The sequence below is a fragment of the Geomonas sp. Red276 genome, assembly GCF_054784495.1.
Genome location: NZ_BLXW01000004.1, coordinates 1 through 115,343 on the forward strand (window position 1 = coordinate 1; position 115,343 = coordinate 115,343).

Here is a 115,343-nt window from a genome sequence, read left to right on the forward strand (position 1 = left end):
GCTGGCGTCTGAAGGCTTGCAGCTGGCGTCTGAAGGCTTGCAGCTGGCGTCTGAAGGCTTGCAGCTGGCGTCTGAAGGCTTGCAGCTGGCGTCTGAAGGCTTGCAGCTGGCGTCTGAAGGCTTGCAGCTGGCGTCTGAAGGCTTGCAGCTGACGTCTGAAGGCTTGCAGCTGGCGTCTGAAGGCTTGCAGCTGACGTCTGAAGGCTTGCAGCTGACGTCTGAAGGCTTGCAGCTGGCGTCTGAAGGCTTGCAGCTGGCGTCTGAAGGTGTGCAGACTCATCAGTAATCATTGGTGTTTTCGTCGACAGGTCGCATGCACTCTCTTCACGCGCCAGCTGACAGCTGACAGACGTCAGTTACACGGTTTCAAACGACAGGGGAGCCGAAGCATTTTCGAAGGTGAGCGGTGCATCCAAAGGGTGGCCGAATCCTCTTCGGGAAGGGAGGGAGATAGGCAAAAGAGGCTGTCGGAGCTGCCACTGTATCTAGTCAACTCCTCCGGAATATGGTATTGCATCTGTCTGGCGCCGCAACGCCGGCGCAAAAGGAGATTGCATGGTCGATGAACGACGTCTGGTGACGACCTTCCTGGAGCTCTGCTCGGTCGATTCCGAGCCTTGCCGGGAGCGGCTGATGGCCGATCACCTGATCGCTCAGTTGGAGAAGCTCGGTTTCGAGGTGTCCGAGGACGATGCGGGTGGAAAGATCGGCGGCAACGCAGGTAACGTGACCGCCCGCCTGACGGGAAGGGGGGAGCTGCCTCCGGTCCTGTTCTGCTGCCACATGGATCGCGTGGTACCCGGCATGGGGGTAAAACCTCGGCGTGAGGGAGACCTCCTGGTCGGCGACGGTACCACCGTGCTCGGTGCCGACGACGCCTCGGGGATAGCCGCCATCCTCGAAGCCGTGGCGGTGGTGACGGCGCGCGGCGCTGACCATCCCCCCATCGAACTGGTCTTCACCGTCGCGGAAGAACTCTCCCTTCTTGGCTCCGGAGCCTACGACCTAAGCCGCCTCTCCGCTCCCTACTGCTTCGTCCTCGATGCCTCCGGTGCGGTCGGGGAGATCGTTGTCCGGGCTCCCGAGCACGTCAAATTCCGCGCGGTCTTCCACGGCTGCAAGGCCCATGCAGGCTTCGCCCCCGAACAGGGAATTTCCGCCATCCAGATGGCCGCTGCCGCCATCAACCGGATGGAGCTTTTGCGGGTCGATCCCGATACCACCGCCAACATCGGGAGCATCTCCGCCAGCGGCCCGACCAACATCGTCCCTGACCGGTGCGAGCTTCTGGGCGAGGCGAGATCGATCGACCGTGGAAAACTCGAACATCATCTGAAAGGATTGGTCGGCGCCATGGAGCAAGCCGCCGCCGAGTTCGGGGGAAAGGTCGAGGTCACCCTCACCACCTGTTACAAGACCTACACGCATTCCGAAGAGGCCCCCGTAGTCCAAAGGGCCGCCCGGGCGGCGGCCGCCATAGGTGTACCGGTTGTTTTCAAGGCGACCGGAGGGGGCTCCGACGCCAATATCTTCAACGACCGCGGCCTTCCGACCGTTGTCTTGAGTTGTGGTTATCGGAAAGCCCACACCACCGAAGAGTCGCTCCCCGTCGACCAACTTGTCCGGCTCGCGCAGTGGACGCTGGCCATCATCGAGGACCGCTGATTCCAACGGCCTTCGTGGCGGTCTCCTTACACCGGCCCCAATGAGCTGAACACCCCTTGCGTTCACTCCTTCCTCAGCGCTGAGGAAGGAAACCCGCAGGTCTCGTCTCTCCCGCCTCTTGACATGTGAGGAGATGGACGGGCCATGGATTTGGAGGCACCGAAATGCTTCTCTGGAAAATCTTCGTACTCTACACCCGTGTCGCACTGTTCTCCTGGGGGGGCGGCCCCGCTTCGCTGGCGCTGATGCAGCGGGAGACCACCTCGGCCCTCTGGACCCCGCCCGGGAGCCCCCATCCGGTTCCCTGGTGCACGCCGCTGGAGTTCTCCGACGCCGTCGCGGTAGGAAACGCGCTCCCTGGCCCCATCGCGCCCCAGGTCTCCGCCTACATCGGCTACAAGCTTGCCGGCCTTCCCGGCGCCGTTGCCGCCGCCCTCGGTACCGTCCTCCCGACCACCTTGCTCATGCTGGTCATGGTCATCTACTTCTTCAAGATCAAGGACAGCACCGTCGTGAGGGCCATGCTGAAGGCGGTCCGTCCCGTGGTCGTCGGGCTCTTGCTCTGGACCGCCTACGACATGGCCTATAGCGTGTTCGGCACCAAGAGCTGCGGCTGGGGGAGTGCGATACCCCAAGGGTGGGACAAACTCGCCTTCGTACTGGTCAGCTTCGCCGTCCTGACCTTCACCAACATCAATCCCGCCTTTGTCATCTTCGGTGCCGCCTGCGTCGGCGGCATCGTGTACCGGGGCTAAGCAGGAGCCAAGCGATGAGCACGAGCAGCACCTTCGATTTCGATACCGTCATTGACCGGAGCAACACCGGCAGCGAAAAGTGGGACAAGTACCTCGGCCGTGACATTATCCCCCTCTGGGTCGCCGACATGGACTTCCGCTCCCCTCCAGCCGTCATCGATGCCTTGCACAAACGCGTGGAGCACGGCATTTTCGGCTACACCTATCCCGAAGCATCGCTGGTGGGGGCCGTGCGGGGAGCCCTGAAAAGGGACTACGACTGGGAGATCGAAGAGGAGTGGATCGTCTGGCTTCCCGGCCTGGTCTGCGGGCTGAACGTACTGTGCCGGGCGGTAGGGGAGCCGGGGGACGAGGTAGTGACCCTGATCCCGGTCTATCCCCCCTTCATGTCGGCGCCGGTTTTGACCGAGCGTGGCGTGATCAAGGTGCCGCTTGTCCTGGAAGAGGGGAGGTGGGTAACCGATTTCGAGGCGCTGGAGCAGGCCATCACCCCGGCCACCAAGCTCCTTCTCCTTTGCAACCCGCATAACCCGGTCGGCCGGGCCTGGAGCCGCGAGGAACTCCTCCGTTTCGCCGCGGTAGCCGAGCGTCATGGGCTGGTGATCGGCAGTGACGACATCCACTCCGAGCTGATCCTCGATGACGTCCGCCACCTGCCGATCGCCTCGCTATCGCCGGAGATCAGTGACCGGACCATCACCCTGCTCGCACCGAGCAAGACCTACAATGTCCCGGGGCTCGGCTGCTCCTTCGCCGTGATATCCAACCCGCAGCTTCGCCGTCAATTCCGCCAGGCGATGGGGCGCCTGGTGCCGCACGTGAATACCTTGGGGTACACCGCCGCCGAGGCCGCCTATCGGGATGGGGCGGAGTGGCGGGCGGCGTTGCTCGACTACCTGCGGGGAAATCGTGACCTGGTCGAGGCCGAGGTGGCGGCGATGCCTGGTCTCAAGATCACCCATGTGGAGGCCACCTATCTGGCCTGGATCGACGCGAGGGATTTGGGCGTGGAGAACCCGGGGCGGTTCTTCGAAGAAGCCGGTGTCGGCCTTTCCGACGGCGCCGATTTCGGCGCCCCCGGTTTTGTCAGGCTCAACTTCGGCTGTTCGAGGAAGCTCTTGACCGATGCCCTCACCAGGATGAGGAAGGCCCTGGTAAGGTGACAGTTGACCACTCAGGCCCCGGATGGTAAAACTTTCCCTTGAGCATCTAGCTGCCTTGGAGGCCCCCCCTTGACACGAGACTTGATTGAAGACTGGAAAAACCTGCAAACCGCCGTCGAGGTGCACGATCGTGCACCCCTGGTTGGCTCCCTTGTCGTAAAAATCCTGGTAGCAGCCGGATACTCCAACAGCGAGATCCGCCTGGCCGCTTCCACCATCGCCACCTACGTCGAGTAGCCGGCGCCTCGTTGCCTCGTGCCGTGACCACTGCCGTCACGGCAATTCCCTTAAAAGCCTCCTGATTTTGCTTGCCTGACAGGGCTTTTGCCACAGCTCCCTGATCCCCACCTCCGTCGCTTTCACCAGCAGATCCGGCGACACGTCACCTGTCAGCATCACCACGTTTAGATCCGGTACCAGGTCCTTCGCCTGCACGGAGAGGGCCAGCCCGTCCATGCCCGGCATGCAGAGATCGGTTATCATCAGCCGGTAACGGCTCGCCGCCAGAAGTCTCAGGGCGTCGTCCGCGGTGGACGCGGTGTCCGCAATGAAATTCATATGCTCGATGATCGACTTCATGAGGTTGAGGTAGAGCGGATCATCGTCCACAAGGAGGACGTTTCTCCTATCCATTGATGCCTCCCCTTACTGCGGCGGTTCCCCGGCCGTGTCCATTTCTTTCGCGGGAGGTTCGCCCGGGGGAGTACCGGCACCGTCCTGCGGCGGCCGGTCCGGAACCAGCGCCAGCGTCGTCCCGCCCCCGAACGATTTGCACGTTCCGGTAATGGCCTCCCCGTTGGGACCTTTCAGCTCGGCGCTTGCCCCTTCCGTCAATCCGGCACAGGCTTCGAAGGCCTCCTTCGGCGGCTGCCGGTCCCCCTCCCGGGACGCCGGGCCCACGGAACCCCAACTGCTGGTCGCCACCAACGCGAGCAGGATCGCCCACGCCGATATCACCGCCTCTCTCTTTCCCCAATGCGTCGGTACTTTCATCCCTTCACCTCCATACGTTATTAGCCGACAATCTTCCGCCTATCCTCATCGGCAACTTTCACCGTGGAGGAGAGGGGGACGTTGGCGTGATCATAGATACTTCTCCGGTTAAGTTGGATGAAGAGATGTAGGGATAGGTTAAGCGAGCGCATTACGCCGCCTTACTCTTCTTTACAAAACTTGACTCCCTTCTCGAACGTTCATTCCCTATACTTCCCTCAACGAAGCGTGGAGGAGTTTGAAACCTATGTTATCCAGGAACGTAATGATCGGAGCGGTGGTCCTTCTTGCCCTCACCGGGGCGGGGGCCGCCGCGGCCAAGGCCTGGTTCGCCAAGCCGAAAACCACCTATGTCACCGCGGAGGCCATCAAGATGGACCTCGAGGAAAGTGTACTCGCCACCGGCACCTTGAAGGCCTTCAAGACGGTGGCGGTCGGCGCCCAGGTCTCCGGGCAGTTGAAGACCCTCCACGTAGCGTTGGGGGACCACGTGAAGGAGGGGGAGCTCCTCGCGGAGATCGACCCGGTGCTGCAGGAGAACACCCTGAAAGATGCCGAGGCGCAGGTGGAGAACCTCAGGGCCCAGAAGCGTTCGAAGGAGGCGATGCTGAGGCAGTACCGTCTTTCCTTCCAGCGTCAAAGCGAAATGGCCTCCAAGGACGCCGCCTCCCGCGCGGACCTGGAAGGCGCCCAGGCCCAGTTGGAGAGCACCCGCTACGACATCGCCTCCCTCGATGCCCAGATCAAGAAAGCGGTCATCGCGGTGGACACGGCGCGCGCCAATCTCGGCTACACCCGCATTACCGCACCGATGGACGGGGTGGTGATCTCCATCGACACCGAGCAGGGACAGACCGTGGTCTCCACCCAGTCCGCCACCACCATCCTGACCCTCGCCGATCTCGATACCATGACGGTGAAGGCCAAGGTCTCCGAGGCCGACGTCACCCGCATCCGCCCCGGGCTCTCCACCTACTTCACCCTGCTGGGAGACAGCGACCATCGCTACTACGGGACCCTGCGGGCCATCGAGCCGGGCCCGGCCTCGACAAGCTCCGCCACCTCCTCATCCACCAGCTCCTCCACCTCCGGAAGCGGTTCGGCCATCTATTACTACGCCCTTTTCGAGGTCCCCAACCGGGACCACCGTTTGCGGGTCTCCATGACGGCGCAGGTGGCGGTGGTCCTGGACCAGGCCCGCCAGGCGCTCTGCATCCCCGTCTCCGCCCTCGGTGAGAAGAAGAACGGCCGCTGTACCGTGAGAGTCCTGAAAGGGGAGGGGGTCGAGAGGCGCACGGTCCGCACCGGGATCACCGATAACGTCCAGGTGCAGGTGCTGGAGGGGATCGCTCCCGGCGAGAAGGTGGTGATCGGCGACAGCAGCATGGTTCCCGCGGCCTCCTCCTCCCAGGCGATGGGTCCGCCTCCGGGGAGGCACTGATGGCAGCGGACGTGTTACTTGAGTTGAAAGGGGTGGGGCGGCGTTTCGTGACCGGCGGTCAGGAGATCAGCGTTCTCAAGGGGATAGACCTCACCCTGCGTGCCGGAGAGATGGTGGCCATCGTCGGGGCGTCCGGTTCGGGAAAGTCGACCCTGATGAACATCCTTGGTTGCCTGGATCGCCCCAGCGAAGGGAGCTACCGGATTGCCGGCCGGGAGACCTCCGACCTGTCCGGTGAGGAACTCGCCAGGTTAAGGCGCGAATATTTCGGTTTCATCTTCCAGCGCTACCACCTGATGCCGCACCTGAACGCGTTGCAAAACGCAGAGATTCCCGCCGTCTACTCCGGGGTCTCCAAGGAGAAGCGGCGCGCCCGTGCCCGGGAGATCCTGGAGCGGCTGGGGCTCGGGGACCGTTGCCATCATCGCCCAAACCAGCTTTCCGGCGGGCAGCAGCAGCGGGTCAGCATCGCCCGTGCCCTGATGAACGGCGGAGACGTCATCCTGGCCGACGAGCCGACCGGGGCCCTCGACAGCAAGAGCGGCAAGGAGATGATGGCCGTCCTTCACGAGCTGCACCGAGACGGACACACCATCATCCTGGTCACCCACGATCCGCAGGTGGCCCGCCACGCCGAGCGGATCGTGGAGATCAAGGACGGCGAGATCGTCCGTGACGAGCCGAACCCCGACCTGGTTCCGGCCACGTCCTCCCTTGCGCAACCAGAAGGTCCCGCCGCCCCATCCCCACCCCCGTTCACCAATGCAACTCCCCCTTCGGCAGGAGAGAATGCCCCATTCCCTGATCATTCCAGCGGGGAGAATGCCCGAAGGGCGAATTCAATATCCCCTCTCCTTCCGGGAGAGGGTGCCCGAAGGGCGGGTGAGGGAGGTTTTCTTACCGCCGCCTGGAGCCGTTTTGCCGAAGCCTTCAAGATGGCCCTGATCGCCATGGCTTCCCACCGGATGCGCACCCTGCTCACCATGCTCGGCATCGTGATCGGCATCACCTCCGTCGTCTCCGTAGTTGCCCTGGGGCAGGGGGCCAGGCAGAAGGTCATCAACGACATCTCCGCCATGGGGACCAACGTGATCGACATCAACCCCGGCAAGGACTGGGGCGACGAAGATGCCTCCTCCATCGAGACGCTCATCCCCGCCGACCTGGAAGTCCTCAAGGCGCAGGTCTACGTCGACAGCGTCACCCCCTCGGTCAGCGGCTCCCAGCTCCTTCGATACGGCAACGTCACCGCCAACGCCTCCGTGAACGGGGTAGGGGAGCAGTACTTCCGCGTGCGCGGCTACGAGATCGCCCAGGGGACACCGTTCGACGCCGCCGACGAGGGGCGGCTTGCCCAGGTGGCGGTGATCGACAAGAACACCGCCGCCAAGTTCTTCAGGTACGAGGACCCGATCGGCAAGGTCATCCTGGTGGGGACGCTCCCCTGCCGGGTGATCGGGGTGACCAAGGAGAAGGAGGGCCCCTTCGGCAGCAACCAGAACCTGGAGGTCTGGATCCCGTACAGCGCGGCCATGAGCCGGCTATTGGGGCAGCAGTACCTCAACTCCATCACCGTCCGGGTGCGCGACGGCGTCTCCAACCAGATCGCCGAGCAGAGCATCATCAAGCTCCTCAAGCAGCGCCACGGCCGGAAGGACTTCTACACCAACTCGAGCGACAGCATCATGAAGACGGTCAACAAGACGACCCGGACGCTGGCCATGATGATTTCCGCCATCGCGGTCATCTCGCTGGTGGTGGGGGGAATCGGGGTAATGAACATCATGCTCGTGTCGGTGACCGAAAGGACCCACGAGATAGGGATTCGCATGGCGGTGGGAGCCCGCCAGGAGGACATCATGCAGCAGTTTTTGATCGAGTCGGTGCTGGTCTGCCTGATCGGCGGAATGATCGGCATCGCGCTTTCCTGGGGAGTGGGAGGGGTCTTCTCGATGGTCGTTTCGAGCTTCTCGATGAAGTTTTCCCTGACCTCCGTCGTCTCCGCCTTCCTCTGCTCGACCCTGATCGGCGTCCTGTTCGGCTTTCTCCCCGCGAGAAACGCGGCGCGGCTCGACCCGATCGAAGCGCTGGCGAGGGAGTAATCATGAGAGCAAAAAAGACCATGACCGCAGGGCTCCGCGTCATCCTGGTGGCGGCGCTCTCCCTTACCTTCACCGGCTGCGCCGGCCTTTTGCCGCGGGGGGCGTATTCGACTCCCCGGGTCGATCTCCCGGAAAAATGGGAGCAGGGCACCCCGGTCACCAGCGGAACCGCGGTGGCCGGGGGGGAGAAGTGGTGGAAAAGCTTCAACGATCCCGCCTTGAGCGGCCTCATCGAACGTGCCCTTGCCACCAATAACGACCTGGCCGCCGCCGCCATCAAGGTGCGCCGGGCCCAGCTCAACGCGGCCTTAACCGATACCAACGCGACCCCTTCGGTTGCCGTTTCCGCCTCAGGCACGGTGCAGCAGGATCTCACCCGCGGCACCACGACCAAAGGCTCGGCACTGACGGGGACCGTGAGCTACGAGCTCGACCTCTGGGGGAAACTCTCCTCCGCCCGCGACGCCAGCCGTTTCGAGGCGCAGGCCACCGAAGCCGACCGCAAAAGTTCCGCCCTCGCCCTGATCGGAACGGTGGCGGGCGACTACTGGCAGATCGCCTACCTGAACGAGAGGATCTCGAGCGCCCGCGAGAGCATCGCCTATGCCGAAAAGGTTCGGGAGCTTGTAGAGGTGAAATACGGGGCTGGGGCGGTGACGGCCCAAGATCTTTACCAGGCCAAGCAGACCGTGGCGAGCCAGAAGGCGGACCTGGCCGATCTCCAGCGGCAGCGGACCGAGGCGCGCAACGCCTTGGCCATCCTCTTCGACCAGGCTCCCGAACACGCGGTGGCCGAAAGGGACCGCCTCTCCGACGGCCCGCTTCCCGCCGTGCAGGCGGGGCTTCCCGCGAGCCTCCTGGCGCGTCGCCCGGACCTCCAGGCCGCCGAGCAGCGCCTGAGAAAGTACCTGGCCGCGGTCGATAACACCCGGGCAAGCTACTATCCCTCGTTCTCCCTGACCGGGACCCTGGGGACCAGCTCGACGACCCTGCTCGATGTCCTCCGCAACCCCGTCGCCACGCTGGGGGCCGGTCTTACCCTCCCGTTCATCCAGCAAAATACCATGAAGCTCAACGTCGAGATCTCCCGCACCGATTACCAGGAGGCGGTGGTCAACTTCCGCCAGACCTTGTACAGCGCACTTGCGGACGTGGAGAACGCCCTGGCCGGGCGGGACCGTTACGCCGAGGAGGCGGCACAGCTGGAAGAGTCGCTGCTTCTGGCGAGAAAGGCGGAAAGCCTCGCCGAGATCCGCTACCGGTCGGGTGCCACCCCGCTGCAGTCCTGGCTCGACACCCAGGAGAGCCGCCGAAGTGCCGAGAAGTCCCTGGCCCTGAACCGTCTCAACCGCCTGAGGAACCTGATGACCCTCTCCCAGGCCACCGGCGGAGGAGTTTAGTGCCACCTTGTTCACCCTGGTCCACCTTGTCCACACGGTCCACAAAGTCCACAAAGAAGCCTCCCCCCGCTACTGCGGGAGGAGGCCCGTGATACTAGAACAGTTTCAGCACCGCCTGGGCGGACTGCGAGGACATCGAGAGCGAGGTGGTCCCCAGCGACTGCCGGGTCTGCAGCATGAGGAGGTTGGCACCTTCCTCGTTGGTGTCGGCCAGGGTGAGGTTGTCGGCCCCGGTCTGCAGGGTGTTCACCATGCTGTCGGTGAACGTCTGGCGGGTGGTCACGATGTTGAGGTTGGCGGCCAGGGTCTGGGTGCTGGTCCTCAGCGAGGTGAGGGCGGAATCCATCTTGGCGGTGTCGGTGGTGATGTCGGAGTTGGACTGCCAGTTCCCGCTGGCGGCACTCAGGCTGAGACCCGAGGCGTTGCCGACGAACCCGACGATGTCCAGCGTGGAGGTTCCTTTTTCGTTGAAGACGACGGTCAGGGTGTTGGTGGAGCTGAGCAGGTTGAGCCCCTGGTACCCGGAGTCGGACGACATCTGGTCGATCTGGGAGCGTATCGAGTCGTACTGGGCAGCCAGCTTGGACTGGACGGTGGTGTCGCTGGTCGAGAGGGCCGACTGGGCGATACCCTTGGCAGCCTGGATCAGGCTGGTTATGGCGGAGATGCCGTTGTTGGCGGCGTTCACGGTCTGTACGGCCTCGGACATGCCGTCCTTTCTGTCCGTGAGGTCGCTGGCACGCTGGTTGGCGTTTTGCGCCGCGAAGTAGTTGGTCGGGTTGTCCAGCGCGCTGTTCACCTTCTTGCCCGAGGAGAGCCGTTCTTGGGTCCTGTTCAAGAGCGTGGTGGTGTTCTGCAGGTTCAACAGGTTGGTCCTCATTCCCGAGGTGAGAGAGATGTCGCTGATAGTCATGGTGCTTCCTCCTTTTCTGTGGTTGTTCCCGGCTTTCTTGCCGGGAGGTGGCGGTCGTTTTCCGGTCAATCCGGCCTCCTTTCGTTAAGTGCGTGTCTGTACTAGTGATCGGGACCATCCCGTCGGCAATGCAGTAAGTAATTGTTTGATAAGGTAAAAATCTGTGGCGGGAGTGTTGTGTTTTGTTGTTGTCTGTGTAGTTTTGTGAGGCGGGACGGTAAAGTGCAGAGGTTGGTAAGATTCGGTGAAGGGGTTTTACCTTCTTTTACAATTCTTAACGGTAACGGCGGTGGAGTTCCCTTATACTGCCGGACGAATAATCGCGGGATATACTGACCATGCAAAAGAAATTGCTGCTCATAGATGACGATGCCGGACTGTGCGAGCTTCTCGCGAGCTACCTGCTTCCCGAAGACATGGAGGTGGAGGCGGTCCACGACGGCGCCGAGGGGGCCGCAGTCGCCCTGGCGGGGAGCTTCGACATCGTGGTGCTCGATGTCATGCTCCCGACCATGAGCGGGTTCGAGGTGCTGCGCCGGATCCGGCAGAGCTCGCGGGTCCCGGTGCTCATGCTGACCGCCTGCGGTGACGAGGTCGACCGCATCGTGGGGCTGGAGATGGGGGCCGACGACTACCTTGCCAAGCCGTTCAACCCGCGCGAGTTGCTCGCCCGGCTGCGGGCCATCCAGCGCCGTTCCGTGGACCTGCCAAACGTCCCCGATCCGAAACCATCCTTCCTGGAGGTCGACGACGTGGCGATGAACCTGGGGACCAGGACGGTGATGCGGGGTGGGGTTCCCCTGGAGGTCACCTCGCTGGAGTTTTCCGTCCTCGAGGTGCTGTTGCGGTTGGCTGGTACGGTGGTGACCCGGGAGGAGTTGACCCGGCAGGCCTTGGGGCGGGACTTCAGGAGTTACGATCGCAGCATCGACGTTCACATCAGCAGCCTGCGCCGCAAGATGGGGCCGGCTGCCAACGGGGGCGAACGGATCAAGTCGGTACGGGGCGTGGGATACCTGTACAGCCACTCCGCCCCCCGAGTATAGCCGCTGACGGAGGTATCCGGTGCGAACTCTGTTCGTAAAACTGTTTCTTTGGTTCCTGCTGGCCATCATCGTTTCCGGTGTGGTCTTTTTCTTCTTCGCCTTCAACCTCAGGATGGCCCCGATGCGCGAGGAGCACATGCGCCACATCCACGAGGAGCGAACCCGAACGGTGACCCAGGCGCTGCTTTTGGCCGGACGGGCGGCCGCCGCCCTCCAGGAGAAGGGGGGAAGAGCCGCCCTGGCCGGCCTGCAGCCGCAAGGTGAAGGCGGCCTGAAGCTGTATCTCTTTACCGACCAGGCCGTGCCGATATCGGATGGCGTTCCCACCCAGGTATGGGATGGCGTTCGCCTTTTCTCCGAAACCGGCCATACCGCTCCCGGCGCTCCCGGAGGGCGGGACATCGTCGTTGTCAGGGTCGCCGCTCCCTCGGGGACCCGGTACCTGGCCGCCACCCGTGCCATCCCCCTGCCGGGTCCTCCCGATGGGCTCCGCTTTCCGTTTCCGCCCGATTTCTGGCTGCAGATGGCGATCACCCTGGTGGTCAGTGCCCTGGTCTGCTTCGGGCTCTCCTGGCACATCACCGCGCCGGTCAGAAGACTCAGGCTCGCCGTGCAGGGATTCGCCCTCGGAGATCTTGCTACCAGGGTGGCCGTCACCGGTGCCAAGAGTGGCGACGAGCTGACCGATCTCGGCCGCGATTTCAACCTGATGGCGATCCGGATCGAGAAGCTCGTCAACGCCCATAAACAGCTGGTGAGGGACGTCTCGCACGAACTCCGTTCGCCGTTGGCGCGTCTCAACGTCGCCCTGGGGATCGCCCGCAATCAGAGCTGCCCCGGCCAGGAGGCCGCGCTCGACCGTATCGAGCAGGAGAGCGAGCGGCTCAACGTCCTGGTAGGCGAACTGCTGACCCTGAGCCAACTGGACGGCGGTGTCACCGGGGAGAAAACCCGCTTCGACCTCACCCTTTTGGCCGAAGAGGTCGCCAGTGACGCGCATTTCGAGGCTTCCGGCTGCCATCGCCGGGTTGAGATCGTCTCCGCGTCCCCCTCCTTGCCGGTGGAAGGGAACCGGGAACTGTTGCGCAGAGCCCTGGAAAACGTATTCCGCAACGCCGTGCGCTATACCCCCGAGGGGAGCTCGGTTCAACTGAGGCTCGCGGTAAGCGATGGATGGGCGGTGGTGACCGTACGCGATTTCGGTCCCGGAGTTCCCGATGACCAGCTCTCAGACATCTTCCGGCCTTTTCACCGCGTTGCCGACGCGCGCGACCGCAAGAGCGGCGGCACCGGCATCGGGCTCGCCATCTCCGAAAGAGCCGTCACCCTCCATGGCGGCACCATCGTCGCCACCAACGCCCCCGGCGGCGGCCTCCAGGTAGAGATCAAACTCCCCCTCACCGAGAAACGTTAAACGACCCGTATCTTTCCAATAGAAACGAAGGGGGCTGGCCGTCGGAAAGCCAGTCCCCCTCGCATTTTCAACCCTACGCTTCGGTCGCTCCACGCAGGCGGGCTTCCTCCATGAGGGCTAGCCCGGGCCTCTGTCTGCCATCGGTTCCCTTACAGATACGCCGTCGACGAAATCAGCGTATTGTCGCTGCTGCTAAACGAATACCCCGACTGCTGATAGCTCGACAGCGCCGAGAGCATGGTATAGCCGGCGCTGGTACTGCTGGAGGAGCTCGTGCTGTCCGAGGCACTGGTTGCACTGTCCGTGCTGCCGGTAGAAGACGTCGATGATGCCATCATCTCCGGCGGCGGACCGTGATGGTGATGATGGTGTTCCACCTGTCCGCTACCGGTGGAGTCCGAGGACTGCTGCGAGCCGAGATCCGACTCGAGGGTGGAGAAGGCCTTCTGGGCATCCTCGAGCGAACCGGACGAGAGTTCCGACGCGAGAGCCTGGAAGTCCTGGCCGATGGTATCGGTTGCCGAGGCGGAGGTCGTGCTGTCCGAGGCCGACGAGCCGGAGTTTGACGATGCCGACTCCGGCGGTGGCCCCGGAGGCATCCCTTGCGGGCCGTTGGCCATCTTCTCCTGCATCTGGGAGAACATCTTCTGCGCATCGGAGAGATTCCCGGATTTCAGGGCCGAGCCTAGCGACTGGAGGTCCTTGCTGAAGGGATCGTTATGCTGAATGCCATCCTGTGTTCCGCTGTCCTCCTGGATCTGGGCGAACGCCTTCTGGGCGTCTTCCAGGTTGCCGGATTTAAGCGCTGAGGCGAGGGCCTGGAAGTCTGTCTGCATGGTGCCGGTCGTCGTGGTATCGGTGGAGCTTGCACCGTCGGCACTGCTCGAACTTGCCTGATTGCTTGCATCCCGATCCTGCATCAAACTCTGCATCTCGATCTGTTGTCTGACGAACTCCCCGTGCCCCTTGAGATGCTTCTCGATCTCGGCGAGGGTGGATTGTGCGGAAGTGAGATCGCCCGAGGAGATCGCATCTCCCAGGCTCTGAATGTCGCGGTTCATCGGGTTGTTGGAGTCGGACGACTGCGAGGAGGTATCCGATTTGAGGGTGGCACAGGCAGTCTGCGCATCGGTCACGCTGCCGGATTGCAGGGCGCTGCTGAGGGAACTGAAGTCGTCCTTGAGCTGGTAATAAGGGTTGTACCCCGTTTGTGAGACAGACGATATCGACATGATGATCTCCTTTTTCCTCCCTTAGTTTTGCTTAGTGCCTCTCTTCCTGGTGAATTACGGGCTTATCCGTCCTTCGCTGACATTTCCCCACCCCCTTTGCCTTTGGCGACAGCCGGGCCCTGATTTGCCGTCTCTGTGGGTAAGAGCAATTTGCATGCTGCCGACTGCGCCGAGTGAGTAAAGTCGTGTAAGGAAATGTAAAAGATAGATGGCGGGAAGTTTTCTGTAAAAACCGATGGTTATGGAGATGGGGCGAGCAGGGAGGGGGGCGGTCGAGGCGTGAGCTCCGCTAGCGGGCGCAAAAAACGCCAATATTTTGAAGTCAGGGACTGTCTGAGAAAGGTGAAATTGACGCGGTTGAGAGAAGAGTGGCGGCCGGAGAGAGATCTAGGAATTCAGGGGAAAGCAGGTCTCCCCCCTTTGAAAGGTTCTTCGAAGAATCCCGGGGGAAGACGATAGGCGCAAGGTCTCCCCCTTGATAAAGGGGGGACCGGGGGGATTTGCTTTGGCCGGACTGAAGGCCAATCCCCCTAAATCCCCCTTTATCAAGGGGGCCTTTTACCCCGCCCCCCGGCATTATTTTACCTGGCGGCCGACGCCAGCGCGTAGATGTACCCTACGCCGCGCACCGCCTTGATCCTTTCGCTTCCGTCGGCGAAGGGGCCGAGCTTTCTCCTGATGTTGCTGATATGGACGTCGATGGTCCTGTCCTGGTAGTTGAGGGTGCGGCCGAGCGCCTGGAGAGAGAGGTCGTCGCGGCTGATGACCTTTCCCGCCTGGCGGAGAAGGGTTTCCAGCACGCCGAACTCCACGGAGGTGAGCTCCACGACATGTTCCCCGCAGCGGGTGGTGCGGGCTCCCATGTCGAGGGTGAGGTCGCCGACGGCCAGCGTCTCGGAGTTGGGAGCGCCGCTTTGGGGGGGGGAGGGGACCCGCCGCTGGATGGCGCGCAGGCGGGCGATCAGTTCGCGGGGGTTGAAAGGCTTGGGGAGGTAATCGTCGGCGCCAAGTTCCAAACCGACGATACGGTCGACGTCGTCGCCGCGGGCGGTCAGCATGATGACCGGGACCGAGGAACCGCTGCGGATCGAGCGGAGGACCTCCAGCCCGTTCATGCCGGGAAGCATCACGTCGAGGATGACCATGTCGTACCGCTGGGAAAGGGCCTGCTGGACACCTTCGCGTCCGTCATGGACCGACTCGACCATCAGCCCTTCGGCGCCCAGGTATTCCTCCAGCAGGGCGCAGAGCTCAACATCGTCGTCGATTATCAGTATGGTACTGGAGTTCACCGCCTCTCCTTTCGCCCGCCACTATACCTCAAAGTACCCACCCTCTGGGTAAAGATTTGTAAATATAGCTCCCAACCCCGGTTTTCTCTACCATGCCCCGGCACCAAATTTCCTGACCCAGCCCATTCATCCCTGATGCTGTCTATGGGGTGATTCAATCGCTTCTTCCCCTGGTTCTACTGGCAAAAATCTTCCTTTTGAGGTAACAAAGGGGAGACAATAGCCGCCGCATCGAGCATACTGACGCGGCTTGGCTAAATGGTAAGGAGCAGCAATGCCGGAAATGTTCAACGTGCTTCCCCCCGCGGATGCCCTTAAGGTCCTTCTGGACCGTCTCGCCATCTCTATCAGATCCGAGGATGTCCCCACTGCCGATGCGCTCGGCCGCGTCCTGGCCGGGGAGCTGACCGCGCCGCACTCGCTTCCCGCCTTCCCCCGGAGCACCATGGACGGCTATGCCGTCCTGGCCGAATCCACCTACGGCGCCACCGAAACGCTTCCCGCCTGCCTCGCCATCACCGGGGAGGCCCCCATGGGGCGGCCATGCACGCTTTCGCTCTCGGTCGCCGAGGCGGTGCTCGTCCACACCGGCGGGATGATCCCGCAGGGGGCCGATGCCGTCGTCATGGTGGAGAGGACCCAGAAGGTGGACGCCACCACCCTCGAGGTCCTCCGTCCGGTTGCCCCGGGCGAGAATGTCGTGGGGGTGGGGGAGGACGTCATGGAGGGGTGCCCGCTCTTCCCGGCGGGGCATCTCCTCAGGCCGCAGGACATCGGCGGGCTGATGGCGTTGGGATTGACCACGGTGAAGGTGGCCGCCAGGCCGCGGGTGGCCATCGTCTCGACCGGTGACGAGGTCGTCCATCCGGATACCGCCCCCGGCCCCGGCCAGATTCGCGACATCAACAGTTACACGGTCGCGTCCCTGGTGACCCGTGCGGGCGGTATCCCCATCCTGTGCGGGATCGTCGGGGATGATTACGATAAGCTTCTCGAGGCCCTGGCCGCCGCCCTCGATCAAGCCGACATGGTGGTGGTTTCCGCCGGGTCCTCGGTTTCTGCCCGGGACCTCACCGCCAAGGTGGTCGGCCGGCTCGGTGACCCCGGCGTCGTGGTGCATGGCGTCGCGGTCAAGCCCGGGAAGCCGACCATACTCGCCGCCTGTGGCGGGAAACCGGTGGTGGGGCTTCCCGGCAACCCGGTGAGTGCCATGGTGGTGGCGAGCCTGTTTGTCACGCCGGTAGTGGAGCGTTTGCAGGGAATGGGGCAATCCGTCCGCCGGACGGTGATCGCGAAGCTTACCCGAAACGTCCCGTCGGCGCCCGGCCGCGAGGACTATGTGCAGGCGAGGCTGGTGGAGCGGGACGGCGAGCGGTGGGCGGAGCCGGTCTTCGGGAAGTCGAACCTGATCTATACCCTGGTCCGCGCAGACGGAACCGTGAAGGTGCCGCTCAACGCGAGCGGGCTTTACCAGGGGGACCAGGTCGAGGTGGAATTATACTGACGGCACTGATGCCGGTTGGAGCATGCGATGAGCAAGAGGAAAAATTTCTACCTGGAGAACATACCGCTCGATGAGGCGTGGGCACGCTTCATCGGCGCCATGGAAGCGGCCGGTTGCTGGAGCGCACTCGATGGTGAGGAGGTACCGATCGATCAGGCTCTCGGCCGGGTGACGGCGAAGCCGGTCTGGGCCGCTCTTTCCTCTCCCGGGTACCATGCGAGCGCCATGGACGGGTACGCGGTCAGATCGTCCGATACCATCGGCGCCACCGAGACGGCGCCGCTGCGGCTTACGGTCGGCGAGGAGGCCCAGTACGTGGATACCGGGGATCCCATCCCCGCCTGGGCCGACGCCGTCATCATGATAGAGAACGTCCAGCTCATGGAGGACGCGGGCGGCGCCTCCATAGAGATCCGGGCCGGCGTCGCCCCCTGGACCGCCGTCCGGCCCATGGGTGAGGACATGGTGGCGACCGAGCTGGTGCTTCCCGCCAACCACCTCTTGAAGCCGGTCGATCTCGGCGCGCTGGCCGGATGCGGGCACCCGACGGTGAGCGTCCGCAGACGTCCCCGGGTGGCGGTGATCCCGACCGGGACCGAGCTGGTGACGGTCGAGCAGGCGGCCCGGGCCGGCATCGAGCCCGGCGACATCATCGAGTACAATTCGCTCGTGCTTTCCGCCAAGGTCCGCGAGTGGGGAGGGGAGGCCACCCGCTGTCCCTTCACCGTCGACGATTTCGACCTCATCAAGGAAAGGGTGGCCGAGGCGGCGGCGGGGCACGACCTCGTGGTGATCAACGCCGGCTCGTCGGCGGGGAGCGAGGACTTCACCTCGAGCGTCGTGGAAAAACTGGGGACCCTGCTGGTGCACGGCGTCGCCGTCCGTCCCGGCCATCCGGTCATCCTCGGGATGCTCGAAGGGGGGACCCCGGTGGTCGGAACCCCCGGCTACCCGGTTTCCTGCGCGCTTACCGCGGACACCTTCGTCGAACCGGTCATCGCCCGCCTGCTCGGGCGCACCCCGGCCCGCAAGCCGAAGGTGGAGGCGGTCATCACCCGGAAGCTCCTCTCTCCCATCGGCGAGGACGAGGCGGTCCGCGTGACGGTCGGGCGGGTCGGTGAGCGGATGGTCGCCGCCCCCCTTTCCCGCGGCGCGGCCGTCATCACCTCGCTCGTCCGTGCCGACGGCATCGTCCGCATTCCCCGCTTTTCCGAAGGGGTCGATGCCGGCGATACGGTCGAAGTCGAATTGAGCCGCGATCCCTCCGACCTGGAACGAACCCTCGTCCATATCGGAAGCCACGACCTCTGCCTCGATCTCTTGGCCCAGTTCCTGGCCGAGCGGGGACGCCGCTTCACCAGCGCCAACGCCGGGAGCCTCGGGGGACTACTGGCCCTTCGCCGCGGCGACGCCCACCTGGCCGGCTCCCATCTGCTCGATCCTGCCACCGGAGAGTACAACGTCGCCTACGTGAAGCAGCACCTGGGAGCCCTCCCGGTGGTGCTGGTGACCTTCATGCACCGCGAACAGGGACTCATGGTGGCCCCCGGCAACCCCAAGGGGATCTCCTGTCTATCCGATCTCACCCGTGACGATATCCGCATGGTCAACAGGCAGCGGGGGGCGGGGACCCGCGTCCTCCTCGACTACCGCCTGGAGAAGCTCGGCATCGGGGCCGACCGCATCAAGGGCTACCGGCGGGAGGAATTCACCCACATGGCGGTGGCCGTTGCCGTCCAGTCCGGCATCGCCGACTGCGGATTGGGGATCGCGGCGGCCGCGCGCGCCTTGGGGCTCGATTTCGTCCCCCTGGAGAAGGAGCGCTACGACCTGGTCATCCCGCTCAAATACTACGAGAGCGATCTCCTCCGGCCCCTGCTTGACCTCCTGCACGATCAGAGCTTGCGGGAGGCCATCGACGCCCTCGATGGTTACGACACCACTCACATGGGAGAGATCGTGGCGGAACTGTAGAAAGCTCCCCTGCGTCTTGTCTCCCCCGCGCATCGGTGCTACTATTCCCCCTTCCCCGGAGGGAGGGGGGAAAGCCCCCCATCCTCTCCCTGTCCATCTCCTTGAAGGAGAGGGGACCTGATATCCTTGCCGAAGGAAAGGGAACTACGATCCTTGCCTAAGGAAAGGGGACCTGATCCCCGCCGTTGTGAATTTGATTGAACAGCGAGAGCTCGTGATGACCAACGAATTGAAGACTCTGTTTCCCACCCTTGAAGAGATCCCTACCCCGTACCGTCTTGAAGCTCCCCTTCGCCAGGATTACTTCCTGATCGACGGCGAGCTTCGCCATTGGCCGGGCCCCATGCAGCCGATCAACTCCCCCGTGCAGGTGCGGGAAGGGGAGGGAGATGCGAAGCCGCTGCTGGCGGGGGAGGCACCCTTGCTCGACCAGACTGCCGCCCTCGAAGCGCTCTCCGCCGCCGTCGGCGCCTACCACAACGGGCGCGGCAAGTGGCCGACCATGACGGTGGGCGAGCGTATTCATGCCGTGCAATGTTTTTACGGCGAGGTGGCCAAGGCCAAGGACGAGGTGGTCAGGCTCTTGATGTGGGAGATCGGCAAGTCGGTGAAGGAGGCCTGCGCCGAGTTCGACCGCGCGCTCGCCTACGTGCGCGATACGCTGGAGGCCTTGAAGGAGCTCGACCGCCAGTCATCCCGGTTCGTCATCCAGCAGGGGATCATCGGCCAGATCCGGCGTGCACCCCTCGGTGTGGTCCTCTGCATGGGGCCCTACAACTTCCCCCTCTACGAGACCTTCACCACCATGATCCCGGCGCTGGTGATGGGGAACACCATCCTGCTCAAACCGCCCCGCTTCGGGATCCTGGTATTCCAGCCGCTGCTGAAGGCCTTTCGCGACTGCTTCCCCCCGGGGGTGGTCAACACCGTCTACGGGGACGGGGACACCGTGGTGCCGCCGCTGATGGCATCGGGGAAGGTGGACGTGCTCGGCTTTATCGGCACCCACAAGGTGGCCGATGCCCTGCGGGCCATCCATCCGCGCCCCCACAGGCTCCGCTGCGTGCTGGGGCTAGACGCGAAGAATCCCGCCATCATCCTGCCCGATGCCGATTTGGAGCTGACGGTGAATGAATGCGTGAGAGGAAGCCTGACCTTCAACGGGCAGCGGTGCACCGCGCTCAAGATGATCTTTGCGCCGCGCTCGCTGGCGGACAAGCTGGTGGCCGGCATGTCCGAGGCAATCTCCGAACTCGCCTGCGGGATGCCGTGGGAGGAGGGGGTTACGGTGACCCCGTTGCCGGAGCCGGAAAAGCCCGCCTATCTCAAGGGGCTGATCGATGATGCCCAGGCCAAGGGGGCGCGGGTCGCCAACCCGGGAGGAGGAGCCGCCGCCGGGTCGCTCGTCTACCCCGCGCTCCTTTTCCCGGTGACCTCTTCGATGAGGGTGTACCACGAGGAGCAGTTCGGACCGATGGTGCCGGTGGTGCCGTACGACGACCTCTCGGAGGTGATCGACTACGTCGTATCATCGCCCTACGGTCAGCAGGCCAGCATCTTCGGCAAGGACCGCAACCTCATAGCACGGCTGGTGGACGCCCTGGTGAACCAGGTCTGCCGCATCAACATCAACAGCCAGTGTCAGCGCAGTCCCGACAGTTTCCCCTTCAACGGACGGAAGAACTCCGCCGAGGGGACCCAGTCCGTCGCCGATGCCCTGCGGGTCTTCTCCATCCGCATCGTGGTGGCCGCCCGCGAAACCGAGCTCAACCGCGACATCATCAACGACATCGTCCGCGAACGGAAATCGCACTTCCTGACGACTGACTTCATCCTTTAAAGGCATTGGAACACGGATGACACGGATTTAACCGATAAAGGCGGATAATTCAAGATCAGGACAAGATCACGAATTAAAAGGTTCAGGGGTAACCCTAAAAGATTTATCCGAGTGAATCCGCTCAATCCGCGTCATCCGCGTACTATTGGATTTAGATTCACTTCTGTTTCCTCTCCTTCTCGGGGCCGAAGTCATCCCCCTCGGCGGGCCCCCTAAACGGAGTCCCCTGTTCCCACCGCTCATGAGTAGGTGTCGCTATATCCATGTCGGGCCCCTCGGCGGGCGCCCGTCCCGGTGTCATATCGGTTCCCGTCATCTTGCCAAAACCTTCCCACTCTTTTTCAATTCCCTTTCTCATATCCAAACCCCTTGTCTGTCTCAGAGGCGTGTGTCTCTTGAGTGGATTACCCGGCAGGTCTACTACCGGTCTCCCTCTATTTTACTCCCATTCCCCCAACCAGTGCGGTTGTCATCAGGTAGCCGACCGCGAGAAGCCCCTTGACCTTCGGGATTCAGTAAGTCACGTGGCGGCGCCTGGACTTTGCCTTTCATGTGCGTTGACAAGCGCCACCTGATACCGTCCGAGTCAGCTCCGTGCAGGTCGAATTAGGCAGTGCCATTCCATTAACTCAAATCCAGCAGGCGTACGAAGGGGCGCCGCAATACGGAGGGGATGCCCGGTTCAGCTTTTAAATGGGGAATTTTGCCGGTCGTGCGGGACCGCGGGAGGCCGGAGGGCGTGGATTCGATTACTCCACGACTTCCCCTGAGGCGGCGATGGGGGGCGGGGGGATGGTGCGGGGGCTCAGCGGCGGCCGGGATGCCGGTGTTGCACGGCTCCCATGCGGCGAAGCAGCGGGGCCATGCTGAGCCCCTGGACGAATACCGAAAAGGCTACCACCGCGAAGGCGACGGTGACGATCTGGGTCCGTTGCGGCACGGTGGCCGGAAGTCCCAACGCCAGGGCGAGCCCCAGTGCTCCCCTGAACCCTCCCCAGAAAAGGACGTGCTGGTGGCCCATCCGCACGGGCGGAAAGTATCTCCCCATCACGGCACAGCAGGGGTAGATGGCGGCTGCCCGGCCGATGGTGACCAGTACGATGGCGGCGGCGATGGGGACGACGGCTCCCAGGAAGTTCTGGTTGGCCAACTGCATCCCGATCAGGACGAAGACCAGCGAGTTGACGAGAAAAGCCACCGCCTCCCAGAACGACTCGACCGCCTCCCTCCCTTTCTCCAAGACGGGCCTCAGGGGGGCGGCATTGCCGATGACGATCCCCGCGGTCATGGTGGCCAGGACGCCGGATAGGTGGAAGTGTTCGGCCAAAAGGAAGGATCCGTAGGCCGCGGTGACGGTCAGGGCGATCTCCACCAGGTGATCGCCCGAGCGCCCCGCCATCAGCATGAGCCCGCCTGCGACCAGGGCCCCGCAGAAAAGTCCGCCCACCACCATGGTCATGAAAACCCAGACCACGTCGGGGCCGTGCCATTCCCCGCCGGTGGCGACGGCGAGCGCTACGCTGAAGGCAACGGCAGCGGTGGCATCGTTGAAGATGCTCTCCGCCTCGACGAGCAGCCGCAGCCGCCCGTGAAACCCGCTCTCCTTGAAGATCGCTATCACGGAGACCGGATCGGTGGCCGCGATGAGGGTGCCGAAGAGGATGGCGCCGGCCCATTCCCAGCCGGCCACGAAGTGCATGCCGGCTGCGGTCACCGCCGCTGAAAAGGCCAGCCCGATGGTCACCAGCACGAGGAGGAGGGGGAGGTCGGGACGGAGTTCCTTCCACCTGATGTACAGCGATGCCTCGAAGATCAGCGGAGGGAGGATGGCGGAATAGAGAAATTCCTTGGTGAGCGGCACTTCGAGGGTGAAGGGGAGAAAGGCGGTGACGATGCCTGCCACCACCAGTCCCTCGACGTAAGGGAGGCGCAGCCTGCGGGCGGCGATGGCGACGATGGCGGCCACCATCAGCAAGTATTCGATCTGCTCAAGGGTCATTGTGGGATGCATGGTGACCAGAGGTATATCACAATGGATGAACAGTTACCAAGGGTTTACAGAACATCGACGACGAGGCGCTTTCCCAAGGCGGCAAGCGCAGTCTCGATCTGTTCGATCCTGCTCTTGTGGTGGAGAGAAAGTAACCGGTCGACGAGCGTGGGAGCGATGTTCAGCATCCGTGCCAGGTCGGCCTTTTTCTTGCCGCTCTCTATGAGAGTGTTGTGCAGGATTATCTTTCCGGCCTCGACAACCGGCAGTACGATGACAGGTCGTCCCTCCGGACGCGAAGGGTAGGGGACTGGGATTCGCTTATCGACGTACACCTCCAGGGCGGCTCCCAGCGCTTCCTGGCCCCATGCCAGGGCATCATCCCGGTCTTCCCCCTGAGTAATAGCTTCGGGGATATCGGGGAAGGTGACCACGAATCCTCCTTCTTCGGCAGGTTCAAGTTCAACGGGGTAGGCAAGCATAAGTCTCAATCTCCTATTTCAGGCCTAACTGTTTCTTGATGGCTTCGACCAGTCCTTTCTTCAGGTCGGCGTTGTGCATCGGAAGGATCGAGAAGCGGTCGCCCAGGTAGACCTTCAAATGGCTTCCTTTGGCCGCCCCAAAGCTGCAACCTTGCTTCTCTAACCAACGTTTGAACTCTTTACTGTTCATGAGGAGTATATACAGATATGTTTATTCGGTCAACGGCTTGATAAACATATCTGTTTATATGTTGAGGGCTAAGGAGTGTTGACATAAGGGGGAGGTGGGCGAGTCCTTCCCTATCGCAGAGGAGGACTCATCTTTCGGCGGCTAGGCGTTCTTGGGAAGGCCGCTAAGGACGCGCTGGCAGGAGCCGACGCAGTTGCGGCATACCGAGGCGCAGATACGGCAGTGCTGGTGCATCTCGCCATGCGGCTCGCATTGGTCCGCGCAGATCCCCGCCGCCAGCACCGTGGTCTGCAACTGGGCCCTCAAAAGCTGCACGTTCATATCCCGGTGCCTCGCCAAAAGCTTCGCGGTGGCCTGGCAGATGTCGGCGCAATCGAGGTTGCTGCGGATACACTTGGTAAGGGCGGGGAGATTCTTCTCGGAAAGGCAGGCGTCCGCGCAGAGCGTGCAGGCGTCAGCGCACGCGAGGCAGGCCTCGATGCAGGCGATCAATTCCCTCTGTTCCATTTTCGGTTTGACCGGATGGGTGGTTAGCATCTCCTGAGTTTTCATGAATTCTCCTTTATGTGGTTGGGATACCACAAACCTTAGCAACCGTTTCGTCGATGTCCACCGGGAAAACGGTGCTGTGCCCCACGCTCATACCTTCCCTGCTGTGGAAGAAGGCGGAGTGGGGAAGAGCGTGCCGTCAGCGCCGAATTGCCGTTGACGGCACTTATTAAAAGATGGTAGAGATTCCGGTCATGAAACGATTCGGGACCCACTTCATCGTCGACGGCTGGCTGGCCCCTGCGGATCTCCTCAACGACGCGGAGGCCATCCGCTCCGCCCTTTTGGAGGCGGTCGACGCGGCCGGGGCGACCCTGATCGAGCTCTGCGTTCACCGCTTCAGCCCGATCGGCGTTACCGCCACCGCCACCCTCGCCGAGTCCCACATAGCACTCCACACCTGGCCCGAGGAGGGGTACTTCGCCGCCGACTTCTTTTTCTGCGGAAGCGGCAACCCGAAGCAGGCCCTTCTTCGCCTGACCTCGGCTCTCGGAGCGGAAAAGTTCGCCATCCGGGAAGTGGAGCGGGGGAGGGGGCTCCTTCCCCCCGATCAAGGACCCGATCATGGACAGTAACCAACTCGAACAACTGGCGGTGGGAGACAGCTTCATCCTCTCCGGCGTGCAATGGGCGGTCCGGGAGTTGAACCTGTTCCAGGACCCCTCGGGCTACCGGACCGTGGAGTGGCGGGTCCAGTCTTCCCGCAAGGGCGAGTACTACCTGATGGTCGAACACGACCCCGCGCACCCGGCCGGCCCGATCTGGTATCTCAGCGAGAGGCTCCCTTCCCCCAAACTGATCCGTCCCGACACCGGGGGAAACGTCTTCGGCAAGCTCCAGGAAACGTTCTCCTCTCACGCGACTCCCTATCCCGCCCTGACCGTCAACGGCACGACCTTCCTCTTCGAAAGCAGCTCAAGCGGGACCTTCACCTCGGAAGGGGAGACCCGGCACCGATCCACCTGGGAGTACTGGGACAAGACCCACTCCCGGAACCTCGCCCTCGAGTTTTGGGACGACGGCAATCTGCTGGTGTATCAGGCCCGCACCATCCGGCCGGAGTCGGTGATCACCCTCAAAAGGGGCGGGGCGAAGGATGTACCCGACCGCTTCTTCGGACAGAGCAAACCGAGCGCCGCCGAGTGGATCTGCGCGCTTGCCTTGACCATTTTCGGGTTGATGATGTTCTTTGCGGGGATCTCCAGGCCATGAGAAAGCCATCCCTCTTTGTGGAGCAGAATAACGATCGCATCGCCTTCTATCTCGACGGCGACCTCCAGTTCGACAGCTCCGACGAAGCCGTCTACCACGAATACCTCGTCATCCCCGCCGCCGATCTTGCGCGCCGCCGTCACGCACCCGAGCGCCTGCGTGTGCTCATCTGCGGGGGAGGGGACGGCCTGGCGGCCCGCGACGTGCTCCGCTTCCCCGAGGTGGCGCGCATCGACCTGGTCGATTACAACCCGGAGGTGGTCAACCTCGGCCGCACCATTTTCGCCCCTTTCAACAAAGACTCCTTTTCGTCGCCTCTGCTCTCCGTCCACCAGGAGGACGCGCTCTCTTTCGTGGAGCGGGTCGCCGACGGCTTCTACCACCTGGTAATATGCGACTTCACCCATCCCCGCTGCGAGGAAGACGCCGCGGTCTACAGCGTGGAATGGTTCGAGGCGCTTAGGCGGATCCTGGTGCCGGGAGGGATCGTGGCCACCAACGCGACCTCCCCTGAAAACTCGCCCGAGGCCTTCTGGTGCATCCACCAATCGATCCTGGCGGCGGGGCTCGGGTCGTTTCCCCTGCACCGGGACATCCCCTCCTTCAGCCTGGCGGGATACGGACGGTGGGGCTTCTTCCTCGCCTCTGCCGAACCGCTTACCGCGCTGGAGGCGAGACGCATCGATCCCGCCGTTCCCACCGTCAGCTTCCGTACCCACGACTTCCTCGCCGCCTGCTGTTTTCCCCGCAGCCATGCCGAGGTGCGCGAGAGTGTGACCTGTCATACCCGGAGCATCCCGAGCCTTTGTCACTATCTCTGGAACTCGGAACGCGACGAGGCCTTGCGCGGCTGTTTCTCGGGGCCTCCGCGCGACACGGTCGAGTTCTACACCGACCCCGACCGCTGGAATTCCCTTCGTCCCGAGCTTTCCCTGGGGTCGCTGCCGCACCTCGCCCGGACCTGGCTGGAGCTCTCCAAAGGGGAGGGAGGGGGCGCAGGTGGCCAGAACCTCTTCCCGGTTCGCCACCCCTACCACACTACCGAGATGACCAACTCCTGGGGGGCATCCCTCCCCGACGCCGTCCGGGGGATCGATCTTGCCGAGCTCGTGCGCCAGATGCTGAAGAGGGCCAAGTCGCTCCCCGCCGGCATCGTGGACGACCTGCGCAAACTGGCCGCCGCCCTGCAGTGCGGGACCCTCCCCAGGGAGCTTCCGCCCCGGCTGCAGAACATCCTTTGGCTGGTCGTCGCCACCCTTCTCACCATGAACCTTTCCCATCCCGACGCCGTCTTTGCCAAGGGGGGAAGCGGGGGGGGCTCATCGGACTCCGACGACCTGACCTTCTGGGGGACGGTGGCTTCCGGAGGCGGGATCGCGTGGCTGATCAACCTTTACAACAGGTCCAAATGATGGAAGGGGCGAAGGCTTCCGCACATCCGTTGGTCGAGGGGGGCTACTCCGTTTCCCTCCTTTCCCCCGAAGAGATCGAAGGGTGGGATCACCTTGCCGAGGCGATACCCGACTCCTGCTTCATGCAGTCCGCCTCCTGGGGACGCTTCAAGGAGCGGGAAGGGTACCGCGTCTTCTTTGCCGGGGTGCGAAAGGACGGCGAGCTGATCGGCGGCTTGGTTTTGTACTGCTATCCCGACAGCCGCGGGCCTTCGCTCTTGGCCGCTCCGGGCGGCCCTTTGCTTCCCCCCGGGCAGTATGCCGCGGGCTTGCGGCTTTTGACCCGTTTCTGCGGGGATCTTGCCGGGCAACTCGGGGTGGCATCGCTGCGGATCGAACCGGCGGTTCCGGTCACCGGCCGGCACCGGATGCCGCTCCCCCGGCTGTTGGACGAGCTGGGCTTTGTCCGGTCACCGGCCGACATCCTCCCCTGCGAGAGCTGGGTGGTCGATCTGGAGCAAGAGGAGGCGGCACTATCGGCCGGGATGAAACCCAAGGGGCGCTACAACGTGCGGGTGGCTGGGCGCCACGGCGTGCAGGTCCGCTTCTCTGCCGAGGACCGGGACATCCCGCTCTTTTACCGGATTTTCGAGGAGACCGCGCGCCGCAAGCGGTTCTTCGGCGAGCCCTACGCCCACTTCATCAACCTCTGCCAGACCCTCTTTGCCGCCGGGCGGGCCGAGCTCGGCTTCGCCACGCTCGAAGGAGAGACGCTGGCCGCCATCCTGGTGGTCTACTGGGCGGGGAGGGCGACCTACCTGTACGGGGGACGCTCGTTCGAGCAGCGCCAGGCGATGGCTCCCTATCTGCTCCATTGGGAGGCGATGCTCAACGCCAAGGCGCGCGGGTGCCGGCTCTACGACTTCTACGGCTATTCCGACGACCCGCGTCACTCGTACTTTCCCTTCTCCCGCTTCAAGAGGCAGTTCGGCGGCCGGCCGGTGGCCTATCACGGCGCCCACGACCACTACTATTACGGCATCCTCGCCGACACCATGGTGAATCTCCTTCGCGACCTTTCAGGAGAACTGGCATGACTGAATTTTTCGGCACCCCCATCGGCAGGTACGCGCTCGTCCTGGTCCAGGTGGTATCGGGGCTCCTTTTCTTCTGGCTCGCCCAGCGACTCTATCAGCTCCTGTTCCGCCGCATCCCTTTGAACGAGGAGCTCTTCGTCCGTGACAACGTGGCCGCCGCCGTGGCCTTGTCCGGCTTTTTTCTCGGCGTGCTGCTGGCCCTCTCCGGCGCCGCCACGGCAAGCACCCTGACCGGATTGGACGCCCTGCGGGATTTCTTCTCTCACGCCGTCGCCGTCATCGTCTTCATGCTGCTGGGAGCCTTGGTCGGCGACCGGCTGATCCTCAAGCGGTGCGACTGTTTCCGGGAGATCTGCGATCACCGCAACCTCGGGGCGGGCTTCGTCGAAGGGGGAACCCACGTCGCCAACGGCCTCCTGTTGAGCTCGGCTTTGGCGGGCGATACCGGTAGCTGGGAGGCGGGGGTGGTCTGCTGGATGGCGGGGATGGTGGTGCTTTGGGGGGCGGCGCTGGTCTACCCGGTGGTGGCCCGTTTCGACGTCAACGGGGAGATCCGGAACCGGAACAACACCGCGGCCGGGATCGCCCTGGCGGGATTCCTGGTCGGGATCGGGAACATCCTGCGCATCTCGTTTCAGGGGGAGTTCTCGAGGTGGCAGGATATGCTGCCGGAGTACGCCGTGACGCTGCTGTTCTCCCTGCTGCTGATGGCGCTCGTGAGGTGGCTTGCCGACCTGATCCTGGTCCCGGGGGTGACCCTTTCGGGAGAGATCGCCGAGCAGGCGGTACCCAACGCCGGGGCCGGCCTCATCGAGGCCTTCTGCTACATTGCCGCTTCCTTTCTCATCGGGCTGGCCTTCGCTGGCTGATTTCCGCGCCGGGGCCCTTCACCTGGCGGCCCCTCCGGGGGCGTGAACAGCTCGGGGGGAATCTTCTTGTTTACCGCGATGTCGTCCAGGCTGATCCCGGCCAGGCGGAGACCACCGGCGGAGGTGGTCAGCTTGTAGGGGAACTGTACTCCGGCGGCCGGGCGATAGTCGGCGTATTCGGTGGAGAGCTTGCCGGTTCCTCCCATGCCTACCTGGAAAATCGCGTCGATGCGGACGATGAGGCTGGTTTTCGCGTCCACGAGGACCCCCATGGTGGGGGCGTCTTTCGGCTCGACCAGCAGGAGCTGGGTTTCCTTTCCCTGGTAAAGCTGTTTGCCGCCGTACTTGGCGTGGTAGCTTCCGTTGACGAGCGCCATGGGGAGATTTAGATAGCTGTACTGGTACAGCATGGACTGGAGCTCGAGGTCGGACACCGGAACGAATCCCTTCGCGGTGGCTTGCCAGCCATGCCCCTTGTTGAGGATCCGGACCTCTCCCCCCTGCTCGGGCATGACCTCGATCCGCAGCTTCCCGGGGCGCTCGAAGTAGCGGGCGTACTCTCCGCTCTTGGCGGTCACGAAATCGGTAATCCGCCCCTTGGCCGTCACCGAGACGACCTTCCTGATCGCTTCGGTCCCGCCGTAGGCCTTGATCACGGAGGCGACGATCTCCGCGGCGTGTTCGTTATCCACCCCCTTCCCCCGTTCCTCCCCGCGTGCGGCAGTCCACACCACGAGCAACAGCAGCGCCAAAATCGAAGCGGTCCTCACCGCAAAGCCACGATATCTCATTGTTCAAGCTCTCCTTGACCGTCCACATCAACGCGGGACGAAAAGGCCGGTCGCTCCGGTTTCCAGTCGGTCACGCCTGTCCAATTAGGTCTCGCGTACCCGATCAAAGAATTCCTCGGTGGTCCCTGTCTTAACGGTTACGTTGCGCATTAATATTCCTCCAGGACCTTTGTCCAATCCTGCCTGAATCGTTCCCCGATTTCCTCACCCTACCATTATCGCCCTGAAAATGACGTTTGTTTACCATGGCTGGCCGTCTGCCGACAACCGTCTTTTCGATGACGTGGCCCGTGGCTCGGTTTAACTGTTGGAGAGCTCACGAGACGAAACCTCCGGGGCGGGGGGCGATGAGGGGCTGGCCGCACCGGCTTTCAACCCAATCGCGGCTTGGAAAAGGGGGGCTTGAGGCTGAGGGCGAGGGCGAGGGGGCCGAGCTGGGAGCGGGAGGAGACGTTCACCTTCTTGAAGATGCGCCCTACATGGGCCTTTACCGTCTGCTCGCTGATGTGGAAGCGTTCGGCGATCTCCTTGTTCTTGAGACCCTCGGCAATGCAGAGCACGATGTCCCGCTCCTTCTTGCTCAAGGTCTCCCTCCCTCGGGAGGAGTCCTCGGTCAGGCGGTTCATCAGGACCTTCAGTTTCCCGTTGTCGATCCAGATCTCGCCTTTGCGTATCGCCCTCAGCGCTTTGCGGAAAAGAGAGTCGTCGGTACTCGTAGAAATGACCCCGTCGAGGCGGTTGTTCAGCAACAGGAAAATGAGGTCCTGGTCGGTGAGACCGGTGTCGATCAGGATCACCTTCGCCTGCGGCCAGCGCTGCTGGTAAGTCGGGATCAGGGTGGTCGAATCAACCAGGATCTCATCGGGGGTGAAGTCGGTCAGCTCGTCGAAGTCGGTAGCGATCCTGGTCGTGTAACTTTCCCACTCGCTATCCAGCAGAGTCTGCAGGCCTTTGCAAAGGAGCTGACTGGCAAGGTTGATGAAGATACTGAGCTGTTCTCCGTCGCTATGGTCGTTGCTGCTCATAGACCCTCCATGGCTGCAGCCATTCGCCCCCGGTAGGGGCCGACGGTACGGATACGCCCCTATTATTAACTACCGCAAATTTTATGAAAAACCACTCCCCCAAATACCCTCTATTTTCCGCGAGATCAATAGCTTCCCCGTCCTGCTTCCCCTTACACCGCCCCGAACCCGGAAAAAAGAAGGCGCCTTCGCCGGGGGGAGAGCGTCCCCTTAGCCCTCGAGGGTACCGTCTCCGCCGGGGTCCATCCCGGTATTAATACCCGGTAGCCCATATTAAATGGACCTTTGGGCAATACGTCTTCTCCCTTCTCTCTGTTACCTTTCTTGTGCCGGTCAGGCGAGGCGCCCCCTCCATGTCCCCTGCGCCGCCAGCACCAGGCCGACCGGCCAGCGGTGCCGATCAGACCGAGAGTGAAACCGCTCCTGGCGTAGCCGTAAACGGTGGGTAACCGCTCCCGGCAGGAGGAAGCCACCATGTTGAACGCCCTGACTATCGATGTTGAGGACTACTTCCAGGTAACCGCGTTCGAGAGGGCCCTCACCAAGGAAGACTGGGATCACATGCCGCCGCGGGTTTCCGAAAACACCCGCCGGTTGCTGGACATCCTCGATGACCACGAGATCCACGCCACCTTCTTCGTGCTCGGCTGGGTCGCCGAGCGCCACCGCTCCCTGGTGCGGGAGATCCAGCGGCGGGGCCACGAGATTGCCTGCCACGGCTACGGCCATGACTTGATCCACGCCATCGGAAAGCAGCGCTTCCGCCGCGACGTGCACCGGTCGAAGAGGGTGCTCGAGGATATCGCCGGCGCCGCCGTGAAGGGATACCGTGCACCGAGCTATTCGATCACCGAACGATCCTTGTGGGCGCTGGACGTCCTGATCGAAGAAGGATTCCGCTACGACTCCAGCATTTTTCCCATTTACCACGATACCTACGGGATGCCGGACGCCCCGCGCTTTCCGCATCTCCTGGAACGCAGAGGGAAAAAGCTCTGGGAGTTCCCGTTGACCACGCTGTCGATGAAGCTCGCCGGCTGGCGCTGCAACTTTCCCATCGCCGGCGGCGGCTATCTCCGCTTCATCCCCGCCGCCTTCATCGGGCACGGGATATCGAGGATCAACACCGTCGAGGGGAAGCCGGTCGTTCTCTACGTGCACCCGTGGGAGATCGACCCGGACCAGCCGCGCATCACCGCCCGGTTCAAGTCCCGGCTCAGGCACTATTTCAATCTCACCAAGACCGAGGCGAAGCTCCGCCCACATCCTCGGCTCGCACCGATTCGGCACCATGGCCTCGGTGCTCGGGATATGACCGGCCAAAGCTTCACCGTCAGCTCCGAGCTTGACGAGGCGGCCTGGGATTCCTTCGTGGCCGGTTGCCCCGAGGCGACCGCCTACCACCGTTACGCCTGGCGGAGGGTGATCGCCAACAGCTTCGGCCACCGCTCCCATTACCTCGCGGCGCTCGACTCCGCCGGCGCCCCGCACGGCGTGCTCCCTCTCTTCCACATGAAGAGCGCTCTCTTCGGCAATTTCCTGGTTTCCCTCCCTTTCGTGAATTACGGCGGGCTCCTCTGCCGCACTCCCGAGGCCGGGGCGGTCTTGCTGGAAGCGGCGGACGAGCTGAGACGCTCGCTGGGCGCCCGCTACGTCGAGCTCCGGCACCTGGGCCGGAGCCTTCCCGGCCTCCCCACCAACGACCGCAAGGTCACCATGCTCCTCCCCCTGTCCGCCACCGCGGAGGAGCAGTGGGCAAGGCTCGACCCCAAGGTGCGCAACCAGATCCGCAAGGCGGGGAAGAGCGGCCTTCGGTGTGCCATCGGAGGCGCCGAGCTGCTGGACGACTTCTACCGGGTTTTCGCCCATAACATGCGCGACCTCGGCACGCCGGTCTACTCGAAGAGACTCTTCCGGGAGGTGGTCGCCACCCTCCCGGAGGGGAGCAGGGTGATGGTGGTCCGCCGCGGGGGGAAGACGGTGGCCGCCGGGATCGCCACCGGCAGCGGAGACAACCTCGAGATGCCCTGGGCCTCCTCGCTCGCGGAGTCCCGGCCCCTTTGCCCGAACAACCTCCTCTACTGGGAGGCGATCAGCTTCGCCATCGGGAAGGGGCACGCGACCTTCGACTTCGGCCGCTCCACCGTGGGGGAGGGGACCTACCGTTTCAAGAAGCAGTGGGGTGCCCAGCCGGTGCAGCTGTACTGGCAGTACCTCTTCGACCAAGGGGAGGAGCTTCCCGGCCTCAACCCCCAGAACCCGAAATACCGCCTTGCCGTCAAGGCCTGGCAGCGGCTGCCGGTGGCGCTGACCAGGCTCATCGGCCCGCCGATCGTGCGCAACATCCCGTGAGGCATCTATGTCGGGGAGCTCTCCTACCATCTTGGTTTTGCTGCTGCTTCTCTACACCTACCTGGGCTACCCGCTGCTGCTGCGGCTTTTCTCCTGGCTCTTCGCCAACCCGCACCGCTCCGATAGCAGCCACTGCCCGGCGGTCACCCTGGTCGTCTCCGCCTATAACGAGGCGGGTGTGATGGAAGAGAAGATGGAGAATTCCCTCGCCCTCGATTACCCCGAAGGAAAGCTCACCATCATGGTGGTATCGGACTGTTCCGACGACGGTACCGACCTGATCGTTCGCCGTTACGCCAGCCGCGGCGTCCGGCTGGTGCGGGCAAGGGAGCGGCGCGGCAAGACGGCGGCGCTTAACCTTGCCCTGGCGGAAATCTCCAGCGAGGTGGTGGTCTTCTCCGACGCCAACGCCATGTACCGCCCGGACGCCATCCGCTACCTGGTCCGTCATTTTGCCGATCCCAAAGTCGGTTACGTGGTGGGAAACGCCCGCTACCAGGAGGAGAAGGAGACCGCTGCCGGGGGGATGGAATCGCTCTACTGGGACCTGGAGACGCAGGTCAAAAAGTGGGAATCGTCCTTGTGCTCGGTGGTGGGTGGAGACGGCGCCATCTACGCCATCAGGCGCTCTCTTTACGAGCCGCTCCTGGAGAGTGACATCAACGACTTCGTCAACCCTCTGCAGATCGTGGTGAAGGGGTACCGCGGTATCTTCGACCCGCGGGCGGTGTGCTTCGAGGAGCCGGCCGGCTGCTTCGAAAAGGAATTTTCCCGCAAGGTCCGTATCGTCAACCGCAGCTTCAACGGCGTACTGAGGGTCCGGCAGGCGCTGAACCCGTTTCGGGTCGGTGCCTTTTCCTGGCAGCTCGTGTCTCACAAGCTGCTGCGCTGGTTCTCCCCGTACCTGGTCCTCGTGCTGCTCCCCCTGCTGCTGCACGACGCGGTGGCGGGAGGGAGAAAACCGTTCGAGCTGGCGGCCTTGACCGCGGCGGCCGTGCTCCTCGCCTCCGCTGGAGTCGGCTGGTTACTGAGAAGGCGCGCCGGCGGCAACAAGGTCTGGTTCCTCCCGTGCTATCTCGTGCTCATGAACGTGGCTTCGGCGCTGGGGATCTACTACCGGCTGCGGGGGGGGACCATCAGCACCTGGTCGACGGTGCGGGACGGGTCGCCGGGTACCGGGTGCCGCCCGGGGAGGAGGGACTAATGTGCGGGATTGCCGGCTTTACGAGGAGCTGTGCCCCGGACGCGGACCTGGCGCTGCTGCGGCGGATGGGGGAAGCGATCCGCCACCGCGGGCCGGACGCGGCCGGTGAGCATCTCGACGCCTTCATCGGTTTCTCCCACCGCAGGCTCCGGATCCTCGACCTCTCTCCGCTGGGCGACCAGCCGATGTCGTCCCCCTGCGGCCGCTTCCTGATCGTCTTCAACGGGGAGATCTACAATTTCAGGGAACTGCGGCAGACGCTGGAAGGGGAGGGGGTGGTCTTCAGGAGTAAAACCGACACCGAGGTTATCCTCGCCCTCTATGCCCGGCACGGTGCCGGCGCCATCCCTATGCTGAACGGGATGTTCGCGCTCGCCCTGTGGGACCGGCAGCGCCAAACGCTGCTCCTCGCCCGTGACCGGGTCGGGAAAAAGCCGCTCTACTATTACCATGCCGGCGGCGACCGCCTCGCCTTCGCCTCGGAGATCAAGGCTCTGCTCTGCCTCCCCGGCATCCGTGCGGAGATCGAGCCGACCGCCATCGCCGACTACCTGAAGTACCTCTACATCCCGGCCCCCAAGAGCATCTACCGCAAAATCTACAAGCTCCCCCCGGCGCACCTTTTGGAGCTCTCCCTGGAGGGCGAACCGCGCCTTCGCGAGTACTGGGATGTCGACTTCGCGTCCACCTCGCGGGTTTCCGCCGCTGAGGCCGGCGAGGAGCTCCTCGATCTTTTGCAGCAGGCGACCTCCTGCCGGATGGTGGCCGACGTACCGCTGGGTGCCTTCCTGAGCGGCGGCGTCGATTCCAGCGCGGTGGTGGCCATCATGGCCCGCTCGGCGGGGAAAGGGGTGAAGACCTGCTCCATCGGCTTTACCGACCAGGCCCATGACGAGGCCCCCTACGCCCGCGAGGTCGCCGATCTTTTCGGCACCGATCATCACGAGTACGTGGTGCAGGAGTCGGTGGCCCCGACGGCGGCGCTTTTACCCCGCTTCTTCGACGAACCGTTCGCCGACTCCTCGGCGGTCCCCACCTACCACGTTTCCCGCCTGGCGAGGCAGCTGGTGACGGTCGCCCTGGCCGGAGACGGCGGCGACGAGGATTTCGCGGGCTACCGGAAGTACGCCGTCGAAATGAAGGAGGAACAGGTCCGGCGCCTGGTTCCCCCTCCCGTGCTCTCGCTGGTCCGGCTGGCCGCTTCCTGCTCGGACCATCCGCTCTTTCGCAAGGCCCGCTCGCTCTCGACCAGCGCGCTCTCCGACCCGGCCCGGGCCTTCTACCGGACCAACAGCTTCATCGAGGACGCCGAGATGGACCGGCTCCTCGCCGAACCGGTCAGGCGAAGCTGCTCGGGGTACGATCCCTGTGCCTACACCGCCCGCTTCTGGAACCGCACCGCCGGTGCCGACCATCTCACCTCCATGCTCTATACCGATCTCAAGACCTACCTTCCCGGCGACATCCTGGTCAAGGTGGACCGGATGAGCATGGCGCACTCCCTGGAGGTCCGGGCCCCCTTCCTCGACCACCGGATGGTCGAATTCGCCGCCCGCCTGCCGGGGAGGCTGAAGATCGCCTCGGGGAAGCAGAAGTTCATCCTCAAGAGAAGCCTCCACGGCGTCCTCCCCCAGCACGTGCTTTACCGCCGCAAGCAGGGGTTCACGGTGCCGCTGGCGGGGTGGCTTCGCCACGAGCTGCGGGGACTGGGCGAGGAGTCCCTGCTGGGGCGCCCCGAGCTGGGGGAGTACTTCTCCCTTCCCGAGGTGCGGAGGATCTGGGACCAGCACCAAAGCGGCCGGCTGGACCACGCGACCCTTCTCTGGACGCTCTTGATGTTCGCGCTGTGGCACCGGGAGTACCTGGGAGGCGGCCATGTTTGAGCTGGTCCGGGGAGACTTGCACAGGCTCAATGCCTCTTCGTCCGCGACCGTGCGCACCCTGGCCGCCGGGCTCTGCTCGCAGGGGCTGCAGGCGATCCTGGTCTACCGCTTCTTCAACTGGCTGCATCGGAACGGGATCCCCGGCCAGCCGCTGCGTCTTTTCTGCGAGCGCTTCATCGAGATCACCACCGGTATCTCGATCCCGGCGGCCTGCCGGATCGGCAAGGGGCTCCGCATCCACCATTTCGGCGGCATCGTCTTTCACCCCTCGGCAGTACTCGGGGAGAACTGCACGGTCTACCACGGGGTCACCATTGGGGACCGGGGGGGAAGCGGCCAGGCGGCGGTGATCGGCAACGGCGTGCTGATCGGGGCCGGGGCCAAGATCATCGGGGCGGTCAGCATCGGCGATAACTGCGTCATCGGCGCGAACGCGGTGGTCACCAGGGACATGCCGCCGGGAACCACCGCCCTGGGCGCCAAGTGCCGTCTCAGGTATCCCGACGGGAGCGTCGCATGAGGGAAACAACCGGTGACAAAGCGGGGGCCATCCGGGTCATGGAACTCCGGGGAACCTACAAGGGGGGGGGCGGCCCCGACAAGACGGTCCTCAACTCGGCGGCCCGCCATGACCCCGACAAGGTGGAGGTGCTGGTGGTCTACCTCCGCCAGCCCAAAGACAGCGAGTTCGCCATCCCGGCCATGGCGAAACGCCTCGGGCTCCGCTATCTCGACATCGAGGACGGCAGGCTCTGCGACCTCCGCTGCCTGCGCAGGCTGGCCGGCCTGATCGAGGAGCACCGGATCGAGGTGCTTCACGCCCACGATGACAAGACCCTCCTCTACGGGTGGCTCTTGAGCCTGGCGAGGCCGGCGCTCCGCATCGTCTGCACCTGCCACTCCCACGCGGTCCGCCGCCGGCAGGAGCTCCCGTCCCTCAAGCGCTTCCTCGCCTTCAAGGCGCGCCAGCGGGTGCAGATCTTCCTCATGCGGCGCTTTCTCCCGCCGGTTCTCACCGTCTCCTCCGACACCAAGAGCCGGCTGGTAGCTAACGGCCTCAAGCCGGACAAGGTGGCCGTCCTCACCAACGGGATAGACCCCGTAGCCTGGAGCCGCGGACAGGGATCGCCCGTGCTGCGGCGGGAGCTGGGGATCGGGCCGGGGGGATTGCTGGTCGGCACCGTGGCCCGCATCACGCCGGAGAAGGACCTGGGCACCTTCTACCGGGTGGCGGCGGCGGTGGTCCGGGAGTTGCCGGGGACGGTGTTCGTGGTGGTGGGGGACGGCTACGGGAACGAACTGGAGCTTGCCAGGCGCGAGGTCGCGAAACTTGGGCTTGCCGAGGTTGTCCGCTTCACCGGCCACCGCGAGGATCTGGCCGATGTCTACCTCTCCTTCGATCTCTTCCTCATGAGCTCGGTCAGCGAGGGGATGCCGAACACCATGCTGGAAGCGATGTCTATGGGGGTGCCGGTGGTGGCCACCCGGGTGGGGGGGATTCCGGAAGTGCTGGAACACGGCGTCGATGGTTATCTGGCCCCGGCCGGGGCGGTGGAGGAGCTGGCCGCCCACGTGGTGACCATGCTCCGGTCGCCCGCGTTGCGAGACCGGTGTGCGGCCCTCTCGCGCGAGAAGGTGGAGCGGCAGTTGAGCTTTGAGGCGCGGGTCAGGCGGATGGAGCAGTATTACGCCTGGTTTACCGGCCACGGTCCCCTACCGGCCCATGGGGCTATCCTGGAGGAGCGAAGCGATGGTGGCGAAAGAGATCTGGGTTATCGAGAGTGAGGGACGGGGCCGGGTAGGGGAGCCGATCACCGTTTCGGTTCCCCTGGCCAGGGGTGAATTGCCGCGGGGAGGGGGCGTGCAACTGCTCGATCCGCGCGGCGTGCCGTGCCCGGTTCAGTCGCAGGTGGTGGGGCGGTGGCCGGACGAGTCGGTAAAATGGCTCCTCTGCGACTTCGTGGCTAACGTCCCCGCCGCCAGCCGGGAAGTCTACACCCTGATCCCGGTCTCCGACCCCGCCCCCCTGCCGGTGGGGATCGAGATCGGCTCTGGAAAGGATAGCTGGCGGGTCGATACCGGGGGCGCCTGTTTCCTGGTCGACACCAAGCACCTGCTCCCCTTTGCCTCCTTTGGCGTTCCGGGCCTGCCGTGGCAGGACGGGGGCGACGGGCTCCGGCTGACCCTGCTCGACGGCCAGAGCTGTCCCGCCCTGGTCGAGGCCATCGGTCTCGAAACCCGCGGCGCGCTACGGACCACGCTGCGCCTGACCGGCCGTTTCCAGGAGCCGGCCCGGGCGCTCTTCAGCTGCCGCCTCCATTTTTACTCGGGGCGCAGCTGCGTCGGGATTGAGCTCACCCTCCTCAACCCATCGGCGGCCCAGCACCCCGGCGGCCTGTGGGACCTGGGGGATCCGGGCTCCATGCTGTTCAGGGAGCTCGCCTGGGTGTTCCCCTGCCCGGAGCAGGCATCCCCTGAGCTCGTGCTGATCCCCGAGCCGCAATCGCCCCCCATCTCGGCTGATGGCTCCGGAGCGCTCTCCATCTGCCAGGTCTCCAGCGGCGGGAAGATGCGGATCAGCCCCAACCACCGTGCCGCCGACGGCCGCTGCTACGCGTCTTCCCACGGCTACCTGGTAAATCGCGGGGAGAGCCTCCTTTATGAGGGCGAACGGGCCACCCCGTCGCTCTGGGTGGGGAGTGGGGAACACGGCGTGCTGGCGGTCATCCCCCGCTTCTGGCAGGAGTTCCCCAAGGCGCTTTCCGGCGATGCCCGCTCCCTCAAGGTCGCTCTCTTTCCGGATGGCTCCCCCGCGCCCCACGAGCTGCAGGGAGGTGAGCAGAAGACCACCCTCTTCACCGTCGATTTCGTAGCGGCACCCGAGCCCGAGCCCTGGCTGTGGGCACCCCTTTGCGCCCTGGTATCGCCGCAGAGCTGCCGGGACGCCGGGGTGCTGGCCGATCTTCCCCCCCTTTCGGGCGAGGGGGCCGACCTCGTCGACCGTTTCCTCACCTCTCCCGAGGAGCTGCTGGCCAGGCGCGAGCAGATCGACGAGTACGGCTGGCGCAACTTCGGCGAGGTCTATGCCGATCACGAGGCGGTCTATCACCGGGGCGAGCGCCCGATGGTCTCCCATTACAACAACCAGTACGACCTCTGCGGCGGCCTCTACCGGAAGTTCCTCTCCACCGGCGACCCGCGCTGGCAGGAGCTGGCCGCCGACCTGGCCCGGCACGTGCTCGACATCGACCTCTATCACACGAAGCAGGACCGTGAGGAGTACAACGGGGGGCTTTTCTGGCACACGGAGCACTACCTCCCCGCCGGCCTCGCCACCCACCGCACCTTTTCCCGCGAGCACCTCGAGGCCAGGGAACCGAGCCACTACGGCGGGGGGCCGGCCGCCGAACATTGCTACACCACCGGCCTCCTTTTGCACTACGTGCTGACCGGCAACCGCGACTTCCGCGATGCCGTCCTCGACCTCTCCGACTGGAGCTACCGCTCCCTCTCCGGCGGCACCATACTCGGCACCATCAAGAGGTCCCTCACCTACGTCGCGAACCTGCGCAAAAACTGCGGCGCTCCCTTCCCGCGCTATCCCCTGACCCGCGGTACCGGCAACGCCTTGAACGCCGCCCTGGACGCCTTCCTGGTCACCGCCGACGCCAAGTACCTGGAGCGCGCGGAGGAGCTGTTCCGCCAGGCGATCCATCCCGCGGACGACATCGTGGCGAGGAACCTCCTGGAACCGGAGGCGGCCTGGTCCTACACGGTGCTTTTGGCCGCGGTGGCCAAGTACCTGGACCTCAAGCAGGAGCTGGAGCAGTACGACGCCGGCTACGCCTTTGGCAGGGAAACGCTCCTCGCCTACGCCTCCTGGATGGTCCCCAACGAGTACCCGTACCTGCAGCGCCCGGAGAAGCTCGCCTATCCCAACGAGACCTGGGCCGCCCAGGAGCTCCGTAAATCGGCGGTACTCCATCACGCCGCCCGCTATGTCGATGGCGAGGCGCGGGCCTGCTTTCTCGCCAAGGCGCGCGAGCTGTCGGCTGCCGCGGTGGCGGACCTCGACCGCTTCCCGACCAGCAACTGCACGAGGCCGCTCGCCCTCATGCTGCAAAACGGCTGGGTGGCGCATGCCCTCTCGGTAGGCGTGTCCGCCGCCCCCCCGCCGGCCCCCGCGGTGGAGAGGGTCGGAGCACCCACCCCGACGCTCGGGCCGCTCTCGGTAAGCCGGAGGATCCTCTCCGAACTCGCTGCCGCCCTCAGGGAGACCAGCCTGAAGCGCGAGATGACCTGGCTCAGGGCGAGGTTGCGGTCGCGGAGCGGGACATGAGATCCTCCCTTGCCGCGACCTTCAGCCGGGCCCTGGTCCGGGCGGGGGGCGACGCCCTCTTCAGGTACCTCAACCGCGGGCGGCTCCTGGTGGTCATGTACCACGGGGTGACCGGCGCTCCCTTCGATCCCCCGGTCTGGACCCAGCTCCCGCAGGAGGACTTCCGGCGCCAGCTCCTGTTCCTGCGCGACCACTACCGGATGGTCGGGCTCCCCGAGGTGGTGGCCGCCTGCTCCGGCGGCTCCCTCCCCGAGCGTGCCGCCCTGGTCACCTTCGACGACGGCCTGAGGAACAACTTCACCACGGCCTTCCCGGTGCTCCGGGAACTCGGCGTCCCCGCCGCCGTTTTCCTGCCGGTGGACCTGATCGGAACCGGCCGCATCCTCTGGTTCGACGAGCTCTACCAGCTGATCGTCACCGCCGCCCGGGCCGACCTCCCGCTCGCGCTCCCGGACGGCGCCGCCCGGGAAGAGTACCGCGCGGGCCGCGCCTGGGAGGCCTACGTCTTAACCGTCGAAAAGCTCAAGCGGGCGGGGGAAGCGGCCCGGGACGAGGTGATGGCGACGCTGCGCCGCCTGGTGCCGCTTAAAAGGAGCGATTTCCCGGCCGACTTCGATCTCCTCGACTGGGACGAGGCGCGCGAGATGCAGCGTTCGGGGCTGGTCGGCTTCGGCGTCCACACCGCCACCCACCGTATCCTCACCGAGCTCGGGGAGGATGCCCTGGAAAGGGAACTGCTCCTTCCCCGGACCCGCTTCTGCCGGGAACTCGGACACGAGGCCGAAGTCTTCTGCTATCCCAACGGCCGCCCGGGCCTCGATTACCTCCCGGAGCACCAGCGCTTCTTGAGGGATTGCGGCTACCGTTGCGCCTTCACCACCGAAAACTCCCTCTTCGCCTGGGGGGGCGGAGATCCGCTGGGGATCGGCAGGGTGGCCGCGGGAAACGACGCCTCCTCCGAGGAGAACTTCTTCCGCCTGAAAACCTCTGGTGCCCTGCACCTGCGGGCCGAGGCGCGCAGGCTCGCCGTCCGGCTCACGCGATCGTTATCCCCTGAAACGGCCGGCCAAGGGAGCAAAGGGTGGGGGAGATCATGGTCCCTCTAGAGTGCGAGATCATTACCGAGGAGGACCGGCTTACCCGGATCGGGGCCCACTGGGAGACCCTGCTGGCCGAGCTGGGCGAACGGGGAACCCCTTTCATGACCCCCTCCTGGTACCACTGCTGGTGGGGGCATTTCGCGGCGGGAGCCCGCCTGAACGTGGTGGTCGTCAGGGAAGGGGAGACGGTGCTGGCGATCTGCCCCTTCATGAAAAGGCGTCTCTTCATGCACGGCCTCCCGGTCCGCGCCCTCAGCTTCATGGAAAACGGCAACTCGCTCCATAACGACCTCCTGGTCGCTTCCCGGCGGCGGGAGGAGGTGCTGGAGGGGCTGCTGGCCTTCCTGGAAGGGCGCGGGGACTGGGACGTGCTGCAGCTTAACAACATCCCGGTCTCCTCGCCGAACCGCGACGCGGTGGCCCGGCTGCTGGAAAAGCGGCGGCTTCGTCACCAGTTCCGTCCTTCCTTCGCCTCCCCCTTCGTGGAAGTGGCCGGGGAGTGGGAGCCCTTCCTGGCGGGGCGCCCGACCAAGGTTCGCAAGGCGGCCCGGCGCGTCACCAGCGGCATGAACCAGGCGGGAGAGTGGGAGGTGTGCGAAGTGGTGGGGTGGGAGGAGTTTCTCGCGGAGTGGAGCGGGGTGCGGGAGGTCGCCGAAAGGAGCTGGACCCATGCGATCGGCGATTCGCTGGCCGAGCCGGTCAACGCTTCCTTCTTCAGGGAACTGGCCCGCGCCGCTGCCGCCGAGGGGAGGCTTTCCCTCTGGCTGCTCAAGTTGAACGGCGCCACGGTGGCCTTCGAATTCCACGTGCGGGGGGCGCGCATCGAGTACGCCATGCGCGCCTCCTACGACGAGCGCTTCGCCTGGCTCTCCCCGGGGACCTTCCTGGAGATGGAGATCGTGAAGCGCCTCTTTCAGAGAGGCGGCTCCATCCGGCGCCTCGATCTCGGGGGGAGCTTCGACCAGTACAAGAGGCGCTGGTGCGACCACGCCACCTCCCACGTTTGCCTCACGGTCTTCAACGGCCGCCCCCGGGGCCGGCTGGCGGCCTTTCACGAGCTGGCAACGGTCCGGTTGGGGCGGGCCCTGCGGGACCGGGCCAGGAACTGGCGGCGCCAACGATAACGACGGAGGAACCATGAAATTGGTGAGGACGATAAAGAGGACCCTGTACAACGCCAACAGCGCGATCTGGTTTTGCTGCCACCTGCAACCCCGCAAGGCGGTGCTTCCAACCGGCTGCAGCGTGGAATTCAACGACCTCGACGGCGCCATCGCCTTTCTGCGCCGGCAGGCGGCCGAGTTCCCCTGGATCCTGGTCCCCAAGGAGGTGGAGGCGGCCCGGCGGTGGAACCACCACTATGCCCTGATCTGCAGCGCGGGCCAGATCGCCGGCTACATCAAGGTCGCCCGCCAGCGGGCGTACGTGGAGGACTTCGACCGCGAGATCACCCTGAAGGGGGACGAGGCGTTTATCTGCGACACCTTCATCGCACCCGAATTCAGGGGGGAGGGGCTCTCCAAGGCCCTCGCCGCGGCGACCGCCGCCTGGCTGCAGCGGCGCGGGGTGCGCTACCTCTTTTGCCACATACCGGAGTGGAATGTCACCTCGCTGTCGCTCTACCGGGGGCTGGGGTTCCGGGAGATCCGCAAGATCAGCCACCTCAGGCTGTGCGGCGTCCGTTTTTACAGCTTCGCCCCGGAAGCCGCACTCACCGCCGGGAGATCTCTCAATGGCTGACACCCCTCTCACACCGGGCGCCCGGCGCGAGGAGTCGCCTCTGACGCCGCAGCCCGAGTACATCGCGAGGGCCGCCCGGATGGGGCTCGGGGTCGCGGAACCAAAGAACATCCAACTGGTCGAGCTTTGACCGGAGAGGAAAAGGAGGATTGCCATGTATGGGGGCTTTTCCCTGGAGCTGTTGCGGCAGGTCCGCTGCCCTGACGACGGCGCGGAGCTCATCCTGGATGGGGCGGCGCAGGACCCGGTGACCGGCGGTGAAGCGCGCTGCAGACAGTGCGGTGCCCTTTACCCCGTTCGGGGCGGCATCCTGTTGCTGATGAGCCGGCACGAGGAGCTCAATCCCATCTGCGCGACCGAGATCGTGGCCCGCGACCGGGAGGCCGACATCTACCATAACTACTGCACCCCCGCCGGCGATTTCAAGGAGGTCCCGCCGACCCTGGCCATGCTCGGCCCGCTGGCCGGAAAGTCCGTGCTGGAGCTTGGGTGCGGCACCGGGAGGTACTCGGTGCGGATCGCCGAACAGGCCGCCGAGTTCCTCGGGGTGGACTATTCCCTGGAGTCGCTCAGGCTCTTGGCGCGGACCATGCCGCCGGGGAGGGGGGCCGGGCTGGTGATGGCGGACGCCACCAGCTTCAAGACGGCGCCCCGGCGCTTCGACCTGGTGCTCTCCGCCCAGATGCTGCAGCACCTCCCGACCGCCAAGCTGCGGGACGGCCTGTACCGGGAGATCGCGCGGCAGTTGCGGCCGGGGGGGCACTTCGTCTGCAACGCCTATCACTACCACCTGAGCGCGCGGCTGCAGGGGCTGCCGCGCGAGGGGCGGCACGAAAGCGGCATCTTCTACCACCGCTTCTCCGTTGGGGAGCTGGCCGAGGAGGTCGGCCACCACCTCGCCGTTTTGAAAGCGCACCCCATCTCGATCCACGTCCCCTTTTCGGGGAGGCTTTCCCTGGACGATGCCTGGCTGAGCCGCCGGCTGGAGAGGATCCCCCTGGTGAACGCCTTGGGCGAGCTGGTTCTTCTCAAGGCGCAGAACACGAACTGCAGCCGCACCTAGTGACGGCATCCGCGGAGGCGGTATGGACCTGATACGAGGAGTCGCCCGGGAGCTCTCCGGAAACCTGACACGCGAGCTTTGCCATCTGCGGGTACGCCCCTTTTGTGCGCTCGCCTTCCTGACCTACCGCTGCACCAACCGCTGCCGGACCTGCAACATCTGGGAGATGGGGGGAAGCCCGGCCGGCGAGCTCGACCGCGAGGGGTGGCTCTCGGCGGTCTCCCGGCTGGCCGGCCTCGGCGTCCGCTCGCTGGAGATCTTCGGCGGCGACGCCCTTTTGCGCAAGGACGCCATCTTCGACGTGATTGCCGCCTGCCGCAGGCTCGGGATCAGCAGCTACTTTCCGACCAACGGGAACCTGACCGACCACGATACCCTGGCCAGGCTGATCGAGGCGGGTCTCGACATGATCTATTTCTCCATCGACGACCTCGATGAGGCGCAGGACCGGGTGCGGGGGGTGGAGGGGAACTTCGCCAGCATCCGGGGTGCTCTCGATAGCTTCGTGGCGCTACGCGGAGAGCGGACGCTCCCGGGGCTCGGGATCGTCTGCACCCTGTCGCGGCTCAATTTCCGGAACTTCCCCCGCCTGGTGGAGTTCCTCGAGCAGTTCCCGGTCTCCGCCATCTATCCCCGCCCGCTGGCCGAGTTCAGCGCCGGCAATGTGGCCGCTTCCGCCCTGGACGGTGTGCTGCCGGAGCCGTTCTTCATGCCGGCCGACGGCGAATCGCACCTGATGACCCCGGAGGAGCTCCCCGAGTTCAAGGCGATGGTGCGGCGGATGCAGAGCCGCCGGAACCGCGTCTACGTCTGCTGGAGCACCTACTACGCGACGAGCGAGGCGACATTTTTGAAGGGGGAATATCCCCCCGCCGTCTGCCGGGTGGCCACCACCCTGACGACCATCAGCCCCAATGGCGATGTCTCCCCCTGTCCCTTCTACCGCGGCTACGTGCTGGGAAACCTGCTCCATGACGGCGCCGGGGAGATCTGGGGCAGCGCCCGGCACCGCCGTTTCATCGCGGCCCAAAAGGCGGGGGAGCTTCCCCTCTGCCTCAACTGCAACGTCAGCGCCTACCACAACTCGTCGCTGGCTGCCACCGCCAAGTACTACCTGCTGCGCGCCGCCGAAAAGAGCGGCGTCTACCATCGTTTCTAGGAGAACGGGATGGCCCGGTTGGCGCAGAGGATACCGAAGGTGATGCACGTGGTCTTCTCCCTGGCTCCGGGAGGAGGCGCCGAGCGGCTCGTCTACGAATTGGCCCGTGACCCGGTCTTCTCCGCCAATCCCCCGGTGGTCTGCTGCCTGCACTGCGTGGGTGCCCTGGGGGAACGGCTCCAGGAAGAGGGATACCGGATCTTCTGCCGGACGCGCGCCCGGGGATTCGACTTCTCCATCGTGAGGTGGCTTGCCAGGGTCATGATCGACGAGCGGATCGAGGTCGTGCACGCCCACCAGTACACTCCCATGTTCTACGCGGTACCGGCCGCCTTCCTGGCCGCCGGGAGGGGGGTGGTCTACACCGAGCACGGCAGGCTCTACCCGGACGTGGCGAGCTGGAAACGGCGCATGGTCAACCCGCTCCTGGCCCTCGGGCTCGACCGCCTGGTCTCCATCTCCCACTGCACCAAGGAGGCCATGGTCGCGGTGGATAACCTCCCGTCCCGCAGGATCCAGGTGGTGCATAACGGCGTGAGGCTCAGCGAGCCCCCATCTTTCGATGCCGCGGCGAAAAGGCGCGCCCTGGGGGTCGGGGAAGGGGACCGGCTGATCGGCACCGCGGCCCGGCTGGAGCCGATCAAGAACATCGCCATGATGCTGCGGGCCCTCAAGGAGGTGGCGGCCGAGCGCCCCGAGACCGTGCTGCTGATCGCCGGGTTCGGCTCCCAGGAGCAGGTCCTGAGGGATCTCGCCCGGGAGCTCGGTGTCGAGGACCGGGTCCGCTTCCTCGGGCTGCGGGACGACCTCCTCGAGATCTACCCCCTGCTGGAACTCTTCCTGCTTACCTCCTTCTCGGAGGGGATCTCGATCACCCTGCTGGAAGCCATGTCGCAAGGGGTACCGGCGGTCGCGACCAGGGCAGGGGGGAACAGCGAGGTGGTGGTGGAGGGGGAGACCGGTTACCTGGTCGAGGTGGATGACGACCGGGCGCTGGCCGCCGCCATCCTCAGGCTGCTGGCGGCGCCGGAGCTCGGCCGGGAGATGGGGTTCAAGGCCGCCCGGCGGGTGGAAGGCTCCTTCTCGTTCGACGCGATGGTGCAAGAGTATCTGGATATCTACCGAGCCGTCGTCGGCAGGCGATGATCGGCGAGGTCAGAGGGAAACCCATGCTGCCCAAGGTCACCTTCATCATCCCCTGCTACAACGAGGAGCCGTACCTCGGCCGATGCCTGGCGGCCATCGGGAGCCTCTACGCCGACCCGGCCGCCATCGAGGTCATCGTGGTGGACAACTGCTCCACCGACGGCTCGAGGGAGGTCGCCGCTTCCCACGGGGGCCGGGTCCTGTTGAACGATCGGAGAGGGGCGGCCGCCAGCCGCAACCTCGGAGCCCGCGAGGCACGCGGTGCCCTCCTGGCCTTCGTCGATGCCGATTGCCTCCTGCCACCCGGCTGGCTCACGGCACTTGCCGGGCACCTGGAAAACCGCGGGGGGGCTGCGGCGGCCGCTCCCGCCCTGCCGGCGGCCGGGGAGCGGACCTGGGTGGAGAGAGCCTGGTCCGCCGTCTTCCGCCCGCTGCACGCCGCCGGGGACTCCCCGGCCCCGGCCTCCTACCTTCCCAGCGCCGACCTCCTGGTGGTCAGGAGCTACTTCGAAGAGATCGGGGGCTTCGACGAGACCCTCTTAAGCTGCGAGGACTACCACCTTTCCCAACGGCTGCGTAACTACGGCCTGCTGCTCCTCGACCGCAACCACCCGGTGGTCCACCTGCGCGAATCGAGGACGGTGGCGGAGCTCTTTCACCGGGAGCGGGCCCGGGGGCGCTTTTCCCTGCGCTGCTTCGCAAAAGACGGCTTTCCCCTCCGCGAGGCCCCGAGCCTCGCGGTACCGGCGCTCACCCTGCTGGCTGCCGCTGCCTTCTCGTTATCCGCCTTGCTGGGGCGTCCGGGGGCCACGCTGGCCGGAGCGTTTGCGCTTTCCGCCCTTCCGCTCGTTTACCTGGTGAAAAGCGGGGAACGGCCGGAGGGGTTGGGGAGCCTGCTGCAGCAGTATGCCGTGGCGGCAACCTACCTGCTGGCCCGCTCGTCGGCCCTGGCAGGGGAACTTATGGAGCTTACCCTCCCTAACCGCAGGTAGCGCTTCGGCTCGTGGCGGGAGAGCAAGAGCTACACCGGCTTTGAGGAGTCAAGGAGGCTTTACCGGCATGAGGGTGCTCATTCTCAAATTTCTTCTTCCGCTCTTGTCGCTCGCCGCTTTCCTGGAGCCGTACTGGGGCGCGGTGTACTACAGCTTCATCTCCGTCATCCGTCCCGAACAGCTCACCTACGGTAACACCGCGATTTCCGGCGTCTTCGCCGCCGCCATTAGCTGTCTTTTCCTAAGCTGCCTCATCTACAAGGAAAACCTCCTGGCGGTGCTTCGCCAAGGGTTCTTCCAGTGCTTCCTCGTTTTCCTGGCTGCCTTGTACGTTTCCACCTACATGAGCCCTTTCACGGATTTCCTGGCCCCCAAGGGGAGCATCTACTACCTCAAGCAAATGCCGCAGGTGCTCGTCTTCTGCGGCTGCCTCTACGCCATCCTCATCCGCCGCGGGGCCGCCGGCTTCAACCTCTACCTGAAGCTCCTGGTCTTCTTCTTCCTTTTCATGGGGCTTTGGGGGATCGACCAGCACCTGAGGGGCAACGTCCTGGTGGAGAGGCTCTTCGGCTCTTCGATCACCGACCGCTGCGCCGTGACCGGTATCTACATCCTCTACCTTCCGCTGGCGGTGTATCTGACCAGGAGCCGGGACGTGTGGACGAGATCGCTTGGCCTCCTCTCGGTGACCGTCTACCTGGTGATGATCGTGCTGACCCAGTCGCGGGCGGGGTTCCTGGGGCTCTGCCTGGCCACCGTGCTCATGTTCCTCAGGTCTAACCGGAAGAAGCGCTTCATACTTTGCGGGGGCCTCCTGCTGATAGCGGGCGCGGTCTGGGTACCCGATGGCTATCTGGAGCGGATGCAGCAGATGAAGGTGCAGGATGTCGAGGATGCCGAGCTCACCGACTACTCCTCCGCCTCCCGTCAGCTCCTGTGGCAGGTCGCCCTGGAGATGATCTCCGACCGCCCCCTCCTCGGGGTGGGGAACCTCAACTTTTCCGCGGCCAGCGTCGAGTATTCTGCCCGCTTCAAGGAGCAGACCAACTCCGCCCTCTACGGCTATACCTTCCTGAAGGACGGCAAAAGCAGGCTCACCCACACCCATAACACCTTCCTCAACCTGCTGGTGGAGGGGGGGATGTTATCTTCCCTTCCTTACTTTTTCATGCTGTTCATGCCGTTTGGGCGCGGCCGCATCCTTAACGAGCGGTACCGCGGACGCCCCGACGACCGCCTGGAGCTGTTCAACCTGATCAACTGCGGTCTGGCCGGCTTCCTGGTGACCGCCTTCTTCAGCAACATGATGCTGGTGGACTACTTCTACTGGAACCTTACCCTCTCCTGTTACCTGGCCGATCGGCTGGAAAACGACTGCGGAGAACCCGGAATGGCCGCTTGCCCAGCTTCGCCGGCCTACTCCGAGGCCCCCACGCCATGATCGGCAAGATCCTCAGAAACGCCGGCTCCAACTACGCCAACATGGCCGTCGCCATGGTCACCGCCTTCATCATGTCCCCCTTTTTCGTGCACCGGCTGGGGGATTTCTACTACGGCGTCTGGACCCTGGCGATGTCGTTTTGCGGCTACTTCTCCCTGCTCGACCTCGGGATGAACCGGGCCATCGTCCGCTACGTCTCCCAGTACGAGGCGACCGGCGACCACGAGCAACTGAACCGTTTCTTCAACACCACCCTGGTGCTGTTTTCCTGGCTGGGGGTGGTGGCCGCCCTCGCGAGCTGTCTGCTCGCCTTCTGGCTCGACGCGTTCTTCGCCCTCAACGGGCACGCCTCCTTCTGCAAGCTGGTGGTGCTGATCGCCGGCCTCAACTTCGCCTTCACCTTCCCCTTCAGCGTCCCCTACGCGGTCCTCATCGCCAGGCTCGAGCATACCACCGCCAACCGGATCAACATCACCAACACGGTGATGAGGAACATCTGCATCTACCTGGTCCTGAGCGCCTCCCCCAACCTCCTTTGGCTGGTGCTGGTCCAGGTCTTTTTCGATATCGGCAAGAACCTGAGGGTCTACCTGGTGGTCAAGAAGAACTGCCCCCACATCGTGTACCACCCCCGCTACTTCACCAAGGCGCTGATCCCCGACATCTTCGGCTACAGCGTGCACAGCTTCGTGGTCTCCTTCTCGTCGCGCATCATCAACTTCACCGACGAGATCGTGGTGGGGAGCTTCCTCCGGGTGGCCGACGTCACCTATTATTCCATCGCCACCAACCTGGTCACCTACTTCGAGAAGATCGTCTGGTCGGGCTCGAGCGTCTTCGTACCCTACATCAGCCAACTCGATGCGAGGGGGGAAGGGGAGCAGGTACGGGAAAGCTTCCTGGTCGGTTCCAAGTTCACGCTCCTTTTCACCCTCTACCTGTTTTGCGGGATTATTCTCTTGGGAGGGGACTTCATCGGCGTCTGGATGGGGAAGGGCTACGGCGAGACGGTGAGGCCGATTCTGGTGACCCTTGCCCTGGCCAAGGTCCTTTCGCTCGGGCAGTCCATGGCCGTGGCACGGTTTTTCGGGACCAGCCGGCACCAGCTGCTCAGCAAGCTGAATTTCGCCGAGGCCGCGCTCAACCTGGTTTTGAGCCTCGTCCTGGTCCGCCGCTTCGGCATGATCGGCGTCGCCTGGGGGACCCTGATCCCCGCCTGCCTGTGCAACGGATGCCTGCTCCCTCTCATCATCGTAAAGGAGTTCAAGATCGGCTTTTCCGAATACTTCTTCAAGAGCCTGGCCGCTCCCGTGGCGGTCAGCGCCGTCGTCGTTTCCGTGTTCCAGGGGCTCGGGCTCCGTGCCGCCAGTTACCCGATGCTGGTGGTCCTCTGGCTCGCCGTGACGCTGCTCTACTCCCTGCTGAGCCTGCTTTTGGTCTTCAACGGCGCCGAGCGGAGCTACCTTCTCTCCAAGATAGGAGTCTCCCATGAATCATGACATCAGGATGGCCATCGTCCGCCCGACCGGGCACGTATTGTCGCAGGGCTTTTACAACGTCCAGGAGATCGGCCTCGCCCGTGGCCTCTCCCGCTGCGGGGTCAGCGTCGACGTCTTCGTGGCCGGCCGGGGGGCGGTCAGCTGCCAGCCGGTGGAGGCGCCGGGAAGCGGTGAAATCCGCCTGTTCCAAGTCCCCTTCATCACCGTCCCGCAGATCGACCACGCCCTCTACCCGCAGTTGCCCGACCTGCTGCGCCGGGGGGAGTACCGGTTGATCCAGGTGAATGAGGAAAACGAATTGACCTCCTACCTGGTCGCCCGCTACGGGCAAAGACACGGGATACCGGTCGTGGTGTACCAGGGGATGTACCAGCAGCTCACCGGCCGCATCAGGGCCGCTTTTCAGCGCTGCTACGACCGGGTGCTCCTCCCCTCGTTGCGCGACGCCCTTTCTTTGGCCCTCGCCAAGACCAACCGGGCGCGGGAGCACATGGAAGGGAAGGGGTTCGGCAACGTACAGGTCATTCCCGTCGGCCTCGACCCGACCCCGTTTCAGCAGGGGACTGAGCGCGACTGGAAAGCGGAGCTCTCCATTTCCGAGGCGCATGCCATCGTCCTTTACGTGGGGGTCTTCGAACGGCGCCGCAACGTCGACTTCCTTCTGGACGTGGCGAAGCAGTTGACAGGCGAGGCGGTGACCGTGGTGATGGCGGGAGACGGGCCGGAATTCGACCGCATCTCGCGGCGGACCGCGGCCGAGAGGATCGGCAACGTCAGGGTGGTGGGAAAGATCCCCCAGCAGTCCCTTCCGAGTCTCTACCGGCAAAGCTCCCTGTTCCTTTTGCCGAGCAACTACGAGATCTACGGGATGGTGGTCCTCGAGGCGATGTACTTCGGGGTGCCGGTTCTTTCCACGCCGACCGCCGGACCTCGCGACGTCATCGAGAGCGGCGTCGATGGCATGCTGCTGGACGGGCTGGACGAGGAGGCGTGGGGGGCGTCCATCAGGGAGCTGCTGGCCAAAAACGCGCTTCGCCTGGGCATGGCGGAGGCCGCCCAGCGCAAGGTCCGTGAGAGCCTGACCTGGGACGCCGTCGCCAGGGAGTACTGCCGGAAGGTGATCGAACCGGTTCTGGGGAGTTCCCGGCAGGCGCCCTAGGAGCTAATGCCGGTGAGGAGATGGCGATGAAAGGAAGATTCGCAAGCCTTGGATGTGGCTTTTTTTTGTTCCTGCTGGTCTCGGCCTGCGCGCCCGAAGGGAGCCTTGCCTGGCAACCACAGCCCAAAAGTCCGATGGCAACGCGGTCCCACCCGCGGCTATTGATAACCGCCAACGATGCTACCCGCCTGGCCACTCTTGCCGCTACCCCCCGTTACCGCGCGATCGAGGCGATGGCCCTCGGCAGGATCAAGGGGGGCATGCTGAACGTGAACCTGAAGTCCCAGGCGATGGTGGCGGCCTACGTCGCGATGTCGGAGCGAGCGGCCGGTCGCAGCGACGCCCCCTACGTCGCCACCGCCCTCCGCATCGCCAAGGAACAGCTGGTCCCCGCCCATTTCGACCCGGGAAACGGCTGGGACGCCATGGTGGCCAGGGCCAACATCGTCACCGGCCTCTCCTTCGTGTACGACTGGTGCTATAACGCGATGACCGAAGAGGACCGCCGTATCATCAGGAACGCCCTGGTGGCCGACCTCCGCAAGATGAAGCGAAACTACGACGGCGTGGCGGTACCGCCTGCGAAGACGCCCTGGGCGGTTCATGACGAGTATCACAACATGTTCTTCCTCGATAAGGGGACCTTCATCCTCGGGATGGCGGCCCTCGGCCTGGACGATCCCGGGCTGCCGGGCGTGCAGGAGCTCCTGGAGGCCGCCAAGGATTTCGAGCGGAGGGTGGTGAGGGGGATCAACACCGCGCAGAAAAATGGGGGAGGGTGGCAGGAAGGGTGGCACTACTTCTTCGACGGCCAGGGGGTTCTGCACTGGATGCCGGTGGAACTCGCGTCCTGGTCCTCGGCCACCTCCGAGCCGGTGTTCCAGGAAGCCCAGGCCCTGGCGGGGATGGCTTTAAACATCATCTATGCGCGCAAGCCGAACCTCCTGCTGGACCGGGTGGACGAGGCTGCCGGCGGCGACGAGATCAAGAAGGGAAGCCGGGCACCCCTGCTGATACTTGCCAAGGTTTACGGCAACGGCTACTTCAAGTACCTCGCGAACCTCACCCCCGGCTTCCCGCAACCCACGAGCTACCCGCAGGCGGCCCTGAGTCTTATCGAGATGTTCTACGACGACGACAGCGTAGCGGCCAAGAGTGCCGCCGAGGTAGCGGCGCTTCCCCCCACCTTCTTTGCCGAAGGGCAGGGGACCGCCTACATCCGTTCTGGTGTCGGGGGGGGCGGCGACCTCTTCTCCTCCTTCCGCGCGAAGCCGCTCTACAACATGCACCAAAACCCCGAGAATAACAGCTTCAACATCTACTACAAAGGGGAATTGACCGGGAAATCGGGATACTACATGGGATGGGACGCCCCCCACACCATGAAGTACCTGAGAAAGTCGATCTCCGCCAACACGGTGCTCGTCGACTATCCCCGCCAGGAAAAAGGGTGGGGGACCTCCGAGGGGGGGCAGCTCATCCCCGGGTACAACCTGACCGGCCGCCCCCCGCTTCCCTACGCCCACACCGTTTTCGAGGAAGAGCGCGATTACGCCGTCGCCATCGGGGACGCCAGCCGCGCCTACGCAACGGATCAGCTCTCCCGTTTCGTCAGGACCTTTCTCTATCTGAAGGATCTCAAGACCTTCGTCGTTCACGACCGGGTGGACGCCCGCGAGCCATCGTTTGCGAAACGGTGGCTGCTGCACACGGTAGGGGAGCCGGAGCTCTACCGCGGAAGCGAAAAGATCTCCGCCGGGATGGAGCCGGGGATTGCCGAATTTCCGGCTGCCGACTCCATCACCGTCGTCAATGGAGGGGGAAGGCTGGTTCTGACGCCGCTCTTTCCGGAGGCGGTCAGCATCAGGAAGATAGGAGGCGCTGGGTACCAGTTCTGGATCGACCGGGAGGTGCCGGCCAACTACGATGATAAGGAACTGCTCGAACCCGACGGGGCGCTGAAGCCGCCCTACCAGGTCGCCGGTTCCTGGCGGATCGAGTTGATCCCCACCGTCCCGGCGCAGACGGATCTCTTCCTGAACGTGCTGGACATCTCGGATGCGGAAGGGGGGAACCCGGCCAGCTTCAGGAGGGTCGTCGCCATCGGCAACAAGGGTAGGGGGGTGGAGGTGGTGAAGGACAATGCCACCCGGGTGGTGCTGTTCGGAGACGAGCCCGCCACCCTGCGGCTCTCCTACGCGCTGCCGGGTCCCGACCGGGAAGCGGTCCACATCATCGGCAACCTGGCTCCCCGCCGGAAGTTCGACGTGAAGGTGAAAGATGGCCTCTTCACGATCTCCAGATCCCCGGCCGGAAGATGGTCCTCTTCCGCCCAGGGGTTCCTGGTATACCGGCATCAGCCTCCGCACTAGCTAGTTTCAGGCAAAGGCGGGGGCGGCTGGCATCCTTTTTGGTGACGGCCGTCACACAAATATTCGGAATAATAGGGCAATAATGGCGAACAAAACGCAGGGATAGACGACAATACTAAACCCTCCGCGAGGGTGGGACGGAAAGCCTAAGGGTCTCTGCGAGACAGCCGGGTCGCCGAAATATCTTGCTGGTATACATGCCAGCTGTTTCGGTTCCCCGGCTTTTTTGCGTTCTGCTCGCAAGCCGGCGGCTCTATCACCTGCCCCAAACCAATGCGGGAAACGCCAACGTAACAAAAAGGGGGTAGCAATGAAGGGTAGAAGACGCAGCATCTTCGGCATCTGTTCGTTGTTGACAGTGCTGGTGCTATTGTCGATTTCACCGGTAGGAGCATTTGCCAGTCCAGTTTTGAACTTCACTGACGTAATTTCGGGACCGCAATCGGGCAACACCGATGGCGCGGGGGGGCTAACCTCGTCGCAGCACGGCACCATCGTCACCGCCTGGGGTAACTACTCGGGAAGCAGCATCCAGGTTTATTTCACCGACTCTCTCGGCGTCAAACGTCCCGCCGCCCATGTCTACTACGAGAAGATTGCCGACGGCAATCTCCCGGGTGGCCCCTCCGATCTTTACACCTACCACAAGATGAGGGAGGTTGCCTTCTCGCTACCTGCCGCCTCGGCCAATGGCGCCGGCCAGATCAGCATCACCGCCGACGGGGTAGCGTCCAACTCCCTCCCGTTCACCGTCCGCGCCGGGAAGATCTTCTTCATCCGGGCGGGGGGCGATGACGTCAACGGCGACGGTTCGTGGAGCCGCCCCTGGGCGACCATGGCCAGCACCATGTCCGGCAACAACGGCAAGATCGCCCCGGGGGACATCGTCTACAACGTCGGGGTCAACTCGAACGAGTTCGTAATCGGCAGCGATGCCGCGCTCGTCGGATCGCCCACCACGCCTTTCAGCGTCATAGCCTATCCCAACACCAGGGTCACCTGCACCGGCGGCACCTCCGCCAACGGCGGCTCGGTCATTCGCAACTGGTACAACGCCAACACCTACTGGAACTTCTCGAAGCTGAAGCTCGTCACCATTGACCGCGCCATTTCCTGCTTCAAGGGGGCCAGGTACACCGGCGACGAGATCACCGTCCCCAACGGGACAGCCTGGACCGGCGGCTCGATGTCGGGAGCCATCGGCTGCGGTGAGAACGACTCCGGTGGCGGCGGCCTCGAGATGCTCGGTCTTTACATCCATGACTACGGCCTGGCCAACGGCACGAGCGACACCTATCATCACCTCTTCTACGTCAGCAACCGGACCGGTTCGCAGCTTGCCGCCTACGAGATCGCCTGGGGCAACTTCATCAACAACCCCATCTACCAGGGGATCCATATCTACGACACCGGGGTTTGCGGTGGCTGGACCGGGACCTTCAGGATTCATCACAACGTGGTGAAGAACCAGCGGGCGAACTCCTTCAACTTCAACCCCGACTGCGGCGCGTCGATTCCGGCCGGAATCGAGCTGCACGACAACCTTTTTATCGCCGATCCTTCCTATCCCTGGGCCCAGTCGCCGATCAGGATCGAGTCCACCGGCTACACCGGCAAGGTGAACATCTACAACAACACCATCGAGGGGTATGGCGCCAGCAGCAAGATTTTCAACGGGACGGTAGACTACCGGAACAACATCCTGGTCGATACTCACAACCTCGACTACTTCACCTCGACCACGGTTCCGCCGGCGTCCAACTCCAACAACATCTTCTTCAGCAGCGCGAACTCCGGACTGGCGGCTCCTCCCTGGGCTAGCAACTACCTGAAGAGCGATCCGCTTTTCACCAGTTTGGCCACCTCCGACTACACCCTGCAGGCCAACAGCCCTGCCATCAACGCGGGCTCCTCCACCGTGCTTGCGTCGGCCCCCGCCGACTTCTTCAGCCAGCCCAGGGTCTCGGGGCAGGTGAACATAGGAGCCTTGCCGGCTAAGAGTGCTGCCACCACGGCACCTGCCCCTGCGGACACCACTCCCCCGACCGCGTCCGTCAGCTCCCCGACCGCAGGTTCCACGGTCTCGGGAACGGTGAACGTCTCGGTCGCCGCTACCGATAACGTCGGGGTCAGCAAGGTCCAGCTGTACCTGAACAACACGCTACTGGGCACCTTGACCGGGAGCCCCTATACCTTCGCCTGGAATACGACCTCGCAAGCCAATGGTTCCTACACCCTGGTGGCCAAGGCCTACGATGCCGCCGGCAACGTCGGAACCTCGTCCTCGGTCGGCGTTACCGTCAGCAATACCGTCAGCAATACCGTCGCGGCCAGCTCCATCACCGCCAGTGCCGGGACCGGCGGGACCATCTCTCCTTCGGGTACTGTGAGCGTCCCTTCCGGAGGGAGCCAGAGCTTCACCATCACCCCGGCCAGCGGTTACAAGATCGCGGCGGTAACGGTCGACGGTGCGTCGGTGGGTGCCGTTTCCAGCTACACCTTCAGTAACGTCACCGCCAACCACACCATCGCCGCGAGCTTCACCAGCACCACCACCGCCACCGGCGCCGTTTTCGCGGTGAACTCCGGCGGTCCTCAGTACACCAGCTCCACCGGAGACACCTATCTCGCCGACGCCAAGTACAGCGGGGGAAGCCTCACCAGCACGAGCGCGACCATCAACGGAACCACGGACGGCAAGCTCTACCAGACCGGGCGGTACGGAAACTTCTACTACCAGACCTCGCTCCCCAATGGGAATTACAAGGTCACCCTCAGGTTTGCCGAGACCTACTTCTCCGCCTCCGGTAAACGGGTCTTTAACGTCGCCATCGGCGGGACCACGGTGATCAGCAACCTCGACGTCTATGCCAAGGCCGGGATGAACAATGCCTACGACGTCACCATCCCCGTGACCGTGAGCAACGGGACCCTCACCATCAAATTCATCAGCGTCGTCAACAACGCGCTCGTGCATGCCGTTATGGTGAAAGGTGCCTAGAGTATCGCCAAACCAGACTTGAACCGCCGCTTGTAGAGGCGGACAGTTCGGAGGGGGGCGGGCCGGCGGATAAGCCGGGCCGCCCCTCGCCGTTTCTGCGGCGCAACGTCCGGTACGTGCCGCCATTTTCGCAACAGGCATCATGGTAGATGGAGGCCCATCGGTCTCCGGTTCCCGGGAGACCAGAGGCCGGTACCGCGGAGTGATGATGACTGCCTTCTTTTCGATTCTCTGCCGGACCTATGTCTGGTGGTGAGCTAAGCATTGAGGTGTCCTTGAATCTGAGACTGTATGTGATATTTTTAATCAGGCGATTTCCGGCAGATTTGGAAAGCAATGACTATGAGACAGCAGATCGCGTGCTTGCTCAAAAACTCAAACTCAATTCTTTGTATGCTGGCCTGTGCCCTGTCTTTTGTCTGTTCTGCAAACGGCTGGGCCGAAGAATCGCTGTCCGGCACGGAGAAGGTGGCCTCTCAAGACGGGGATAAGGGGCATGAATACCACACACCCCTTGCCGGTGATGAAGTTCCCTATCCGGGAGCCTTGTTCGATCAGTTTAACGTATCCGATTACGCTATCGGCACCATAGAATACCGCAGGGAACTCTTCTTCTTTCTTTACCTGCACCTGAGCGACACCTATATGTGGGCCGATCGCGAAATCTTTTCCTCACCCGATCGTTTGTACTAAGAGGCGACGGGAAATGCCCGGTCGATCTGGCTCACCAGCGGCTTTCTCTGGAAGCCCGAACTCTATCTGGAATTTACCCGCGACAACGGCATTCTCAGAAACGGCAAGTCCGGGAACAGCGTGCTCGCCCTGTGGTCGAAAATTTTCTGAATACGCGGATAGAGAGCGCCGAGCGGCACCTTTGCGATGGTCGAGCCACGCTCTTTCTCCGCTGCCCCAGGACTCCTTCCGTCTTGTACCATGTCCGATCTCCTTGGGGCTTGATTAAGCCCTGTCTCCTGTCCAAGAACACCGGCGCCACCATAGCGACATCTTTTTCAGCGACGATCTTCTGCCTGCTACCGCCGCGGCCTGTTTGGAAATCGCGAATCCCGTTGCGGCATCGACGGTCCTTTTCCGGAGACGACGCATTCCATCCCGGGACCGTCGCCGTCTGTTTCAAAATCGCGATTCGTGTTCCGGCATCGACGGTGCTTTGCCGGAAACGACGCATTCCATTCGGGAACCGTCGTCGGCTGTTTCGAAATCGCGATTCCTGTTCCGGCATCGACGATCCTTTGCCGGAGGCGACGCTTTCCATTCCGGGACCCTCGCAGTCTGTTTCGAAATCGCGAATCCTGTTCCGGCATCGACGGTCCTTTGCCGGAAACTACGCATTCCATTCGGGGACCGTCGTCGGCTGTTTCGAAATCGCGATTCCTGTTCCGGCATCGACGGTCCTTTGCCGGAGACGACGATTTCCATCCCCGGGACCGTCGCCGTCTGTTTCGAAATCGCGATTCCTATTACGGCCTCGGCGCTTTTTGGGGGAGGCGGCGATTGAAAAGGGCCACATGGGTGGTCAGGCTCGGCAATCGGACATTTGAGCTGGCAGGCAGCAAGAGCACCTGTATTCGACGACCGTGGAGAGGGGTAGGGTGGGTGACATTGGTAGAGGTAAGCTGGCAATCGCGGATGGGGTAAACAAAAAGGGTTACGGTTTTCACCGTAACCCTTTGATCTTTTGGTGCCGAAGACTGGAATCGAACCAGCACACCCTTGCGAGTACTAGAACCTGAATCTAGCGCGTCTACCAATTCCGCCACTTCGGCTTGCGAGACACTTCTTATAGCATCGGAGAATCCGCAATGCAAGAAAAAGTTGGCAACGAACTTTCCTTATCGAGTGGAAATGACAGGGGCTTTGGTGAGGGTAGAATAGAAATGGCTTGTTTACTCATAGGCCATGGACTAAATTGCAGGGATTATGACTGAGAGCCCTAAAACTGTGGAAACTACGCCGGAACAGTGGCTTAAAAAGGAATGCCTGGCCCTTCGCCCGCTCTTGCTGCGGGCCGTCGGCTGCGGCTCCGTGGCCGGTTTCCTCATCGTCCTCCAGGCGCGCCTTCTTGCCTCGGGATGCCACCAGGTCATCATGGAGAAGGTCCCGGTCGCGCGGATCGTGCCCCTGGCCGCTTTCGTCGTCTTGACCGTGCTTGCCCGCACGATGCTGACCTTCTTTGCCGAGCGGCAGGCCGCTGCCGCCTCCGCCGCCCTGAAGAGGGGAGTACGCAGCCGTCTCTACCGGCGCCTCCAGGAGCTCGGCCCGGCCGGTACGGTCGGGGAGGAGGCGGCCCCGCTGGTCGAGACCGTGACCACCGCGGTGGACGGGCTCGACGGCTACATCTCCCGTTTCCTCCCCCAGATGGTGCTGGCCGCGGCCATCCCTCTCTGCATGATGCTCTTCGTTCTCGGCGTGGAGTGGCGGGCGGCACTGGTACTCCTCTTCTCCGCCCCCTTCATTCCTTTCTTCATGGTGCTGATCGGGAAGGGCTCCGAAGCGATCCACCGGCGCCAATGGGAGGAGCTCTCCCGCATGGCGGGCTATCTTCTCGACCTGATCCAGGGGCTTCCCGATCTGCGCATCTTCCAGGCGGCCAAGAGGGAGGCGGCCGAGGTGGCGCGTGTCTCGGGCGAGTACCGGCAGGCCACCATGGCGGTTTTGCGGATCGCCTTCCTCTCCGCCCTGACCCTGGAATTCTTTTCCACCATGGGAACGGCCATCGTCGCCGTCGTGGTCGGCTTCCGCCTGCTGTCCGCTGCGCTTCCCCTGGCGGACGGACTCTTCGTGCTGTTCATCGCTCCCGAGTTTTACCTGCCGCTTAGAAACCTGGGACTCTCCCACCACGCGCGGATGCAGTCGCTTACCGCGGCGGAGCGGATCTTCCGCCTGATGTCGCTCCCGGATCTCGCCGGTTGCGAGGGGAGCTTGGCGCTACCGCCCGGCCCCCCGGTTATCCGCTTCCAATCGGTTACCTTCCGTTACGGCGGCAACCGGGGCGGTGTCACCGAACTCGACCTCGAGATCCCGGCCGGCAGCATCACCGCGCTGGCCGGCGAGAGCGGTGCCGGTAAGACCACGGTGGCTCGTCTGCTGGTCGGTCTTAGCCGCCCGGAATCGGGGCGCATTACCGTGAATGGGATAGATCTTGCCGATCTCTCCCCCGCGGCCTGGCACGCTTCCATTGCCTGGGTCCCGCAAAAGCCGTTCTTTTTCAAGGGAACCGTCCGGGAAAACCTCTTGCTCGGCTGCCCTTCTGCCACCGGTGAGGAGATCGCCTCGGCCCTTGCCGATGCGTCGGCGGCCGCATTCATCGAGCGCCTTCCCCTCGGACTGGAGACTCCGCTCGGCGGCGGTGGGGCCGGGCTCTCGGGAGGGGAACAGCGCCGTCTGGCGCTTGCCAGGGCCTTCTTGAGGCAGGCGACCCTGGTCGTGCTTGACGAGCCTACCGCCGGTCTCGATGCCGCCAACGAAGAGATGGTCGGCAACGCTATCAGGGGGCTGGCGAAGGGGCGGACCGTGCTCGTTATCAGCCACCGCGAGGAAACCCTGCGCCAGGTGCAGCGGGTGGCCGTCATGGCAGGCGGCAGACTGCAGGGCGTTATGACGGCGGCCGATTTCCTCGACCGCGTTTCCCTTACGGAGGCCGTATGAACGCCATCAGGCGCATCATGTCGGTCGCCAGGAAGCAGTGGCTGTGGATGGCCGGCGGCATCGCCCTCGGCTTTTCGGCCATCGCGGTTAACTGCATCCTCATGGCCGTTTCCGGGTGGTTCATAGCGTCGATGGCCATTGCGGGCGCGGCGAGGATGGAATTCGAATACTTCTTTCCGGCGGCCGCCATCCGCATCCTGGCCATCTTCAGGACCGCCGGGCGCTATGCCGAGCGCCTGGTAAGCCACGAGGCCACCCTGCGCATGCTGGCCGATCTCCGGGTCTGGCTCTTCACGCATCTGGAGCCGCTCGCTCCCGCCGTGCTGGAGAGATACGCCGGCGGGGACGTTGCGGGAAGGCTCCGCTCCGATGTCGACTCCCTGGAAAATGTCTACCTCCGCGTGGTCGCTCCCATCGTTACCGGCGTTCTTGCCATCACTGCCGCCTTACTCTTCGTCCTCTACCTCGATGCCGTCGCGGCCTTGAGCCTGGCAGCAGTACTGCTCATGCCGGCAGTGGTCCTGCCCGTGTTGGTCGGGCGCCTGTCGCGTCAACCGGGTGAGGAGGCGACCGAGCTGAGCGGCAGGTTGCGCAACCTGGCAACCGATGGCTTTCAGGGGGCGGAGGAGCTGTTTCTGCTGGGGTCGGCCGATCGTCAGGCCGCGGAGGTGGAGCGCGTCTCGGAAGAGCTGGTGGCGGCACAGGAAAAGCTGGCCGGGATAACCGCCTGGAGCCTCTCCGCCAATGTGTTCTGCGCCGGGGTAGGGGGCGCGGCCATGCTGTTGGCGGGGGGAGCCGCTGTCGGGCACGGGACCTTGGCCCCTGCGTCGCTCGCCATGCTGGTGATCTTCGCCGCGGCCACTTTCGAAGCGGTCGGCCCGATGGCGGGGGCACTCCAGCATCTTCCCGCCGCCACGGCCACCTTCAATCGGCTGCTCGAGCTGGCCGATAGCGTCGTGCCGGTCGCCGATCCGCAGAGACCGAGGGCCCTTCCCGATTCGAAGGCGATCTCCATACGGGATCTGCGCTTTGCCTTTCAGGGTGGTAACGAGGTGCTGGACGGTTTCGATCTCGAACTGGCCCAGGGGGAGCGGGTGGCGCTCGTCGGGCCCAGCGGTTGCGGGAAGAGCACCCTGGTCGACGTCCTGCTGCGTTTCCGGGATTACCGGGGGAGCATACGCCTGGGGGGCGTGGAGATCCGCGACCTGGCCGCCGATGAGCTGCGCCGGGAGATAGCCGTACTTCCCCAGCGGCCGCACCTTTTCAACACGACCATCAGGGAGAATATCCTCGTCGGCAACCGGCAGGCGGACGCCGCTCAACTGGAGAAGGCGCTGGAGGATGCCGGTCTGTCGGGTTGGGTGGCGGGGCTTCCGGCGGGACTCGATACCCCGGTCGGCGAAGGGGGAGGGGAGGTGTCAGGCGGAGAGGGGAGGAGGATCGCCCTGGCGCGGGCTCTTGTCAAGGACGCCCCGGTCCTGATTCTCGACGAGCCGACCGAGGGGATGGATGCCGCCACCGAACGCCTGGTGGTGGAGAGACTGGCCGAACGGACCGCGGGGAGAACCGTCCTGATCATCACCCACCGCCCCGCCTGCCTCCCGCTGGCCGACCGGGTCGTTCGGATGCCGCAGTGACGCATTGAGCCTTACCCTTCATTGACCGGCCGCCGCTTTGACGTCACCCGACAGGGGAGGAGACGAGCCTAGGGGAGCGGGAGGTCGGCGCCGGGTGCGCCTCCGCAAAGAGGTGGGACGGCGGTGGCGTCGAGAGGAAGCCTCAGGTGGAAGGTCGTCCCGCTCCCGACGGTGCTCTCCGCCCAGATGTCGCCTCCGTGTTTTTGCACGATGGCGTAGCTGATGCTCAGCCCCAGGCCGGTGCCCTTGCCGACCTCCTTGGTGGTGAAGAAAGGCTCGAAGATCCGTGTGAGGTTCTCCTCGGGAATGCCACAGCCGGTGTCGGTGATGGCGATGTGGACGAAATCCCCCTCCTGGCTGGTGACGACCACGATCTCCCCGTCCTTTTCAATGGCGTGAGCGGCGTTTACGAGCAGGTTCATGAAAACCTGGTTCAGTTGCTGGGGGTAGCAGGTTACCGGCGGGATAGCCCCGTACTTTCTCGTCAGCCGGGCCTTGTATTTGAGCTCGTTCCATACGATGTTGATGGTGCTTTCCAGGCACTCCCTGAGGTCGCTCGCCACCGGCTTCCCGCTGTCACTGCGGGAGAATCCCTTCATGTCCTGGACGATTTTCTTCATCCGGTCGGCTCCCTCCAGCGTCTCGGCTATGAGGGACGGCAGGTCCTCGATGATCTTGTCGATCTTCAGTCGTTTCCGCTGTTCATCGAGGACGGAGGGAGGGGGAGGGCCTACCTCGCCCTGCAGCAGGTCGAGGTATTCGACCAGGCGCTCGCCGTACTTCTTCATCGTCCCCAGGTTGGAGATGATGAAGCCGGTGGGGTTGTTGATTTCGTGCGCGATACCGGCTGCGAGCTGCCCGAGGGAGGCCATCTTCTCCTGCTGCAGGATAAAGGCGTGGGTTTCCTTAAGTTCGGTGTAGGCCTTCTCCAGTTCGACGGCGGCACGTTTTCTCTGAGTCGTGTCGTGGACGGTCACCACCGCACCGATGTCGATCCGGGGATCGTCGTGAGGGTAGGGGTAGCTCGTGTAAAGAAACCAGCGCCCGGTCATCTCGTGATACACTTCGCGGCTTTGCTCTTCGGGTGCCGGTTCCGGGAAATCCTTGTCCCGCAGCAGATCGGTCCAGGTTCGCCCGGTCACCTGGTGGACGGAGATGCCGAAAAAGGTGGCGGTGGCGAGGTTGCACCGCTTGACCCTCCCCCTGGAGTCCAGGAGGACCACGATATCCTTGATGCAGTCGATGGTCAGCTCCCACTCGCGTTTCACCGTCTCGATGTTCCTGAAGACGGCGGCGAGTTGTTCGTGTTTGACCAGGAGCTCGGCACGGCTCTTTTTGAGTTGACGCTCGTTTTCCTTTTCCGCGGTGATGTCGCGGAGGTTGACGATAAGGCATTCGTCGCTTTTGAAGTCGATGATGGCCGACGACCAGAGGCAGGTCACCACCGGCCCGTTCTTGGCCCTGAGGTGAATCTCGATGTCGTGTGCCTCTCCCCCGTTTTCCATCACGGTCAGGATCTGGGCACGCTGCTCCGGATCGACCCATAGACCGATTTCCAGCGATGCGTGGCCGATGATCTCGTCGCGGGTGTAACCCAGCATCCGAAAGAATGACTCGTTGGCCTCCAGGAAGGTGCCGTCCGCCTTCCTGCTGATGACGACCGCGTCGGGACTGCACTGGAAGGCCTTGAAGAACTTCTCCTCGGAAAACCTGACCGCTTCCTCGGCGAGCTTGCGGTCGGTGACGTCTTCGAAGGTCTCGATGACGGCCAGGAGCTCATTATTCTTATTGTGCAGCGGAACGGCCCGGATGGCGAGGTAGCGTCGTTTTCCGCCGATGTTTGGATACCAACCCTCACTGCGCAGGCCGAAGGAATCCACCGGGGCCTCACCGTCTCCCCTGGCCGACTCGGCGTCCGCCACCATGTCCGCCAGGGTTTTCTCCTCATGTCCGAAAAAGGCCTTCCACTGCCTCGTTTTACCCACCATGCCAGTCGCATTGAGACCGGTCAGCGCCTCGCACGCCTTGTTCCAGACGATGACGGTGTGGTCGGGCTTGATCACGAAGCAGGGTATCACCAGGTTGTCGACCAGCTGTGACGACAATTCGGCCTGCTCGCTGACCGCGTGTTCCATGTTCTGAACGAGGATGCTTGCCTGGGCGACCTCGTCCATGGCTGCCTCTTTCAAGGGACGGATGATCATGAGCCAGAGAAACGGTGCGCACAGGACTGCCAGCAGCGAGGCATCGGCGAGGTCCTTGAAATAGCTGGGCTTACCGGCGAGCAGGTGCGGCAGGAGGAGCATGATGAGCGTTTCGAAAAGGAATATGACCACCAACAGGATGGCGAAGACCACCAACGGGTGGAATCTCTTGGCAATTAGCATCATCAGATCTCTCCTGCTAAGAACATCCGGGGCAGGGGCGACGGTCAGTCAGTTACAGGTTCACCTGTTGACACCCCAATGCCACGCTTTTCGGCTGGTTAACGGGAAAACTTGAAGAACTAAAGCCTGAAGAGTTCTGTCAGCACAGGGGAGGGAGAAGATTGGGCTAGGATCGGGGTGGAGCGGGGTGGGCAGGTCCGTTACAGGGTGACAAGTTGCCGGCCGCAGGTGACAAGTCGTTGGCGGTCAACGTCTAAGGTGGAAGGCCCCCAAATGGGCTGAGGGTAAAACAAGGAACAAAAGAAAAAGGGTTACGGAGAACCGTAACCCTTTGATCTTTTGGTGCCGAAGACTGGAATCGAACCAGCACACCCTTGCGAGTACTAGAACCTGAATCTAGCGCGTCTACCAATTCCGCCACTTCGGCTTGAGAGAGACCTCTTATACCATCAGAGGGGCTGCCTTGCAAGGAAAAAGTGCCTGTCTTTTTCCCGTGTTGAAAAATCGGCTATTCCCGCACGTAGGTGTCCATGTCCGACTCGTCGACCATGGCCATCCGCCTCTGGTACTCGGACTCGATGGTGAGGTAGTGGTTGTGGGTCTCACGGGCGTTGATCTCGAAGATCTCCCGGATGGATGCGTCGTTGATCCGGGCCGCCGTTTCCAGCAGAGCCTGCTCGAGGTTGGTCTCCTTCTCCATGGCGACCTCGAGCGCCCTCTCTTCGGTGAAGTCGGAATTGATCACCTGCTGGATGGAGGTGAGCCAGACGGAGTCGTGCTCGGGCGGCGCCTCGATGAAGTCGTCGAAGGGACCCAGATCGTTGCCGAGATAAGCCTTGTAGAAGTGGTGGGCGTGTTCCCGTTCTTCGTTGGCAAGTTGTTCGAAGATGCGGCGAGCTTCCCTGTCTCTCATCTGCTTGGCACCGATCTGATAAAAGTTCATCGCGTTCTTTTCAGTCTGTATTGCCTGCTTGATGGCGTCCTGTGCGTTCTTCATGGCCCCCTCCCTCCGGTGTGAGAAATTTCAGTTACCGTGAATTATAGGGTATGTCCTTTTCTTGTCAAATTCGCACGGCTTAGTCCGCTGAGATCATTAGTGAAACGGGAAGACTCCGGTGTGTGGAAGGAGCTATGACAGTGTGTGGTGGGGACAGGGAAGGGGAGATTCAGCAGCGGGGCAAATAAAGAAAAGCGCCCCGGGGTGACGGGACGCTTTTCTGGTCGTTACGTTGGTGCCGAAGACGAGACTCGAACTCGTACAGGCTGTCGCCCGCCACCCCCTCAAGATGGTGTGTCTACCAATTCCACCACTTCGGCTTAGGAACGTCTTTCTATCATTTCCGTGCCTGCAAGTCAAGACGGAAATGATGATTTTTTTCAGTGTTATCAGTCGGTTGCAACAAAACAGGGCCCGTGTGAAGACAACGGGCCCTGCGGTTTTCTATCGATGGTGCCGAAGACGAGACTCGAACTCGTACAGGCTATCGCCCGCCACCCCCTCAAGATGGTGTGTCTACCAATTCCACCACTTCGGCATCGAGATTCAGCAATCTACCAGCAGTTGACTCGGAAGTCAACTGAAAAAGTTACTTCTGCTGGGCCGGTGCTGCGGGGAAGGCCGGAGCTTTGGCCGGAGCGCCAGGCGCGGCCGGAGTCTGACCCGGGGCGGCCGGAGCGGCACCGGGGGCACCCGGCATCTGCTGCAGCGGCATCCCGCCCATGGGCGCGGGCTTGGCCTTCTTGACGGTCTTGCCGGCCATGATGGAAGAGCCGCCACCCTTGCCGGAAACGAAGGCGAGGGAGAGCGAGGTGAGCATGAAGATCACGGCGGCGTAGGTGGTCAGCTTGCTCATGAAGGTGCTGCCGCCGCCCGCGCCGAAGACCGACTGGCTGCCGCTGGCGCCGAAGGAAGCGCCCATCTCGGCCCCTTTCCCGGATTGAAGAAGGACGACGATGATGAGGGCGAAGCAGACGATGATGTGCAGGGTTACCAGTAAGATAGTCATTAAAACCGTTACCTCCGACGAAATTCAAAAAGACTATTTAACACACTTCCCTGCAAAAGACAACCTGATTAGCTACAATCGGCGGCTCATGCAAGTCCCTCTTGGTAAAAGTGGGATTTAACGGGATTTTCGCCAAAGCAAACTTCCGCCTATGACAGAAATCCCCCGCGGCCCCCCTTTAAAAAAAGCGGGAGGTGCTAATCGCCGAAGCGAACGATAGGTGCGAAGGTGGCCGCCTTGAGGCTCGCGCCGCCCACCAGGGCACCGTCGATGTCGGCGCAGGACATGAGTCCCTTGACGTTCTCGGGCTTGACGCTCCCGCCATAAAGGATGCGGGTCTTGTCGGCGGTTTCCTTCCCGTAGAGAGAGGCCAGCACGCCGCGGATGAAGGCGTGGGCTTCCTGGGCCTGCTCGTCGGTGGCGGTCTTGCCGGTGCCGATCGCCCAGACCGGCTCGTAGGCGATGACGACCGGGGCGAACTGGCTGACGGTCAGTCCTTCCAGTCCACCCTTGAGCTGGGTCTCGAGCACCTTGAAGGTGTCGCCCGCCTCGCGGGCTTCGAGGGTTTCCCCGATGCACATGATGGGGACCAGGGCACCCTTGAGGGCGGCCTTCACCTTCTTGTTGACGGTGGCCTCAGTCTCGCCGAAGTACTGCCTGCGCTCCGAGTGGCCGATGATCACGTGGCTTGCCCCGGCATCGAGGAGCATGCGGGAGGAAACCTCACCGGTGAAGGCGCCTTCCTCTTCCCAGAAGACGTCCTGGGCGGCCAGGCTGATGTTGGTGCCGGCGGTGGCGGGAACCAGCGAGGGGAGCACGGTGAATACCGGGGCCACGATGATTTCCACGTTGTTGACGTCTTTGACTTGCGGGGCGAGCTCCTCGATGAGGGCCAGCGCCTCGTTCTTGGTCTTGAAAAGCTTCCAGTTGCCAGCGATGACCGGCTTGCGCATATCCAACCTCCAGGTAGAGATCATTACATTCGAACTAGGTAGTAAAGGCGCCCCATCCAACACCCTGTCCCTCACCTTGAATGGGAGGGTACCTGAAAACTTCCGCTTCCACCTGAAGGGAGGGTACGGAATGTTCCCACTAGGGGGCTTAGGGTGGGGGAAGCTGCCACGAGGGATGCCGTTAAAGCAAGACGAGGCGAGAAATCCCCCCTGTCCCCCCTTCGCAAAGGGGGGAACGTTGGGCCGGCTTGGTTACTTGCGTCCCTTCTCGTCGAGGGCCTGGATACCGGGGAGGATCTTTCCTTCCAGAAGCTCGAGGAAGGCGCCGCCGCCGGTGGAGATGTAGCTGATCTTCGCGTACTCGCCGGCACGGTGGACGGCCACGTCGGTGTCGCCGCCCCCCACGATGGTGAGGGCGTAGGAGTTGGCCACCGCGCTCACCATGGCGAAGGTGCCGCGGGAGAAGGCGTCCATCTCGAAGACCCCCATCGGGCCGTTCCAGACGATGGTCTTGGCGTTTTGCAGCGCCTCGGAGAAGAGGGTGACGGTGGCGGGACCGATGTCGAGCGCCATCCATCCTTCCGGGATCTCCTGGATCGGGGTCACCTTGTTCTCGGCGGCAGCGTTGAACTGGTCGGCCACCACGCAGTCGACCGGAAGGTAGAACTTGACCCCTTTCTCACGGGCCTTCTGGTAGGTCTTCATGGCGGTCTCGATCAGGTCCTCTTCGACGAGCGACTTGCCGACGTTGTACCCCATCCCTTTCAGGAAGGTGAAGGCCATGCCGCCGCCGATGATGATCTTGTCGACCTTGTCGCAGAGGTTTTCCAGCACCTCGATCTTGCCGGAGACCTTGGCGCCCCCGAGGATGGCGACCAGCGGGCGGATCGGGTTCTGCATCGCCTTGTCGAAGTAGTTCATCTCGTTCTTCATCAGGAAACCGGCGGCCACCACCGGGAAGAAATCGGTGATGGCGTGCACCGAGGCGTGGGCGCGGTGGGAGACGGCGAAGGCGTCGTTCACGTAGATCTCGCAGCCGTTCACCAGGTCCTTGGCGAAGTTCGGGTCGTTTTTCTCCTCGCCCTGGTAGAAGCGGACGTTCTCGAGCATGACCACGTCACCCGGCTGCATGGCGTCGATCATCGCCTTGGTCTCGGCCCCGATGCAGTCGGGGGCGAGCTTCACCTCTTTGCCGAGCAGGCGGGAGAGGCGTTTGGCGGCCGGGGCCATCGAGTACTTCTCCTTGCGCTCCCCTTTGGGGCGGCCGAGGTGGGAGGCGAGGACGATCTTGGCCTTTTGGTCCAGCGCGTAGTTGATGGTCGGCAGGACGGCGCGGATCCTGGTGTCTTCGGTGATGTTCTGGTGCTCATCGAGCGGCACGTTGAAGTCCACCCGCATGAAGATCTTTTTCCCCTCGAGATTGGCGATCTCGTCGATGTAACGAATCGTCATGGTGATTCCTCCTTGAGTTGCAGATTCTTGAACGGAAAAAAAGGGGGGAGTAATCTCCCCCCTTCGTGTTTTCCGGGACAGCTAATTTTAGAAGAGCATCTTGATGAGGCCGACCACACGGTTGGAGAAGCCTGCTTCGTTGTCGTACCAGGAGATGACCTTCACCATGTTGCCGCCGATCAGCTTGGTGGAGGGGGCGTCGACGATGGAGGAGAGCCGGCAGCCGTTGAAGTCGATGGAGACCAGGGGCTCGGTGCAGAAGCCGAGGATCCCTTTGAGCGGCCCTTCGGCTGCTTCCTTGAGCTTGGCGTTGACCTCTTCGGCGGTGGTCTCCTTGGAGAGGGTGCAGACGAGGTCGACCACCGAGACGTTCGGGGTCGGGACGCGGATGGCCATGCCGTCCAGCTTTCCTTTGAGGGCCGGCAGCACCAGGGAGACCGCCTTGGCGGCGCCGGTGGTGGTCGGGATCATGGAGAGGGCGGCGGCGCGGGCGCGGCGGAGGTCCTTGTGCGGCAGGTCGAGGATGTTCTGATCGTTGGTGTAGGAGTGGACGGTGGTGACCAGGCCTTTCTCGATGCCGAAGTTGTCCTGGAGGACCTTGGCGACCGGAGCGAGGCAGTTGGTGGTGCAGGACGCGTTGGAGATGATGTGGTGCTTCTCCTTGTCGTAGTCCTTATCGTTCACGCCGAGCACCACGGTCAGGTCCGGATCGGTGGCGGGGGCGGAGATAATGACCTTCTTGGCGCCGGCGGTCAGGTGCATGGCGGCCTTGTCGCGGGCGGTGAAGAGGCCGGTGGACTCGAGCACCACGTCGACCTTCATGTCTTTCCAGGGGAGCTCGGCGGGGTTTCTCACGGCCAGGATCTTGATGGCCTTGCCGTCGACGATGATCTGGTCGTCCTTGGCCACCACTTCACCGGGGAAGGTGCCATGGACGGAGTCGTACTTGAGAAGGTGGGCGAGGGTCTTGGCATCGGTGAGGTCGTTGATCGCCACGAATTCGATACCCGATTCCTGTATAGCCGCTCTCAGGACGCAACGTCCGATCCTGCCGAAGCCGTTGATTGCAACTCTCAAAGCCATAAGCACTCCTCCTGATTAATTAGATTATTCCTACCCAGGGGGCGATAGTAACTAATCGGCCCCGTGGCAGTCAAGTTTTTATTCAAGAATTCTCAAAATCCCCCGATACCGCTGCTTAACGTCCCGATTCGGTCACTGCCTGGGGAACTTCCGGCTCGCGTGTCGTTTACAATAAACACCCGATAATAATTGACTTTTCGGGGATTACTCTCTATGCTCTAGGGGCGCTGTCTCTATCTCTTTTAACCGTCGAGGATTGGAACCGCTTTCTTGATGAACATGACCCTCGAAAAAAGAATCTTCCTCTTCTCCTTCCTGATTCTCTTTCTCACCATATTTGCCAGCTCCGGCATGGACATCATGGCCCTGCGAAAGGACCAGATCCAGAACCTGAACCTTCGGTCCCAGAGCCTGGCCGGCACCCTTGCCTCCAACATCGAGAAGGTGCTGAACCTGGGGCTTGAGCTGAAGGATATGAGCGGTCTTTCGGAGAAGTGCCGGGAGATCATCGAGGGTAATCCTGACATCGCCTACAGCCTGGTCACCGACCTAAACGGCAACGTCATCTTCGCCAGCAGCCGGCCGTTTTTCTCCTTCCCCAAGCGCCCCTGGCTCCCTGAAAACGCTTCCGCCTCCCCGAGCGACGCCGTGGTCGAACAGATCCCGGTGCCGTTGGACGGGAGGAAGGAGGTCTTCTACGACAGCTCGCTGCCGGTGAAGTCCCCCTACGGCAAGGCCATCGCCCGGGTCCATGTCGGCTTCAGCGAAGACGTCGTCTTCGAGCGGATCAGGGGGATGGTGTACAAGACCCTCTACCTCCTGGCGCTCGCCCTGCTGGCCTCCTTTAGCTTCGTGATGATCTTCGTGAAGAGGGCGGTCACCCATCCCATCTCCATCCTCCTCAAGGGGGTGAAGCAGATCTCCCAGGGCTCCTTCGATACCAAGATCACCGAGGTGGGGGCCTTCGAGTTTGCCGAGCTCGGCAAAAGCATCAACATCATGTCCGAATCCCTCAAGGCCCGCGACGCCGAGCTCAACAAGAGCTACCAGGAGATGGAGCGGACCTTCGAGGAGCTGCAGGCCTCTTACCAGAAGCTGGAAAGCCTCAGTGCCGAGCTTGAGCGCTCCGAGGAGCTCTACAAGTCGCTCATGGAGGACGCAAGCGACGCCATCGTGGTCATCGATGCCGACGAGTCCATCCGCATGGTCAACAAGATGGCGGAGGATTTCTTCGGCTACGAGGCGAAGGAGATCGTCGGGCTCCCCCTTACCAAGCTGCTCCTTCTCCTGAACATCGCCAACATCCCCAAGGTCCAGCGGATGTTCCGGGAGGCGGCGGCCGGAAACCACGTGGCCGACGAGATGCAGCTTTGCCGCAAGGAGGGTGGGGCGGTGGTGGCGCTTTTGCACGCATCCAGCGTGAAAAGCGGCAACGAGACCCTGGTGCAGGCCATCTTCCGCGACGTAACCCGCGAGCGCGAGATCATCGCCAACCTCGAGAAGAGCTCCGCCGACCTCGCCAGGCTTAACCGGATGAAGGATTCCTTCCTGGGACTCGCCTCCCACGAGCTGAAGACCCCGCTCACCGTCATCATGGGGTATTCCGAGCTGATCACCACCGACCTCGCCGAGTCGGTCGACAAGACCGTCCTCGAGATGGTGGCCAACATCGCCAACGCCGCCTCCCGCCTGGACAACATCATCAAGGACATGGTGGACGTCTCGATGATCGACGAGAAGAGGCTCCAGCTCAAGATGGAGGAGGTCCAGCTGAACCGGCTGATCGAGTCCTCGGTCAACGAGCTCCGCTTCTTCTTCTCCATGCGCAAGCAGGAGGTGGTGCTCAGGCTCGACGAATCGATCCCGAGCATCCGCGGGGACGCCCTGCGGCTCATGCAGCTTCTGTCCAACATCCTCGGCAACGCCATCAAGTTCACCCCCGACGGCGGCCGCATCACGGTCTCCACCTCGGCGAAGTACCTGCTTAGGTCCTCCCCGGGGAGCGACCCGCTGGCGCCGCCGCGCGAGCACCATCTTTTCCTGGAGATCACCGTCACCGACACCGGTATCGGGATCGACCGCGAGGACCAGGTCCGCATCTTCGAGAAGTTCTACGAGGTCGGCAACATCCAGGAGCACTCCAGCGGGAAAGTCGCCTTCAAGGCCAAGGGGGCGGGGCTCGGCCTTTCCATCGCCAAAGGGGTGGTGGACATGCACGGCGGCGAGATCTGGGTGGAATCCACCGGCTACGACCCCGAGAACTTCCCCGGCTCCACCTTCCATATCCTGCTCCCGGTTACCACCGGGCTTGCCCAGGAACCTCCCCGCTACGCGACGCTTCTCCATTAGCCTGCCCTCAGCAAGTAGGCCTTGAATCAGGCAACCGTTTCCTGTATAAAAAATAGGTTTTTCACCCCGATTTTTTCAGGGCGCCCGCCCCGGTCAACGGGCATGTTGGAGGGATGCGTGAAGGTCAGCCTGCTGGCGAGCGGCAGCAAGGGGAACTCCCTGTACCTGGAATCCGATTCTTGCCGGCTGCTGATCGACGCCGGTCTCTCCTGCCGCGAGACGCTGGTCAGGCTTTCGAGCCTCGGCGTGGCCCCCGAGACCCTCGACGGCATCCTGGTCACCCACGAGCACACAGACCACGTCCGCGGGGTGGGGACGGTGGCCAGAAAGCTGAAGATCCCGATCCTGGGCGCCGGCAAGACCCTGGAGGCGTCGCGCTCCTGCATCGGCAAGGCGCAGCAGATCGAGTTCGAGCCCGGCATCTCCTTCGAGTTCAAGGGGCTTGGCATCGATCCCTTCCCGATCACCCATGACGCCTGCGACCCGGTCGGCTACCGTATCGAGGGGAGTCTCGGCACCTTCGGTTTCGCCACCGATCTCGGGGTGGCCACCCGGCTGGTCGAAGAGAAGCTCAAAGGATGCCGCGCGCTGGTCCTGGAGTTCAACCACGACGAGCGGATGCTGCAGGAGGGGCCGTATCCCTGGCATCTCAAGCAGCGGATCCGTTCCCGTCACGGCCATCTCTCCAACGAACAGGGGGCGAACCTCTTGGCCGAGCTCCTGCACCCGGGGCTCGAGGGGGTCTTTCTCAGCCATCTTTCGGAAGTGAACAACGACCCGGCGCTGGCGCTCGCCTCGGCGCGGGGACTCTTGGACCGCCAGAACGTCTGCGCTCCGCAGGTTTTCGTCGGTAACCAGTACCAGGCGAGCGGCATGCTCGCCATCCAGTAACCAACCAACCATCGATCCTTCAAGCCCGGCGTCTCCGATGCCGGATCTAGGGGGATTTTCTTTTTAGCAAACACACAGAAGGGGGAAATCAAGTTGATCGAACGTTACAGCCGAGCCGAAATGGCCCGCATCTGGGAGCCGGAAAACCGCTACAGCAAGTGGCTTGAGATCGAGATATTAGCCTGCGAGGCCCACGCCGAGATGGGGAGGATCCCCAAGGACGCGGTGGACCGCATCCGCGCCAAGGCAAGCTTCGACGTCGAGCGCATCGACGAGATCGAGCGCACCGTCAAGCATGACGTGATCGCCTTCTTGACCTCGGTGGCCGACTACATCGGCGACGACTCCCGCTTCGTCCACCTGGGGCTCACCTCCTCGGACATCCTCGACACCTCCTTCGCCATGCTCCTCAAGGAGGCGGGCGAGCTGATCATCGAGGACATCAAGAAGCTCATGGTGGTCATCAAGAAGCGGGCCTTCGAGCACAAGATGACCCCGATGATGGGGCGCTCCCACGGCATCCACGCCGAGCCGGTCACCTTCGGCCTTAAGATGGCGCTCTGGTACGACGAGATGGCCCGTAACCTGAAGAGGATGCAGGCCGCCAACGAGACCATCGCCTACGGCAAGCTCTCCGGTGCGGTCGGTACCTTCGCCAACATCGACCCCAAGGTCGAGGAGTACGTCTGCAGAAAGGCCGGCCTCAAGCCCGCTCCCTGCTCCACCCAGGTCCTCCAGCGCGACCGTCACGCCGAGTACTTCACCACCCTCGCCATCGTCGCCTCCTCCATCGAGAAGTTCGCCGTCGAGATCCGCCACCTGCAGAGGACCGAGGTGCTGGAGGCCGAGGAGTACTTCAGCAAGGGGCAGAAGGGTTCCTCCGCCATGCCGCACAAGCGCAACCCGGTCCTCTCCGAGAACCTGACCGGCCTGGCCCGCCTGATCCGCGGCTACGCGGTCTCCGCCATGGAGAACGTGGCCCTTTGGCACGAGCGCGACATCTCCCACTCCTCTGTGGAGCGGGTGATCGGCCCGGACGCCACCATCCTGATGGACTTCATGCTCAACCGCGCCATCGGCCTGATCGAGAACCTGGTGGTCTACCCGGAAAACATGATGAGAAACCTGAACCAGATGCGCGGCCTGATCTTCTCCCAGCGCGTGCTCTTGAAGCTCGCCGAGGCCGGGGCCTCCCGCGAGAAGGCCTACGCCCTCGTGCAGAGAAACGCCATGAAGGTCTGGGAGCAAGGGAAGGATTTCCAGACCGAGCTTTTAAACGATGCCGAGGTGACCGGGTTCCTGGCCGCCGACGAGATCAAGGAGGCCTTCGACCTCGGCTACCACATGAAAAACGTCGACACCATCTTCACGAGGGTCTTTGGTGGATAACATCCTCTCCTTCTTCGCGCCCGACGAGGGGGACATCTTCTTCCTCTTCTGGGCTAAGCAGACGCTGATCTCGGCGGCCATCCTGGCCGTCTTCTACCTGCTCTCCCGCCTTTTGCGGAGACTTTTGGTCAGGATAGGTGCGCACTACACCCGGCTGACCAGACACGACCTGGTCGAGACCACGCTGGAGAGGATCTCCTCTCCGGCGGCCCTCCTTTTGAACTTCGCCGGCCTCCACCTGGTCATCAAGAGGCTTCCGCTTCCGGAGCGGCTCACCGGCATCGCCGCCGGGGTTGTCTTCGTCATCAACATCGTCATCGTCGCCAACATCGTCTATCGCGTGATGGACGAGATGCTCAAGCGCTACGGGGACAAGCTCGGGCCGGACATGAGCCGCCAGCTGATCCCGCTCGTGCAGAAGCTCTTCAGCATCTTCCTGGTCGGCACCGCCCTCATCATCACCCTTAAGCACTTCAACTACGACATCCTGTCGCTGGTCACCGCCCTGGGTGTCGGCTCCCTGGCCATCGGCCTGGCCGCCAAGGACACCCTGGCCAACATGATCTCCGGCTTCACGCTGATGATCGACATGCCGTTTCGGATCGGCGACCGCATCCAGCTCGGCAACCAGCAGGGGGACGTGGTCGACATCGGGCTTCGGAGCACCAGGATCAAGGCGGTCAACAACACCTTCCTGATCATCCCGAACTCCGAGCTCTGCAACTCCACGGTGATCAACATGGACTTCCCCGATCTGCGGGCCACCGGCTCGGTGAGCCTCGGGGTGACCGTCGGGAGCGATCTGGAGAAGGCGAGGAAGGTGATGGAAGAGGCCGCCTCCAGGGTGGCCGACGTACTCAAGGACCCCGCCCCCAAGGCGCTTTGCACCGGTTTCGGGGACGGTGTCGTTCACCTCTCCCTGGGCTTCTGGGTCTCCGGTTCCCGGTCGCTCGCCGTCGCCACCGACAGCGTGGTGCTAGCCGTAGCGGCCGCCTTCCGCGAGTACGGCATCAACATACCGTACCCCACCAGGACGGTTTTCATGGAAAAGGACGCAACCAATGCCCCATAGGATAGAAATTACCCTCAAGGACCAGGTCCGCGACCCGCGCGGTGAGCGGATCAAGCGCGAGATCGAGCACTTCCTCCACCTGGAGGTCGCCTCGGTCCGCACCATCGACGTCTACACGGTCGACGCGGCGCTCAGCGCCGAGGATCTCGACAAGGTGGCTGCCGGTCCCTTCTGCGATCCGGTCATCCAGGAGTACCACGTCGACAAGGCCGCCGCTGCCGGGTTCGACTTCCTGATCGAAGTAGGCTTTCGCCCCGGCGTCACCGACAACGTCGGCCGTACCGCCGGCGAGGCGATCGGCTACCTGCTCGGCCAGCCTCTGGCCGAAGGGGAGGCGGTCTACTCCTCGGTGCAGTACCTGATCTCCGGCGCCCTTTCCGCCGCCGATGCCGAAAGAATCGCCACCGGCCTTCTCTGCAACACGCTGATCCAGCGCTACCAGATCCTGGACGCCGCCACCTTCGCCAGGCAGGGCGGGGTGGCGCCTTACGTCCCGAAGGTGCAGGGGGTGGCCAAGGCCGAGGTCAACACCGTCGACCTGGAGGTGAGCGACGAGGAGCTGATGCGGATCAGCCGCGACGGTGTGCTTGCCCTGACCCTCGACGAGATGAAGATCATCCAGGCCCACTACCGCGATCCCGAGGTGCAGAAGAAGCGCGCCGAAGTGGGGTTGGGCGCGTCCCCGACCGACGTGGAGCTCGAGGCGCTCGCCCAGACCTGGTCGGAGCACTGCAAGCACAAGATCTTCTCCGCCGACGTATCCTACGAGGACAACGAGGGGAACTCCGAAAAGATCAAGTCGCTCTTCAAGAGCTACATCCAGCGGACCACCGCCGACGTGCGGGCCGCCCAGGGCGACCGCGACTACTGCCTCTCCGTATTCAAGGACAACGCAGGGGTCATCAAGTTCAACGACGACTGGTCGCTGGTCTTCAAGGTGGAGACCCACAACTCCCCCTCCGCCCTCGATCCCTACGGCGGGGCGCTGACCGGCATCGTCGGCGTCAACCGCGACCCGTTCGGCACCGGTATGGGCGCGAAGCTCATCTTCAACACCGACGTCTTCTGCTTCGCCGATCCCTTCTACTCGAAGGAGCTCCCCAAGCGCCTGCTGCATCCCCGCCGCATCTATGAAGGTGTCGTCGAAGGTGTCGAGCACGGCGGCAACAAAAGCGGGATCCCGACCGTGAACGGCTCGCTGGTCTTCGACGACCGCTTCGCCGGGAAGCCTTTGGTCTTCTGCGGCACCGCCGGGATCATGCCGGCCAAGATCCAGGGCGAGCCTGCCCACCAGAAGAAGATCGTCCCGGGCGACCTGATCGTGATGGCCGGCGGCCGGATCGGCAAGGACGGCATCCACGGCGCGACCTTCTCCTCGGAAGAGCTGAACGAGAATTCCCCGGTCTCCGCGGTCCAGATCGGCGACCCGATCACCCAGAAGCGGATGTTCGACTTCCTGATCCGCGCCCGCGACAAGAAGCTCTACCGCTTCATCACCGACAACGGGGCAGGGGGGCTCTCCTCCTCGATCGGCGAGATGTCGGAAGAGTGCGGCGGCTGCCAGCTCGACCTCGCCAAGGCTCCGCTCAAGTACCCGGGGCTCGCTCCCTGGGAGATCCTGATCTCCGAGGCGCAGGAGAGGATGAGCCTGGCGGTTCCCCCCGAGTCCCTCGACGCCTTCATGGAGATGGCCAAGCGCTTCGGCGTGGAGGCCACCGTGCTCGGGACCTTCACCGACTCCGGCGTCTTCCACATGATGTACGGCGAGAAGACCGTCGCCTATCTGCCGCTCTCCTTCATGCACGCGGGGCTTCCCCCCATGCAGATCCCGGCCAAGTGGGAGCCGCCGGTCAACCCCGAGCCGCAGATCGCTCCGGCCGCCGACTACACCGGTGATCTCCTTGGGCTTCTCTCCTCTTTGAACATCTGCTCCAAGGAGAGCGTGGTGCGCCGCTACGACCACGAGGTCCAGGGGGGCAGCGTCGTGAAGCCGTTCACCGGCGCCGACAACGACGGCCCCTCCGATGCGGCGGTGGTCCGTCCTATCCTCGACTCCTTCGAGGGGGTGGTCGTCGGCCACGGCATCTCGCCGCGCTACAGCGACATCGATGCCTACCACATGGCGGCCAACGCCATCGACGAAGGTTTCCGTAACTACATCGCCGTCGGCGGCTCGCCCGATCTCGTTGCCGGCCTCGATAACTTCTGCTGGTGCGACCCGGTCCTTTCCGACCGAACTCCGGACGGGCCCTACAAGATGGCCCAGCTGGTCCGCGCCAACAAGGCGCTCTACGACTACTGCACCGCCTTCTCCATGCCGCTCATCTCCGGCAAGGACTCCATGAAGAACGACTTCTACGACGGGACCACCAAGATCTCCATCCCGCCGACGCTCCTCTTCTCGGTCATCGGGAAGATGGAGGATGCCCGCAAGGCGGTCACCATGGACGTCAAGCGTCCGGGCGACCTCGTGTACCTTCTCGGTGCCACCGCCGACGAGCTGGGCGGCTCGGAATACCTGGCCGCCAAGGGGTACGTCGGGAACAACGTGCCGAAGGTAGACGCCCAGGCGGCGCTCGCCACCTACAAGGCCTACCACGGGGCACTCAACAACGGCCTCGTTGCCTCCTGCCACGACCTCTCCGACGGCGGCCTCGCGGTCGCCGCTGCCGAGGCGGCCTTCGCCGGCGGCTTCGGGATGTCGGTGGAGCTCTCCAAGGTTCCCGTCAAGGACGGCGGGAAGCTCTCCGATGCCGCGCTTCTCTTCTCGGAATCGGCTTCCCGGCTCCTCGTGACCGTGCAGCCGGAGAACGCCGACGCCTTCGAGCAGGCCATGGCCGGCTCGGTCTGCGCCCGGATCGGGGTGGTCACCAACGACCAGCTCCTCGCCATTACCGGCGTGGACGGCAAGCAGGTGGTCAAATCCGATCTCGCCAAGCTCAAAGAAGCCTGGCAGGCCCCGCTTCGCGAACTGTAACTGGAGCCATCCCTCCCTCACCCCTGCCCCTCTCCCGGAGGGCGAGGGTATAAGGATTTAAGTGGTGCCCTCTCCCTCCGGGAGAGGGTGGCCGAAGGCCGGGTGTGGGTAGACTGTAACAACCTCCCTCACCCCCGCCCCTCTCCCCTGAAGGGGCGAGGGGAGCTTTTGTAACAGAGGTTGGACAGAATTCGTTAACTCTTTGGAATTGTTTCCCCGAGTGACAAAAATATTTCGATTATGCCATAATGGGACGTTCTGCGCGTTCCGCACATACAGAGGACTACTAGATGACAAAGGCTAAAGCTCTGGTCATAACGGGCAACGGCACCAACTGTGAGATGGAAGCCGCCCACGCCTGTAAGCTTGGGGGCTTCGACGAGGCCCGCATCGCCCACATCTCCGAACTCATGTCGGGCGAAGTCACCCTCGACGACTACCACTTCCTGAACCTCACCGGCGGCTTTTTGGACGGCGACGACTTGGGGAGCGCCAAGGCCCAGGCCAACCGCCTCCGCTACGCGGCGGTGGACGGCAGCGGCGAGCGCCTCGTCGAGCAGCTTTTGCGCTTCATCGGCGACGGCAAGCTGATCCTCGGGGTCTGCAACGGTTTCCAGCTCATGGTCAAGATGGGGATGCTCCCGGCGCTCGGCAGCGATTACCTGAAGCAGACCGCCACCCTTACCTACAACGCCAACGGCCGCTTCCAGGACCGCTGGTGCTACCTCAAGGTCGATCCCGCCTCGCCGTCGCTTTACACCAAGGGGGTCGAAGGTGGCGTCTACCTTCCGATCCGTCACGGCGAAGGGAAATTCCTCGTTGACTGCCAGGAGACCCTGGACGCCATCGAAGGGAAGCACCTCTCCTGCCTGAAGTACTCCGACAAGAATTACCAGGCTCCCACCATGGAGTTCCCGGAGAACCCCAACGGCTCCCTCAACGCCATCGCCGGTGTCTGCGACGAGACCGGCAGGCTCATGGGCCTTATGCCCCATCCGGAGGCCTTCGTCCATCGCACCCAGCACCCGCGCTGGACCCGCGAGGACCTCCCCGAAGAAGGGGACGGGCTGATCTTCTTCAGGAACGCTGCCCAGTACGTGAGGCAGAACCTGTAGGCTGCCGTCACACCGGTACCAGACGATACCTTTCGTCCAGGCACTCGGCTGCGGGTCTGGGACGACATACGGCGTAGCTTTCGCTTCGCAGGTTAAATCAGCGGCACGTAGGCAGTATCCGATCTTAATAAGGAGAGCATGTGGAAGAGATGAAGTTGTTGAGGCCTGAAGAAGAGTGCGGCATTTTCGGTGTATTCAACCACCCGGAGGCGTCGAACCTTACCTATCTCGGACTCTACGCCCTGCAGCACCGCGGGCAGGAGAGCTGCGGGATAGTCTCCTCGGACGGCGCCGCCCTCCATGCCCACAAGAGCATGGGCCTGGTGGCCGACGTCTTCGGCAACCAGGAAATCTTCAAATCCCTCCCCGGCAAATCCGCCATCGGCCACGTCCGCTACTCGACCACCGGTTCCTCGGTGATCAAGAACGTGCAGCCGATCATGGTCGACTATTCCCGCGGCTCCATCGCCGTGGCCCACAACGGCAACATCGTCAACGCCCAGATCATCAAGGACGAGCTCGAGGCATACGGGTCCATCTTCCAGACCACCATGGACACCGAGATCATCGTTCACCTTTTGGCCACCTCCAAGGCCAACTCGCTTCTCGACCGCCTCACCGACGCCCTGAACCGGATCCTCGGCGCCTACTGCCTCCTCTTCCTGACCGAGACCAGGATGATCGCGGTGCGCGACCCCAACGGCTTCCGTCCCCTCTGCCTCGGCCGGCTGGGGGGCGGTTACGTGATCGCCTCCGAGAGCTGTGCGCTGGATCTCATCGACGCGGAATTCATCCGCGAGGTGGAGCCGGGGGAGGTGATCGTCATCGACAAGAACGGGATGAACTCGTTTTTCCCGCTCAAGAAGGCCGCCCCCAGCCCCTGCATCTTCGAGTTCGTCTACTTCGCCCGCCCCGACTCCCACGTCTTCGGCCGCAACGTCTACCAGGTCAGGAAGGAGCAGGGGAGGCAGCTCGCCCGCGAGCACAAGGTCGACGCCGACATCGTCATTCCGATCCCGGATTCCGGCGTGCCGGCAGCACTCGGCTACGCCGAGGAATCGGGTCTTCCCTTCGAGCTTGGGCTCATCCGCAACCACTACGTGGGGCGTACCTTCATCGAGCCGCAGCAGGCGATCCGCCACTTCGGCGTGAAGATCAAGCTGAACCCGGTCCGCGAGGTCCTCAAGGGAAAACGCGTGGTGGTCATCGACGACTCCATCGTGCGCGGCACCACCTCGAGGAAGATCGTCAAGATGGTGCGTAACGCCGGCGCCTCCGAGGTGCACGTGAGGATCTCCTCGCCCCCCACCAGCTACCCCTGCTACTACGGGATCGATACCCCCAACCGCAAGGAGCTGATCTCTTCCTCCCACTCCATCGACGAGATCCGCCGCTACATCACCGCCGATTCGCTTGGCTACCTCTCCGAAGAAGGGCTCATGAAATCGGTGGGGGCCGATAACGGCGGCTACTGCAACGCCTGCTTTACCGGGGGGTACCCGGTTAAATTCCCGCGTCTGGAAATGGATGATGACTCGCAGATGGGGCTATTCGAAAAGGAGATTGAGAAGAAATGACCGAGAAGGAAAGGCTGAAGAAGATCATCATCGAACTCTCGTACGAGAAGCGCAACGTCACCCTGGCCTCCGGCCGTCAGAGCGATTTCTATTTCGACGGGAAACAGACCACTCTCCACCCGGAAGGGGGCTACCTGACCGGCAAGCTCTTCTACGAAGCCGTCAAGGACGTGGAAGGCCTCGAAGGGGTAGGGGGGCTCACCCTGGGCGCCGACCCGATCGCCACCGCTACCTCGGTGGTGAGCTTCCTGGAAGGCAAGCCGGTACCGGCCTTCATCATCCGCAAGGAGCCCAAAGGCCACGGTACCGGCGCCTGGCTGGAGGGGAGGAAGAACTTCAAGCCCGGGTCCCGGGTGGTCATCGTCGAGGACGTGGTGACCAGCGGCGGCTCCTCCATGAAGGCCATCAAGAGGGCCGAGGAGGAAGGGCTCAAGGTGCTCGGCGTGGTGACCCTGGTCGACCGCGAAGAGGGGGGCCGCGAGAACATCGAGAAGGAAGGGTACTGGCTCAAGGCGATCTTCACCAAGTCGGAGATCCTGGCCTAGAGTCGGCGAGCAAGGTAAGGTAAGGAAAGGCGGCAACATCATTGCCGCCTTTCCTGTTTTTCAGGCTGGGGCAAAGCACCCTCACCCGCCCTTCGGGCAACCTCTCCCCCAGGGGGGGGGAGGGGAGCCGAGTAAAAGTGAGCTGGAGAAATGGAAAACATTCTCACCGAATATAAGAAGCTGCTGAGCCTCATCGACGACTGGTTCGCCCGCTGCATGGAGCGCTACCCGGAGAAGATCGCCTGCGGGACCGGTTGTTCTTCCTGCTGCCGGGGTCTCTTCGACATTACCCTCCTGGACGCCCTTTTCCTCAAGAGGGGGTTCGACGCGCTCTCCCCGGAGGTGAAGGAGCGGGTGCTCGCCAAGTGCGAGGGGCGCCTCGGTTTGATGCGGGATGAGGGGCCGGAACTTGCCCACCCCTTCGTTCTCAATCATCGCCCGGACGAGGATTGGGAGGCGCTGATGCCCGACGAGGACGAGACTCCCTGTGTCCTGCTGGACGGCGACGGCCGCTGCCTGGTCTACGATCACCGTCCGATGACCTGCCGGCTGCACGGGATCCCGTTCGTCGATACGAGCGGCGAGGTGATGCACGACGAGTGGTGCACCATGAACTTCACGGAGTCCGATCCGCTCACGCTGCCGGGGATATCCGCTCCGTTCGACGCCATCTTCCGCCAGGAGGTCGCCCTTTTCCGGCAGCTGACCCGGGAACTGGTCGGGAAGCGGGTGCAGGAATTGGATACCTTCATACCGCTGGCCCTGATGATTGATTTTGACAATTTCGACTGGCCCGGGTGGTTCGCCGATTTCCGCCCCTGGGATAACGAAAGCGAGGAGTAAGCGTGGCACTTCCATCTACCATCTACCGGGCTTCGGTGAACGTCTCCGATTTGGATCGCCAGGTCTACGAACAGCTGCAGACCACGGCGGCCAGGCATCCCTCAGAGACCGAGGAGCGTTTGCTGGCGAGGCTCTTGGCGTACTGCCTCACCTACGAGGAAGGGGCGAGCTTCGCCAAGGGGGTCGGCTCCGGCGACGAACCCGACATCTGGAGCAAGGAACCGGACGGGCGCGTGCGGCTGTGGGTCGAGGTGGGGATGCCCGATCCGGAGCGGCTTGCCAAATCGTGCCGGCACGTGGAGCGGGCGGTCCTTTTTGCCTTCGGTCCTAACTTGAGCCGGTGGCTCGATCAGCACCTCGCCAAGCTCGCCGGGTGCGGAAACCTTACCGTGGTGGCGCTCGATTATGCTTTCCTGAAGGGACTGGCTGCCGGGCTGCAGAGGGTTATCGATTGGTCGCTGACGGTGACCGAGGGAAATCTTTATCTGACGGTTGGGGGAGAGACGGTCGAGAGCGCGCTGAAACATCTGAGCGGGCCTGCATTGGCGGGGTAGGATACAAAATCCCCCCTGTCCCCCCTTTATCAAGGGGGGACCTTGCGCCGATCGTCTTCCCCGGAATTCTTCGAGAACCTTTTCAAAGGGGGGACGCCGTGGTAAGTCCCCCCGAGAATAAGGGGGATTTGGTTTTAAAGGTATGAACGGGAGGCTGAAACAAGAAAAGCCCCGGAAATATCCGGGGCTTCTCGGTAATGTTCTACGCTATGTGGAGTGTGGATTAGACCCTGGAGACGTTAGCAGCCTGAAGGCCTTTCGGGCCTTTCACGATTTCGAACGTTACGCTGTCGCCTTCGGTGAGGGATTTGAAGCCTTCGCCCATGATAGCGGAGAAGTGCACGAAAACGTCCTCGCCATTCTCCTGCTCGATGAAGCCAAACCCTTTGCTGTCGTTAAACCATTTCACAGTTCCGTTTACCATTTACTTACTTCTCCCATTTTACTTCTTTGAGGTTGATCCCGGGTAAATCCACGGATGGTGCACTCTACCAGTGTTGTCCAGTCATTGTCAATATAATTATTTTAAAAAAATCGATTGAATTAATACTGTCCCTGAAATGCTATGAGAGAGGCCTCCCGGCTAGTCCAGTGCCAAGTCGCAGGAGGCCTTCCGGTTCGGCTAACTATCCTCAGGTGCTACGGTTTTATCGCGGTGGCGATGACCTTCTCGATGCAGCTTCCGATCTCGTCCTTGCCGTGAATCATTCCCGCCCAGCCGGCAGGTATCCCCTGGAGCCCGAGAAGCGTACCCAGCCACGTCCCGACCATGGCCCCTCTGGCAGTGGCGTCGCCGCCCGCCTGGGACGTCTCCTCGATCGCCTTTCTGAAAGCGTCCCTGTTTCGTAGCGCGCAGTGGAGCGCGGCCGGGAAGGATTGCCGGAGGGGCGATCCTTCCCCGAACTCGGCGGTCACCTCCCGCACCGTGCGGTCAAGCCTGGAGAAGACGGTTTCGATGGCGGCGGCCAACTCCCGGCCTGCCGCACCTTCCCCCGACACCGCCTTGGCCCCCCCCTTCACCGCCTCCCTGAGCTCCTTCCCGTTCAGGAGGTCGCGCGTGATGAGCGCATGACACTTGGCATAGGTGATCGCGCGCTCGTTGTCCTGGCAGACCCGGGTGGCTATCTCCACCACCTTCAGGAGGGACCCCTCCAGGCTGCGGTTGACAACGATGGGAGCGAGCCGGGTAAGGGTGGAAGGGCCGTCGTCGTCGGCCCCTCCCTGGTAGTGGTAGGAGGAACTGCGGCGATGGGCCGTGAAGGTGAGATAGTTATTGATCGTGCCGCGGGCCGCCAGGTCGAGGTCGCCGCGGTATCCCTCGGCTGAAAAGTAGGCCACGAAACGGGGGCCGAAATCGGGGGCCGAGAAGTAGCCGAGGTCGGCGACCGACTGGAGCAGCAGCAGCGCTGCTTCCCCGTAGGGCGAGAGGTCGCCCGGGTGGCGTACATCCGCCTTCACACGCTGGGCGGGTGCTTCGAACGCCTTGACCGTCGCGCGGCAGGCGACATCGCCGATGAATTGCCCCCAAATCGCTCCCCGGCAGCGGTCGGCGAAAGCGGTAGCGGTCATTCCCTTTTCGACATCCATGGCTCTCTCCTTTGCATCGCTTGGCGTTGGTTGGGAAGTGCCGGCCGTCACTTAATAGGGATAACATAGATTGCGTGAGCGGCAAGGGGCATGGGCTCTTCAAAGGCTTTGTGTATGATCTCCAATCGTGGTAACGTAGGGCCAAATAGAAGGATGATCTGTGTCAGGGTAAAAAGGATGTGACTCTGTATGTCCGGTTATGGCCACAAGTTGAGCGAGCACCCCATACTTGAACAGAAGGTCGCCCAATTGAACAGTCTCCGGCGTCGTCTCGCGGAAACCCGTGCGGAGTTGCAGCAGGTACAGGATGAACTGGCAGATATCGAGTCCTTCTATGACCGGACGCTGGGGAAACGGCTGGCCGAACTCCAGTCGATCGAGGCCGAGATAGCGCAACTGGCCCTTGACGGCTCCGACGGCGCTGACGACCTCGATTCCGCGGCGTTGGCCGCCTGCCGTGGGTGGCGTTCCGAGGCCAAGGATATCAAGACCCTCTACCGTGAAGTTGCCAAGACCGTGCACCCCGACCTGGCCGACGCGACAGCCAGCCAGGAGGAGCGGACCGAGCTGATGTCCCGCGCCAACCGGGCCTATGCCGAGGAGGATACCCGGACTTTGGAAGGTATCTTGCGGGAGTGGTGGCGTTCGCGTCCGGGTGCCCTGGAGGAGCTTCGCCGGCTGGATCGGGTGATCGCGGCCGAAAGGGTCGAGCTTGCCGAGATGACCGCCCGCCTCGCGGAGCTGCGGGGAAGCCTCGCGGTCCGGCTGAAGCTCAGGCTCGATGAGGGAGTGGTGAGCGAGAGCCTGCTGGCGGACCTGGTGACCGCGGTCGATCTCAACATCGACCGGGCGCGTCGCAGGCTGGCACGGCTGCGGGGGGGCGAAAAGGCGCCGGGGCCGCAGTCCAGGGCTTCCCGTCCGTGGTCGGGGAAGACGGTGGTTTTTCCTGCCGGGCTTGGCGACGGGCTCGCCTACCTGAGGGAGCGCGGTTCGGTAAATTACAGCAAGTGGAAGAAATGGGGACGCGCCGCGGGGGCTTTGCCGGTCCCGGAAGGGGCGGAGGTGCGGCTCGACATCAACGGCGAAAAGGTGGGGGGATTGCCGTCACTGGAGACGCTGCGTCCCGACGACCTGCAGGCTCTTTATCTCTACGGATTCCGTGATGCCGATCTCACCGCGCTGGCCTTGCTGACCGGGGTGGAGGAGCTCTATCTTTCGGGGGCGGGGCTCACGGACCAGGCGCTGGCCTCCATCAGGCCGCTGGTCAATCTGAAGCGGATCTACCTGTACCAGACGTCGATCTCCGACCGGGGGCTTATGGCCCTGCGGGACTTCCCGCGGCTTACCGGCCTCACCACTTCCGGTAGCAGTATCACCGAGGCCGGGCTGGCAAGGCTCAAACTGGCGGTGCCGGGGGTGAAGACGGTAAGTTTTAGCTGGAACCGGTAACTGGATAGCTGTTTGAAAGGTCGCTGGTCGGACAGGTCGGACAGGTCGGACGAGAGAAGGGGTACTGGCACCTTGACTGGCCAGTACCCCTTTTGCTGCTAGGCGCCGAGGACGCCCGCCAGGTCGGCGATGAGATCCTCCGGGTCCTCCAGTCCCACCGAGAGGCGGACCAGGGTGTCCTTGATGCCGCGCGCCTCCCGTTCGGCGGGGGGCATGGCGGCATGGGACATCTTGGCAGGGTAGGAGAGGATGCTCTCCACGCCGCCGAGACTGACGGCGAAGGCCGCCAGCTTCACACCGGCCACGAGCTTCGCGGCGGTTTCATAGCTGTCGAGCTCGAAGGAGAGGACCGCCCCCGGACCCGACGACTGCGCCCGGTGGGCCTCATAACCCGGGTGCTCCGGAAGGCCCGGATAGTAGATCTTCACCACCTTCTCCTGTTTTTTCAGCCACTCCACGATCCTGATCGCGCCGGCCTGGCTCTCCTCCATCCTCACCTTCAAGGTCCTCAAACCCCTCAAGACCAGCCAGCAGTCCTGCGGCCCCAGCACGGCCCCGAAGGCGTTCTGAACGTACTTGAGCCTCTTGCCGAGCTCGGGATCCCTGGCGACCGCGAAGCCGCAGATGACGTCGGAGTGGCCGTTTAAGAACTTGGTGCCGCTATGGAGCACGATGTCGCAGCCAAGCTCCAGCGGGCGCTGCAGGTAGGGAGTCATGAAGGTGTTGTCGACGGTGGTCAAGAGCCCCTTCTCCTTGGCGAGCGCGGCGGCGGCCTTGAGATCGGTGACCTTTAAAAGGGGATTGGAAGGGGTCTCCAGGTAGAGCGCCTTGGTGCGCGGCGTGACGGCGGCGGCGATGGCCGCGGTGTCGGTCGCGTCGACGAAGGTGGCCTCCAGCCCCCAGTTCTTCATGACCGTGGAGAGGAGCCGGAAGGTCCCGCCGTAGACGTCCTCGCAGACCACCAGGTGATCGCCGGGGGAGAAGATCATGAAGGTGGAGCCGATGGCCGCCATCCCCGAGGCGAAGGCGAGCCCGGTGGTGCCGCCTTCGAGCCCCGCCACCGCTTCCTCGACCGCCTCCCGGGTGGGATTGCCGGAGCGGGCGTAGTCGTAGCGGCCGAACTCGTCCATGGAGCGCTGGGCGAAGGTGGAGCTGTGGTAGATGGGGTGGCTCAGGGAGCCGAACTCCGGGTCGATGGGGCTTTTGCCGTGGATCAGTTCGGTCGCGAACTTCATGCCTGTTCTCCTTCTTCGAATGCCTGCGCCAGGTCGGCGATCAGGTCGTCCTTGTCTTCGATGCCCACCGACAGCCTCAAAAGGAGGTGGTTGATCCCCAGACGGTCCAGGGTCTCCGGCTCGATGTCGGCGTGGGTCTGCACCTGCGGGAAGGTGATCAGGCTCTCGACCCCCCCGAGGCTCTCCGCGAAGGAGATCAACCGGGTGTTCATCAAGAGCCGGTCCACCAGGTGGGGCTCGGTCACCTCGAAGGCGATCATGGCTCCGTAACCGGTGCCGCGCTCCTTCAGTATCTGGTGCCCCGGATGTTCGGGGAGCCCGGGGTAATAAACCTTTCCCACCCGGGGATGGGTGAAGAGCCACTCGGCGATCGCCTGGGCGTTCTCCTGCTGGCGCTCCATCCTCAGTGTCAGGGTCTTCATCCCCCTGATGGTGAGGAAGGAATCCTGCGGCCCGAGCACCGCCCCGATCCCGTTCTGATGGAAGTAGACCCTCTCGGCCAGCTCCGGGTCCTTGACCGCCACCAGCCCGCAGACGGTGTCGTTGTGGCCGGCCAGGTACTTGCTCCCCGAGTAGACGGTGATGTCGGCCCCGAGGTCGAAACAGCGGAGCAGGTACGGGGTCAGGAAGGTGTTGTCCACGATGTGGAGAAGGTGGTGCTTCTTACAGAGTTCGGAAAGCGCGGCGATATCGGCCACCTTCAAAAGGGGGTTGGTGAGCGACTCGACGAAGAGGGCCTTGGTGTTGGGGCGGATGGCCGCTTCCACCGCCGCCAGGTCGCTTGTGTCCACGTAGCTGAAGGTGAGACCGAACTGGAGGAAGGTCTTCTCGAAAAGCCGGTAGCTCCCGCCGTAGAGGTCTTCGGTGACGATCAGGTGGTCACCCTGGCTGAAGAGGAACATGAGGCTCGTGATGGCGGCCATGCCGGAGGCATACGCGAAGCCGCGGCAGCCACCCTCCAGCTGGGCGAGCCCCTCCTCGAGCGCCTGGCGGGTCGGGTTTCCTGATCGGCTGTAGTCGTAGCCGGTGCTCTGACCGAGGCCGGGATGGCGGAAGGTCGCGGTCTGGTAGATCGGCACGGTGACCGAGCCGGTTCTCGATTCCCTCTGCAAGCCGATGTGTGCTGCGGTGGTAGCTGCTTTCATCGTTTTCCTCCAAATGAAAAGTCCCCTTCCGGGGTGTCGGAAGGGGACTCGTAGAGGGTGTCCGCGCTTCCTTATCTTCCGGAACTTCGTTCCGCTGGATTTGGCACCTTCCCCTGGTGGGGAGGTTGCCGCGACGTCGTAGGGCCAGTCCCTCGGTCGCTCTCGATAAGTCATGTCGTGCCGGAGCGGTGGCTCCGTTATGTGTGCTACTAATACTTAGTCAGATCGTTCCTGTCAACAATTTCTTTTGCCATTAATGCTGAATTGGATCGTTTCTGTCAACAATGTTCGCGCGACTTACTCGACCGGATTACCCGGGGAGAAGGAGCCTGCGTCGATGCAGGAAACACCCTCCATGAGTATATATTATCCACCGGTGCTCTCTGTGATCCGTGCCTTACTTTGCAGGAGTTGGTGGGGAAGACATCCGCCGCCACTTTATCCTCACTGATTTACATTGAAACGAAAGAGCGAGCAGCCTGATACCTTCCAGCGCGCCTGCTGTAACTGGGCGCTCAAGGTCGATAGCGGGGGAGGAAAAAGGGTGCTGGCAATTAAATGGGATTTATTAGCTAAAAATAAAAAAATAATTTGACAACCATCATGAACTGCGTCATTAATATCTCATTGTTGAATTATTATGTATGGAGGATACCACATGGCTACTCTCGTTGAAATCGCAGCACAGATTGTGGCATCGCATGCCTCTAGTACACCGATGACCTCTGACCAACTGATCTTCGAGATCAACAAGGTACACAATGCTCTGAAGAATCTGGAAGCAGGGGAGTCTGCTGAAGTACCAGAGGAGTCGGCCAAGAGTAGTACTACGCTGACCGTGAAGGAAGCTTTCCGCAAAGGAGAGATAGCCTGCATGGTATGCGGCAAGGGGGGATTCAAGACGCTGGCTCGTCACCTGAGCAGCTCGCACGGCTTAAAGCCGGGCGAGTACAAGAAGATGTTCGGGATCCCCAGCAAGCAGGCCTTGTCGGCCAAGAACTATTCCGACTCCCGCCGCAAGATGGCGCAGGAGCGGGGGCTGGCCGACAACCTCGCCAAGGCGCGGGAGGTCCGGATGGCCAACATCAAGGCCCGCAAGGCGGCCGCCGTCAAGCCGGTGAAACCGGTCAAGCCGGCCCGTGCTGCTGCCGCGGCCGCCAGGGGAGCCAAGGCCGCTCTCTAGCCGCCCGCCTGCCGCAAAAGCAAAAAAGCCGCCTCCTTACCGGGGGGCGGCTTCTTTCGTTCTTGATGGCGATACCTCTATTTATCGAGGTGGCCGGTCAAGACCAGGGTCACGAAGGCCGCGTAAAAGATCCCCCCGGCCAAGAGGGTGAACGGCGTGAGCTGCTTCTTGAGCCTGATCTGGGCGTAGGCGAGCCCGACCGAGGCGAAGGTGAGGAAAACGGTGATGAGGGCCGCATGGGAGAGCTCCCAGCTGGTCATCAGGATGCCGATGGCGGTGATCACCGAGCTCTGGAAGACCATGGCGCCGGTGATGTTGCCGATGGCGAGGGTGTCCTTTCCCTTCCTGATCCAGATGACGCTGTTGAACTTCTCCGGGAGCTCGGTGGCGATGGGGGCGATGATCATGGCGAGGATGAAGGAGGAGACGCCGATCTCCGCCGAGATCACCTGGACCTTTTCCACGAAGATGTAGGAGCCCCAGACGATCAAGAAGAGCGAGCTCATCACCTGGAAGAGGATGATGGCGAAATGGGGATCGTGGGCCTTGGGGGCGAAGTAGCAGGGATCGAGGTCGGCCTCCTCGACCGGCCCCTCGTTGTTCCCTTTGATGGTCTTCAGGGCGTAGGCGCCGTAACAGACGAAGAGGGTCATGGCGATGAAGACCTTGAGGACGGGATGGTGGAGGAAGGTGCAGGTGACCGCCACGAAATACAGGGCGAGGAAGTACTCGATGTCGCGCCGCATCACCACGGTGTCCACCCGCATGACCGGGTAGTCGCTGCGTCGGGAGCGGTTGAAGATGACCGCCAGGCCGCTTATGAAAAGGGCGAGGGTGCCGAGCATGAAGGGGGCCCCGATGATGGCGCCCACCCCGATGGCGTGGCCGGCCTCCTTGGAGCCGAAGGTGATGGCGATGATCGGGATGAGGGTTTCGGGGAGGGCGGTCCCCACCGCGGCGAAGATGCTTCCGACCGCGCCGTCGGAGAGGTTCATCTTCTTGCCGAACCATTCGAGGCCATTGGTGAAGACGGTGGCGCCGACCAGGATGATGATCAAGGCCACCAGCAGCATGAGGTAGTTCATGTGGTCACTTTCTTGAAAGGGGGAGGGGAGTGCGGCCGGCAGGAAGGGGACTCCCCCGGACCAAGGGCGGGATTGTAGCTCATTAACACTTCGGCCGCAAGGAAAAGGGGATCAGCGGGCTCCGTAGTCGCCCCACTCGACCGCGCCGAGGTGGGAATCGCCCAGGAAGGTGTAGAAGATGCCGAACGTGCCGTTATCCTGGCGGCGGGTCGGGAGGTTGCCGTACTTGGCGACCCTGAGCGCCTCGATGTACTGCAGCCCCAGGCCGTGGCGGCGGAAGATGCGGAAGATGAGGTTGGTGTTGGAACGGACGATGGCCTCGGAGCCTTCGGCGTTGTCGGAGCCGGTGCCGCTCACGAAGTAGCCACGGGCCACGGTTTCCAGCGCCACCCGGTTGGCCATGATGAGCCGCAAGGAGAGCGTCCCCTGCGGGGTCACCCCGTAGTGGTAGTCGCGCTGGCCGTCGGCCCGGGGAGTGACGCCGGCGGCCCCGTAGCCGACCCCGCCCAGGGCGGATCCCTGCAGGGCCACCTCGGGTGCCAGCCAGTTCTGCCAGGTGGTGCCCAGGGAAAGGGCGGTGTTGGAGACCCGGAAGATGGTGGGTGAGAGGTAGTCGTAGCTTCCGTACACCCCCCAGATGCCGCGGGTGTGCTCGCTCGGCTCGTAGCTCTTTCCGTAGAGGAGCCCGCGCAAGAGGACGTTTCCCACCGGGTTGGACTCGCTCGCCTGTCCGGAGATCTGGAAGTCGAAGTAATCGAGGGGACGGGTGTAGGTGTAGCCGGGCTTGCCGGGGAGTCCGTAGGACATGGCGAAATCAAGGGTGGCATCCTGCTCGGCGTCGATCATCGCCCCCAGCCGGAATCGCCAGAAGGTGGCCGGGTCGTTGCTGGGGAAGACCGGTTTGAAGCGGTCGCCGAAGGCGAAGCGGTTGAAGGCGGTGGTGGGAGAGACGATGGCCGCCCCCAACTCGTGGCCGAGATCCGGAGTGGGCCCCTGTTCCTTCAGGATCAGTTGGGACATGCGGAAAAGCGCTTCGCCGAGGAGGCTTCCCGAGTTCCCGGTGGTGACCATGTCGTTGATGGAGGGGCGGCCGGTCTCTCCCCCCATCTTCCAGAGAAAGCTCCCCGCATTGGAGTAGGCCCAGGACTCCCAGAAGCCCAGGCCGCAGGAGCGGGCGAGACCGTACATGGTCGCCCCCTGGTAGGGGTGGGCGAACTGGTTGACGTTGAAGGGGTCCTGGTCGTACTCCCACTCCTGGCGGCTCAGGTGGCGCCAGATGGAATGGAAGTCGGAATAGTAGGTCCGCTCTCCGGTTTCGGACCGGTCGTCCTCATAGGCCACCCGGTCGTACATGTTCAGCAGAAAGAGAAAGGCGGGAACCTCCACGGCGGGGATGAGGTAGCTCTTCCCCTCACCGGTCTCCCAGGAGTGCACCACATCGCCCGCTTCCCGTGGCGCCGGCGCAGAAGCCGTTTCGGCCCCCGAGGCTGCCGGCGGAGTCCCTGCCTCCGCTTTCCTCAGTCCGTCCGGGAGCGGGCGGGCGGGGGAATAGGCCACCGCGGGGCGTATCTCGTCCGATGCCTCCGCGGTCCCGGTGCCGGTAAAGGGAAGAAGCAGCACGATCAGCATGCCGAGGATGAACCGGCGGGATCGGCATGAACCGGAAGCAGGTCTCATAGAGCACTCCGAAAGCGGTTATTGATGGATGCTGAGCAAGATCACCTAACGTTTGGCGGGCCCGGTAGCAGACAGATATAATGGGAACTTTATCATAAAAATTCCGGCTTTCACTCAGGAGGTCGAAATCACGGTGTAATTCCGGTACACTTGAGTAGCGATTCTCTCGGTCACCGTATCTATGCCCGATATCCTCGGCGGTCATGTCATTGAAGGAGCCTTCATGCAGACACTGGTGGACCTCTTTGAAACTTTTGAGCCAAGGGGAGAACAGTGCGCCCTGGTCAACCGGACCGGTGTGCGGCGGCTGGAGATGAGCTACCGGGAGCTGGCCGAGCTTTCCCTGCGGATGGCGGCCCTGCTCGCCCAGCGCGGGGTGGGGGAAGGGGACCGGGTCCTTTTGTGGGGGCCCAACTCCCCGTGGTGGGGGGTGGCCTACTGGGGGATCATCGTGCGGGGGGCGGTGGCGGTGCCGGTCGACTTCATGTCCGACCGCGCCCGGGCCGAGAGCATCGCCAACCTCACCGAAGCGAAGCTCCTGTTGCAGAGCCGGTTCAAGCCGGAACGGATCCCCGTCGGGCAAACCCTTCTTTTGGAAGAGCTCCCCTTTCTCCTGCCGGAAATTCCCCCTGCCACCGCCGTCCACCATCCGGTCCCCGACGACCTGGCCCAGCTGATCTATACCTCCGGAACCACCGGCAACCCCAAGGGGGTGATGCTCACCCACCGCAACCTGGTCGCCAACCTCGTGCAGATCAACCGCCACATCCCGATCATCGACCGGGACTTCACCTTCCTCTCGCTTTTGCCGCTATCCCACATGTTCGAGCAGATGGGGGGCTTCTTCACCCCTCTCTACGAGGGAGCCTCGATCATCTACCTCCGGACCCTGAAGCCCTCGGCCATCATGGAGGCCCTCGGCGAGGAGGACGTCTTCGTCATCATGGCGGTCCCCCGGCTGATGCAGCTCTTGAAGAACTCCATCGAGCGGGAGCTGGCCGAGAAGCACCTGGACGGCGCCTTCCGGTCGCTGGCGCGGTGGGCCCGCCGGCTCCCCCAGCGGGTGAGACGGATGCTCTTTTACCCGGTCCAGCACAAGTTCGGGCGCGACTTCACCCTCTTCGTCTCGGGAGGGGCGGCGCTCGACCCGGAGGTCTTCGGTTTCTGGAGCGACATGGGGTTCATCGTCATCGAGGGGTACGGTCTTACCGAATGCGCGCCGGTCCTCTGCGCGAACACCATCGACCGTCAGGTGGCAGGTGCCGTGGGGCCCGCGCTCCCGGGGATCCAGCTGAAGATCGCCGAGGGGGGGGAGGAGCTTTTGGCCCGCGGCGCCAACGTCTTCCCCGGCTACTACCAAAACGAACGCGCCACCCGGGATGCCTTCACCGGCGACGGATGGTTCCGGACCGGCGACATCGCCGAGATCGACGAGATCGGCTGGGTCCATATCAAGGGGCGGGAAAAGGAGCTCATCGTCACCGGCGCCGGGGTGAACGTCTATCCCGACGAGCTGGAGGGGGTGCTCAACAAGATCCCCGGCGTGAAGGAGTCGTGCGTGATCGGGCTTGACAGGGGAGGGGGGGAAGAGGTACATGCGGTGCTGCTGCTGAGCTCCCCCGACGCGCGGCCGGACGAGATCGTGGCCCGCGCCAACCAGTCGCTGGACTCCCTGCACCAGATCACCGGCTTCACGCTCTGGAAGGAGGCGGAGTTCCCGAAGACCACCACCCTGAAGATAAGGAAGTTCCAGGTCAAGGAGGAGATCCTCAAGGGGGGCAAGGAGGGGCACGGGGCCTCGCGGGACCAGCTGGTGAACCTCCTGGCCCGGGTGACCGGGACCGACGCCGCCGAGATCACCGAGGAATCCCTGCTGGTGGGGGACCTGGGGCTCACCTCCATCGGGAGGCTCGAACTGGTGAACCTCCTGGAACAGGAGTTCCGGATGGACATCGAGGACTCCCAGATAAGTCCCCAGACCCGCGTGGCCGACGTGCGGGAGATCATCGGCAAACGGGAAAAGGTCCGCTCCGACAAGCGGCTCCGCTTCTGGACCAACAGCTGGCCGGTGCGGGCGCTCCGGATGCTGGGGGACGCCTTTTTCATCTATCCCCTCTACAGCATGTTCGCCGACCTGGAGACGGTGGGGGAGGAGAAGCTCGAGAAGATCGACGGGCCGGCAATCTTCATCGCCAACCACCTGAGCTATTTCGACCAGCCGTCGGTCATGTTCGCCCTTCCCGCGGAGATCCGCTACCGCACCGCCTCGGCCGCCTGGGAGGAGTTCTTCTTCGGCCAGTACCACGGCCTCGACAAGCTCTGGAGAAGGTTCTGCTACCAGTACGGGACCATCTTCTTGAACCTCTTCCCGCTGCCGACCATCGGCGGCTTCAGCAGGGCCTTGAGCTTCATGGGTAAGCTCGCCGACCACGGGGTGAACACCCTTATCTTCCCGGAAGGGGCCCATTCCCGGGACGGGAAGATGCACGACTTCCAGCTCGGCCTCGGCGTGATCGTGAAGGAGCTCGGGATCCCGGTGGTGCCCATCAAAATCGAGGGGACCGAGCGGGTGCTCCCACCGGAGGCGCGCTTCCCCAGGCGGGGGAAGGTCACCGTCACCTTCGGCGCCCCCCTCCGCTTCACGGTAGAGGAGCCGCGCGAGATCGTCGAGAAGGCGCAGGCGGCGGTTGCTGAACTGTGAGCAAAGAGTGGCGCCGCGTTCCCCCCTTTGCGAAGGGGGGACTGGGGGGATTTTCAGCCTCCGGTGGCCCGCGTTGCATCCCCATCCTCACCCCAACCCTCCCCTTGAAGGGGAGGGAGAGCTTGGGTGAGCAGATAGGTGCCTAAGAGTGAACGGCAAAGTGTTTAATAGCTGAGAAGAGTGGTAAGAAGAGTGGCCATTCAGAGATCGTTTCAGTTGTGATGGATTATGTGATGATGGAGGGGGCAATCTTGATGGACGAATCTGCAATCTCGCTTTCCTACCGGCGCTATGCCCTGGCGCTTCTTTTGGCGGTCAACCTGCTCAACTACATCGACCGGCAGGTGCTGTTCGCCGTCTTCCCGCTGATCAAGATCGATCTCGCCATCTCCGATACCGCCCTCGGCTTCCTGGGGAGCGCCTTCATGCTGAGTTACATGCTGATCGCCCCGCTCTTCGGCTGGCTGGGGGATCGCAGGAGCCGGGTGAAGCTCGCCGCCGGCGGGCTGGTAGTCTGGAGCCTCGCCACCGCCCTGGCCGGCTTCGCTCCCGGCTACCGCACGCTTTTGGCCGCCCGCGCCACCGTCGGGGTGGGGGAGGCGAGCTTCGGCACCGTGTCGCCCGGGCTGATCGCCGACTTCTTCGACCGGGAGCGGCGGGGGAGGGTGCTTTCCTGGTTCTACCTGGCCATCCCGGTCGGGAGCGCGCTCGGCTACCTGCTGGGGGGGATCCTCGGGGAGCGCCTGGGGTGGCACGCCGCCTTCCTGATGGTGGGCCTCCCCGGCCTCGCCCTCGCCATCCCGATCGCCCTTTTGCGCACCCCTCCGCGCGGGGGGGAGGACGCCGCCCACCGGGAGGGCGCCGGCCAGGACGCCTCCCCCCGGGAGAGCACCGGGCACGAGCAGGCGGTTGCCCCGGCGGAGGGGTACCGCACCTTCATCAAGAACCGCTCCTTCGTCTTCAACACCATCGCCATGGCCACCATGACCTTCGCCATCGGCGGGCTCGCCCAGTGGATACCATCCTTTCTCTACCGCACCCACGCGGTCACCGTTGAAAAGGGGAACACCCTCTTCGGCGCCGCCACCGTCTTGGCCGGCATCCTCGGGACCTTGATCGGTGGGTGGCTGGGGGACCGCTGGCAAAAGCGCACCCCCAAGGGGTACCTCCTGGTCTCGGGGTGGGGATTCCTGGTCGGGACCCCCTTTGCGGCCTGGGCGCTGTTGGCCCGGGACTTAAACGTCTGCATCGCCGCCATTTTCGTCGCCGAGTTCTTCCTCTTTCTCAACACCGGCCCGCTCAACACGGTGATCATCAACGTTACCCATCCGGCCATCCGGGCCATGGCCTTCGCGGTCAACATCTTCTTCATCCATGCGCTGGGGGACGCCATCTCTCCCTCCATCCTGGGGTGGCTCTCCGACCACTGGGGGCTGCGTAACGCGCTCCTCTCCACCCCGCTGGTGATGGCCCTGGCCGGGATCTTCTGTTTCATCTGCGGCCGGTACATCGAAGAGGACATGAAGCGGGCGGAGATGGAACCCTCCTCCTGAAAGGGGAAGCGATGCCACGGGCATTGAAAAGCGAAAAGCGCGCAGGCGTGACTGAGGAGAACCGGCGTTTCTACGAGGCGCTCTGGTCGGGATGCCGTCTCTCCCGTCCGGAGAGCTTCAACACCTGGCCGCTCATCTCCTCGCTGGTCCCCGGCTGCCCCATCCGGCTGGAGGTCGGCCCCGGCCTGCGCCCGCGGCTCCCCCTGAAGGGGACCCATTTCCTCGACCTGAGCGCTACGGTGGTCGACCGGCTCACCAGGGGGGGAGGGTTGGCCACCCGGGGGGACGCCTCCCGGCTCCCCTTTCCCGACGGCTTCTTCGACCTGGTCTGCGCCTTCGACCTCCTCGAGCACCTGGAGGACGACCGGGAGGCCTTGAAGGAGCTTCGCCGGGTGCTTTCCTTCGGCGGCGTCCTGCTGGTCTCGGTCCCGCTCCATGGCTGCCTCTGGAGCGACTTCGACCGGCTGGTCGGCCACGTCCGGCGCTACCACCCGGGCGAACTCTTGGCCCTTTGCGGCGAGAACCGGCTCACCCTGCAGTCGAGCGCCCCCTTCGGCATGGAGGTCGCCCATCCCAAGCTCCTCCGCTTCGGGATGCGCATGCTTTTGACCCGCCCCGAACAGGCCCTCTTCGTCTACAACTGGCTTCTCCTCCCCCTGGCGCTCCTCTTTCAGAAGAGGCTAGCCTTCTCACCCGGTCTTATCGACACCTGCCGCCTTTCCGAGATCGTCCTCTTCCTGCGGGCCAACTGACCCCCTCCACCTTTTCCTTCGGCGGACAAGAAAATCGACCCCATTGATTTGACAGGCAAGGTTAAATACTGTATATAACGTTACCTAATTAAAAAAGGTTATACATGCTTGGTAACGCGCTATCCATCGACATCGAGGACTGGTACCACGGCTGCTGCTCGCGCCCGGTGCCGGCCGAGTTCGCCGGGGAGAGGAGGGTCCGCAGGAACACGGAGCTGATCCTGGAACTCCTCGCCGAGTTCTCCGTTTCGGCCACCTTCTTCGTCCTCGGGTCGGTGGCGGAGGGGGATCCCACCCTGGTCCCCGAGATAGCCGGCGCCGGGCACGAGATCGCCTCCCACGGCTATTCGCACGCCCTGCTTCCCCGGCTGGGGCCCGAGGGTTTCCGCCGGGAGCTCAGGCTGACCGCGGGGATCATCGAGGCCCAGTCGGGGCGCCAGCCGGTCGGCTTCCGAGCCCCGCAGTGGTCGGTGGCCGCCGCCCCCTGGGCCTTCGAGATCCTCTGCGAAGAGGGATACCTCTACGATTCCAGCTCCTCCCCGCTGCCGTTCATCGGGAACCGGCGGGGAAAGGTCCTGCCGCACCTGGTGGAGACCCCGAAGGGGGCCATCCTCGAGTTTCCCCCCCTGGTCACCCCGGCGCCTCTTTTCAACCTTCCCACCGGGGGGGGGTGGGGATTCAGGTTCTTTCCGAGCGCCCTCGTGCGCCGCACGGTCGCCGGGTTCAACGCGGACGGGCATCCGGCGGTCCTTTTTCTCCATCCGCGCGAGCTCGACCCGGAGGGTCCCCGGCTCAGGCTGTCCCCTTGGCGCTCCTTCGTAAGTTACGGGCCCCGCTCCTCGGCAGCCGGCATGCTGCGCGAACTGCTGGCCGCCTTTCCGTTCACCACCTTGAGGGAACTGGCAACCACATGGCGACCTGCATAGTCATACCGGCCTTCGACGCCGCCGGGACCATCCTCGGGGTTGCCCGCGAGGCGCTCAGGACCGGTTTGCCGGTGCTGGTGGTCGACGACGGCTCCCGGGACGGCACCGCCGAAAAGCTCTCCGGGCTCCCGCTGTCGGTCATCTCGCTGGGGGAAAACCGCGGCAAGGGGGCCGCGCTCAAGGCCGGTTTCCGCTGGGCGCTCGCCAACCGCTTCGACGGGGTGATCACCGTCGATGCCGACGGCCAGCACGACGTGGCCGCCGCCCCCTTGCTTGCCCGGGCCGGCCGCGACGACGGGTTCCACATCCTGATCGCCTCGCGTGAGTCGCAGTTCAAGCAGATGGCCGGGCTTCGCAGCGGCTGGAACCGGTTCGGGGTCTGGTGCGTGCAGAAGCGGACCGGCTTCGCGATCGACGACTGCCAGTCGGGCTTCCGCTACTACTCGGGGGCACTGCTGCGCCAGCTCAAGCTGGAAGGGCAGGGGTACGACCTGGAGATGGAGGTCCTCCTCAAGGCCTGGCGCGGCGGGCTCAAGGTCGGCACGCTGCCGGTGCCCCCCCGGGTGGCCGACGGCCGCCCCACCAGTCATTACCGTCCCATCCGTGACACCTGGAAGATCTGCATGACATTTCTTCGCTACATGTAGGCTTCGGGGAGTCACCACTTAGACATAAGGAAGGGGCCTGAGAGTGTGATATTCACGCCGGCTGTCATTGATAGGATAAAAATATCTCAAAATAGTGCTTGCATAGTATTTATGGTTAGATAGTATTAATGCAAAGAAAATGGCGCACTCTTATGGGCGCCTTTTCTGCCTGACACCGGTCAGTCGAAACACCCCCTTCCCCGCCGTTGACAGTAGGAGAACCGTTCCATGCTTGAGGGCCTTAAAAAGTACTCCCAAGAGAAGGTTGTTTCCATGCTGCTGTCTCTGGCCACCAACGCGTCCAACGACAACCTCGCCCGCATGACCCACCTGATGGAGCTCATTCCCAAGAAACAGTACTACAAGGAGCGCATCCGCTGGATCAGGGGGCTTATCCGCGACAACCACCCGAGCATCGAATTTCCCCGCCGCATCATCCGCGAGCTCCATCCCAACCAGCGGGAGAAGTGGGTTACCAACCTCCTGGTGAACCATCTCCTCTCCGGCACCAACAAGCGCAAGCTCTGGGAGGAGCGGGAGGGGTACTATCCCCCCTCCACCGTGGTGATCAGCCCGACCATGAAGTGCAACCTCGACTGTTACGGCTGCTACGCGGGGGACTACCGCAAGAGCCTCGAGCTCTCTTTGGAGGAGATCGATTCGGTGCTCATGCAGATGAAGGAGATGGGGGTCTACTTCGCGGTCGTGTCGGGGGGGGAGCCCTTCTTCAAGAAGGAGATCTTCGAGATCTTCCGCAAGCACTCCGACATGGCCTTCCTGGTCTTCACCCACGGCGGGCTGATCGACGAGCGGATGGTGGCGGAGCTTACCGCGGTGGGGAACGTGATGCCCTCCTTCTCCCTGGAGGGGTACCGCGAGGAGACCGACGAGCGCAGGGGGGCGGGGCACTTCGACAAGGTGATGAGGGCCATGGACCTCTTGAGGGAGGCGGGGCTCTCCTTCTGCAACTCCTTCACCCAGACGAGCCGCAACACCGACATCATCACCGACGAGCGCTTCGTCGACATGCTGATCGAAAAGGGGTGCTTCGCCATGTGGCTCTTCTCCTACGTCCCCGTAGGGCGCAATCCCGAGATCGCCCTCATGCCGACCCCGGAGCAGCGGGACTTCATGAGGCGGACCACCGTCGAGTACCGGGCCGTGAAGCCGATGCTCTTCATCGATTTCTGGAACGACGGGCCGATCATCAGCGGCTGCATCGCGGGGGGGCGCAAGTACTTCCACGTGAACGCCAACGGCGACGTCGAGCCGTGCGTATTCTGCCACTTCGCGGTGGACAACATCAGGAGGACCTCGCTCAAGGAGGCGCTCCGCTCCCCGCTCTTCGAGAGCATCCGCCGGCGGCAGGGGGAGCACGAGAACCTGCTGCGCCCCTGCATGCTGATCGACCATCCCGAGGTGGGGAGGGAGATCTTCGCCAGCGGGGGTGCCTATCCTACCCACGAGGGGGCGGCGGAGATCTTCACCGAGTTGGCCGAGGCGATGGACGACTACGCCGGCCGCTACGGCGAGATAGCCGACCCCGCCTGGGAGCGGGAGTTCACCGGGCCGGAGCTTAAGTCCGGGAACGTCAACGGGTAAGGGCCTCTAACCCATCTGGAAGCCACCTTTTGTCAAAGGTGGGGGGGATTTGCAGCACCTGAGGCCACCAAAGGAGATCGTGGCGCGTGGCACTCTACAGTAGCCTCAACCTCTTTTTCATAAAGCTCCTGACCATGGCGGTCCCCCGCGCCCTTTATCCACCCTGCGCCTTTTGCTGGAGCGCCCTGTTTTACCTGGTACTCCACCGGCAGCGCCGGGACATCAGGAAGAACCTGAGGGTGGTGACCGGACGGTGGAAGGTGGAGCGGCTGGTCTTCTCCTGCTTCTACAAGTTCAGCCGCAACTGGTGCGACCAGCTCCTCATGATGCGGCTCTCCGGCGACCGGCTGCTCGGGTTGATCGGTCGCTGGACCACCGAAAAGCCGCTCGACGATGCCCTGGCGGCCGGACGGGGGGCCATCCTCCTCTCCATCCACCTGGGGAACTGGGAGCTCGGGGGGCTCGGGCTGGCGGCCAAGGGATACCCGATGAACATCCTCACCTTCCGCGAGCCCGACGAACGGGTGAACGCCCAGCGGGAGGTGGTCCGCAGGGAGCGGGGAGTCAACTTCATCTACGTGGACCGGGAGGCGGTCTCGGCCCTGGCGGTCGTCGAGGCGGTGAGCGCCTTGAACCGCAACGAGGTGGTGGCCATCCTGGGCGACCGGGACGGTTCCTCCCACACCGGCGTCTTCGAATTCTTCGGGCGCCCCACCCCGATCCCGCTCGGGGCCGCCTACCTTGCCCTCGCCACCGGCGCCCCGGTCATCCCGGTCTTCGTGCCGCTCGAGGGGGGGCGCTACGCGGCCATCATGGAGCCCCCGGTCTTCTTCCGGGCCGGCCGGCGGGACCGGGACCGGGAGATCCGGGAGCGGACCGGCCAGATCCTCCGGGTCTTCGAACGTTACATCCGAACCTACCCCGACCAGTGGTACAACTTCTTCGACTACTGGGGACGGGCATGGCAGGACGAGAAAGGAGCAGCAGATGAGCGACGAACTGATCTACCAGGTGAAACAGCTGATCATCGACAGCCTTCGCATCGAGGGGCTCTCTACCCATGACATCGAGACCGATGCCCCCCTCTTCGGGGAGGGGCTCGGGCTCGACTCCATCGACGCCCTTCAGCTCGTGGTGGGGATGGAGAACGCCTTCGGGGTGGTGGTCCCCGACGCCGCGGTGGGGACCAAGGTCTTCCAGTCGGTGCGGACCATGGCCGACTACATCGCCCAGCACGCGGCATGAGGCTGTTGCTGATCTCCCCGGGATGGCCGAAGAGGCGGCTCTGGGGCGAGCTCGGCTTCAAGTTCCCCTCCCTTTCGCTGGCCGCCATCGCGGCGGCGACCCCGAACGCGTGGGACATCTTCCTGGGGGACGAGAACCTCGCGCCGCTCGATTTCTCCGCCGAGGTGGACCTGGTGGGGATCACCGCCATGACCCCGCAGGCGCCGCGGGCCTACGAGATCGCCGCCTCCTTCCGCAGCCGCGGCATCCCCGTGGTGATGGGGGGCTTCCACGCGAGTAACCTCCCCGAGGAGGCGCTCGAGCACGTGGACGCGGTGGTGGTGGGAGAGGGGGAGTCGGTCTGGCCGACCCTTTTGGCCGACCGGGAGGAGGGGAGGCTTAAGCGAAGCTACCGCGGCGCCCCCCGTTCCGACCTGGCGGGGCTGCCGCGGGCCCGCCGGGAGATCTTCACCGGCGACCGCTACCTCCTCACCAACACCATCCAGACCACCCGGGGCTGCCCCCACGACTGCGAATTCTGCTCGGTGACCACCTTCTTCGGCCGCCGCTACCGGGAGCGCCCGATCCCCGAGGTGCTTGGCGAGCTCGAGGAGATGCGCAAAGACGGCTCCTTCGCCTTCTTCGTGGACGACAACCTGGTCGGGAACCGCTCCTACGCGCTGGAGCTTTTCCGGGGGATGCGGGGGATGGGGTTCAAGTGGCTCTCCCACGCACCCATCGACCTGGGCGCCGATGCCGAGCTTTTGCGCAGTGCCGGGGAGGCCGGCTGCGTCGGGATGTTCGTCGGGTTCGAGTCGCTTTCCCAGAAGACCCTGGCCGCCATCGGCAAGAGAACGAACCATGCCGCCCGTTACCGCGAGCAGGCCCGGGCCTTCCGGGACCACGGCATCGGGATTCTCGGCTCCTTCGTGCTCGGCTGCGACGGCGATACCCCGGCCGTCTTCGAGCACGTCCGCGGTTTCTGCGAGAGCACCCGGCTGGAGGCCGCCATCTTCCCCATCCTCACCCCCTACCCGGGGACCCGGGTGCGGCAGCGGCTTCAGGCCGAGGGGCGGATCGTCTCCAACGACTGGCGCGACTACGACATGGGGCACGTCACCTACCGGCCGGTGGGGATGAACGCGCGGGAGCTCCAGGAAGGGCACGACTGGCTGAACCGCTCCTTCTACTCGTTTCCCTCCATGTTCCGCAGGATCTTCCGCTGGCACCGGTCGCTGCAGGTCTTCGCCCCCATGAACTTAGGCTTTCGTGCCGCCCTGGGGAGGGTGGAGGGGGGAGCCCGATGATCTGCTACATGTTTCCCGGCCAGCCGCTCTCCCGCCCGGAACCCGTCGCCGGGGACGCCGACGCCGCCCAGCTCGCCTCCCTGGTGGCCCGGGTCGCCGGGCTCGACCTCGCCGGTTCCCGCTGGCTCTTTGGCGAGGGGAGCGAAAACGTGAAGCTCCAGGTGAGCGGGGTGGCCGACAGCCTCCACCGCCTGAGGCGTCTGCGGCGCTACGGGGGGCCTCCCGACCTGGTCGCCCAGCACAGCATGGGGATCTACGCGGCCCTGGTGGCCTGCGGGGCGCTGCGGGAGGAGGAGGCGATCGAGGTGACCTGGCGGGTGGGGATGGCCATGGCCCCCTTGCAGAGGGATGGGGAGTACGCCCTCGGGTGCGTGACCGGCCTCACCGAGGAGCCGCTCCTCTCCCTGGCGAGAAACCACCGGGTCTACCTGGCGAACCACAACACCTCCCGGCATTTCCTCCTCTGCGGGAAAAAGGGGGACATCGCCGCCGCCGTCGAGGAGGCGGGGAAAAGCGGCGCCTTTCCCAGCCGGATGTTCGATTGCGACGCCCCGCTGCACACCCCGCTCATGGCGCCGGTGGCCGGGGAGCTCAACGACATCTTCGCCGGCTACCGCTACCGCGACCCCTGGTCGAGGCTCATGAACCACCTCGACCAGCGTTTCCTGACCCGGGAGGAGATCGCCCCCTTCATGCTGAGGGAGCTGATGGCGCCCGTGTACTGGGAGAAGACCTACCGGGCGCTGCGCCGCGAGGGGGTCACCGCCTTCTACGAGGTCGGCTCCGGGGAGTCGCTCAGGAAATACAACCGCTGGATCGAGGTGCAAGGTGGAGATTGAGAAGGGGATCAGGTTCCACGAGTGCGTCGTCCGGGTCCGCTTCAACGAGGTAGACGCCTACCGGATCGCCTGGCACGGCCACTACGTGACCTGGATGGAGGAGGGGCGCCACGCCCTTGCCCGGGAGTTCGGGCTCGATCCCGCCCAGATGGCGGCGGCCGGCTTCCTCGCCCCGGTGGTGGAGCTCGGGGTGAACTTCCTGAGGCCCGCGGCCTACCGGGAGGAGCTCCGGGTGCAGAGCTGGCCGGTCCGCCGGGAGACCGCCACCATCGAGTTCCGCTGCCGGATGGTCGGCGCCGACGGCAAGGTGGTCGCCACCGGGCGGGCGGTGCACGCCCTCACCGACCTGGAGGGGACCCTCCAGTACCGGATCCCTCCCGTCATCGCCGAGCGGCTCGGCGCGCTCTTTTACCACCACCTGGAGGCCTGATGGACGTGCTCCTCGTTTCCGCCAACCGGGAGAGGAATCCCTACCCGGTCTTTCCGCTGGGGCTCTCCTTCCTGGCCGGGCCGCTCGAGCGCCAGGACCACCGGCTCCGGGTGCTCGACCTGGGCTTTGCCGAAGACCCCGGCGGCGAGCTCACCGCCGCCATAGATGACTTCGCCCCGCGGGTGGTGGCCCTCTCCATACGCAACATCGACAACGTCACCTACCCCGGAAGCCGCTCCTACCTGGCCGAGGTGAAGGAGATGGTCGATCGCTGCCGGGGGAGGGCGCTGGTGGTCGTCGGGGGCTCCGGTTTCTCGCTCATGCCGGTCGAGCTCATGGCCCGCCTGGAGGCCGACTACGGCGTGGTCGGGGAGGGGGAGGAAGCCCTTCCCGAGCTCCTTGCCTACCTCGAGCGGGGGGAAACGCCCGGACTCATCCCCGGCGTCATCGCCCGCGGCGACCGCAGCGTACCCCCGGTCGCCTACCTCGGGTCGTTCGACACCCCGGACCGGCGGCTGTTCCCGCTGGCCCGCTACCGTGCCGAGGGGGGGATGGCCAACGTCCAGACCAAGCGGGGATGCCCCTTTTCCTGCCTCTACTGCAACTATCCGCTCCTCGAGGGGAGGAAGGTGAGGCTTCGGGGGGTGAGCGAGATCGTGGACGAGGTGAACGCCCTCGTGAAGGAAGCGGGGGTCGACTACCTCTCCTTCGTGGACGACGTCTTCAATTTCCCCCCCGAGTTCGCCGAGCAGCTCTGCCGGGCCCTGGCCCGCGAGAAGCTTGGGGTCGGCTGGTCGGCCTTCGTCAACCCCGGCTACCTCACCCCCCACCTGGTGGACGCGATGGCCGAGGCGGGGTGCGACGCCGTCGAGTTCGGCAGCGAGTCCGGCTCCGACCGCGTCCTGGAGGCGCTCGGCAAGTCCTTCCAGGCGGTCGATCTCCGGGTCGCCTCCCGCCTCTGCCGCCGGGCCGGGATCTCCTTCGCCCACTACTTCCTCTTCGGGGGGCCGGAGGAGAGCGAGGCGACCGTGGAGGAGACCTTCGCCTTAGCCGACGAGCTCGACGCCGATGCCAACATCGCCATGACCGGGATCCGGATCTTCCCCGGGACCGGCCTCTACCACCGGGCGCTCGCCGACGGGGTGATCGCCGCCGACACCCCGCTACTGGAGCCGGTCTTCTACCTGTCGCCCCCCTTGGCCGGGGCCCTCTGCACCCTGGTGGCCGACCGGGCGCTTTCGCGCAAGAACTGGGTGGCCCCGGGGATGGAACTCAACATGAGCGATTCGATGCTGGAGGCGCTGCGCCGGTTCCCGGTGCGGGGCCCGCTCTGGAAACAGCTCCGGCGGCTGACCAGGAGCCGGCTCAGGCCGATGTGAGGGGGTGGGATGGAATTTAACGGAAAGTCGGTCATCGTCACGGGAGGTACCCGTGGCATCGGCTGGGCCACCTCGCTCCACTTCGCGAGGCTCGGGGCCCGGGTGACCGCCGCCTACCTCAGTAACGACGCGGCGGCCCAGCAGCTCGCCGTGGAGGCGGCCGGGCTTCCCGGTTCCATCACCGCGGTCAAGGGGGACGTCTCCACCTCCGAAGGGGCCCGCGCGCTGGTGGACGAGGCCTGCCGGGTCAACGGCTCCCTCGATGTTCTGGTCAACAACGCCGGCATCATCAAGGACGTCTATCTCCCCATGATGTCGGACGTCGACTGGGACACGGTCCTCAAGGGGAACCTCTATCCCCTCTTTCACTGCTGCAAGTGGGCGCTCAGGAAGATGGTAGCTTCCCGCCGCGGGGTGATCGTCAACATCTCCTCGGTGGCGGCCATTTCCGGCAACGCCGGCCAGACCAACTACGCGGCCAGCAAGGGGGCCGCCCTGAGCTTCACCAAGTCGCTGGCCCGCGAGGTGGGGGGGCTCGGGATCCGGGTCAACGCGGTGGCGCCGGGGCTGATCGAGACCGACATGATCGCCGCCATGAAACAGGACCACCTCGACCGGATCGTGAAGAGCTCCTCGCTGGGGCGGGTCGGGCGCGCCGAGGAGGTGGCCGAGGCGGTCGCCTTCCTCGCCTCCGACCGCGCCTCTTACATCACCGGGCAGTGCCTGGTGGTGGACGGGGGGATCGTCTGATTCCCTTTTCTGCGGACGATCGGTCCCGGGCGGCCGGTCCGTCCGATCCTTGCTGCGAGGTGCCATGAGAGTCGCCAGAAGAAAAAGGATCGCCATCACCGGACTGGGGGTCTTCTCGGCCGCCGGGAGGGACGTACCCTCCTTCACCAGGTCCCTTCGCAGCGGCCAAAGCGCCATCGGCCCCGTTGACCTCTTCGACGTGGCCCCGTTCCCCTCCCGGATCGGCGCCCAGGTCGCAGGCTACGACCCCCTCGACTACTTCGCGGCGCGCGATGCCCGCAAGATGTCGCGGGTGGACCAGTTCGGCGTGCTGGCGGCCGGCGAGGCGATTCGCAAAAGCTGCGCGCTCGGGTACTACTCCCCCTACGAGATCGGGGTCTGCGTGGGGGCGGGGGCCTCGGGGATGCTCCAGTGCGAGGAGTGGCTTGAGGGGAGCCTCTCCGGGAAGAGACCGAGACCCTCCCTCTTGCGGGGGCTTCTCCCCGACCGCACCGCCACCTGCATCGCCTCCTGCTACAACCTCTGCGGCTACCAGTCGAGCATCACCACCGCCTGCTCCTCCTCGGCGAGCTCCATCGGCTGGGGTGCGGACCTGGTCGCCACCGGGGCGGTCAAGGCCATCCTCTGCGGGGGCTCCGACTGCCTTTCGCTCCTCACCTTCGCGGGCTTCAACACCCTGAGGGTGGTCGACCCCGAGCCCTGCTCCCCCTTCAGCAAGGGGCGCCAGGGGATCTCGCTCGGGGAGGGGGCCGCCTTCGTGATGCTCGAGGAGGAAGGGGAGGCGAGACGCAGAGGGGCCGAGATCCACGGCTACCTGGCCGGCTACGCGGTGGCCGGGGAGGGGTTCCACATGACCGCCCCCGACCCGTCCGGCGAGGACTCCGCCCGGGTGATGGCCGAGGCCCTGAAGAGGGCCGGGGTGGGGCTCGAGGAGGTGGGCTGGGTGAACGCCCACGGCACCGGCACCCCCTTGAACGACGCCATCGAGTCCAAGGCGATGAAACTGGTCTTCGGCGAGCGGGCCCCCCAGGTCCCGCTGGTTTCGGTCAAGGGGCTCACCGGCCACTGCCTGGGGGCCGCCGGGGCGGTCGAGGCGCTCGCCACCATCATCGCCCTCAACCAGCGCTTCATCCCCCAGACCCTCAACTTCCGCGGGCCCGACCCCGACTGCGACCTCGACTACTGTCACCACGGCGCCCGGAGCTGCCAGACGCGGGTCGCCCTCTCCAACTCGTTCGCCTTCGGCGGCAACACCACCTCCCTGGTCATCACGGTATGAGGCGCTACGAGACCCAGGGGCGCAGGCCCCGCACCCTCCGCAGGAACTGCCTGGAAGGAGACAACGTGACCATCTGCTATCACGACATCGTCGTCACCGGCGTGGCCGCCATCTCGCCGGCCGGGGTGGGGACCGAGCCGCTTCTGCGGGCGATCGAGGAAGGGGGGAGCCGCCTTACCCCGGTCCCCGAGGAGCTCCTTGGGGACCGGGGGGGTATCACTGGGGAAAGGCCGACGGCTTCCGGGTCGCCGATTTCATCTCGCCGCTCAAGGCGAGAAAGCTCGACCGCTGCAGCGTGCTGGCGGTGGCCGCCACCGGCCTCGCCCTGAAGAGCGCCCGCCTGGAGCCCGGTTCCCTCCCCCCCTCCCGGATCGGCATCGTGCTCGGCTGCGGTTTCGGCGGCATCGCCAACGCCGAGGAGTTCCTCTCCGGCTACTACGCCGGGGGAGCCGAGGGGCTCGTCCCGATGCTCTTTCCCAACATCGTCCCCAACGCCTCGGCCAGTAACGCCTCCATCGAGTACCGGTTTAAGGGGCCCAACGTGACCGCCATCCAGCGTTTCTGCTCGGCCGAATCGGCCTTCATGATGGCCAAGCGGTTCATCGAGGAGGACCGGGCCGACGTGGTGATCACCGGCGGGGTCGACGAGGTCTTCCCCGGGATGCTCAAGGGGTTGAAGGCCATGGGGCAGCTCGACCGCTCCGGCTCCGGGTTCAGCGAGGGGGCCGGGCTCCTCGTGCTCGAGAAGGGGGACCATGCGCGCCTGCGCCAGGCCCCCATCCTGGCCGTGGTGGAGGAGCTCCGCACCGTCGGCCGGCTCTGCCGGGGGAACGAAGGGGAGGGGTACCGGATGCTCCTCCCCCGTCACCTGCGCCCGGACCTGGTCTCCCTCTCCGGGAACGCCCCCTTCGACAGGGGGCTTTTGGCCCGCCTCCCGGGGGCCCGCACCATCGATACCGGCCAGGTGCTCGGCCGCTCCCTCGCCATGGGGGGGCTCGCCCTGGCCGCCCTGGTGCTGAGCCTCAAGGAGGGGGCTTTCGGCACCCACCTGGCCTCCTCTCCGGAGGGACCCTACTACGCGATCGATCTCATCGGAGGCGACCCTGTTCCCTTCTGACCCGCGATGCTATCTCCCGCACCGTCCCCCGTTCCTGTTCGTCGACGTGGTGACCGCCCTTTCGCCGGGGCTGGGGGCCACCGGGGAGTACCAGCTGGCGGCCGACGGGATCTTCCCCCCCATCCTGCTGGTGGAGGCCATGGCCCAGGTCGGGGGGATCGCCTCCGGGCGGCGCGACGGGAAGCTCGGCGTGCTGGCGGCGCTTCGCCAGGTCCGGCTCCCGGCCGAGCTCCCGCCGGGGGGGAGGGTGACGGTGACCTCCACCATCGTCAGGTCCTACGGGAGCATGCTGCTGGTGGCCGGCGAGGCCTCGCTCGACGGGGAGCCGGTCGCCTCGGCCACCCTCACCCTCGCCCTGGAGCAGTGAACCATGGCGCGGCTTTTGGCACTACTGGCACTGGTACTCATGACCTCCCGGGCGCTGGCCGCCGGCTCACCCGCCGTGGAGGCCCTGGAGACCCTTCGCCGCTCTTTCCGGGACACCGCCTGCTTCACCGCCGACCTGGTGCAGGAGAAGCGGCTTTCCCTCATGAAGAAGCGGCTGGTCTCCCGCGGGGTGGTCCGCCTCCGCAAGCCGGACACCTTCTTCATGGAGCTCTATCCCCCCCACGCGAGCCGCCTCCTCTTGAAGGACAACCTCCTCCTCATGCACCTCCCCGGCCAGGCCACCCAGCGGGTGGTGCTCCCCCCCGGGCAGGGGCTCGGGAAGTGGTTCGCCTTCCTCTCCCGGCCGGTCACCGCGGTCCCCGAGGGGGCCGAGGTCACCGCGACCCGCCAGGGGGGGCTTTGGCTCTTGCAGCTCGCCCCCAAAGGGGAGGGGAGCGTGCGGCGGATCACCGTCGGCTTCGACGGGGAGGGGCGCATCGGCCGGGTGGTGATCGACGAGCGAAACGGCGACCGGACCGGGCTCTCCTTGCGTAACTTCCGCCGCAACGTCCCGCTCACCGACGCCGATTTCCGGGTCGAATGACCATCCCGGGCTTGATTTTCCGCCGGCGAGCCGCTACCCTGTCTCCGCTTGCCGTCCGCCTTTTAGCGCGGGCTGATCCCGGTCGCCTGCCGGCCATCTAACGAGGGGCTTTCGTGACGTCCAAACCGCTCTTTGCCATCCGCACCCTGCTGCTTTTCCTGCTTATCGCCGTTTCCCTCTCCGCCTGCGCGACCGCCCCGAAACCGTTGACCGGGATCGTCCCGGGGCGCGAGGTGGAGACCCTGCAGTCCTCCATCTCCGTCTCGGTGAAAAGCGGCGAGCATACCACCAGCGGGAGGGGATTCCTCATCTTCCGGCAGCCCGACCGCTTCCACCTGGCCCTCCTGTCCCCCTTCGGGCTGACCGTCTTCGAGGTCTTCATCGACGGCGACCGGCTCACCTGCCTGGTCCCCTCCCGCGACGAGGCCTACCGCGGACTCTTCTCGGAGCTCCCGCCGGAGAGCCCTTTGCAGAGCATGGCCATGATGAAGTGGGTGACCGCCAAGCCCCCCCAGCTCGTGGGCGCTCCCCGGGTCCTCACCAACGCCGAGGGGGACCGCTTCTTCCTCGACCCCCAGCACCTGGTCGAGCGGAAGGTCTCCCCGGCCGGCGACCAGGTGAGCTACGAGAACTACCGCAACGTGAACGGGGTCGCCTTCCCGGAGGCCATCGTGATCGCCAGCCGGTTCGGGAGCTCGGTCCGCATCGTCTTCGAGGAGCCCGAGATCAACCAGCCGGTCGACGAGAGCACCCTTACCCCCACCCTGGACGGGCTGAAGGTCCTCCCGCTCGCCTCCTTCAAGGGGTTCTGACATGACACCCGCGGCGCCATGACGGCCGGCCTCTCCGCCGGCCTGCGGGGCGCCGTGGCGCGGCACCTTGCCTGGATCCACCGGGTCACCTCGAGGTATCCCCTGCGGGTGATCGCGGCGTCGCTCGTCATCCTCCTCCTCTGCGGCCTCTCCATCCACCGGGTCCGCTTCGAGACCGATTTCTTCAAGCTCTTCCCCTCCGAAAAGGGGGCGTTGCGCCTGTTCCTGGACACCCTCGAGTGGAGCGGGAGCGGGCGGGATGCCTACTTCCTCCTGGAGGGGCCCCGCGACCGGGTGGTGAGGGAAGGGGAGGAGTTTGCGGCCCGCCTCGCCTTACTGAAGGTGCGGGGAGCCCCCGCCTTCTCCCGGGTCACCTACCGCGCCGTCGACCCCGCCGAGGCCGCCTCCTTCGCCGAATTCCTCTCCTGGGCGGTCTACCGACCCCAGCTCTTCCTCTCCCCGGGCGAACTCCCGGGGTACCTGGCCCGGCTCTCCCCCGCCTCCCAGGACGCCTCCCTCGCCCGCGACCAGGCCCTTCTGGCGAGCGAGGCGGGAGCGCCCCTGGCCGGGCTGGTCGCCGCCGATCCCCTCTTTCTGCGCGAGGTGATCCTCCCCCGGCTGGAGCGGGGGAGGGAGGGGCTCCTCCTCGACCCGGACTCCCCCTACCTGATCTCCCGGGACGGCCGGCTGATGGTCATCATCGGCAAGGCCGCCCGCTCGGTCAAGGACATGGCCTTCACCCGCGAGCTCGTGAAGGGGATCAACGAGGCCCGGCGCGGTTTCGCCTCCCGGATCACCTGCACGGGCGCCCAGGTGGCGGCGGTGATCGACGAGGCGGCCATGAAAAGGAACATCGTCGCCTGCGTGCTCTCCTCGCTTGCCGTGGTGCTCTCCCTCTTCTACCTGACCTACCGCCGGCTCCTCCCGACCCTGCTGATCCCGCTCATCCTCCTCTTCGGGGTGGTCGCGGGGCTCGGGGTGGGGGGGCTTTTCCTCTCCTCCATCCACATCATCTCCTTTGCCTTCACCGCCCTCATCATCGGCCTGGGGACCGACTACTCGATCCACCTGTACGACCGCTACTATTCCGAGCGGTCCGCCGGGGCCGACCTCGACCGGGCGCTGCACGCCTCGCTGGTGGAGAGCGGCCACGGGATCTTCACCGCCGCGGTCACCACCGCCGTCCCCTTCCTGGCCCTGATGGTTTCCGACGTGCGGGCCCTCTTCGAGCTGGGGCTCCTGGTCGGCCTCGGGGTGATCTTCTCCCTCTACGCGACCCTCTTCTTCCTCCCCCCCCTGCTCATCTACGGCGAGCGGCGCTTCCCCGGCCGTCCCTTCCACCCCCTCCCCGGTTTCGGCCTGGCGGGGATCTGGCGGCTCAACCGCCGGTGGCCCCGGGCGAGCCGGCTAACGTTCCTGGCGCTCATTGCCGGGGCCTTTTCCTGCGCATTCTCCATCCGCTTCGAGGGGGATTTGAAGAAGCTCCAGCCGCGCTTCTCCGAGGCGCTGCTGGCCCAGGAGAAGATCGAGCGCCACCTCACGCCCTCTCCGCGCCAGATGCTCGTGGCGGTGGAGGGGGCCGACCTCGCCCGGGTGCTGGCCCGGGGGGAGCGGGTGGACCGCCTGGTGGAGGAGTACCGGCGCCGCGGCGACCTGGTCTCCTTCTCCTCGCTTGCCCGGCTCGTCAATTCCCCCTCCCGGCAGGATGCCGTGGCCGGGGAGTTGAGGCGCCTGCTTGCCCACGCCTCCCCGGAGGGGGTCCTGCGCCGCGCCCTGGCGAAGGCCGGCTTCGCCATCGTACCCTTCGAGCCGGCCCTGGCCCGCCTGGGAGAGCTTCCGGCCGCCTCGCCGGTCCCGGAGCCGGAGGCCATCGACCGCCTGGAGCGCTCCCCGCTCAGGGGGGTGGTCGAGCGGCACCTGATGGAGGGGGAGGGGAGCCATCATCTCCTTTTCTACCTCGACTACCGGGGGCGCGAGTTCGACCAGCAGGCCTTTTTGAGGGATCTCGCCGCGGTGGACCCGCTTGCCCGGGCCTCCAGCCCCGAGCTCGTCAGCAGGCAGCTCGAGCAATCGGTGAGACGGGCCTTTACCCTCGCCTTCCTGGTCGGGGGGGCGGCGGTGCTCTTGCTGCTCCTCTCCCACTTTGGAAGCCTGGCCGCCATCTTCCATACCCTCTACCCCGTGCTCGGCGGCGGCGCCGCCATGCTCGGCATCATGTCGCTTGCCGGGATGCGGCTTAACTTCATGAATTGCATGGTGCTGGTAACCATCCTCGGCATGGGGAGCGACTACGGCCTGCACCTGGCCCACCGGGTCACCTCCTGCCGCGAGCCGAAGAGGTGCGGGGAGTTCGTCCAGTCCGGCAGGGCGGTCCTCCTTTCCGCCCTCACCACCATCGCCGGCTTCGGGTCGCTCGCCTTTTCCGACTACGGGGCGCTCGCCTCCATCGGCTCGGCCACCAACCTCGGGGTGGGGGCGACCGCCGTACTCGCCCTCGTTTCACTACCCGCCTTCTTCCCGGCCAGTCGGGGAAACCCTGACAACTGATCCCGGATTTACCTTGTTGTAAACTTGCCACGTTTGAGATACTGTTAAGGTATTTCTAGATACAATTAATGCTCTGGGACGAGCCCGGGCTCGAGATCTTCTTCCGCTGTAACTTCCATGATACAGACTGACGGATCTTTCCCCTTTGAGAGAAGGTCCTGTTGCTGATCCTTCACCGCGCTTTTCTGACCCAGCACCGGGTCGGCGGAACTGCCGCAGCGTTTCGCCATCACCCATGGATTGCCGGGACCGGTTCAATAACGAGCATGCCCGATACCCCCAGACGATACCTACGCTCCGCGACAGGCCGTTTCCTGTACCGGTGGCCCTTCCGATCCGCGTGGTCGGCGCGGGTGCTGGTCCTTTGCGCGCTCCTGCTGCCGACGGCGACCGCCCACGCCGCCATCTCGCACAAGAAGCTGGTCATCCTCTCCTCCTACGGCTTCTCCTCGACGGGGGTGCAGACCCTCATGCGCGGCATCACGGAGTCGGTGAAGGAGGACGACCGGACCGAGGTCCAGATCTACACCGAGTTTCTCGACCTGGACAGCTTCCCCTCCTCCGGCCACATGGGGCGGATGGTAGACATGCTCAAGGCGAAGTACGCCGGGAACCGTCCCGACCTGGTGGTGGCGGTCTTCCGGCCGGCCCACGAGCTGCTGCTCCGCTACCGGGACGCCATCTTCCCGGGGGTGCCGGTGATCACCTTCGACCTCAAGCGCCAATTCGACCTCTCGCAGCTGCCGGAGGGGTTCACCCCGGTGCTGGGGGACCTGAGGCCGGGGGCGGTTTTGGACGCCATCGCCACCATGCAACCACAGGTGAAGAAGATCGTGGTGGTGACCGGCACCGGCCATCTCGACCGGCTGTTCCAGGCCTCCTTCGCCGGCGATTTCGAAAGTGCCTCCGGCCGGTTCACCTTCACCCGTACCGACGGGATGAGCTACGAGGAGATCTGCGCGATGGCCTCCAAGCTCCCAAGCGATACCGCCATGGTCTACCTGAGCTTCAGCCGCGACCGCGGCGGGATGACCTTCGTGTCCCGGGAGGTGATCAAGGAGCTGGCCCAGCGGAGCACCGTCCCGATCTACGTCCTGTGGGACACCGCCGCCGAGTCCGGGGGGGTCGGCGGTTACCTCTTCAGGCTGGAGGAGGCGGGGAGATCGATCGGGGACCTCGCCCTGAAGCGCTTCCGGGGCGAAAGGAGCGCTCCGGTGCTCCTGGACGACAACGCCGGCTTCATGTTCAACGAGCACGAGCTCACCCGGTGGGGGATCAAGAAGACCAACCTACCCCCCGGCAGCTCGCTCTACAACCGGCAGCCCAACCCCTGGGTGGAGTACCGGGTCTACCTGGTCGCCGTCGGCATCGCGCTGGTCCTGCAGTCGGTGACCATCGCCCTCCTGCTCAAGAACCGGCAGCGAAAGCGCAAGGTCCAGGAGGATCTCAACTCCTCCCGGGACCAGCTGGCGGCCCTGACCGCCGAGCTGAGCCTCTCAGAGGAGCGCGAGCGGAGAAAGATCGCGGTCGCCCTGCACGACAAGGTGGTCCAGAACCTGGCCCTGGGGAAGATGAGGCTCGACCAGGCCATGCTGAAGGGGGTGGTCGCCCCCGATCCCGCGGTCATCTCGGTCTGCCGGATCCTCGACGTCACCATGCACGACCTGCGGGAGTTGAGTACCGACCTCAGTTCGCCGCTGCTCTACGAGTTCGGCCTTAAGGCCGCCATCGAGGATTTCGGCGCCCGCCTCTCCGTCGAGCACGGCTTCGACTTCGCGGTCAACGGCGAGGAAATCCCTCTCGGGGAGGAGCTCAGGATCACCCTGTTCCAGGTCGCCCGGGAACTCCTCTACAACCTGGTCAAGCACGCC

97 protein-coding genes, 4 tRNA genes and 2 riboswitches (1 of these 103 running past the window's edge) are annotated in these 115,343 nt (G+C 64.1%); of the genes, 73 read left to right on the top strand and 28 right to left on the bottom strand.

Translation table 11 applies throughout. The annotated features are described in order from the left end of the window. From ACYVL5_RS04175 to ACYVL5_RS04195, 5 genes are all read left to right on the top strand, one after another. A partial coding sequence (locus tag ACYVL5_RS04175; protein ID WP_460594300.1) for a hypothetical protein occupies window positions 1-286 on the top strand: 286 nt, incomplete at its 5' end. A gap of 269 nt (window positions 287-555) precedes the next feature. Then, window positions 556-1,665 carry a zinc-binding metallopeptidase family protein gene (locus ACYVL5_RS04180; protein ID WP_460594301.1) on the top strand — a complete coding sequence of 370 codons (1,110 nt, stop codon included), beginning with the start codon at window positions 556-558 and terminating at the stop codon, window positions 1,663-1,665. Between the two features lie 164 nt (window positions 1,666-1,829). Next, window positions 1,830-2,420: a chromate transporter gene (locus ACYVL5_RS04185; protein ID WP_460594302.1), complete on the top strand. Its 591-nt coding sequence runs from the start codon at window positions 1,830-1,832 to the stop codon at window positions 2,418-2,420. A gap of 14 nt (window positions 2,421-2,434) precedes the next feature. After that, a complete protein-coding gene (locus ACYVL5_RS04190) occupies window positions 2,435-3,583 on the top strand; it encodes a MalY/PatB family protein (RefSeq protein WP_460594303.1) in 1,149 nt (382 codons plus the stop codon). A gap of 69 nt (window positions 3,584-3,652) precedes the next feature. Next, window positions 3,653-3,820: a hypothetical protein gene (locus ACYVL5_RS04195; protein WP_460594304.1), complete on the top strand. Its 168-nt coding sequence runs from the start codon at window positions 3,653-3,655 to the stop codon at window positions 3,818-3,820. A gap of 36 nt (window positions 3,821-3,856) precedes the next feature. On the opposite strand, the gene ACYVL5_RS04200 is transcribed toward ACYVL5_RS04195, so the two are convergent. Together ACYVL5_RS04200 and ACYVL5_RS04205 are read right to left on the bottom strand one after the other, a co-directional pair. Further along, window positions 3,857-4,216 carry a DNA-binding transcriptional response regulator gene (locus ACYVL5_RS04200; protein ID WP_460594305.1) on the bottom strand — a complete coding sequence of 120 codons (360 nt, stop codon included), beginning with the start codon at window positions 4,214-4,216 and terminating at the stop codon, window positions 3,857-3,859. Between the two features lie 12 nt (window positions 4,217-4,228). Next, window positions 4,229-4,576 carry a hypothetical protein gene (locus ACYVL5_RS04205; RefSeq protein WP_460594306.1) on the bottom strand — a complete coding sequence of 116 codons (348 nt, stop codon included), beginning with the start codon at window positions 4,574-4,576 and terminating at the stop codon, window positions 4,229-4,231. A 247-nt stretch (window positions 4,577-4,823) separates the two neighbouring features. Between ACYVL5_RS04205 and macA the strand changes: the two genes are divergently transcribed. The 3 genes from macA to ACYVL5_RS04220 are packed head-to-tail and all read left to right on the top strand — an operon-like array spanning window position 4,824 to window position 9,519. Then, on the top strand, window positions 4,824-6,017 hold the full coding sequence (gene macA / locus ACYVL5_RS04210) for an efflux RND transporter periplasmic adaptor subunit (RefSeq protein ID WP_460594307.1): 1,194 nt from the start codon (window positions 4,824-4,826) through the stop codon (window positions 6,015-6,017). Continuing rightward, window positions 6,017-8,119, top strand: coding sequence for an ABC transporter permease (locus tag ACYVL5_RS04215; protein ID WP_460594308.1), 2,103 nt, complete (start codon window positions 6,017-6,019; stop codon window positions 8,117-8,119). Before macA ends, ACYVL5_RS04215 begins: the two co-directional genes overlap by 1 nt. A 2-nt stretch (window positions 8,120-8,121) precedes the next feature. Further along, a complete protein-coding gene (locus tag ACYVL5_RS04220; RefSeq protein ID WP_460594309.1) occupies window positions 8,122-9,519 on the top strand; it encodes an outer membrane factor lipoprotein domain-containing protein in 1,398 nt (465 codons plus the stop codon). A gap of 94 nt (window positions 9,520-9,613) precedes the next feature. On the opposite strand, the gene ACYVL5_RS04225 is transcribed toward ACYVL5_RS04220, so the two are convergent. After that, on the bottom strand, window positions 9,614-10,432 hold the full coding sequence (locus ACYVL5_RS04225) for a flagellin N-terminal helical domain-containing protein (RefSeq protein WP_460594310.1): 819 nt from the start codon (window positions 10,430-10,432) through the stop codon (window positions 9,614-9,616). A 338-nt stretch (window positions 10,433-10,770) separates the two neighbouring features. On the opposite strand from ACYVL5_RS04225, the gene ACYVL5_RS04230 reads away from it, so the two are divergent. Further along, complete coding sequence (locus ACYVL5_RS04230; protein WP_460594311.1) at window positions 10,771-11,478, top strand: response regulator transcription factor family protein; 708 nt, start codon at window positions 10,771-10,773, stop codon at window positions 11,476-11,478. Window positions 11,479-11,497: 19 nt separating this feature from the next. Beyond that, window positions 11,498-12,892 (top strand): sensor histidine kinase, encoded by a 1,395-nt coding sequence (locus ACYVL5_RS04235; RefSeq protein ID WP_460594312.1) that lies wholly within the window; start codon window positions 11,498-11,500, stop codon window positions 12,890-12,892. 149 nt (window positions 12,893-13,041) lie between these two features. On the opposite strand, the gene ACYVL5_RS04240 is transcribed toward ACYVL5_RS04235, so the two are convergent. Together ACYVL5_RS04240 and ACYVL5_RS04245 are read right to left on the bottom strand one after the other, a co-directional pair. Beyond that, window positions 13,042-14,124: a hypothetical protein gene (locus tag ACYVL5_RS04240; RefSeq protein ID WP_460594313.1), complete on the bottom strand. Its 1,083-nt coding sequence runs from the start codon at window positions 14,122-14,124 to the stop codon at window positions 13,042-13,044. 581 nt (window positions 14,125-14,705) lie between these two features. Continuing rightward, window positions 14,706-15,416, bottom strand: coding sequence for a response regulator transcription factor (locus tag ACYVL5_RS04245; protein WP_460594314.1), 711 nt, complete (start codon window positions 15,414-15,416; stop codon window positions 14,706-14,708). 274 nt (window positions 15,417-15,690) lie between these two features. Here ACYVL5_RS04245 and ACYVL5_RS04250 point away from each other — a divergent pair, with 274 nt between their 5' ends. From ACYVL5_RS04250 to ACYVL5_RS04260, 3 genes are all read left to right on the top strand, one after another. After that, a complete protein-coding gene (locus ACYVL5_RS04250; protein WP_460594315.1) occupies window positions 15,691-16,920 on the top strand; it encodes a molybdopterin molybdotransferase MoeA in 1,230 nt (409 codons plus the stop codon). Between the two features lie 27 nt (window positions 16,921-16,947). Beyond that, window positions 16,948-18,894, top strand: a complete 1,947-nt coding sequence (locus ACYVL5_RS04255) for a molybdopterin biosynthesis protein (protein WP_460594316.1) — start codon at window positions 16,948-16,950, stop codon at window positions 18,892-18,894. A 217-nt stretch (window positions 18,895-19,111) separates the two neighbouring features. Continuing rightward, on the top strand, window positions 19,112-20,734 hold the full coding sequence (locus tag ACYVL5_RS04260; protein WP_460594317.1) for an NADP-dependent glyceraldehyde-3-phosphate dehydrogenase: 1,623 nt from the start codon (window positions 19,112-19,114) through the stop codon (window positions 20,732-20,734). Window positions 20,735-20,891: 157 nt separating this feature from the next. Here the strand turns inward: ACYVL5_RS04260 and ACYVL5_RS04265 are convergent, their stop codons facing one another. The 5 genes from ACYVL5_RS04265 to ACYVL5_RS04285 all read right to left on the bottom strand — a co-directional run bounded on the left by ACYVL5_RS04265 (window position 20,892) and on the right by ACYVL5_RS04285 (window position 23,948). Continuing rightward, window positions 20,892-21,092 carry a hypothetical protein gene (locus ACYVL5_RS04265; RefSeq protein WP_460594318.1) on the bottom strand — a complete coding sequence of 67 codons (201 nt, stop codon included), beginning with the start codon at window positions 21,090-21,092 and terminating at the stop codon, window positions 20,892-20,894. 447 nt (window positions 21,093-21,539) lie between these two features. Next, on the bottom strand, window positions 21,540-22,733 hold the full coding sequence (locus ACYVL5_RS04270; RefSeq protein WP_460594319.1) for a cation:proton antiporter: 1,194 nt from the start codon (window positions 22,731-22,733) through the stop codon (window positions 21,540-21,542). Window positions 22,734-22,789: 56 nt separating this feature from the next. Further along, window positions 22,790-23,206: a type II toxin-antitoxin system HicB family antitoxin gene (locus tag ACYVL5_RS04275; RefSeq protein ID WP_460594320.1), complete on the bottom strand. Its 417-nt coding sequence runs from the start codon at window positions 23,204-23,206 to the stop codon at window positions 22,790-22,792. Between the two features lie 13 nt (window positions 23,207-23,219). Continuing rightward, window positions 23,220-23,396, bottom strand: coding sequence for a type II toxin-antitoxin system HicA family toxin (locus ACYVL5_RS04280; RefSeq protein ID WP_460594321.1), 177 nt, complete (start codon window positions 23,394-23,396; stop codon window positions 23,220-23,222). A 141-nt stretch (window positions 23,397-23,537) separates the two neighbouring features. Beyond that, window positions 23,538-23,948, bottom strand: a complete 411-nt coding sequence (locus tag ACYVL5_RS04285; protein WP_460594322.1) for a four-helix bundle copper-binding protein — start codon at window positions 23,946-23,948, stop codon at window positions 23,538-23,540. A 191-nt stretch (window positions 23,949-24,139) separates the two neighbouring features. On the opposite strand from ACYVL5_RS04285, the gene speD reads away from it, so the two are divergent. The 5 genes from speD to ACYVL5_RS04310 are packed head-to-tail and all read left to right on the top strand — an operon-like array spanning window position 24,140 to window position 28,514. After that, the gene (gene speD / locus ACYVL5_RS04290; RefSeq protein WP_460594323.1) at window positions 24,140-24,520 is read left to right on the top strand and encodes an S-adenosylmethionine decarboxylase; all 381 of its coding nucleotides are present in this window, start codon (window positions 24,140-24,142) and stop codon (window positions 24,518-24,520) included. After that, window positions 24,510-25,157, top strand: coding sequence for a DUF4178 domain-containing protein (locus ACYVL5_RS04295; protein ID WP_460594324.1), 648 nt, complete (start codon window positions 24,510-24,512; stop codon window positions 25,155-25,157). Before speD ends, ACYVL5_RS04295 begins: the two co-directional genes overlap by 11 nt. Then, window positions 25,154-26,569 (top strand): spermine/spermidine synthase domain-containing protein, encoded by a 1,416-nt coding sequence (locus ACYVL5_RS04300; RefSeq protein WP_460594325.1) that lies wholly within the window; start codon window positions 25,154-25,156, stop codon window positions 26,567-26,569. The genes ACYVL5_RS04295 and ACYVL5_RS04300 overlap by 4 nt, the downstream gene beginning before the upstream one ends. After that, on the top strand, window positions 26,536-27,645 hold the full coding sequence (locus ACYVL5_RS04305) for a lipid II:glycine glycyltransferase FemX (protein ID WP_460594326.1): 1,110 nt from the start codon (window positions 26,536-26,538) through the stop codon (window positions 27,643-27,645). The genes ACYVL5_RS04300 and ACYVL5_RS04305 overlap by 34 nt, the downstream gene beginning before the upstream one ends. Beyond that, window positions 27,642-28,514 (top strand): DUF350 domain-containing protein, encoded by an 873-nt coding sequence (locus ACYVL5_RS04310; RefSeq protein ID WP_460594327.1) that lies wholly within the window; start codon window positions 27,642-27,644, stop codon window positions 28,512-28,514. The genes ACYVL5_RS04305 and ACYVL5_RS04310 overlap by 4 nt, the downstream gene beginning before the upstream one ends. On the opposite strand, the gene ACYVL5_RS04315 is transcribed toward ACYVL5_RS04310, so the two are convergent. Together ACYVL5_RS04315 and ACYVL5_RS04320 are read right to left on the bottom strand one after the other, a co-directional pair. Continuing rightward, window positions 28,469-29,305: a hypothetical protein gene (locus tag ACYVL5_RS04315; protein ID WP_460594328.1), complete on the bottom strand. Its 837-nt coding sequence runs from the start codon at window positions 29,303-29,305 to the stop codon at window positions 28,469-28,471. The genes ACYVL5_RS04310 and ACYVL5_RS04315 overlap by 46 nt on opposite strands. Before the next feature lie 371 nt (window positions 29,306-29,676). Beyond that, window positions 29,677-30,330, bottom strand: coding sequence for a response regulator transcription factor (locus ACYVL5_RS04320; protein WP_460594329.1), 654 nt, complete (start codon window positions 30,328-30,330; stop codon window positions 29,677-29,679). Between the two features lie 474 nt (window positions 30,331-30,804). Here ACYVL5_RS04320 and ACYVL5_RS04325 point away from each other — a divergent pair, with 474 nt between their 5' ends. The 20 genes from ACYVL5_RS04325 to ACYVL5_RS04420 all read left to right on the top strand — a co-directional run bounded on the left by ACYVL5_RS04325 (window position 30,805) and on the right by ACYVL5_RS04420 (window position 57,473). Beyond that, window positions 30,805-32,682: a FemAB family XrtA/PEP-CTERM system-associated protein gene (locus ACYVL5_RS04325; RefSeq protein ID WP_460594330.1), complete on the top strand. Its 1,878-nt coding sequence runs from the start codon at window positions 30,805-30,807 to the stop codon at window positions 32,680-32,682. A gap of 31 nt (window positions 32,683-32,713) precedes the next feature. Then, a complete protein-coding gene (locus ACYVL5_RS04330; RefSeq protein ID WP_460594331.1) occupies window positions 32,714-33,886 on the top strand; it encodes a glycosyltransferase family 2 protein in 1,173 nt (390 codons plus the stop codon). Next, window positions 33,886-35,769 carry an asparagine synthetase B family protein gene (gene asnB / locus ACYVL5_RS04335; protein WP_460594332.1) on the top strand — a complete coding sequence of 628 codons (1,884 nt, stop codon included), beginning with the start codon at window positions 33,886-33,888 and terminating at the stop codon, window positions 35,767-35,769. Before ACYVL5_RS04330 ends, asnB begins: the two co-directional genes overlap by 1 nt. Beyond that, window positions 35,762-36,289, top strand: a complete 528-nt coding sequence (locus ACYVL5_RS04340; RefSeq protein WP_460594333.1) for a serine O-acetyltransferase — start codon at window positions 35,762-35,764, stop codon at window positions 36,287-36,289. Before asnB ends, ACYVL5_RS04340 begins: the two co-directional genes overlap by 8 nt. Beyond that, window positions 36,286-37,554: a glycosyltransferase family 4 protein gene (locus ACYVL5_RS04345; protein WP_460594334.1), complete on the top strand. Its 1,269-nt coding sequence runs from the start codon at window positions 36,286-36,288 to the stop codon at window positions 37,552-37,554. The genes ACYVL5_RS04340 and ACYVL5_RS04345 overlap by 4 nt, the downstream gene beginning before the upstream one ends. Beyond that, the gene (locus ACYVL5_RS04350; protein WP_460594335.1) at window positions 37,520-40,108 is read left to right on the top strand and encodes an RIFT barrel domain-containing protein; all 2,589 of its coding nucleotides are present in this window, start codon (window positions 37,520-37,522) and stop codon (window positions 40,106-40,108) included. The genes ACYVL5_RS04345 and ACYVL5_RS04350 overlap by 35 nt, the downstream gene beginning before the upstream one ends. Next, entirely contained in the window at window positions 40,105-41,214 is a 1,110-nt protein-coding gene (locus ACYVL5_RS04355; protein WP_460594336.1) for a polysaccharide deacetylase family protein, read from the top strand. Before ACYVL5_RS04350 ends, ACYVL5_RS04355 begins: the two co-directional genes overlap by 4 nt. Next, window positions 41,202-42,332, top strand: coding sequence for a GNAT family N-acetyltransferase (locus ACYVL5_RS04360; RefSeq protein WP_460594337.1), 1,131 nt, complete (start codon window positions 41,202-41,204; stop codon window positions 42,330-42,332). Before ACYVL5_RS04355 ends, ACYVL5_RS04360 begins: the two co-directional genes overlap by 13 nt. A 13-nt stretch (window positions 42,333-42,345) precedes the next feature. Continuing rightward, a complete protein-coding gene (locus ACYVL5_RS04365) occupies window positions 42,346-42,948 on the top strand; it encodes a GNAT family N-acetyltransferase (RefSeq protein ID WP_460594338.1) in 603 nt (200 codons plus the stop codon). Further along, a complete protein-coding gene (locus ACYVL5_RS04370; protein ID WP_460594339.1) occupies window positions 42,941-43,078 on the top strand; it encodes a hypothetical protein in 138 nt (45 codons plus the stop codon). The genes ACYVL5_RS04365 and ACYVL5_RS04370 overlap by 8 nt, the downstream gene beginning before the upstream one ends. 24 nt (window positions 43,079-43,102) lie before the next feature. Continuing rightward, window positions 43,103-44,011, top strand: coding sequence for a class I SAM-dependent methyltransferase (locus tag ACYVL5_RS04375; protein WP_460594340.1), 909 nt, complete (start codon window positions 43,103-43,105; stop codon window positions 44,009-44,011). A gap of 22 nt (window positions 44,012-44,033) precedes the next feature. Further along, on the top strand, window positions 44,034-45,170 hold the full coding sequence (locus ACYVL5_RS04380) for a radical SAM protein (RefSeq protein ID WP_460594341.1): 1,137 nt from the start codon (window positions 44,034-44,036) through the stop codon (window positions 45,168-45,170). A gap of 9 nt (window positions 45,171-45,179) precedes the next feature. Next, the gene (locus tag ACYVL5_RS04385; protein WP_460594342.1) at window positions 45,180-46,316 is read left to right on the top strand and encodes a glycosyltransferase family protein; all 1,137 of its coding nucleotides are present in this window, start codon (window positions 45,180-45,182) and stop codon (window positions 46,314-46,316) included. A gap of 23 nt (window positions 46,317-46,339) precedes the next feature. Beyond that, a complete protein-coding gene (locus tag ACYVL5_RS04390) occupies window positions 46,340-47,308 on the top strand; it encodes a glycosyltransferase family 2 protein (protein ID WP_460594343.1) in 969 nt (322 codons plus the stop codon). Between the two features lie 67 nt (window positions 47,309-47,375). Next, a complete protein-coding gene (locus tag ACYVL5_RS04395) occupies window positions 47,376-48,749 on the top strand; it encodes an O-antigen ligase family protein (RefSeq protein ID WP_460594344.1) in 1,374 nt (457 codons plus the stop codon). Then, a complete protein-coding gene (locus ACYVL5_RS04400) occupies window positions 48,746-50,248 on the top strand; it encodes a lipopolysaccharide biosynthesis protein (protein WP_460594345.1) in 1,503 nt (500 codons plus the stop codon). The genes ACYVL5_RS04395 and ACYVL5_RS04400 overlap by 4 nt, the downstream gene beginning before the upstream one ends. Continuing rightward, on the top strand, window positions 50,238-51,407 hold the full coding sequence (locus tag ACYVL5_RS04405) for a glycosyltransferase family 4 protein (protein WP_460594346.1): 1,170 nt from the start codon (window positions 50,238-50,240) through the stop codon (window positions 51,405-51,407). Before ACYVL5_RS04400 ends, ACYVL5_RS04405 begins: the two co-directional genes overlap by 11 nt. 134 nt (window positions 51,408-51,541) lie before the next feature. After that, a complete protein-coding gene (locus ACYVL5_RS04410; RefSeq protein ID WP_460594347.1) occupies window positions 51,542-53,779 on the top strand; it encodes a heparinase II/III domain-containing protein in 2,238 nt (745 codons plus the stop codon). A 104-nt stretch (window positions 53,780-53,883) separates the two neighbouring features. Next, window positions 53,884-53,959, top strand: a riboswitch (cyclic di-GMP riboswitch). A 130-nt stretch (window positions 53,960-54,089) separates the two neighbouring features. Beyond that, window positions 54,090-56,780 carry a malectin domain-containing carbohydrate-binding protein gene (locus tag ACYVL5_RS04415; protein WP_460594348.1) on the top strand — a complete coding sequence of 897 codons (2,691 nt, stop codon included), beginning with the start codon at window positions 54,090-54,092 and terminating at the stop codon, window positions 56,778-56,780. 342 nt (window positions 56,781-57,122) lie between these two features. Further along, window positions 57,123-57,473, top strand: coding sequence for a hypothetical protein (locus tag ACYVL5_RS04420; RefSeq protein ID WP_460594349.1), 351 nt, complete (start codon window positions 57,123-57,125; stop codon window positions 57,471-57,473). A 1,004-nt stretch (window positions 57,474-58,477) separates the two neighbouring features. On the opposite strand, the gene ACYVL5_RS04425 is transcribed toward ACYVL5_RS04420, so the two are convergent. Continuing rightward, window positions 58,478-58,564 (bottom strand) — tRNA-Leu (locus ACYVL5_RS04425). A gap of 175 nt (window positions 58,565-58,739) precedes the next feature. Between ACYVL5_RS04425 and cydD the strand changes: the two genes are divergently transcribed. Together cydD and cydC are read left to right on the top strand one after the other, a co-directional pair. Then, window positions 58,740-60,446 (top strand): thiol reductant ABC exporter subunit CydD, encoded by a 1,707-nt coding sequence (gene cydD, locus ACYVL5_RS04430; protein WP_460594350.1) that lies wholly within the window; start codon window positions 58,740-58,742, stop codon window positions 60,444-60,446. Further along, on the top strand, window positions 60,443-62,083 hold the full coding sequence (gene cydC / locus ACYVL5_RS04435) for an amino acid ABC transporter ATP-binding/permease protein (RefSeq protein WP_460594351.1): 1,641 nt from the start codon (window positions 60,443-60,445) through the stop codon (window positions 62,081-62,083). Before cydD ends, cydC begins: the two co-directional genes overlap by 4 nt. 68 nt (window positions 62,084-62,151) lie before the next feature. Here cydC and ACYVL5_RS04440 read toward each other — a convergent pair whose 3' ends face one another. The 9 genes from ACYVL5_RS04440 to gap form a co-directional block, all read right to left on the bottom strand. After that, on the bottom strand, window positions 62,152-64,473 hold the full coding sequence (locus tag ACYVL5_RS04440) for a PAS domain-containing sensor histidine kinase (RefSeq protein WP_460594352.1): 2,322 nt from the start codon (window positions 64,471-64,473) through the stop codon (window positions 62,152-62,154). 337 nt (window positions 64,474-64,810) lie between these two features. After that, window positions 64,811-64,897, bottom strand: a tRNA-Leu gene (locus ACYVL5_RS04445). A gap of 81 nt (window positions 64,898-64,978) precedes the next feature. Next, window positions 64,979-65,467 (bottom strand): ferritin-like domain-containing protein, encoded by a 489-nt coding sequence (locus ACYVL5_RS04450; RefSeq protein WP_460594353.1) that lies wholly within the window; start codon window positions 65,465-65,467, stop codon window positions 64,979-64,981. A 233-nt stretch (window positions 65,468-65,700) separates the two neighbouring features. Next, window positions 65,701-65,787 (bottom strand) — tRNA-Leu (locus ACYVL5_RS04455). Window positions 65,788-65,918: 131 nt separating this feature from the next. After that, window positions 65,919-66,005: transfer RNA gene (locus ACYVL5_RS04460), tRNA-Leu, on the bottom strand. A gap of 51 nt (window positions 66,006-66,056) precedes the next feature. Continuing rightward, complete coding sequence (secG, locus tag ACYVL5_RS04465) at window positions 66,057-66,476, bottom strand: preprotein translocase subunit SecG (protein WP_460594354.1); 420 nt, start codon at window positions 66,474-66,476, stop codon at window positions 66,057-66,059. A gap of 197 nt (window positions 66,477-66,673) precedes the next feature. Continuing rightward, window positions 66,674-67,429: a triose-phosphate isomerase family protein gene (tpiA, locus tag ACYVL5_RS04470; protein WP_460594355.1), complete on the bottom strand. Its 756-nt coding sequence runs from the start codon at window positions 67,427-67,429 to the stop codon at window positions 66,674-66,676. 252 nt (window positions 67,430-67,681) lie between these two features. Continuing rightward, window positions 67,682-68,881 (bottom strand): phosphoglycerate kinase, encoded by a 1,200-nt coding sequence (pgk, locus tag ACYVL5_RS04475; RefSeq protein ID WP_460594356.1) that lies wholly within the window; start codon window positions 68,879-68,881, stop codon window positions 67,682-67,684. 87 nt (window positions 68,882-68,968) lie between these two features. Next, window positions 68,969-69,964, bottom strand: coding sequence for a type I glyceraldehyde-3-phosphate dehydrogenase (gene gap, locus ACYVL5_RS04480; RefSeq protein WP_460594357.1), 996 nt, complete (start codon window positions 69,962-69,964; stop codon window positions 68,969-68,971). A 273-nt stretch (window positions 69,965-70,237) separates the two neighbouring features. Between gap and ACYVL5_RS04485 the strand changes: the two genes are divergently transcribed. From ACYVL5_RS04485 to ACYVL5_RS04530, 10 genes are all read left to right on the top strand, one after another. Beyond that, window positions 70,238-72,313 carry an ATP-binding protein gene (locus ACYVL5_RS04485; protein ID WP_460594358.1) on the top strand — a complete coding sequence of 692 codons (2,076 nt, stop codon included), beginning with the start codon at window positions 70,238-70,240 and terminating at the stop codon, window positions 72,311-72,313. A gap of 117 nt (window positions 72,314-72,430) precedes the next feature. Beyond that, complete coding sequence (locus ACYVL5_RS04490; protein WP_460594359.1) at window positions 72,431-73,204, top strand: MBL fold metallo-hydrolase; 774 nt, start codon at window positions 72,431-72,433, stop codon at window positions 73,202-73,204. A gap of 93 nt (window positions 73,205-73,297) precedes the next feature. Further along, entirely contained in the window at window positions 73,298-74,593 is a 1,296-nt protein-coding gene (gene purB, locus ACYVL5_RS04495) for an adenylosuccinate lyase (protein ID WP_460594360.1), read from the top strand. Beyond that, the gene (locus ACYVL5_RS04500; protein ID WP_460594455.1) at window positions 74,586-75,665 is read left to right on the top strand and encodes a mechanosensitive ion channel family protein; all 1,080 of its coding nucleotides are present in this window, start codon (window positions 74,586-74,588) and stop codon (window positions 75,663-75,665) included. Before purB ends, ACYVL5_RS04500 begins: the two co-directional genes overlap by 8 nt. Beyond that, window positions 75,655-78,642 (top strand): phosphoribosylformylglycinamidine synthase subunit PurL, encoded by a 2,988-nt coding sequence (purL, locus tag ACYVL5_RS04505; protein WP_460594361.1) that lies wholly within the window; start codon window positions 75,655-75,657, stop codon window positions 78,640-78,642. The genes ACYVL5_RS04500 and purL overlap by 11 nt, the downstream gene beginning before the upstream one ends. A gap of 290 nt (window positions 78,643-78,932) precedes the next feature. After that, entirely contained in the window at window positions 78,933-79,757 is an 825-nt protein-coding gene (locus ACYVL5_RS04510; protein ID WP_460594362.1) for a phosphoribosylformylglycinamidine synthase subunit PurQ, read from the top strand. A gap of 149 nt (window positions 79,758-79,906) precedes the next feature. Continuing rightward, window positions 79,907-81,334, top strand: a complete 1,428-nt coding sequence (gene purF / locus ACYVL5_RS04515) for an amidophosphoribosyltransferase (protein WP_460594456.1) — start codon at window positions 79,907-79,909, stop codon at window positions 81,332-81,334. Then, complete coding sequence (gene pyrE, locus ACYVL5_RS04520) at window positions 81,331-81,879, top strand: orotate phosphoribosyltransferase (RefSeq protein WP_460594363.1); 549 nt, start codon at window positions 81,331-81,333, stop codon at window positions 81,877-81,879. The genes purF and pyrE overlap by 4 nt, the downstream gene beginning before the upstream one ends. 150 nt (window positions 81,880-82,029) lie before the next feature. After that, on the top strand, window positions 82,030-82,722 hold the full coding sequence (locus ACYVL5_RS04525) for a YkgJ family cysteine cluster protein (protein ID WP_460594364.1): 693 nt from the start codon (window positions 82,030-82,032) through the stop codon (window positions 82,720-82,722). Between the two features lie 2 nt (window positions 82,723-82,724). Continuing rightward, window positions 82,725-83,276, top strand: coding sequence for a YaeQ family protein (locus tag ACYVL5_RS04530; RefSeq protein ID WP_460594365.1), 552 nt, complete (start codon window positions 82,725-82,727; stop codon window positions 83,274-83,276). 223 nt (window positions 83,277-83,499) lie between these two features. Here the strand turns inward: ACYVL5_RS04530 and ACYVL5_RS04535 are convergent, their stop codons facing one another. Next, window positions 83,500-83,700 (bottom strand): cold-shock protein, encoded by a 201-nt coding sequence (locus ACYVL5_RS04535; protein WP_460594366.1) that lies wholly within the window; start codon window positions 83,698-83,700, stop codon window positions 83,500-83,502. Window positions 83,701-83,915: 215 nt separating this feature from the next. Next, on the bottom strand, window positions 83,916-84,863 hold the full coding sequence (locus ACYVL5_RS04540) for an ADP-ribosylglycohydrolase family protein (RefSeq protein WP_460594367.1): 948 nt from the start codon (window positions 84,861-84,863) through the stop codon (window positions 83,916-83,918). A gap of 249 nt (window positions 84,864-85,112) precedes the next feature. Here ACYVL5_RS04540 and ACYVL5_RS04545 point away from each other — a divergent pair, with 249 nt between their 5' ends. Beyond that, on the top strand, window positions 85,113-86,312 hold the full coding sequence (locus ACYVL5_RS04545; protein ID WP_460594368.1) for a molecular chaperone DnaJ: 1,200 nt from the start codon (window positions 85,113-85,115) through the stop codon (window positions 86,310-86,312). A 98-nt stretch (window positions 86,313-86,410) separates the two neighbouring features. Here the strand turns inward: ACYVL5_RS04545 and ACYVL5_RS04550 are convergent, their stop codons facing one another. Both ACYVL5_RS04550 and ACYVL5_RS04555 read right to left on the bottom strand, forming a co-directional pair. Then, a complete protein-coding gene (locus ACYVL5_RS04550) occupies window positions 86,411-87,547 on the bottom strand; it encodes a trans-sulfuration enzyme family protein (protein ID WP_460594369.1) in 1,137 nt (378 codons plus the stop codon). Further along, window positions 87,544-88,692 (bottom strand): trans-sulfuration enzyme family protein, encoded by a 1,149-nt coding sequence (locus ACYVL5_RS04555; RefSeq protein WP_460594370.1) that lies wholly within the window; start codon window positions 88,690-88,692, stop codon window positions 87,544-87,546. The genes ACYVL5_RS04550 and ACYVL5_RS04555 overlap by 4 nt, the downstream gene beginning before the upstream one ends. Window positions 88,693-88,760: 68 nt before the next feature. Further along, a riboswitch (SAM riboswitch) is annotated at window positions 88,761-88,864 on the bottom strand. Window positions 88,865-89,350: 486 nt separating this feature from the next. On the opposite strand from ACYVL5_RS04555, the gene ACYVL5_RS04560 reads away from it, so the two are divergent. Continuing rightward, window positions 89,351-89,875, top strand: coding sequence for a Ros/MucR family transcriptional regulator (locus ACYVL5_RS04560; protein ID WP_460594371.1), 525 nt, complete (start codon window positions 89,351-89,353; stop codon window positions 89,873-89,875). A gap of 77 nt (window positions 89,876-89,952) precedes the next feature. On the opposite strand, the gene ACYVL5_RS04565 is transcribed toward ACYVL5_RS04560, so the two are convergent. Beyond that, complete coding sequence (locus ACYVL5_RS04565) at window positions 89,953-90,960, bottom strand: sodium:calcium antiporter (protein ID WP_460594372.1); 1,008 nt, start codon at window positions 90,958-90,960, stop codon at window positions 89,953-89,955. Window positions 90,961-91,071: 111 nt separating this feature from the next. Beyond that, complete coding sequence (locus ACYVL5_RS04570; RefSeq protein ID WP_460594373.1) at window positions 91,072-92,637, bottom strand: DUF3943 domain-containing protein; 1,566 nt, start codon at window positions 92,635-92,637, stop codon at window positions 91,072-91,074. Between the two features lie 223 nt (window positions 92,638-92,860). Here ACYVL5_RS04570 and ACYVL5_RS04575 point away from each other — a divergent pair, with 223 nt between their 5' ends. The 21 genes from ACYVL5_RS04575 to ACYVL5_RS04675 all read left to right on the top strand — a co-directional run. After that, window positions 92,861-95,338, top strand: coding sequence for an AMP-binding protein (locus tag ACYVL5_RS04575; protein WP_460594374.1), 2,478 nt, complete (start codon window positions 92,861-92,863; stop codon window positions 95,336-95,338). A 254-nt stretch (window positions 95,339-95,592) separates the two neighbouring features. Further along, window positions 95,593-96,891: a spinster family MFS transporter gene (locus ACYVL5_RS04580; protein WP_460594375.1), complete on the top strand. Its 1,299-nt coding sequence runs from the start codon at window positions 95,593-95,595 to the stop codon at window positions 96,889-96,891. Between the two features lie 11 nt (window positions 96,892-96,902). Beyond that, on the top strand, window positions 96,903-97,643 hold the full coding sequence (locus tag ACYVL5_RS04585; RefSeq protein WP_460594376.1) for a class I SAM-dependent methyltransferase: 741 nt from the start codon (window positions 96,903-96,905) through the stop codon (window positions 97,641-97,643). Window positions 97,644-97,747: 104 nt separating this feature from the next. Further along, entirely contained in the window at window positions 97,748-98,569 is an 822-nt protein-coding gene (locus ACYVL5_RS04590) for a polysaccharide deacetylase family protein (protein ID WP_460594377.1), read from the top strand. Then, on the top strand, window positions 98,554-99,216 hold the full coding sequence (locus ACYVL5_RS04595; RefSeq protein ID WP_460594378.1) for a glycosyltransferase family 2 protein: 663 nt from the start codon (window positions 98,554-98,556) through the stop codon (window positions 99,214-99,216). Before ACYVL5_RS04590 ends, ACYVL5_RS04595 begins: the two co-directional genes overlap by 16 nt. A 228-nt stretch (window positions 99,217-99,444) precedes the next feature. Next, window positions 99,445-100,818 carry a radical SAM protein gene (locus ACYVL5_RS04600; RefSeq protein WP_460594379.1) on the top strand — a complete coding sequence of 458 codons (1,374 nt, stop codon included), beginning with the start codon at window positions 99,445-99,447 and terminating at the stop codon, window positions 100,816-100,818. Window positions 100,819-100,904: 86 nt separating this feature from the next. Then, window positions 100,905-101,882, top strand: coding sequence for a lysophospholipid acyltransferase family protein (locus ACYVL5_RS04605; RefSeq protein ID WP_460594380.1), 978 nt, complete (start codon window positions 100,905-100,907; stop codon window positions 101,880-101,882). Then, window positions 101,806-102,063 (top strand): acyl carrier protein, encoded by a 258-nt coding sequence (locus ACYVL5_RS04610; RefSeq protein WP_460594381.1) that lies wholly within the window; start codon window positions 101,806-101,808, stop codon window positions 102,061-102,063. The genes ACYVL5_RS04605 and ACYVL5_RS04610 overlap by 77 nt, the downstream gene beginning before the upstream one ends. Then, on the top strand, window positions 102,060-103,349 hold the full coding sequence (locus ACYVL5_RS04615; protein WP_460594382.1) for a B12-binding domain-containing radical SAM protein: 1,290 nt from the start codon (window positions 102,060-102,062) through the stop codon (window positions 103,347-103,349). Before ACYVL5_RS04610 ends, ACYVL5_RS04615 begins: the two co-directional genes overlap by 4 nt. Then, on the top strand, window positions 103,346-104,188 hold the full coding sequence (locus ACYVL5_RS04620; protein WP_460594383.1) for an ACP S-malonyltransferase: 843 nt from the start codon (window positions 103,346-103,348) through the stop codon (window positions 104,186-104,188). Before ACYVL5_RS04615 ends, ACYVL5_RS04620 begins: the two co-directional genes overlap by 4 nt. Then, window positions 104,178-104,618, top strand: coding sequence for an acyl-CoA thioesterase (locus ACYVL5_RS04625; protein WP_460594384.1), 441 nt, complete (start codon window positions 104,178-104,180; stop codon window positions 104,616-104,618). Before ACYVL5_RS04620 ends, ACYVL5_RS04625 begins: the two co-directional genes overlap by 11 nt. Further along, complete coding sequence (locus ACYVL5_RS04630; RefSeq protein ID WP_460594385.1) at window positions 104,618-105,997, top strand: B12-binding domain-containing radical SAM protein; 1,380 nt, start codon at window positions 104,618-104,620, stop codon at window positions 105,995-105,997. Before ACYVL5_RS04625 ends, ACYVL5_RS04630 begins: the two co-directional genes overlap by 1 nt. Window positions 105,998-106,006: 9 nt before the next feature. Beyond that, complete coding sequence (locus tag ACYVL5_RS04635) at window positions 106,007-106,747, top strand: 3-oxoacyl-ACP reductase family protein (RefSeq protein WP_460594386.1); 741 nt, start codon at window positions 106,007-106,009, stop codon at window positions 106,745-106,747. A gap of 64 nt (window positions 106,748-106,811) precedes the next feature. Next, window positions 106,812-108,026: a beta-ketoacyl-[acyl-carrier-protein] synthase family protein gene (locus tag ACYVL5_RS04640; protein WP_460594387.1), complete on the top strand. Its 1,215-nt coding sequence runs from the start codon at window positions 106,812-106,814 to the stop codon at window positions 108,024-108,026. After that, entirely contained in the window at window positions 108,023-108,355 is a 333-nt protein-coding gene (locus ACYVL5_RS04645; RefSeq protein ID WP_460594388.1) for a hypothetical protein, read from the top strand. Before ACYVL5_RS04640 ends, ACYVL5_RS04645 begins: the two co-directional genes overlap by 4 nt. Then, complete coding sequence (locus tag ACYVL5_RS04650; protein ID WP_460594389.1) at window positions 108,322-109,143, top strand: beta-ketoacyl-[acyl-carrier-protein] synthase family protein; 822 nt, start codon at window positions 108,322-108,324, stop codon at window positions 109,141-109,143. Before ACYVL5_RS04645 ends, ACYVL5_RS04650 begins: the two co-directional genes overlap by 34 nt. Window positions 109,144-109,189: 46 nt before the next feature. Next, window positions 109,190-109,510, top strand: coding sequence for a 3-hydroxyacyl-ACP dehydratase FabZ family protein (locus ACYVL5_RS04655; protein ID WP_460594390.1), 321 nt, complete (start codon window positions 109,190-109,192; stop codon window positions 109,508-109,510). A gap of 3 nt (window positions 109,511-109,513) precedes the next feature. After that, on the top strand, window positions 109,514-110,113 hold the full coding sequence (locus tag ACYVL5_RS04660; RefSeq protein ID WP_460594391.1) for a LolA family protein: 600 nt from the start codon (window positions 109,514-109,516) through the stop codon (window positions 110,111-110,113). Between the two features lie 113 nt (window positions 110,114-110,226). Then, a complete protein-coding gene (locus ACYVL5_RS04665; protein WP_460594392.1) occupies window positions 110,227-110,925 on the top strand; it encodes an outer membrane lipoprotein LolB in 699 nt (232 codons plus the stop codon). An 18-nt stretch (window positions 110,926-110,943) separates the two neighbouring features. Next, window positions 110,944-113,472 (top strand): MMPL family transporter, encoded by a 2,529-nt coding sequence (locus ACYVL5_RS04670; RefSeq protein WP_460594393.1) that lies wholly within the window; start codon window positions 110,944-110,946, stop codon window positions 113,470-113,472. Window positions 113,473-113,825: 353 nt separating this feature from the next. Then, window positions 113,826-115,343, top strand: partial view of a sensor histidine kinase gene (locus ACYVL5_RS04675; protein ID WP_460594394.1) — the 5' portion only. Its footprint extends 228 nt past the window's final position; 1,518 of the gene's 1,746 nt are visible here — the first part of the coding sequence; its start codon is at window positions 113,826-113,828; its stop codon lies beyond the right edge, outside the window.

Bases quoted from the DNA above. Each gene is read 5' to 3' on its own strand.
- ACYVL5_RS04180 (WP_460594301.1), top strand. From the start codon at position 556: ATGGTCGATGAACGACGTCTGGTGACGACCTTCCTGGAGCTCTGCTCG.
- ACYVL5_RS04185 (WP_460594302.1), top strand. From the start codon at position 1,830: ATGCTTCTCTGGAAAATCTTCGTACTCTACACCCGTGTCGCACTGTTC.
- ACYVL5_RS04190 (WP_460594303.1), top strand. From the start codon at position 2,435: ATGAGCACGAGCAGCACCTTCGATTTCGATACCGTCATTGACCGGAGC.
- ACYVL5_RS04200 (WP_460594305.1), bottom strand. From the start codon at position 4,216: ATGGATAGGAGAAACGTCCTCCTTGTGGACGATGATCCGCTCTACCTC.
- ACYVL5_RS04205 (WP_460594306.1), bottom strand. From the start codon at position 4,576: ATGAAAGTACCGACGCATTGGGGAAAGAGAGAGGCGGTGATATCGGCG.
- macA (WP_460594307.1), top strand. From the start codon at position 4,824: ATGTTATCCAGGAACGTAATGATCGGAGCGGTGGTCCTTCTTGCCCTC.
- ACYVL5_RS04215 (WP_460594308.1), top strand. From the start codon at position 6,017: ATGGCAGCGGACGTGTTACTTGAGTTGAAAGGGGTGGGGCGGCGTTTC.
- ACYVL5_RS04220 (WP_460594309.1), top strand. From the start codon at position 8,122: ATGAGAGCAAAAAAGACCATGACCGCAGGGCTCCGCGTCATCCTGGTG.
- ACYVL5_RS04225 (WP_460594310.1), bottom strand. From the start codon at position 10,432: ATGACTATCAGCGACATCTCTCTCACCTCGGGAATGAGGACCAACCTG.
- ACYVL5_RS04230 (WP_460594311.1), top strand. From the start codon at position 10,771: ATGCAAAAGAAATTGCTGCTCATAGATGACGATGCCGGACTGTGCGAG.
- ACYVL5_RS04240 (WP_460594313.1), bottom strand. From the start codon at position 14,124: ATGTCGATATCGTCTGTCTCACAAACGGGGTACAACCCTTATTACCAG.
- ACYVL5_RS04250 (WP_460594315.1), top strand. From the start codon at position 15,691: ATGCCGGAAATGTTCAACGTGCTTCCCCCCGCGGATGCCCTTAAGGTC.
- ACYVL5_RS04255 (WP_460594316.1), top strand. From the start codon at position 16,948: ATGAGCAAGAGGAAAAATTTCTACCTGGAGAACATACCGCTCGATGAG.
- ACYVL5_RS04260 (WP_460594317.1), top strand. From the start codon at position 19,112: ATGACCAACGAATTGAAGACTCTGTTTCCCACCCTTGAAGAGATCCCT.
- ACYVL5_RS04265 (WP_460594318.1), bottom strand. From the start codon at position 21,092: ATGAGAAAGGGAATTGAAAAAGAGTGGGAAGGTTTTGGCAAGATGACG.
- ACYVL5_RS04270 (WP_460594319.1), bottom strand. From the start codon at position 22,733: ATGACCCTTGAGCAGATCGAATACTTGCTGATGGTGGCCGCCATCGTC.
- ACYVL5_RS04275 (WP_460594320.1), bottom strand. From the start codon at position 23,206: ATGCTTGCCTACCCCGTTGAACTTGAACCTGCCGAAGAAGGAGGATTC.
- ACYVL5_RS04280 (WP_460594321.1), bottom strand. From the start codon at position 23,396: ATGAACAGTAAAGAGTTCAAACGTTGGTTAGAGAAGCAAGGTTGCAGC.
- ACYVL5_RS04285 (WP_460594322.1), bottom strand. From the start codon at position 23,948: ATGAAAACTCAGGAGATGCTAACCACCCATCCGGTCAAACCGAAAATG.
- speD (WP_460594323.1), top strand. From the start codon at position 24,140: ATGAAACGATTCGGGACCCACTTCATCGTCGACGGCTGGCTGGCCCCT.
- ACYVL5_RS04295 (WP_460594324.1), top strand. From the start codon at position 24,510: ATGGACAGTAACCAACTCGAACAACTGGCGGTGGGAGACAGCTTCATC.
- ACYVL5_RS04300 (WP_460594325.1), top strand. From the start codon at position 25,154: ATGAGAAAGCCATCCCTCTTTGTGGAGCAGAATAACGATCGCATCGCC.
- ACYVL5_RS04310 (WP_460594327.1), top strand. From the start codon at position 27,642: ATGACTGAATTTTTCGGCACCCCCATCGGCAGGTACGCGCTCGTCCTG.
- ACYVL5_RS04315 (WP_460594328.1), bottom strand. From the start codon at position 29,305: ATGAGATATCGTGGCTTTGCGGTGAGGACCGCTTCGATTTTGGCGCTG.
- ACYVL5_RS04320 (WP_460594329.1), bottom strand. From the start codon at position 30,330: ATGAGCAGCAACGACCATAGCGACGGAGAACAGCTCAGTATCTTCATC.
- ACYVL5_RS04325 (WP_460594330.1), top strand. From the start codon at position 30,805: ATGTTGAACGCCCTGACTATCGATGTTGAGGACTACTTCCAGGTAACC.
- asnB (WP_460594332.1), top strand. From the start codon at position 33,886: ATGTGCGGGATTGCCGGCTTTACGAGGAGCTGTGCCCCGGACGCGGAC.
- ACYVL5_RS04340 (WP_460594333.1), top strand. From the start codon at position 35,762: ATGTTTGAGCTGGTCCGGGGAGACTTGCACAGGCTCAATGCCTCTTCG.
- ACYVL5_RS04345 (WP_460594334.1), top strand. From the start codon at position 36,286: ATGAGGGAAACAACCGGTGACAAAGCGGGGGCCATCCGGGTCATGGAA.
- ACYVL5_RS04350 (WP_460594335.1), top strand. From the start codon at position 37,520: ATGGTGGCGAAAGAGATCTGGGTTATCGAGAGTGAGGGACGGGGCCGG.
- ACYVL5_RS04355 (WP_460594336.1), top strand. From the start codon at position 40,105: ATGAGATCCTCCCTTGCCGCGACCTTCAGCCGGGCCCTGGTCCGGGCG.
- ACYVL5_RS04360 (WP_460594337.1), top strand. From the start codon at position 41,202: ATGGTCCCTCTAGAGTGCGAGATCATTACCGAGGAGGACCGGCTTACC.
- ACYVL5_RS04365 (WP_460594338.1), top strand. From the start codon at position 42,346: ATGAAATTGGTGAGGACGATAAAGAGGACCCTGTACAACGCCAACAGC.
- ACYVL5_RS04370 (WP_460594339.1), top strand. From the start codon at position 42,941: ATGGCTGACACCCCTCTCACACCGGGCGCCCGGCGCGAGGAGTCGCCT.
- ACYVL5_RS04375 (WP_460594340.1), top strand. From the start codon at position 43,103: ATGTATGGGGGCTTTTCCCTGGAGCTGTTGCGGCAGGTCCGCTGCCCT.
- ACYVL5_RS04380 (WP_460594341.1), top strand. From the start codon at position 44,034: ATGGACCTGATACGAGGAGTCGCCCGGGAGCTCTCCGGAAACCTGACA.
- ACYVL5_RS04385 (WP_460594342.1), top strand. From the start codon at position 45,180: ATGGCCCGGTTGGCGCAGAGGATACCGAAGGTGATGCACGTGGTCTTC.
- ACYVL5_RS04390 (WP_460594343.1), top strand. From the start codon at position 46,340: ATGCTGCCCAAGGTCACCTTCATCATCCCCTGCTACAACGAGGAGCCG.
- ACYVL5_RS04395 (WP_460594344.1), top strand. From the start codon at position 47,376: ATGAGGGTGCTCATTCTCAAATTTCTTCTTCCGCTCTTGTCGCTCGCC.
- ACYVL5_RS04400 (WP_460594345.1), top strand. From the start codon at position 48,746: ATGATCGGCAAGATCCTCAGAAACGCCGGCTCCAACTACGCCAACATG.
- ACYVL5_RS04405 (WP_460594346.1), top strand. From the start codon at position 50,238: ATGAATCATGACATCAGGATGGCCATCGTCCGCCCGACCGGGCACGTA.
- ACYVL5_RS04410 (WP_460594347.1), top strand. From the start codon at position 51,542: ATGGCAACGCGGTCCCACCCGCGGCTATTGATAACCGCCAACGATGCT.
- ACYVL5_RS04415 (WP_460594348.1), top strand. From the start codon at position 54,090: ATGAAGGGTAGAAGACGCAGCATCTTCGGCATCTGTTCGTTGTTGACA.
- ACYVL5_RS04420 (WP_460594349.1), top strand. From the start codon at position 57,123: ATGAGACAGCAGATCGCGTGCTTGCTCAAAAACTCAAACTCAATTCTT.
- cydC (WP_460594351.1), top strand. From the start codon at position 60,443: ATGAACGCCATCAGGCGCATCATGTCGGTCGCCAGGAAGCAGTGGCTG.
- ACYVL5_RS04440 (WP_460594352.1), bottom strand. From the start codon at position 64,473: ATGATGCTAATTGCCAAGAGATTCCACCCGTTGGTGGTCTTCGCCATC.
- ACYVL5_RS04450 (WP_460594353.1), bottom strand. From the start codon at position 65,467: ATGAAGAACGCACAGGACGCCATCAAGCAGGCAATACAGACTGAAAAG.
- secG (WP_460594354.1), bottom strand. From the start codon at position 66,476: ATGACTATCTTACTGGTAACCCTGCACATCATCGTCTGCTTCGCCCTC.
- tpiA (WP_460594355.1), bottom strand. From the start codon at position 67,429: ATGCGCAAGCCGGTCATCGCTGGCAACTGGAAGCTTTTCAAGACCAAG.
- pgk (WP_460594356.1), bottom strand. From the start codon at position 68,881: ATGACGATTCGTTACATCGACGAGATCGCCAATCTCGAGGGGAAAAAG.
- gap (WP_460594357.1), bottom strand. From the start codon at position 69,964: ATGGCTTTGAGAGTTGCAATCAACGGCTTCGGCAGGATCGGACGTTGC.
- ACYVL5_RS04485 (WP_460594358.1), top strand. From the start codon at position 70,238: ATGAACATGACCCTCGAAAAAAGAATCTTCCTCTTCTCCTTCCTGATT.
- purL (WP_460594361.1), top strand. From the start codon at position 75,655: ATGCCCCATAGGATAGAAATTACCCTCAAGGACCAGGTCCGCGACCCG.
- ACYVL5_RS04510 (WP_460594362.1), top strand. From the start codon at position 78,933: ATGACAAAGGCTAAAGCTCTGGTCATAACGGGCAACGGCACCAACTGT.
- purF (WP_460594456.1), top strand. From the start codon at position 79,907: ATGAAGTTGTTGAGGCCTGAAGAAGAGTGCGGCATTTTCGGTGTATTC.
- pyrE (WP_460594363.1), top strand. From the start codon at position 81,331: ATGACCGAGAAGGAAAGGCTGAAGAAGATCATCATCGAACTCTCGTAC.
- ACYVL5_RS04525 (WP_460594364.1), top strand. From the start codon at position 82,030: ATGGAAAACATTCTCACCGAATATAAGAAGCTGCTGAGCCTCATCGAC.
- ACYVL5_RS04535 (WP_460594366.1), bottom strand. From the start codon at position 83,700: ATGGTAAACGGAACTGTGAAATGGTTTAACGACAGCAAAGGGTTTGGC.
- ACYVL5_RS04540 (WP_460594367.1), bottom strand. From the start codon at position 84,863: ATGGATGTCGAAAAGGGAATGACCGCTACCGCTTTCGCCGACCGCTGC.
- ACYVL5_RS04550 (WP_460594369.1), bottom strand. From the start codon at position 87,547: ATGAAGTTCGCGACCGAACTGATCCACGGCAAAAGCCCCATCGACCCG.
- ACYVL5_RS04555 (WP_460594370.1), bottom strand. From the start codon at position 88,692: ATGAAAGCAGCTACCACCGCAGCACACATCGGCTTGCAGAGGGAATCG.
- ACYVL5_RS04560 (WP_460594371.1), top strand. From the start codon at position 89,351: ATGGCTACTCTCGTTGAAATCGCAGCACAGATTGTGGCATCGCATGCC.
- ACYVL5_RS04565 (WP_460594372.1), bottom strand. From the start codon at position 90,960: ATGAACTACCTCATGCTGCTGGTGGCCTTGATCATCATCCTGGTCGGC.
- ACYVL5_RS04570 (WP_460594373.1), bottom strand. From the start codon at position 92,637: ATGAGACCTGCTTCCGGTTCATGCCGATCCCGCCGGTTCATCCTCGGC.
- ACYVL5_RS04575 (WP_460594374.1), top strand. From the start codon at position 92,861: ATGCAGACACTGGTGGACCTCTTTGAAACTTTTGAGCCAAGGGGAGAA.
- ACYVL5_RS04580 (WP_460594375.1), top strand. From the start codon at position 95,593: ATGGACGAATCTGCAATCTCGCTTTCCTACCGGCGCTATGCCCTGGCG.
- ACYVL5_RS04585 (WP_460594376.1), top strand. From the start codon at position 96,903: ATGCCACGGGCATTGAAAAGCGAAAAGCGCGCAGGCGTGACTGAGGAG.
- ACYVL5_RS04590 (WP_460594377.1), top strand. From the start codon at position 97,748: ATGCTTGGTAACGCGCTATCCATCGACATCGAGGACTGGTACCACGGC.
- ACYVL5_RS04595 (WP_460594378.1), top strand. From the start codon at position 98,554: ATGGCGACCTGCATAGTCATACCGGCCTTCGACGCCGCCGGGACCATC.
- ACYVL5_RS04600 (WP_460594379.1), top strand. From the start codon at position 99,445: ATGCTTGAGGGCCTTAAAAAGTACTCCCAAGAGAAGGTTGTTTCCATG.
- ACYVL5_RS04610 (WP_460594381.1), top strand. From the start codon at position 101,806: ATGAGCGACGAACTGATCTACCAGGTGAAACAGCTGATCATCGACAGC.
- ACYVL5_RS04615 (WP_460594382.1), top strand. From the start codon at position 102,060: ATGAGGCTGTTGCTGATCTCCCCGGGATGGCCGAAGAGGCGGCTCTGG.
- ACYVL5_RS04620 (WP_460594383.1), top strand. From the start codon at position 103,346: ATGATCTGCTACATGTTTCCCGGCCAGCCGCTCTCCCGCCCGGAACCC.
- ACYVL5_RS04630 (WP_460594385.1), top strand. From the start codon at position 104,618: ATGGACGTGCTCCTCGTTTCCGCCAACCGGGAGAGGAATCCCTACCCG.
- ACYVL5_RS04635 (WP_460594386.1), top strand. From the start codon at position 106,007: ATGGAATTTAACGGAAAGTCGGTCATCGTCACGGGAGGTACCCGTGGC.
- ACYVL5_RS04640 (WP_460594387.1), top strand. From the start codon at position 106,812: ATGAGAGTCGCCAGAAGAAAAAGGATCGCCATCACCGGACTGGGGGTC.
- ACYVL5_RS04645 (WP_460594388.1), top strand. From the start codon at position 108,023: ATGAGGCGCTACGAGACCCAGGGGCGCAGGCCCCGCACCCTCCGCAGG.
- ACYVL5_RS04660 (WP_460594391.1), top strand. From the start codon at position 109,514: ATGGCGCGGCTTTTGGCACTACTGGCACTGGTACTCATGACCTCCCGG.
- ACYVL5_RS04670 (WP_460594393.1), top strand. From the start codon at position 110,944: ATGACGGCCGGCCTCTCCGCCGGCCTGCGGGGCGCCGTGGCGCGGCAC.